The sequence below is a fragment of the Paenibacillus sp. LjRoot153 genome (genome assembly GCF_964253085.1).
Taxonomy (GTDB): domain Bacteria; phylum Bacillota; class Bacilli; order Paenibacillales; family NBRC-103111; genus Paenibacillus_E.
The window spans coordinates 7,915,514-8,030,856 of sequence record NZ_CAXUQH020000001.1 but is presented as its reverse complement, the minus strand read 5'-3'; the positions used below and the strand labels follow the sequence as shown (position 1 = coordinate 8,030,856).

At 48.6% G+C, this 115,343-nt stretch carries 94 protein-coding genes, 1 pseudogene and 1 riboswitch (1 of these 96 cut by a window edge); of the genes and pseudogenes, 59 read left to right on the top strand and 36 right to left on the bottom strand.

Going from position 1 to position 115,343, the window contains the following annotated elements; genetic code table 11:
• On the top strand, window positions 1-274 hold the end of the coding sequence (locus ACSQ8P_RS34890; protein ID WP_436239324.1) for an ABC transporter permease. It extends 671 nt beyond the left edge of the window; 274 of the gene's 945 nt are visible here — the last part of the coding sequence; its start codon lies off the left edge, out of view; its stop codon occupies window positions 272-274.
• 6 nt (window positions 275-280) lie between these two features.
• Here ACSQ8P_RS34890 and ACSQ8P_RS34885 read toward each other — a convergent pair whose 3' ends face one another.
• From ACSQ8P_RS34885 to ACSQ8P_RS34875, 3 genes are read right to left on the bottom strand one after another with little or no spacing between them, the layout of a single operon-like run.
• The gene (locus ACSQ8P_RS34885; RefSeq protein ID WP_436239323.1) at window positions 281-685 is read right to left on the bottom strand and encodes a carboxymuconolactone decarboxylase family protein; all 405 of its coding nucleotides are present in this window, start codon (window positions 683-685) and stop codon (window positions 281-283) included.
• A gap of 11 nt (window positions 686-696) precedes the next feature.
• Window positions 697-2,319 carry a thiamine pyrophosphate-binding protein gene (locus tag ACSQ8P_RS34880; RefSeq protein WP_436239322.1) on the bottom strand — a complete coding sequence of 541 codons (1,623 nt, stop codon included), beginning with the start codon at window positions 2,317-2,319 and terminating at the stop codon, window positions 697-699.
• Window positions 2,320-2,347: 28 nt separating this feature from the next.
• The gene (locus ACSQ8P_RS34875) at window positions 2,348-4,603 is read right to left on the bottom strand and encodes an EAL domain-containing protein (RefSeq protein WP_436239321.1); all 2,256 of its coding nucleotides are present in this window, start codon (window positions 4,601-4,603) and stop codon (window positions 2,348-2,350) included.
• A 230-nt stretch (window positions 4,604-4,833) separates the two neighbouring features.
• On the opposite strand from ACSQ8P_RS34875, the gene ACSQ8P_RS34870 reads away from it, so the two are divergent.
• Complete coding sequence (locus ACSQ8P_RS34870; protein WP_436239320.1) at window positions 4,834-4,989, top strand: hypothetical protein; 156 nt, start codon at window positions 4,834-4,836, stop codon at window positions 4,987-4,989.
• A gap of 109 nt (window positions 4,990-5,098) precedes the next feature.
• On the opposite strand, the gene ACSQ8P_RS34865 is transcribed toward ACSQ8P_RS34870, so the two are convergent.
• The 8 genes and pseudogenes from ACSQ8P_RS34865 to ACSQ8P_RS34830 all read right to left on the bottom strand — a co-directional run.
• Entirely contained in the window at window positions 5,099-6,571 is a 1,473-nt protein-coding gene (locus ACSQ8P_RS34865; RefSeq protein ID WP_436239319.1) for a DHA2 family efflux MFS transporter permease subunit, read from the bottom strand.
• Window positions 6,564-7,031, bottom strand: coding sequence for a MarR family transcriptional regulator (locus ACSQ8P_RS34860; protein ID WP_082595925.1), 468 nt, complete (start codon window positions 7,029-7,031; stop codon window positions 6,564-6,566). The genes ACSQ8P_RS34865 and ACSQ8P_RS34860 overlap by 8 nt, the downstream gene beginning before the upstream one ends.
• 216 nt (window positions 7,032-7,247) lie before the next feature.
• Window positions 7,248-7,931, bottom strand: a complete 684-nt coding sequence (locus tag ACSQ8P_RS34855) for an ABC transporter permease (RefSeq protein ID WP_082595924.1) — start codon at window positions 7,929-7,931, stop codon at window positions 7,248-7,250.
• Window positions 7,909-8,844, bottom strand: a complete 936-nt coding sequence (locus ACSQ8P_RS34850) for an ABC transporter ATP-binding protein (RefSeq protein ID WP_436239318.1) — start codon at window positions 8,842-8,844, stop codon at window positions 7,909-7,911. Before ACSQ8P_RS34850 ends, ACSQ8P_RS34855 begins: the two co-directional genes overlap by 23 nt.
• 15 nt (window positions 8,845-8,859) lie before the next feature.
• Window positions 8,860-9,795, bottom strand: a complete 936-nt coding sequence (locus ACSQ8P_RS34845) for a sensor histidine kinase (protein ID WP_436239317.1) — start codon at window positions 9,793-9,795, stop codon at window positions 8,860-8,862.
• 1 nt (window position 9,796) lies between these two features.
• A complete protein-coding gene (locus ACSQ8P_RS34840; protein ID WP_056622468.1) occupies window positions 9,797-10,495 on the bottom strand; it encodes a response regulator transcription factor in 699 nt (232 codons plus the stop codon).
• A gap of 70 nt (window positions 10,496-10,565) precedes the next feature.
• Complete coding sequence (locus tag ACSQ8P_RS34835) at window positions 10,566-11,360, bottom strand: ABC transporter permease (RefSeq protein ID WP_436239316.1); 795 nt, start codon at window positions 11,358-11,360, stop codon at window positions 10,566-10,568.
• Between the two features lie 91 nt (window positions 11,361-11,451).
• Window positions 11,452-12,099: pseudogene (locus ACSQ8P_RS34830) on the bottom strand (ABC transporter ATP-binding protein); the annotation flags it as partial.
• Window positions 12,100-12,709: 610 nt separating this feature from the next.
• Here ACSQ8P_RS34830 and ACSQ8P_RS34825 point away from each other — a divergent pair.
• The 6 genes from ACSQ8P_RS34825 to ACSQ8P_RS34800 all read left to right on the top strand — a co-directional run bounded on the left by ACSQ8P_RS34825 (window position 12,710) and on the right by ACSQ8P_RS34800 (window position 19,952).
• Window positions 12,710-13,696 carry a substrate-binding domain-containing protein gene (locus ACSQ8P_RS34825; RefSeq protein ID WP_436239315.1) on the top strand — a complete coding sequence of 329 codons (987 nt, stop codon included), beginning with the start codon at window positions 12,710-12,712 and terminating at the stop codon, window positions 13,694-13,696.
• Entirely contained in the window at window positions 13,693-15,153 is a 1,461-nt protein-coding gene (locus ACSQ8P_RS34820; RefSeq protein ID WP_436239314.1) for a sensor histidine kinase, read from the top strand. Before ACSQ8P_RS34825 ends, ACSQ8P_RS34820 begins: the two co-directional genes overlap by 4 nt.
• Window positions 15,128-16,504, top strand: coding sequence for a response regulator transcription factor (locus ACSQ8P_RS34815; protein ID WP_436239313.1), 1,377 nt, complete (start codon window positions 15,128-15,130; stop codon window positions 16,502-16,504). Before ACSQ8P_RS34820 ends, ACSQ8P_RS34815 begins: the two co-directional genes overlap by 26 nt.
• Before the next feature lie 236 nt (window positions 16,505-16,740).
• Window positions 16,741-18,123 carry a sugar porter family MFS transporter gene (locus tag ACSQ8P_RS34810; RefSeq protein ID WP_436239312.1) on the top strand — a complete coding sequence of 461 codons (1,383 nt, stop codon included), beginning with the start codon at window positions 16,741-16,743 and terminating at the stop codon, window positions 18,121-18,123.
• Between the two features lie 284 nt (window positions 18,124-18,407).
• Window positions 18,408-18,899 carry an SRPBCC family protein gene (locus tag ACSQ8P_RS34805; protein ID WP_436239311.1) on the top strand — a complete coding sequence of 164 codons (492 nt, stop codon included), beginning with the start codon at window positions 18,408-18,410 and terminating at the stop codon, window positions 18,897-18,899.
• Window positions 18,900-18,935: 36 nt separating this feature from the next.
• Window positions 18,936-19,952, top strand: coding sequence for an SDR family oxidoreductase (locus ACSQ8P_RS34800; protein ID WP_436239310.1), 1,017 nt, complete (start codon window positions 18,936-18,938; stop codon window positions 19,950-19,952).
• A 336-nt stretch (window positions 19,953-20,288) separates the two neighbouring features.
• Here the strand turns inward: ACSQ8P_RS34800 and ACSQ8P_RS34795 are convergent, their stop codons facing one another.
• Complete coding sequence (locus ACSQ8P_RS34795; RefSeq protein WP_436239309.1) at window positions 20,289-20,645, bottom strand: FlxA-like family protein; 357 nt, start codon at window positions 20,643-20,645, stop codon at window positions 20,289-20,291.
• A 212-nt stretch (window positions 20,646-20,857) separates the two neighbouring features.
• Here ACSQ8P_RS34795 and ACSQ8P_RS34790 point away from each other — a divergent pair, with 212 nt between their 5' ends.
• A complete protein-coding gene (locus ACSQ8P_RS34790) occupies window positions 20,858-21,703 on the top strand; it encodes a MerR family transcriptional regulator (protein WP_436239308.1) in 846 nt (281 codons plus the stop codon).
• A 93-nt stretch (window positions 21,704-21,796) separates the two neighbouring features.
• Window positions 21,797-22,753 (top strand): NAD-dependent epimerase/dehydratase family protein, encoded by a 957-nt coding sequence (locus tag ACSQ8P_RS34785; RefSeq protein WP_436239307.1) that lies wholly within the window; start codon window positions 21,797-21,799, stop codon window positions 22,751-22,753.
• A gap of 93 nt (window positions 22,754-22,846) precedes the next feature.
• Here the strand turns inward: ACSQ8P_RS34785 and ACSQ8P_RS34780 are convergent, their stop codons facing one another.
• The 3 genes from ACSQ8P_RS34780 to ACSQ8P_RS34770 form a co-directional block, all read right to left on the bottom strand.
• Window positions 22,847-24,439 (bottom strand): catalase, encoded by a 1,593-nt coding sequence (locus tag ACSQ8P_RS34780; RefSeq protein WP_436239306.1) that lies wholly within the window; start codon window positions 24,437-24,439, stop codon window positions 22,847-22,849.
• A 148-nt stretch (window positions 24,440-24,587) separates the two neighbouring features.
• Complete coding sequence (locus ACSQ8P_RS34775; RefSeq protein ID WP_436239676.1) at window positions 24,588-25,430, bottom strand: aldo/keto reductase; 843 nt, start codon at window positions 25,428-25,430, stop codon at window positions 24,588-24,590.
• 20 nt (window positions 25,431-25,450) lie between these two features.
• The gene (locus tag ACSQ8P_RS34770; protein ID WP_436239305.1) at window positions 25,451-26,674 is read right to left on the bottom strand and encodes an MFS transporter; all 1,224 of its coding nucleotides are present in this window, start codon (window positions 26,672-26,674) and stop codon (window positions 25,451-25,453) included.
• A gap of 137 nt (window positions 26,675-26,811) precedes the next feature.
• Here ACSQ8P_RS34770 and ACSQ8P_RS34765 point away from each other — a divergent pair, with 137 nt between their 5' ends.
• On the top strand, window positions 26,812-27,231 hold the full coding sequence (locus tag ACSQ8P_RS34765) for a winged helix-turn-helix transcriptional regulator (RefSeq protein ID WP_436239304.1): 420 nt from the start codon (window positions 26,812-26,814) through the stop codon (window positions 27,229-27,231).
• The gene (locus tag ACSQ8P_RS34760; RefSeq protein ID WP_436239303.1) at window positions 27,228-27,596 is read left to right on the top strand and encodes a DUF4180 domain-containing protein; all 369 of its coding nucleotides are present in this window, start codon (window positions 27,228-27,230) and stop codon (window positions 27,594-27,596) included. Before ACSQ8P_RS34765 ends, ACSQ8P_RS34760 begins: the two co-directional genes overlap by 4 nt.
• Before the next feature lie 512 nt (window positions 27,597-28,108).
• Here the strand turns inward: ACSQ8P_RS34760 and ACSQ8P_RS34755 are convergent.
• Complete coding sequence (locus ACSQ8P_RS34755) at window positions 28,109-28,435, bottom strand: antibiotic biosynthesis monooxygenase (RefSeq protein WP_436239302.1); 327 nt, start codon at window positions 28,433-28,435, stop codon at window positions 28,109-28,111.
• Window positions 28,436-28,551: 116 nt separating this feature from the next.
• Window positions 28,552-29,220, bottom strand: coding sequence for an HAD family hydrolase (locus tag ACSQ8P_RS34750; protein ID WP_436239301.1), 669 nt, complete (start codon window positions 29,218-29,220; stop codon window positions 28,552-28,554).
• A 211-nt stretch (window positions 29,221-29,431) separates the two neighbouring features.
• On the opposite strand from ACSQ8P_RS34750, the gene ACSQ8P_RS34745 reads away from it, so the two are divergent.
• From ACSQ8P_RS34745 to rlmN, 3 genes are all read left to right on the top strand, one after another.
• Window positions 29,432-31,216, top strand: a complete 1,785-nt coding sequence (locus tag ACSQ8P_RS34745; RefSeq protein WP_436239300.1) for a methyl-accepting chemotaxis protein — start codon at window positions 29,432-29,434, stop codon at window positions 31,214-31,216.
• A 155-nt stretch (window positions 31,217-31,371) separates the two neighbouring features.
• Complete coding sequence (locus ACSQ8P_RS34740) at window positions 31,372-32,217, top strand: ABC transporter ATP-binding protein (protein ID WP_436239299.1); 846 nt, start codon at window positions 31,372-31,374, stop codon at window positions 32,215-32,217.
• Window positions 32,218-32,398: 181 nt separating this feature from the next.
• Window positions 32,399-33,481 (top strand): 23S rRNA (adenine(2503)-C(2))-methyltransferase RlmN, encoded by a 1,083-nt coding sequence (gene rlmN / locus ACSQ8P_RS34735; RefSeq protein WP_436239298.1) that lies wholly within the window; start codon window positions 32,399-32,401, stop codon window positions 33,479-33,481.
• Between the two features lie 189 nt (window positions 33,482-33,670).
• Here the strand turns inward: rlmN and ACSQ8P_RS34730 are convergent, their stop codons facing one another.
• From ACSQ8P_RS34730 to ACSQ8P_RS34720, 3 genes are all read right to left on the bottom strand, one after another.
• The gene (locus tag ACSQ8P_RS34730; RefSeq protein ID WP_436239675.1) at window positions 33,671-34,177 is read right to left on the bottom strand and encodes a hypothetical protein; all 507 of its coding nucleotides are present in this window, start codon (window positions 34,175-34,177) and stop codon (window positions 33,671-33,673) included.
• 295 nt (window positions 34,178-34,472) lie between these two features.
• On the bottom strand, window positions 34,473-35,861 hold the full coding sequence (gene thrC, locus ACSQ8P_RS34725) for a threonine synthase (RefSeq protein WP_436239297.1): 1,389 nt from the start codon (window positions 35,859-35,861) through the stop codon (window positions 34,473-34,475).
• A gap of 156 nt (window positions 35,862-36,017) precedes the next feature.
• Window positions 36,018-37,046, bottom strand: a complete 1,029-nt coding sequence (locus ACSQ8P_RS34720; protein ID WP_436239296.1) for a copper amine oxidase N-terminal domain-containing protein — start codon at window positions 37,044-37,046, stop codon at window positions 36,018-36,020.
• 193 nt (window positions 37,047-37,239) lie between these two features.
• Here ACSQ8P_RS34720 and ACSQ8P_RS34715 point away from each other — a divergent pair, with 193 nt between their 5' ends.
• Window positions 37,240-38,985: an ABC transporter ATP-binding protein gene (locus ACSQ8P_RS34715; RefSeq protein ID WP_436239295.1), complete on the top strand. Its 1,746-nt coding sequence runs from the start codon at window positions 37,240-37,242 to the stop codon at window positions 38,983-38,985.
• Between the two features lie 198 nt (window positions 38,986-39,183).
• Window positions 39,184-40,902 carry an ABC transporter ATP-binding protein gene (locus ACSQ8P_RS34710; protein WP_436239674.1) on the top strand — a complete coding sequence of 573 codons (1,719 nt, stop codon included), beginning with the start codon at window positions 39,184-39,186 and terminating at the stop codon, window positions 40,900-40,902.
• A gap of 435 nt (window positions 40,903-41,337) precedes the next feature.
• On the opposite strand, the gene ACSQ8P_RS34705 is transcribed toward ACSQ8P_RS34710, so the two are convergent.
• Complete coding sequence (locus ACSQ8P_RS34705) at window positions 41,338-42,531, bottom strand: MFS transporter (protein ID WP_436239294.1); 1,194 nt, start codon at window positions 42,529-42,531, stop codon at window positions 41,338-41,340.
• Between the two features lie 190 nt (window positions 42,532-42,721).
• Between ACSQ8P_RS34705 and ACSQ8P_RS34700 the strand changes: the two genes are divergently transcribed.
• The 25 genes from ACSQ8P_RS34700 to ACSQ8P_RS34580 all read left to right on the top strand — a co-directional run bounded on the left by ACSQ8P_RS34700 (window position 42,722) and on the right by ACSQ8P_RS34580 (window position 74,695).
• Window positions 42,722-43,165, top strand: coding sequence for a MarR family winged helix-turn-helix transcriptional regulator (locus ACSQ8P_RS34700; protein WP_436239293.1), 444 nt, complete (start codon window positions 42,722-42,724; stop codon window positions 43,163-43,165).
• 111 nt (window positions 43,166-43,276) lie between these two features.
• Window positions 43,277-44,236 carry a ring-cleaving dioxygenase gene (locus ACSQ8P_RS34695; protein ID WP_436239292.1) on the top strand — a complete coding sequence of 320 codons (960 nt, stop codon included), beginning with the start codon at window positions 43,277-43,279 and terminating at the stop codon, window positions 44,234-44,236.
• Complete coding sequence (locus ACSQ8P_RS34690) at window positions 44,233-44,841, top strand: alpha/beta hydrolase (protein WP_436239291.1); 609 nt, start codon at window positions 44,233-44,235, stop codon at window positions 44,839-44,841. Before ACSQ8P_RS34695 ends, ACSQ8P_RS34690 begins: the two co-directional genes overlap by 4 nt.
• Window positions 44,842-44,872: 31 nt before the next feature.
• A complete protein-coding gene (locus ACSQ8P_RS34685; protein ID WP_436239673.1) occupies window positions 44,873-45,484 on the top strand; it encodes a flavin reductase family protein in 612 nt (203 codons plus the stop codon).
• A gap of 230 nt (window positions 45,485-45,714) precedes the next feature.
• The gene (locus ACSQ8P_RS34680; protein ID WP_436239290.1) at window positions 45,715-46,752 is read left to right on the top strand and encodes a fatty acid desaturase; all 1,038 of its coding nucleotides are present in this window, start codon (window positions 45,715-45,717) and stop codon (window positions 46,750-46,752) included.
• A 127-nt stretch (window positions 46,753-46,879) separates the two neighbouring features.
• A complete protein-coding gene (locus ACSQ8P_RS34675; protein ID WP_436239289.1) occupies window positions 46,880-47,503 on the top strand; it encodes a TetR/AcrR family transcriptional regulator in 624 nt (207 codons plus the stop codon).
• Window positions 47,504-47,571: 68 nt separating this feature from the next.
• The gene (locus ACSQ8P_RS34670; protein ID WP_436239288.1) at window positions 47,572-50,682 is read left to right on the top strand and encodes an MMPL family transporter; all 3,111 of its coding nucleotides are present in this window, start codon (window positions 47,572-47,574) and stop codon (window positions 50,680-50,682) included.
• A gap of 626 nt (window positions 50,683-51,308) precedes the next feature.
• Window positions 51,309-52,241 (top strand): ABC transporter permease, encoded by a 933-nt coding sequence (locus tag ACSQ8P_RS34665; RefSeq protein WP_235550613.1) that lies wholly within the window; start codon window positions 51,309-51,311, stop codon window positions 52,239-52,241.
• Window positions 52,242-52,259: 18 nt separating this feature from the next.
• On the top strand, window positions 52,260-53,141 hold the full coding sequence (locus ACSQ8P_RS34660) for a carbohydrate ABC transporter permease (protein WP_236292600.1): 882 nt from the start codon (window positions 52,260-52,262) through the stop codon (window positions 53,139-53,141).
• A gap of 169 nt (window positions 53,142-53,310) precedes the next feature.
• Window positions 53,311-54,900 carry an extracellular solute-binding protein gene (locus ACSQ8P_RS34655; RefSeq protein ID WP_436239287.1) on the top strand — a complete coding sequence of 530 codons (1,590 nt, stop codon included), beginning with the start codon at window positions 53,311-53,313 and terminating at the stop codon, window positions 54,898-54,900.
• A gap of 87 nt (window positions 54,901-54,987) precedes the next feature.
• The gene (locus ACSQ8P_RS34650; protein ID WP_436239286.1) at window positions 54,988-56,025 is read left to right on the top strand and encodes a response regulator transcription factor; all 1,038 of its coding nucleotides are present in this window, start codon (window positions 54,988-54,990) and stop codon (window positions 56,023-56,025) included.
• Complete coding sequence (locus ACSQ8P_RS34645; RefSeq protein WP_436239285.1) at window positions 56,025-57,881, top strand: cache domain-containing sensor histidine kinase; 1,857 nt, start codon at window positions 56,025-56,027, stop codon at window positions 57,879-57,881. The genes ACSQ8P_RS34650 and ACSQ8P_RS34645 overlap by 1 nt, the downstream gene beginning before the upstream one ends.
• 276 nt (window positions 57,882-58,157) lie before the next feature.
• A complete protein-coding gene (locus tag ACSQ8P_RS34640; RefSeq protein ID WP_436239284.1) occupies window positions 58,158-58,925 on the top strand; it encodes an SDR family NAD(P)-dependent oxidoreductase in 768 nt (255 codons plus the stop codon).
• Window positions 58,922-60,991 carry a heparinase II/III domain-containing protein gene (locus ACSQ8P_RS34635; RefSeq protein WP_436239283.1) on the top strand — a complete coding sequence of 690 codons (2,070 nt, stop codon included), beginning with the start codon at window positions 58,922-58,924 and terminating at the stop codon, window positions 60,989-60,991. Before ACSQ8P_RS34640 ends, ACSQ8P_RS34635 begins: the two co-directional genes overlap by 4 nt.
• A gap of 106 nt (window positions 60,992-61,097) precedes the next feature.
• A complete protein-coding gene (locus ACSQ8P_RS34630; protein ID WP_436239282.1) occupies window positions 61,098-63,398 on the top strand; it encodes a DUF4962 domain-containing protein in 2,301 nt (766 codons plus the stop codon).
• 253 nt (window positions 63,399-63,651) lie between these two features.
• Window positions 63,652-64,995, top strand: coding sequence for an extracellular solute-binding protein (locus ACSQ8P_RS34625; RefSeq protein WP_436239281.1), 1,344 nt, complete (start codon window positions 63,652-63,654; stop codon window positions 64,993-64,995).
• A 98-nt stretch (window positions 64,996-65,093) separates the two neighbouring features.
• Window positions 65,094-65,984 (top strand): carbohydrate ABC transporter permease, encoded by an 891-nt coding sequence (locus ACSQ8P_RS34620; RefSeq protein WP_436239280.1) that lies wholly within the window; start codon window positions 65,094-65,096, stop codon window positions 65,982-65,984.
• Window positions 65,985-66,001: 17 nt separating this feature from the next.
• Entirely contained in the window at window positions 66,002-66,883 is an 882-nt protein-coding gene (locus ACSQ8P_RS34615) for a carbohydrate ABC transporter permease (RefSeq protein WP_436239279.1), read from the top strand.
• An 80-nt stretch (window positions 66,884-66,963) separates the two neighbouring features.
• The gene (locus tag ACSQ8P_RS34610; RefSeq protein WP_436239278.1) at window positions 66,964-68,805 is read left to right on the top strand and encodes a sensor histidine kinase; all 1,842 of its coding nucleotides are present in this window, start codon (window positions 66,964-66,966) and stop codon (window positions 68,803-68,805) included.
• Between the two features lie 9 nt (window positions 68,806-68,814).
• A complete protein-coding gene (locus tag ACSQ8P_RS34605) occupies window positions 68,815-70,011 on the top strand; it encodes a response regulator transcription factor (protein ID WP_436239277.1) in 1,197 nt (398 codons plus the stop codon).
• Between the two features lie 158 nt (window positions 70,012-70,169).
• On the top strand, window positions 70,170-70,703 hold the full coding sequence (locus ACSQ8P_RS34600; RefSeq protein ID WP_436239276.1) for a C40 family peptidase: 534 nt from the start codon (window positions 70,170-70,172) through the stop codon (window positions 70,701-70,703).
• Between the two features lie 76 nt (window positions 70,704-70,779).
• Window positions 70,780-71,178 carry an HAD family hydrolase gene (locus ACSQ8P_RS34595; RefSeq protein WP_056622355.1) on the top strand — a complete coding sequence of 133 codons (399 nt, stop codon included), beginning with the start codon at window positions 70,780-70,782 and terminating at the stop codon, window positions 71,176-71,178.
• A gap of 12 nt (window positions 71,179-71,190) precedes the next feature.
• Window positions 71,191-71,409, top strand: coding sequence for a helix-turn-helix domain-containing protein (locus ACSQ8P_RS34590; protein WP_436239275.1), 219 nt, complete (start codon window positions 71,191-71,193; stop codon window positions 71,407-71,409).
• A 169-nt stretch (window positions 71,410-71,578) separates the two neighbouring features.
• A complete protein-coding gene (locus ACSQ8P_RS34585; RefSeq protein WP_028555213.1) occupies window positions 71,579-71,779 on the top strand; it encodes a cold-shock protein in 201 nt (66 codons plus the stop codon).
• 183 nt (window positions 71,780-71,962) lie between these two features.
• Window positions 71,963-74,695 carry an SLC13 family permease gene (locus ACSQ8P_RS34580; protein ID WP_436239274.1) on the top strand — a complete coding sequence of 911 codons (2,733 nt, stop codon included), beginning with the start codon at window positions 71,963-71,965 and terminating at the stop codon, window positions 74,693-74,695.
• 376 nt (window positions 74,696-75,071) lie between these two features.
• Here the strand turns inward: ACSQ8P_RS34580 and ACSQ8P_RS34575 are convergent, their stop codons facing one another.
• The 3 genes from ACSQ8P_RS34575 to ACSQ8P_RS34565 form a co-directional block, all read right to left on the bottom strand.
• Window positions 75,072-76,406, bottom strand: coding sequence for a 5'-deoxyadenosine deaminase (locus ACSQ8P_RS34575; RefSeq protein WP_436239273.1), 1,335 nt, complete (start codon window positions 76,404-76,406; stop codon window positions 75,072-75,074).
• A gap of 74 nt (window positions 76,407-76,480) precedes the next feature.
• Window positions 76,481-76,580: riboswitch (purine riboswitch) on the bottom strand.
• A 126-nt stretch (window positions 76,581-76,706) separates the two neighbouring features.
• A complete protein-coding gene (locus tag ACSQ8P_RS34570; protein ID WP_436239272.1) occupies window positions 76,707-78,821 on the bottom strand; it encodes a multicopper oxidase family protein in 2,115 nt (704 codons plus the stop codon).
• A gap of 23 nt (window positions 78,822-78,844) precedes the next feature.
• Complete coding sequence (locus tag ACSQ8P_RS34565) at window positions 78,845-80,944, bottom strand: multicopper oxidase family protein (RefSeq protein WP_436239271.1); 2,100 nt, start codon at window positions 80,942-80,944, stop codon at window positions 78,845-78,847.
• 307 nt (window positions 80,945-81,251) lie between these two features.
• Here ACSQ8P_RS34565 and ACSQ8P_RS34560 point away from each other — a divergent pair, with 307 nt between their 5' ends.
• The 4 genes from ACSQ8P_RS34560 (at window position 81,252) to ACSQ8P_RS34545 (ending at window position 86,159) form a co-directional block, all read left to right on the top strand.
• Entirely contained in the window at window positions 81,252-81,452 is a 201-nt protein-coding gene (locus ACSQ8P_RS34560) for a cold-shock protein (protein WP_056622333.1), read from the top strand.
• A gap of 90 nt (window positions 81,453-81,542) precedes the next feature.
• Window positions 81,543-81,770 (top strand): cold-shock protein, encoded by a 228-nt coding sequence (locus ACSQ8P_RS34555; protein ID WP_028555205.1) that lies wholly within the window; start codon window positions 81,543-81,545, stop codon window positions 81,768-81,770.
• A 128-nt stretch (window positions 81,771-81,898) separates the two neighbouring features.
• Window positions 81,899-83,329, top strand: coding sequence for a M23 family metallopeptidase (locus ACSQ8P_RS34550; protein ID WP_436239270.1), 1,431 nt, complete (start codon window positions 81,899-81,901; stop codon window positions 83,327-83,329).
• A 499-nt stretch (window positions 83,330-83,828) separates the two neighbouring features.
• Window positions 83,829-86,159, top strand: a complete 2,331-nt coding sequence (locus ACSQ8P_RS34545; RefSeq protein ID WP_436239269.1) for an ATP-dependent DNA helicase — start codon at window positions 83,829-83,831, stop codon at window positions 86,157-86,159.
• 71 nt (window positions 86,160-86,230) lie between these two features.
• On the opposite strand, the gene ACSQ8P_RS34540 is transcribed toward ACSQ8P_RS34545, so the two are convergent.
• Window positions 86,231-87,394 (bottom strand): iron-containing alcohol dehydrogenase, encoded by a 1,164-nt coding sequence (locus ACSQ8P_RS34540; RefSeq protein ID WP_436239268.1) that lies wholly within the window; start codon window positions 87,392-87,394, stop codon window positions 86,231-86,233.
• 181 nt (window positions 87,395-87,575) lie between these two features.
• Here ACSQ8P_RS34540 and ACSQ8P_RS34535 point away from each other — a divergent pair, with 181 nt between their 5' ends.
• The 3 genes from ACSQ8P_RS34535 (at window position 87,576) to ACSQ8P_RS34525 (ending at window position 91,308) form a co-directional block, all read left to right on the top strand.
• A complete protein-coding gene (locus ACSQ8P_RS34535) occupies window positions 87,576-88,625 on the top strand; it encodes a GGDEF domain-containing protein (RefSeq protein WP_436239267.1) in 1,050 nt (349 codons plus the stop codon).
• A gap of 5 nt (window positions 88,626-88,630) precedes the next feature.
• On the top strand, window positions 88,631-89,026 hold the full coding sequence (locus ACSQ8P_RS34530; protein ID WP_436239266.1) for a VOC family protein: 396 nt from the start codon (window positions 88,631-88,633) through the stop codon (window positions 89,024-89,026).
• A gap of 473 nt (window positions 89,027-89,499) precedes the next feature.
• Window positions 89,500-91,308, top strand: coding sequence for an ABC transporter ATP-binding protein (locus ACSQ8P_RS34525; RefSeq protein WP_436239265.1), 1,809 nt, complete (start codon window positions 89,500-89,502; stop codon window positions 91,306-91,308).
• 75 nt (window positions 91,309-91,383) lie between these two features.
• On the opposite strand, the gene ACSQ8P_RS34520 is transcribed toward ACSQ8P_RS34525, so the two are convergent.
• Window positions 91,384-91,995 (bottom strand): FMN-binding negative transcriptional regulator, encoded by a 612-nt coding sequence (locus tag ACSQ8P_RS34520; RefSeq protein ID WP_436239264.1) that lies wholly within the window; start codon window positions 91,993-91,995, stop codon window positions 91,384-91,386.
• 191 nt (window positions 91,996-92,186) lie between these two features.
• On the opposite strand from ACSQ8P_RS34520, the gene ACSQ8P_RS34515 reads away from it, so the two are divergent.
• Window positions 92,187-93,164: a Gfo/Idh/MocA family protein gene (locus ACSQ8P_RS34515; RefSeq protein WP_436239263.1), complete on the top strand. Its 978-nt coding sequence runs from the start codon at window positions 92,187-92,189 to the stop codon at window positions 93,162-93,164.
• Between the two features lie 61 nt (window positions 93,165-93,225).
• On the opposite strand, the gene ACSQ8P_RS34510 is transcribed toward ACSQ8P_RS34515, so the two are convergent.
• Window positions 93,226-94,713 carry an MDR family MFS transporter gene (locus ACSQ8P_RS34510; RefSeq protein ID WP_436239262.1) on the bottom strand — a complete coding sequence of 496 codons (1,488 nt, stop codon included), beginning with the start codon at window positions 94,711-94,713 and terminating at the stop codon, window positions 93,226-93,228.
• A gap of 116 nt (window positions 94,714-94,829) precedes the next feature.
• Here ACSQ8P_RS34510 and ACSQ8P_RS34505 point away from each other — a divergent pair, with 116 nt between their 5' ends.
• Window positions 94,830-95,369, top strand: a complete 540-nt coding sequence (locus ACSQ8P_RS34505) for a PadR family transcriptional regulator (RefSeq protein WP_436239261.1) — start codon at window positions 94,830-94,832, stop codon at window positions 95,367-95,369.
• A gap of 12 nt (window positions 95,370-95,381) precedes the next feature.
• Here ACSQ8P_RS34505 and ACSQ8P_RS34500 read toward each other — a convergent pair whose 3' ends face one another.
• Window positions 95,382-95,867 (bottom strand): hypothetical protein, encoded by a 486-nt coding sequence (locus ACSQ8P_RS34500; protein WP_436239260.1) that lies wholly within the window; start codon window positions 95,865-95,867, stop codon window positions 95,382-95,384.
• 188 nt (window positions 95,868-96,055) lie between these two features.
• Here ACSQ8P_RS34500 and ACSQ8P_RS34495 point away from each other — a divergent pair, with 188 nt between their 5' ends.
• Both ACSQ8P_RS34495 and ACSQ8P_RS34490 read left to right on the top strand, forming a co-directional pair.
• Window positions 96,056-96,730: a response regulator transcription factor gene (locus tag ACSQ8P_RS34495; protein WP_436239259.1), complete on the top strand. Its 675-nt coding sequence runs from the start codon at window positions 96,056-96,058 to the stop codon at window positions 96,728-96,730.
• The gene (locus tag ACSQ8P_RS34490) at window positions 96,727-97,872 is read left to right on the top strand and encodes a HAMP domain-containing sensor histidine kinase (RefSeq protein WP_436239258.1); all 1,146 of its coding nucleotides are present in this window, start codon (window positions 96,727-96,729) and stop codon (window positions 97,870-97,872) included. Before ACSQ8P_RS34495 ends, ACSQ8P_RS34490 begins: the two co-directional genes overlap by 4 nt.
• Before the next feature lie 553 nt (window positions 97,873-98,425).
• Here the strand turns inward: ACSQ8P_RS34490 and ACSQ8P_RS34485 are convergent.
• The 3 genes from ACSQ8P_RS34485 to ACSQ8P_RS34475 all read right to left on the bottom strand — a co-directional run bounded on the left by ACSQ8P_RS34485 (window position 98,426) and on the right by ACSQ8P_RS34475 (window position 100,565).
• Window positions 98,426-98,797 (bottom strand): DUF2500 domain-containing protein, encoded by a 372-nt coding sequence (locus tag ACSQ8P_RS34485; protein ID WP_436239257.1) that lies wholly within the window; start codon window positions 98,795-98,797, stop codon window positions 98,426-98,428.
• A 55-nt stretch (window positions 98,798-98,852) separates the two neighbouring features.
• Complete coding sequence (locus ACSQ8P_RS34480; protein WP_436239256.1) at window positions 98,853-99,302, bottom strand: GNAT family N-acetyltransferase; 450 nt, start codon at window positions 99,300-99,302, stop codon at window positions 98,853-98,855.
• Between the two features lie 186 nt (window positions 99,303-99,488).
• Window positions 99,489-100,565, bottom strand: coding sequence for a M42 family metallopeptidase (locus ACSQ8P_RS34475; protein WP_436239255.1), 1,077 nt, complete (start codon window positions 100,563-100,565; stop codon window positions 99,489-99,491).
• A 160-nt stretch (window positions 100,566-100,725) separates the two neighbouring features.
• On the opposite strand from ACSQ8P_RS34475, the gene ACSQ8P_RS34470 reads away from it, so the two are divergent.
• Together ACSQ8P_RS34470 and ACSQ8P_RS34465 are read left to right on the top strand one after the other, a co-directional pair.
• The gene (locus ACSQ8P_RS34470; RefSeq protein WP_436239254.1) at window positions 100,726-101,451 is read left to right on the top strand and encodes an MBL fold metallo-hydrolase; all 726 of its coding nucleotides are present in this window, start codon (window positions 100,726-100,728) and stop codon (window positions 101,449-101,451) included.
• Between the two features lie 15 nt (window positions 101,452-101,466).
• Window positions 101,467-102,027 (top strand): WHG domain-containing protein, encoded by a 561-nt coding sequence (locus tag ACSQ8P_RS34465; protein ID WP_436239253.1) that lies wholly within the window; start codon window positions 101,467-101,469, stop codon window positions 102,025-102,027.
• 710 nt (window positions 102,028-102,737) lie between these two features.
• Here ACSQ8P_RS34465 and ACSQ8P_RS34460 read toward each other — a convergent pair.
• On the bottom strand, window positions 102,738-103,424 hold the full coding sequence (locus ACSQ8P_RS34460; protein ID WP_436239252.1) for a DNA-3-methyladenine glycosylase family protein: 687 nt from the start codon (window positions 103,422-103,424) through the stop codon (window positions 102,738-102,740).
• Between the two features lie 121 nt (window positions 103,425-103,545).
• On the opposite strand from ACSQ8P_RS34460, the gene ACSQ8P_RS34455 reads away from it, so the two are divergent.
• The 4 genes from ACSQ8P_RS34455 to ACSQ8P_RS34440 all read left to right on the top strand — a co-directional run bounded on the left by ACSQ8P_RS34455 (window position 103,546) and on the right by ACSQ8P_RS34440 (window position 109,741).
• Window positions 103,546-105,573 carry a GTP-binding protein gene (locus ACSQ8P_RS34455; RefSeq protein WP_436239672.1) on the top strand — a complete coding sequence of 676 codons (2,028 nt, stop codon included), beginning with the start codon at window positions 103,546-103,548 and terminating at the stop codon, window positions 105,571-105,573.
• A gap of 191 nt (window positions 105,574-105,764) precedes the next feature.
• Window positions 105,765-106,346: a glycerol-3-phosphate responsive antiterminator gene (locus ACSQ8P_RS34450; RefSeq protein WP_436239251.1), complete on the top strand. Its 582-nt coding sequence runs from the start codon at window positions 105,765-105,767 to the stop codon at window positions 106,344-106,346.
• Window positions 106,343-107,851 (top strand): glycerol kinase GlpK, encoded by a 1,509-nt coding sequence (gene glpK, locus ACSQ8P_RS34445; RefSeq protein ID WP_436239250.1) that lies wholly within the window; start codon window positions 106,343-106,345, stop codon window positions 107,849-107,851. Before ACSQ8P_RS34450 ends, glpK begins: the two co-directional genes overlap by 4 nt.
• 135 nt (window positions 107,852-107,986) lie before the next feature.
• Window positions 107,987-109,741 (top strand): glycerol-3-phosphate dehydrogenase/oxidase, encoded by a 1,755-nt coding sequence (locus ACSQ8P_RS34440; RefSeq protein ID WP_436239249.1) that lies wholly within the window; start codon window positions 107,987-107,989, stop codon window positions 109,739-109,741.
• 351 nt (window positions 109,742-110,092) lie between these two features.
• On the opposite strand, the gene dgoD is transcribed toward ACSQ8P_RS34440, so the two are convergent.
• From dgoD to ACSQ8P_RS34420, 4 genes are read right to left on the bottom strand one after another with little or no spacing between them, the layout of a single operon-like run.
• The gene (gene dgoD / locus ACSQ8P_RS34435) at window positions 110,093-111,241 is read right to left on the bottom strand and encodes a galactonate dehydratase (RefSeq protein ID WP_028555186.1); all 1,149 of its coding nucleotides are present in this window, start codon (window positions 111,239-111,241) and stop codon (window positions 110,093-110,095) included.
• A 23-nt stretch (window positions 111,242-111,264) separates the two neighbouring features.
• Entirely contained in the window at window positions 111,265-111,912 is a 648-nt protein-coding gene (locus ACSQ8P_RS34430) for a bifunctional 4-hydroxy-2-oxoglutarate aldolase/2-dehydro-3-deoxy-phosphogluconate aldolase (RefSeq protein ID WP_436239248.1), read from the bottom strand.
• 24 nt (window positions 111,913-111,936) lie between these two features.
• The gene (locus ACSQ8P_RS34425; RefSeq protein WP_436239247.1) at window positions 111,937-113,553 is read right to left on the bottom strand and encodes a response regulator transcription factor; all 1,617 of its coding nucleotides are present in this window, start codon (window positions 113,551-113,553) and stop codon (window positions 111,937-111,939) included.
• Window positions 113,550-115,307: a sensor histidine kinase gene (locus ACSQ8P_RS34420; protein WP_436239246.1), complete on the bottom strand. Its 1,758-nt coding sequence runs from the start codon at window positions 115,305-115,307 to the stop codon at window positions 113,550-113,552. Before ACSQ8P_RS34420 ends, ACSQ8P_RS34425 begins: the two co-directional genes overlap by 4 nt.
• Window positions 115,308-115,343 lie beyond the last annotated feature (36 nt).

Sequence of the window (115,343 nt, the reverse complement as noted above, 5' to 3'; positions counted from 1 at the left end):
CATGATTTCTTCTGCTTTCCGCAGCAGTATCATGGCGATTGGCTTCTCCATCTTTGCTCTATTTGCAGGGGCGATTTTCATGGAGCTTTTGCAGCCTTACGAATGGAGTAAATACCTGCTATTTGCTAATATTGATCTGTCCCAGTATTTGAGCGGTCGCCCGTATCAGACGGGGATGACGCTTCAATTCTCGATTGTCGTATTGAGCATCTATTTCTTCATTTTCAACTTAGTAGCATGGCTAGTATTCACGAAGAAAGATGTGGCTTCTTAGGAGTAATTATTTATTAGTATGTTCTATCCCGCGTTCCATAAAAACCTTACGTGCTACATCAAGAGCACCACATGCCTTAGGGAATCCTGCGTAACCACCACAATGTAGGATGATTTCGAGGATTTCCTGGGGCTTTAACCCAACATTAAGCCCTGCATGGAGATGAAAAGGCAACTGCTCAGTAGCTCCTTGTGTAATTAGAGACGTTATCGTAATCATTTCTCGTTGTTTCAAGTCAAGGATATCTCTCGAGTAGAGGTCGCCAAAACCAAATGCTACTAATGTATGGCCGAAGTCAGGAAAGAACTCTCCGATTTGTTTAATCATACTGACCCCATGGTCGCCAACCATAGTCTGTAGAGTATCGATACCAGCTTCATAGCGTTCTTGATTCGTTTTATTCGCCTTCATAAAAAACCTCGCTATCCCCTCTTCATCGTTGGAGGAATTTCTTTAGGATCCATGATAATATCAATTACGCTCGTTTGATTGCTTCTAATTGCGTCTTGAATGGCGTGTCTAAGCTCCTCAGCCGTTGTACAACGGTAACCTCTTGCACCAAGAGCTTCACCAAATTTGGCCCCATCTAACGGCGCCTTGTAGGTAGTCCCCACGGCTCTGCCTAAATGTCGTTCCATCCCTTTATCTACCATGTCGATACATTGATTGTTCGCGACCAGAAAGAGCACAGGAGCGTCGTGGTTGACCGAAGTGGAAACCTCCGTCCCATTCATAAACATGCAGCCATCGCCTGTCAAACAAGCGACTGTCCGATTTGGAGCCCCGAATTTGGCCCCAACAGCATAGCCAATAGCACGCCCCATAGTGGCATATACTTCCTCAAAGTAAAAAGTACCCGGCACCTTAATGTCAAAATATTTGATAGCATAAAAAGAATGGCTGCCAGCATCCCCATAAACCAGCGTATCCTCAGGTAATTCCTCGCGGAGAATCTCCATCACTTGTTTACCACGCAGAAGGTCACCTGTTACGTGGCTATCTTCCATTTCAAAAATATCGGGCATACGCCTTGGTGCAACTGTAATATCGGCGTATGACAGCAACGCTCGTAGATTACTACGGATGTTGCCGAGTACAGGAGTAGTAGCCACGGGGACAGCTTTCCCTATAAAGCGGGAGTCGTGATCAAAGTGGATAATATGCTTAGGATAGATTGAGGGATCAAAACCAGGAATCTCCAGATCACTTAGTTGACTCCCGACCACAATCAATAGATCGACTCCCTCACGGATGTAGGCTTCTGAAAGGGCATTCCCACCAAGGCCGTATGGTCCCAGATGTAAAGGGTGATTCGACAGAAAGACTCCTTTGCCTCCTGGGGTTGTCGTTACTGGAAGGGCCCACTTCTGGGCAAAGGCTTCAATTTCTTTGTAAGCGCCTAAAGCATGAAGCGCCCCCCCTAGGAATAATAAGGGACGTTTAGCCTCAGCTAGAAGCGTGGCAACATGATCTAAATTAGAAGCTATGGTTGTCGGATAAGCATCTGGGAGCGTTAATTCAAAGTCATCTATTTGCTCTAACAAGACGTCGGCGGGGATATTAAGATGTACCGGTCCTTTGACACCTGTAAATGCATGCTCCATAGCGTGAGCTAAGTAACTATTAAGCAACTCTCCACGCTCTACTCGTGCACTGAATTTCGTTACGGGCTCGAACATTTTCACAAGATCCGTTCCAAACATTGTACTGTCTTGTCCAAGCACTTTTCCAATGTCGCGGATTGGCGGAGAACCCGTCAGAAACAACACGGGAACATTGGAAAAAAGCGCTTGACCTGCCGCTGTCAGCATGTTTATTCCGCCTGGGCCGGCTGTGCCAAGTGCAACGCCTAGAGTATTCCGTGCTAAAGCATAGCCTGCTGCCGAAAGGCCAGCCCCTTCTTCATGCTTGCTCAGTACAAATGAGATCCCCACATTGTCCATCTCTAACACAAGTGGTGTTACAGGCTTACCAGGTATTCCGAACACATGGGTAATTCCCCATTTTGACAAGTGCTTAACTAGAACACTGCTTACAGACGGCATAAGGCCTTGATCCCCCTAGATGTTTATATCAGTACAACTTTTTCATTCTAGAAATAAGATCCAGAAAAGATTTATCGAATTCTTCTCCCGGAAGTGGGGGGCTAAAGTAATAGCCTTGAACCTCATCGCATTTTTGAATCTGCAGGAAGCGAAGCTGCTCTTTCTCTTCTACACCTTCAGCAACGACTTCTAGATTCATGCTGTGGGCTATGGCAATAATAATACTCACAATGTTAGTCCCATTGGAACCATTGCCAATGTCTCTGACAAAGCTTTGATCTATTTTTAATCGATCGATTGAAAAGTTTTTCAGATAATTTAAAGAACTGTAGCCGGTCCCGAAATCGTCCATACTTATTTGAATGCCTAGGGAATGCAGGTTACGAAGCATGGGGATAGCATGGTTTACGTTCATCGTCATCGTTTCAGTAATTTCAAGGTCCAAGTATTTAGGTTCTAAACCCGTTTCATGCAACACGGTTTTAACCACATCGACAAGGGCATCATCCAGGAATTCCTGTGATGATAAATTCACTGAGACTCGGAATGGCGGGAGGCCCTGATCTTGCCATTTCTTGTTCTGCATGCAGGCGGTTCGTAAAACCCATCTGTCGATCTGAGTGATTAAGCCTGTCTCTTCGGCAATGGGGATAAAATCGTTGGGTGGTATTAACCCCTTAGTGGGATGCTGCCAACGGACTAGCGCCTCTACACCTTTAATTTCACCGCTTCTAATATCCACTTGAGGCTGATAGTACAATCGGAATTCATTATTCTCAATAGCTTTCCGCAGTGAACTTTCCAAAGCCATTTTCTCGCGTGTCGATACGTTCATATCGGGCGAATACAGGGCATACATGTTTAAGCCGCGATTCTTTGCACTGTACATGGCCGTATCTGCTGTTATCATTAAATTCTCAAGGTTATCCCCATCTTTCGGATAGAAAGAGATACCCGCACTTGCTGTTAAATGGAATTCGTATCCATTTAAATTGTAAGGTATGTTGAAAATATGGAGGATGGCTTTGACTCGATCTAAAACCTGTTCCTCGCTTGAAATGTGAGAGAAGACGAACATAAATTCATCTCCGCCCATTCTAGCTACAAATTCACCCGGCCCCAGAATATCTTGAAGCCGTGAAGCAACCATAATGAGGATTAAATCTCCGCTAGAGTGGCCTAACGTATCATTAATAATCTTGAAGCGGTCTAAATCTAAACAAACGATGGCAACCTGATGGTCTGCAGCTTGCGTATGTTGAATTAATTGGGTAACTTTATCCATATAATATCGACGATTGGGGAGCTTGGTTAAATCATCGTGATTAGCCAAATAATTGTATCGTTCTTCAGCTCGGACCCGTTCAGTAATACTTCTAAATTGTCCAAAGGCGCCTAGTAACTGCTTTTTCTCATCATATAGCGGGTAAGCATCGAATAGGCAAACTAGTCGATCTTCTGTTGAACTTTGCTCAAAAGTCATTTGAACGTCTTCGAATGTTTTTCCATTTTGAATAACTTCGTATATATATTCTCCCATAGAGGCTAGATCTTGAACTTTTGTACCTAACATGTCTTCTTTAGACTTGCCAGTAAATAATTCGGCGTATTGGTTGAAGGTAATAATTTCTCCATCCCGATTCGTCAAAATAATGCCATTACGGGTATTATCCATAATGATTTGGTTTAAAATATTTAGTTTTCGATTCTGCTTGCGTAGTAGGAGTTCTCTTTCAATCGAATCTACCGTAGTTGCTAGCATTGTTAGTAACATGGGATTCTGGAACTCTTTAGCGGTCATGATAACCAAGCTTCCAAGAAGGTCGTTGACGTCTGTGTAATGGAATGCAACAGCATAGCAAGCGCTGTCGTGTAAGTATTCGTGATAATGATCATCACCAATAAGTTGGATGGGGGACTGGTTATATTTTAATGCCATATTAACGACGTTGGTTCCCATGCTAGCTTCAGTAAACTGCACACCTGAGCTAATTCCTAGCTGGTTGATGGTTTTTTTTATCGTTTCGTCACCCATCATATGAAGGATGAAACCTGTATCATTGGAAACAGATAGTAGAAGTGGAGTTCCTTTTAGATGATGAAGAATTTTTTCTCCAAAGAAGCTGACGACTGATAAAATTTCTTCATACTCTTCCCTTTTATTTTGCAATTCAGCAGGTGATAGTACCTTCTGGGGAAATGGAATCTCTTTAGGATTCATGCCTATGTGTTTACAAAACAGTTTGGATTCTTGTATAAATGCAGGTTTATTTGTTGTAATCACTATTAAGCCCCCTATCTACCGCTAAATCTCACTATTGCATAAGTATTCAATAAGTTTCATAAATATTGTAAACCATCCCTTATACTTTGTCGATAAAAGTACTTAAATAGTATAAATTTAACATCGTAACATGTAGTAAATAAATATACTATACAATTTTCGCTAAAAACCAACAAATTTCATGGGAAGTTTGATAACATAGAGCATGCGGAATGAAAGATGATTCCTGCATGGGGGCTAGAAGTGATGAGTTACAATGCGTATTTATCGCCATCGTAGACGTGTTGTCCAATATGGAAATTGCCGAACGCTTCGGACTAACTGAAGGCACGGTACTTTGGTGCCTTCTGCAAATGCAAGTCGTGCTCAAGCCGTTGTTATGTTGAAGCGATTAATGCAATATGTAGATTTTATTAACTAATTTATATTAGCAAAAAGGTCATCTTCACAGATGACCCTTTTTTGTCGTTCTATTATGCTAGAAGCCTCGCTTCGTTACGCTGCTTTCTCAACACTAGGTTCCTCGGCCGGTGAAGTCTTCCTGATAAAGAAGGCCAGTACCAGCGCGGCGAGCGTCATCCATGTTGCGATTTCAAAGGAGAAATTGATCCCATATACCGTGGCATGATGCGTAACGTCGGCCATAGCTGCCGCGTCTTTGGGATCGATTTTGCCAGCTATAACAAGGTCTTTCGCGTGAGAAGTTGCTGTGTTCGTCATAATTGTAACGAGAAGTGCTGTACCGAGCGCTCCCGCGACATTCCGCAGTGTCTGGGACATTGCCGAACCATGCGCGTTCAGACGTCTTGGCAGTTGATTCAAGCCTGCTGTTTGAATGGGCATCATCAGCATGGACATCCCGAACATCCGAAGGGTGTAGATCAGCATGAGATGGGAATACGTAGAATCAACAGTAAGGTGACTGAATTCGTAAGTTGTAATCGTTGTAATCGTCAAACCGATAACAGCCAGCCAACGTCCTCCGATTTTGTCAAAAATAATACCCGTCACAGGGGACATAATGCCCATCAGGATAGCACCAGGCAGAAGCAATAGTCCAGAATCCAACGGTGAGAATCCACGGATATTTTGCAAAAAGATCGGCAGCAAGACCATTGCAGAAAACATCGCCATCGTAATGATGACATTAATGACAGTGGTTAAGGAGAACATGCTGTATTTGAACACGCGAAGCTCGAGAAGTGGTTTTTCTATTTTAAGCTCACGCCATACGAATAGAAGCAAGGCTACGGCACCAATAATTAAGCAACTAACAACAGTGGCGCTGCCCCAACCATCGGATCCAGCATCACTAAATCCGTATAACAAACCACCGAAGCCGAGAGTAGAGAAAATAACGCCAAGAATATCGAATTTAGGTGTAGACGTTTTGATCACATTTTTCATGGAAAAAGCGCCGAAAACCAGTGCAAATAAAGATAATGGCAAAATGATGTAGAAGAGCACACGCCAGGAATGATGCTCAACGACCCAGCCAGATAATGTCGGTCCGATGGCAGGCGCACAAATCATGGCAAGACCCATAAGACCCATGGCTTTCCCACGTTCCGCAACAGGGAAAATGGTTAGGAACACGATCGTCATCAGCGGCATGAGAATACCAGCACCAACCGCCTGAACGAGACGCCCGGTTAATAAAAGGCTAAAGCCGGGGGAGAAGGCACAAATGATGGTGCCAAGTGCGAAAAATCCGGATGCTGCTAAGAATAGATTTCGCGTCGTAAAGCGAGAAATGAGAAAGGCACTGATCGGGACGAGAACACCGTTTGCGAGCATATAACCATTGATCAACCATTGAATGGTGTTTTCATTGACATTCAAATCCTTCATCATGCTCGGCAAGGCGACATTCAATAAGGTTTGAGCTAATAGGGCGACAAAAGCCGCGATCAGCAGGGAGGCAACAATGGGGCCTCTTCGTAGGGTATTCGTGACGGCATTACTCATACGTAGAATCTTCCTCCAGTTCTTGGTGCAGGATGCGCACAATTTTTTGGTGAATACGAAGCAAACTGTCGATTTCATCATCGGACATCTGCAAGAGCGGAGACATGCGTTCCACTTGGTTTTCTCGCACGCGTTGAAGCAGCAGCTCACCCTTGTCTAGCAGTTTAAGGGTGACCGAACGGCGGTCAGTGCTGGATTGTTCGCGGGATACCAGTTGATCTCTGACCATGCGATCGATAATGCCGCTCGTCGTGCTTTTGCCCAATTGAATACATTCGGCTAGCTCCGATAGGGTGATGCCAGGTTTCTCACTCAGCTTTCGAAGGACGAATGATTGAATCGGTGTGATATTTAAATGCTGGTAAGCTTTACTCATCACCTGGTGGAAGGCTTGTTTGACCTCTCGTGCGGACCGAATGATTTCAAGGGTACGCTGTTGCTGCTGATCATCCATGTTCATTCATTCCTTCAATTAAATTTCGTGGGCGAATAATTCGTATACGAACTATTATAGAAGCACTGATAAAGTACTGTCAAACTGATAAATATGGTTGTTTGTCCTAGTTTGTACAGATAGATGGACATCATGCAGTTCATAGGTAGTGAACAAGCCCGTATCAAAGCGCATAGGCGCTCAGATACGGGCTCAATATGTTTAAAAGCTTTTATTGCCAGCCTACAACTGACTCCTCCGCACGCCCGCGTAGGCCATAAGAACTCCGAGCGTGAAGCACAGCAAGGCTGCCGTTAAGTATTTTCCGTAACTATCCTCGACGGAGATGTTATTGACAATAACCATCGTAGCGTTAGATAGAAAGAATGAACTCACGATTAAGGCAGGCATCGTTTTGCGGATCATGCCGAAATAGAGCGGAATTAGCGACACGCTCCCACATGCAAAAGCGAAAATCAGGATGCGAATCGCTTCTTTCATAAGCCGGTCGTTGGTTAGCGTTTCGGTAATGTAATGGTTATGCGAATTGAAGAATAGAAGTGAGAGCAACACGAAAACATTGTTGAATAGCACCGTAGCGAAGGTCCAAGCCCCGATAATGATCAATTTGGCCAAGAATACCTGTTTACGAGGCACGGGGTAGGCGAAGAGAAGGGTAATCGTTTTGTTCCGATACTCGTCAATGACCATTCGGGACATTAGCACGGAACCGAAAATAATGAAGGTAATCCCGGCATAGTTCATAATGCTCTGGAAAGCTCGGTCATAGCTTATGATTTCATTATTAGGTACATCGCTACCTATGACCCATAGTGCTACCATGAGATTGGTGATCACGGCGCTAAGTAAAAGTCCCCGCCACTTCGTTTTCTTCAGTTCCAGCTTAATGAGCTTCCATAGCATCATGGTTTCCTCCTTCGATGACCCCGAGGAAATAGTCTTCGAGCGAGCGGGTCTTTTTGTTCAGCGCCTCGACGCCAATCTCATGCTGCACAAGTAAGCGATTCAGCTCTACAGGGGCAAGACGAGTATCATAGATGCGTATGGTGCTGTGGTCCATAATTTTATAATTAACGATAGCCAGCTTATCTTCCAGGACAAGCACAGCCCGCGGCACATCCGTCACGACAATTTCCGTATACTCGTTATGACGTCCACGAACCTGTTCCATGGATACCTCTTCGAGCAGCTTTCCATGGTTAATGACACCGATTGTATCAGCCAATTGCTCAATTTCCTGTAAAATATGACTGGAAATGAGCAGCGTCATGCCAAATTCCTTGCTCAACATGCGAAATAGATCACGGATTTCACGAATACCCGATGGATCCATGCCATTGACGGGCTCATCGAGGATGAGCAACTCGGGCTTCGTACAGATGGCTCGGCCAATGCCAAGACGCTGCTTCATGCCAAGTGAGAAATCCTTCACGGGTTTATTGCCAATGTCGGACAATCCAACGAGATCCAGTGTTTCATGTATAGCAATTTTATCGTAATAGCCCATATATTCGCAGTGCAGCTCCAGATTAGCACGTGCAGTCAGATGGTCATAGAAGATCGGATACTCAATAATGCTGCCCATCCGTTTCATCGTTTCGTAAGAGTGGGGGGTTAGTGGAGCCCCGAACAATTCAATTTCACCGCTAGTCGGCGGGATTAGATTGGTAAGCATACGCATGACCGTTGTTTTGCCCGCACCATTCGGGCCGAGGAAACCGTAGATCTCGCCACGACGCACGCGCATGTTGACACCTGAGACAACTTCGGTCTTTTTGTACCTTTTAGACAATTGCTTCGTTTGAAGAATAAGGCTCATCACATAAGGTTCCTTTCAAAAGCGGATTGTGGGAAAACGGACCGTAAATACGGTCTTCACATGAGGAATACTGTCCAGGGAAATACTCCCTTCCATGAGTTCAACTAACCGCTTCGTAATCGTGAGACCTAGACCGCTGCCTTGATAGGTCTGGTTTCTGGAATCCTCAAGTGTATAAAGGCGTTCGAAAACATTCTGGCGATCTCGCTCGTTAATCCCCTTGCCTTGATCCCACACGTCGATATAGACGCTAGTCTCATCTTGTCGCAACGTGATGCCAATAATCCCGCCATCGTTTCCATAACGGATTGCGTTGGAGAGTAGATTTTGCAGCACACGTCCGAGTGCCTCCGTATTCCCATACGCATAGATCGGCTTTTCGGGTATGGCGACATCGACTTCGAGACCTTGTGACTCAATTAATTCGTAATAGAAAAGAATGCCGTTCCGGCAAGCCTCACTCAGATTGATTTTGGATAAAGGGAGGGGTCGATCACCTGATTCCAATCGCGCCAGATCGAAAAACTGATTCGTCAGATTGAGGATATCGAGCGTTCTTTCGTGAACCTTGAGGGAGAGTCGCTTCCGCTCCTCCTCGCTGGCAGCGTGGTCATGTACGAGTGTTTCTGTCAGGCCGAGCACAACCGTAAGCGGTGTTTTCAAGTCATGGGACATGTTGGCGACCATCTTTTTGATCGCATTTTCCTTGCGAGTATAGTCAGCTTCCACTTTGCGATTCGCATCGAGGAGTCGGTTTATGACAATGAGTAAGCGTTGGAGCTGGGTGGAATCGGTATGGAGATGAACCTTCTCTGAAGATTCCTGATCAAGAATATCGGTTAGTTTCGTTTGCAAATAGCGGAGATGACGCGATTGGTCGATTCTGATCTTCAATTGAACGAAGATGACTATTCCAAGAAGGATACACAGGCTGGGCCATACAATGTCCATATCAGAAATCCCCCATTTTGTAACCAATCCCCCATACGGTCTTAATGTAACGCGGGTGCGCAGGATCGTCCTCAATCTTCTCCCGTAGGCGGGAAATATGGACCTGAATCGCATTCACATCGTCATAATAAGCGTCATTCCATACCGAGCGATAGATTTGCTCCTTGGAGAAGGCGCGTTTGGGATGGGACATCAATAGTTTTAAAATAAGAAGCTCCTTCGCAGTGAGATTGAGAGGCGTGTCATTTTTGGTCACGAGATGCTCATCGGGATGAAGCGTCAGCTCATGAATGCGCAAGAGGGCGTGCTCAGCCTGTGCTGAAGGACTGGCATATTGGGAAGCCCGCCGCAAAATGGCTTTTACACGTGCCGACAACTCAATAAGAGAGAATGGCTTCGCCAAGTAGTCATCTGCTCCAAAGCCGAGACCCAATGCTTTCTCAACATCACTATCTTTCGCGGACAATATGAGCACAGGCACAGTACTTCCGCTCCGCACCCTGCGCAGCACTTCCATGCCATCGACTCCAGGCAGCATCAGATCCAGTAGTATCATATCAAAAGCTTCCTCGGCAAAGAGCCGCAGCGCCGCCTCCCCATCAGGGGCATGTCGAACGGTGAGACTCTCTTTGGTTAAATGGCCCAGGACCATTTCAGCAATTGCCGGGTCATCTTCTACAAGCAAAATGTGATTAGCCATGTCATTTCCACCTTTATGTCATATGCTTCCAGTATACTGCTTTGTCCGCTCATAATGAAACGGATGCAGCTTATATAGAAACATCACGCTTCGCGAACACATACCAAGCTAGAGCGAGGAAGAGCAGCTGATAACAGGCCAATATCATCAAGGAAAAAGATAAAGACATACTGGCTATGAGCGGCATGCCATCCACATAACTCAGCAAATTCGTGTTGGCAAAAATCAGAAATTTGGACCATTCAAATTGTTTGAGCACGTAGGCTAATTGCCCACTGGTCAATAAGAAGAACAAGGAAATCCCGATGGCCATGGAACTTGCACGAAACACAGAAGAGAACATAAACGCTAGTGTGACCATGACGATCATTTCGATGCCGCTGTAGCCGATAGCTTTCCAGGAGTAAGCCACATTCGAGAACGCTGCCCCGGCATGAAGCTCGGAAGCACCATCAAATCCGAAAAACATGCCACCTGTAAGAAAAGTGGTTAATAAAAGCAATAGCATAAGGCCCACCCCGAACAATAGGACGGTCACGAACTTGGAAAGTAAGATCGTTGAGCGGCTGAAGGGCCGGATCAGTAGTAATTTGATCGTACCGCCGGAGAACTCGGAGGCTACGATGCCCGCGGCAACGATAATCGTAAACAATGTGGCAATATCCATGAGATTTGGAATGGCGGAAAGGCACAAGTCTAAGAACTCCCACACATTGTTCACGGTAAGCTCGTCTTGATTTGCATACTTACAGAGAAAGGCTGCTGCGATAACAAGAATCGGAATGAAGGCAATCATCACCCAAGTTCCGATTTTGGTGAAGATCTTAATGCCCTCATTTTGCACGAGTTTGATGAAATTAAGCATAGTTGGCAACCTCCGTGAGCTCGATATATTTCTCTTCGAGTGTTTGTATGTTCGTCTGCGTCTGAAAGTCTGCAAGTGCGAAGGTCGTTCGCAAACGCCCTTCGATTACGACGCCGAAGCGGTCGCACATTTGCTCCATTTCGGCGAGCAGATGGGAGGAGACCATCACCGCGATGCCTTCTTCAGCGGCTAACTTACGGACGAGCTGGCGCATTTCGCGGATGCCTGCCGGGTCAAGACCGTTGGTCGGCTCATCGAGGATGAGCACGGCGGGCTTATGGAGCAGGGCCTGGGCGATGCCTAGCCGTTGGCGCATGCCGAGCGAGTACGTCTTCACTTTATCGTGAATGCGGGCTGACAGCCCGACTAGCTGCACGATCTGGTCGATGCGGCTCTGGGGGATATTCCCCACCATGCGAGCGAATTGCTTCAGATTTTGCATCCCGGTGAGATGCTTGTAGAGCTCGGGATTCTCGATAATCGCGCCTACGTGTCGAATCGCTTCCCGGAAGCTAGTGCGAATGCTGTGTCCGCTGATTGCGACATCACCGTCGCTCATGCCGATGAGGCCGACCATCATGCGGATGGTTGTTGTTTTGCCAGCGCCATTAGGGCCGAGAAAGCCGAATACCTCGCCCGGAAAAAGCTCAAAACTAATCTGATCCACGATGTTCTTATGTCGAATCCGCTTCGTCAGATTGCGTACTTCGACAACGGGTTGTATGTTCAAATGGTTCATATGCGTACCTCCAATTAGTTTCATACGCTTATCTTACTAGACACATCATGCAAGACTCTTTCCTAAACCTTACGAAAGTCTTTCGATGTGCAGGAGAGTAGGAGGGGCGGGGGTTTTCTGAGGACTTTAAGGAAATTCTGAGTACCCACGGGGGACTCTCTGGGGTCCGCTGTCGATTCCGCCAAGGACTTACTGAAGACTCTTAGAAAGCACCACCGTCTCAACTTACTGGAAAACATACAGCTATTTCCAGCGATTTCAGCTCATTTCTCCGATTAACTGGAAAACCTACAGCTAATTTGAGCACATATGCCCCATTGAGCCGGATATAGAGGAATTACCTGTATGAAATCCATCTAATCCACATTTCGAGGGTATTTTGGTGAAAATAGATGGAGGTTTTCCAGCTAATCAGCAACTAGCTGCTCAAAGCTAAGTCCACGCTCACGCTCTCGTCTCCTCATCCAAATTCACGACTATGTGCCGTCTTTCACAAACCAGCCCCTCAACGCTCCTCCTATGGCAAACCCTGCATGTGCAACCCTCACCGGGTTCATACTAAACAAAAAGCGTTCCTCCTAGCGGACGAATGCGCTTAGGAGGTGACACGATGCGGAATAGAAGCTGGACGCTCGGTCTGCTGGGCTTATTTCTTGTTTTTTGCTATGTAATGCTGCAATTTCTCAAATCCACCGTGCATATTGGCAGGCTCGTCGGGCAGATGGAGCCGCATAGCGAAGTGGAAGAGCCGTTCAAACACGTTGTGCTGATCGCTCAAGAGCTGGACAACCCATTCTGGCGAACGGTGGAGAAGGGTGCTGGTGAGGCCGCGGCAAGCCGTGGTATGATGATTGATTACTTGGGTCCGATTCGTATCAACCCAGCTGAACAAACGACCCTGCTGGAGAAGTCGATTGCAGCTAAGCCGGATGCCCTTCTTGTGCAAGGGATCAAGGAGCCGCAATATGACATGCTGATCGGCAAAGCGATTGATCAAGGCATTCCTGTGATTACGTTAGATGCGGATGAGCCAGCGAGCCGCAGATTGACCTATGTGGGCACAGATAATCGGGAAGCCGGAAGACAGATAGGAGAGCTCGTGGCGAGAGCAGCAATCGGCAAGGGGCGAATCGGCGTTATTATCGGAAGTGAGCAGGCGGAGAATCAGCAGCAGCGTTTAGAGGGATTCCGAGCTGCTATTGCGAACACGCCTTATTTTGAAATGATAGATATCCGCGCATCGAATATATCCCGCATTCAGGCAGCGAAGCATACGGAGGCGATGCTGAAGCAGTATCCCGCCATTCAGACGATGGTGGGTTTCAGCTCCTTAGATGCAGCAGGCATCGTGGAAGGGGTAAAAGCGGCACATCGAGAGGGTACGCTTGTGTTCGGCTTCGATGATCTCGCTGCGACAAGGCAGGGGATCAGCCAAGGGACCATCAAGGCATCCATCGTGCAACAACCCCATGAAATTGGTTCGGTAGCTGTTCAGTTATTAGCGTCTTTTTTCAAAGGCGGAGCTTTGCCTCAGCAGCATGTTACAGGCACCTACATACTTGATGCGACGACGCTAACACCTGTGAGTTCCCCGTGAACATACGTCGCATGTTGTTTATTGTGCTGCCTGCGCTGTTTATTTTGAATAATGCCGTGGCTTACTTCATCTTTCATAGTGGCAGATCCGTACAGGATAGCTATAATGTCATGCTCGATCGGGTATTGCTATACAAGCAAATTGCCGGGCAAACACAGGACAATCTTCGTGCAATGAACGTTTACTTAGTGGACCGAAGCGAAGACAGCCGGTTGGCCTTCTTGCGCCAGAAGGAGGGGCTGCAGGCACTGCAGCAGAAATTAGCTTCGCTAAACAAGATGCCAGCGACCGACCTCACGTTCCGCAGCTACACCCATATGGTCGACACCTTCATGGCACAGGAAGCAGGGGTGATCCAAGCAGCCAGCAGCCCAGATACATTAGCGTATACGGCCTTTTATGAAGAAGCGGAGCGGACAGCGGCATTCATACAGGAGGAAGGCTACCAGCTGATTGATTTGGAGTTAAACTACTATCAGCCACTCTATCGGCAAATTCTGGTCCAAACGGAGGCCATGAACCAGTGGGGTGTCGTTATTTTCATCCTCACAACCTTGATCAGCATCGTGCTTGCCTATCGCATTTCATGGGGTATCTCGAGACCGATTGGACAGCTGGCTCAGGTAGCGCAGCAAATGTCAAACGGTGATCTGCATGCTCCCATCCCCCAATTGCCGGTAGAGCATGAGTTTGGCGTATTAGCACGAGCCTTTGGACATATGCAGGATAATCTCAAAGCGCTAATTGTGAAGGAAACGGAAGGTTTGGAGAAGGACAAGCAATTGAAAGAAATGGAGCTCGAAGTGTTGCAAAATCAAATGAACCCGCACTTTCTCTTCAATTCCTTGAATGTGCTGTCCAAGCTTGCCCTGCTGGAGGGCGCCGAGCAAACAAGTGATTTGACGGTCACTATGTCGAATTTGCTCCGCTATAATTTGCGAAAGCTGGATCGTCCTGTGCGGCTCAGGGATGAGGTGGAGCATGCGAAACAATATTTCACCATTCAGCAAGCAAGGTTCCGCAATCGCATTCAGTTTGTGATGGAGATTGATGAGGGCGGGCTGGACGTTCCCGTACCGATGCTTACGCTGCAGCCGATACTCGAAAATGTGTTCGTGCATGGCATCGAGGGTATGGAAGCGGGAGCCGTGATTCAGCTCACAATTACACAAGGGAGTGGCGAAACGCTAGTCGCGATATCGGATAATGGGGTGGGGATGAGCGAGGAGATCCGTGCAGCTCTGCTTGATGTGGACGGGGAACCGCAGGTTGCCCACGCTAACGGCCAGTCCACAGGTTTAGGAACACGAAATGTGTTCAGACGCTTAGCTTTATTTTATGGCAAAAAGGATCTCGTGCACATTGAAAGTGATCCTGGCCGAGGGACGAAGGTCGTCCTGCGGCTGCCTGCCGAAGGAGAGGAAGTTGGAGATGTATCGCTTACTGATCGCCGATGATGAAGCGTTAGAGAGAGAAGGCATCGAATGGATCGTCAGCCGGATGATGCCGAATACATTCGAGGTCATTCATGCGGAGAATGGCCGCACTGCGATTCAAAAAGCGGACGAGCACCGTCCCCACATTATCCTAATGGATATCCGTATGCCGGGTATTCAGGGCTTAGAAGCACTAAGGGAAATCAAAGCGCGACATCCTCAGACGAAAATGGTGCTAGTGACCGCCTACGAGCAATTCGAGTATGCGAGAGAGGCTCTTTCTTTAGGGGTCAAGGACTATCTAGTCAAACCAGCCAAACGGGATCAGATCGTTGAGCTCCTACAGCGCCTAGTTGCCGAAATTGAGCAAGAAGGGCGGAAGCGGGAGGGAGAACTCGCGATGCGGGATAACTATTTTCAACTGCTTCCGTTGGCCGAAACGGAAATGGCGTTGGTCATTATGTCCGATCCTGTGAATGAAACGGATGCCGGGTATTTGGCGGAAATTTTGGAGATATCCACCGATCAGGGATGCGGGCTTGTGCTTGCCCTGCCAGAGCTTGGGCCTATATCTGATCAGGAAGCAGGCACCAATAAGAAGAAAATCTACGAAACTGTCAAAACCTTCACGAAAGGTTATCTCAAGAATCGTGTCGGATGTGTGGTCAGCTCGATGGTTCATTGGCATATGGCCATCTTTCTAGTGGATCGTGCGCAGCTGAATACCGAGGTTTTGCGGGAAGAAGCTGCTTCCTTAGGTGAGAAGCTCATAGAACACCTGCGGCAGATACGCGGCATTGACGTGAATGTAGGCATTGGTTCGATTCGATATGAGATGGAGGGGATTCGAACGTCCTACTTTGAAGCGGTATTTGCTGCGACGTATGATAAAAAGTGGGGCAACCTGCGGTCCTTCGAGGAACTGAAAGAGCTCCCCACAGAAGGGCAGCGAAGCCTGGTCGAATCGCGTACCGCCGACAATTTGTCGGAGCGTACTTACGTGGAGTTAGCCATTAGGCGAATCCGCGAGGAGCGTGAGCACCAAACGTGGACGGTACTGGATCGTGCACTGACTTACATACACGAGAAGCTTCAGGAAGATATTTCACTTGAGGATGTTGCGGAGCTTGTTCACTTGAATCCCCATTATTTCAGCAAAGTGTTCAAACAGCAAACCGGAGAAACTTTCATCGACTATGTGACACGACTACGCATTGAGAGGGCCAAGGAGCTCATTAGCGAAGGTCAGCTTAGCCTGAAGGAAGTCTGCTATTTGGTCGGTTATAAAGATCCGAATTATTTTAGCCGCGTGTTTAAAAAGGTGACAGGTGTTACCCCGACGGAATACCGCACGGGGCTTAAGGAAGAATAGTCCATGCTGGGGGCAAGGACTATTTTGTTATTTCCGGACAAGATTGTGCTAGTCGGATGCTAGGCAGAAGCTTGAGTTCGAGACGGATTATTTTTATGCTGGTATACCACAAATAAGTGCAGGGAAAGGTTCCCCAGCTGTCATGTTGCCCATGCTATAATGAGTCTCGCTTCATACAAAATATAAGATTAAAGACTCGCATAAAGTTGCGGCAGACGTCAGAAGGGAACATCATTGTGAGTGTACAAATAGACAATTCAAGTCAGCAAGTGAGTATGAAATTCGTCACACTTGTCTCTATCGTTGCTGCGCTTGGCGGGCTTTTATTCGGCTTCGATACAGCCGTCGTATCAGGTGCGGTTGGTTTCATGAAAGAGCGTTTTACGCTCAGTGAAGTGGAGATAGGCTGGGCGGTTTCCAGCTTAATTATTGGGTGCATCGTGGGTGCTGCAGCATCTGGCGTCCTGAGTGATCGTTTCGGTCGGAAAAAGGTTCTCATTGCAGCTGCGCTGCTTTTCATTATTGGCTCTATCGGATCTGCGATCCCGGATACATTCACGGGGTATATTATTGCTCGTATCATTGGCGGACTCGGTATTGGGATCACATCAACGCTTTGCCCGCTGTATAACGCGGAGATAGCGCCTGCGAAATATCGCGGCCGACTGGTCGCATTGAATCAATTTGCTACGGTGACGGGAATTTTCCTCGTCTATTTCATCAATACCAGCATTGCGAATCATTCGGATGAAGCCTGGAATATTGCGACGGGCTGGCGTTGGATGTTCGGCTTTGGAGCATTTCCTGGCTTAGTGTTCTTAGTTCTACTTTTCTTCGTACCCGAAAGCCCGAGATGGTTAATCAAGCAAGGAAGAGCAGCGGAGTCACTTCCGATCCTCCTTCGCATTCATGGGGAAGAACTGGCTAAAAAAGAAGTGATGGAGATCAAGGAATCTTTTAAACAAGAAAATGGTTCCATTCGCCAACTATTCAGCCCAGCGTTACGGCTAGCATTAATCGTCGGTGTGGGCTTGGCCGTTCTCCAGCAAGTGACTGGCATCAATGCGGTGATGTACTATGCGCCTGAGATTTTCAAGCAAACCGGCACAGGCACGAATGCTGCACTGACGCAGACGATTTTGGTTGGATTAATCAATTTCCTATTCACAATCCTTGCTATCTGGCTCATTGATAAAGTGGGTCGGAAGGTGCTGCTGCTGGTCGGTTCCGCTTCAATGACGGTCTGCTTGGCGGTGATTGGCATCGCGTTCCACACGGGGCACACATCAGGCAATCTTGTACTCGTCTTTATCCTACTTTACGTAGCTTCCTTCGCGGTGTCCTTAGGGCCCGTTGTTTGGGTGATCATGTCCGAAATTTTCCCGAATCGTATTCGCGGCAAAGCAACAGCCATCGCTTCGATGGCACTGTGGATCGCAGATTATGTGGTCTCACAGACGTTCCCTCCACTGCTTAGCTCTGCAGGTCCAGCGATAACCTTCTGGATCTTCGGCATCCTCTCCTTGGTGACGTTCGTCTTCACGATGCGAGTTGTGCCTGAAACGAAGGGCAGATCACTCGAAGAAATCGAGTCCCTATGGTCCGCGAAAAAAGCATAAAAGCATGAACAGAAAGGCCGGGGCCCTAACCTCGGCTTTTTTGCTGCCACATAAGAAAGTATAAGTTTTCGGCTTCCGAAAACAGCTTTCTTATTGGCGATAAAACCATTTATAGGGATCTTCGGTCGGAGACCAAAGTCTCTCCTCTTCAAACGCGGTCGCTCATCTGTGAATGGCCTCGATAGAGGTTTTCTCATTTCTTGATTTGAACCCGCATCTACAAGTAAGATGAAGCTAGGACAATTGGATGTACTTGTAAAAGGACAAAATGGAGGAGGCGTCGTATGATAGCTGCTCTGCAATCCGCCCAAGGTGGATATTTGGCTCGTTATGAGCGTCATTGGCAGCATGATGTGAAGGAAGTATGGTCATGGTTGACGGAAAATGACAAGCTAATGCAGTGGTTTCCCGAATTAGAGGTGGGCGAGCTCCGTGAAGGCGGAGTGATAAAGTTCAACATGCCTAACGGGACAGTCATTCCTATGGACATTCTGGAGCTTAGCCAAGATCAGGTGTTGGCTTTTACATGGGATGAGGATCGTGTTCGATTCGAACTTCATGCGGAGTCAAACGGTGGATGTCGTCTCGTGTTCAGTGAGTACTTACATAAAATCAAGGAGCACACGCCAAGAGATTTGGCCGGGTGGCACGTGTGTTTAGATGTGATTGAGGCGCTGCTAGAGGGTAGAACAATTGCCTCACGTAAGGATATGTGGAATGACTGGTATGTGAAGTATAAGCATCTGACAGACGCAGTTCTGACGAATAAGGCGTAATACATACATTGATATGGGTAAAACGGAGGCGAAATCATGAAGGCACTATTTATTGGCGGCACGGGGACCATCAGCTCGGCGATTACGAAACAACTGCTAGCTACAGGCTGTGAGTTATATTTGTTGAATCGAGGCACGCGCAATGCGGACTTGCCAGAAGGTGCGCATATCCTGCAGGCGGACATTAACGACGAGGAGCGCGTGGCGAAGCTGATCGCGGACTTATCGTTCGATGTTGTCGCGGATTTTATCGCGTTCGAGCCGTCTCAGCTGGAGCGGGATTACCGACTTTTTCAAGGCAGAACGAAACAATTTATCTTCATCAGCTCGGCTTCCGCGTATCAAACACCTTTATCTGATTACCGGATCACGGAAGGAACGCCATTATCCAACCCCTTATGGGCTTACTCCAGAAATAAAATCGCTTGTGAAGAGTATTTAGTTAAACAATACCGGGAGCAGGGCTTCCCGATCACGATTATTCGGCCGAGCCATACGTATGATGAGCGCTCCATCCCTCTTGGTGTACATGGTACGAAGGGAAGCTGGCAGGTAGCCAAACGCATGCTGGAGAATAAACCCGTGATCATTCACGGCGACGGAACATCCTTATGGACGATGACGCACAACAGCGATTTTGCCAAAGGCTTCATTGGTCTCATGGGCAATCTTCATGCCATTGGGGAATCTGTTCATATCACTTCTGATGAGACATTGACGTGGAATCAAATTTACGAAGCCATCGCGGATGGGCTAGGTGTGAAGCTTCACGCTGTGCATGTGGCGTCAGAATTCCTCGATGCTTGCAGCACTCAGGACTACCGTGGAGGCTTGCTTGGGGATAAGGCGAACTCGGTTGTTTTTGACAACGCGAAGTTGAAACGGCTTGTGCCCGAATTCGTGGCTACAACGCGATTTGATCAAGGGATGAAACGGACTATCGCTCATATCTTGGCTAATCCAGAGCTTCAGCGGGAAGATCCGGAATTCGATGTGTGGTGCGACAAGGTTATTGGGGCACTAGAGTCTGCAAAGAAAGCGATCCTCGCGTAAAAAAAGACTTCACCTGATTTCATTTCATGCCCGACTAAATGGAAAACATACAGTTAATTCTCTCGTATTCTTCCGAAATCAACGATTAGATGGAAAATATGCAGTTAAATCACCCGTTTTCATCTGTTTTCTCTCGGATTCTTGAAATTAGATGGAGGATTTCCAGTTAATCGACTGAAACACGAATTGGCGCTGAAATTAGCTGTATAAAATACAGTTAATCTTGTGTTCGGCCCAAGGTTGCCCGCATCCCTGCACAAGGGAAGAGAGCACCAACGTGGCTGCCGTATACAAAAAGGGACGTACTTGTCAAAGTACAGTCCCTTTTTTCTCAGTTTAAATCAGAATATCCAACGTACCGTTGGGATTCGTATTCATTTTCTTACTTGCAGCGTTGCTCTGCCCGTTAGGGTTGTTCGCGTTCCTAGCGCCAGAATCCTGTTGGCTAGAGCTGTCGCTGCTGCTAGATTTCGAGCTCGCCTGCGCGATCTGCTGATCAATCTGTTGGATCTGTTGCTGGATGAGCTGCACCTTGCGCTCTTTCGTTTTCTGATCATCTTTGCTCTGCTGTTCCTTTGTTAGTTCGGCTTGCAGCTTGGCCTTTTGCTTCTCAAGGGCGGCTGTGTCAGTTGAACTAGAGGAGAAGGAATATGAGCTGCTACTGGATGTGGACGATACATTGGAAATCGACATAGGGGTCTCACCCTCCTTTCTAGCTTCAATTTGGAAATGTTGGGAAGCCCACAGACGATTATGACATGCCAAATTGAGGAAACGCTGAAGGCACACTGAGGATTTGCTTAAAATTGCAGATCGGGTGAGACAAGCGGCAACTTGTTCACCTTATTCTAAGTGGAATCCGTATAATGGATATACACGGACAGGGATTTGAAAGGCGGATAACAATGTCGAATTTTATTAGAATCGGACTCTTTTCCAAAATCGCGCAGGTGACCATACGCACCCTGCGCCATTACGATGAGCGCGGCTTACTTAAGCCTGCCTATATCGACCTCGCGACTAGCTATCGGTATTACACGTATGACCAGCTCACTCGGATTCACCATATCGTGGTGCTGAAGGAGACAGGGTTTTCATTAGATGAGATCGCGACGATGATCGATCAAGCACTCACGATGGACGACATGAAGCAGATGATGCACAAGAAAAAAGCGGAGCTAGCGAATCAAATAGAGGAAGCTGCGCAACAAATGGCGCGTATTGAGTCTAGATTGCATCAACTAGAACGACTGGGTGAGAAGCCTGCTTATGAGGTTGGGATTAAGCAAGTACCAGTGCTATATATAGCCGGGCTTCGCCGAATCGTACCTCGCGTACAGGATATGCCCGTCTACCGCTGTCAGATGTTCGAGGAGCTCGAAGAAGGGCTGGGGGGTCAGGCATTGATCGGGCATATGCAGCAAGAGTACGTTCTGTATCATATGACGGAGTTTATCGAGGAGAATTTCGACATTGAAGTGGGGTTTAGCTTTAATTCCTTAGCGCATCTTCGTCCAGCAGGACCAATCACCGTATATGAAATTCCAGCCGAGCCTATGGTGGCAAGTCTTGTTTACAAAGGGCCTTTCATGGGTGTTGGAGAGGGGATTCTGGCGCTTTTTACATGGCTTGGAGCAAATGGCTATGCACAAACCGGTCCGGTTCGGGAGCTGCACCTATTCGGTAGAGAAAATCATCATCATGATTACAACAATGTAGTCGTGGAACTTCAAGTGCCTATATCGCAATAACAATAAACTGCCCAACTATTTGTAGATATCTCTTGACTCTCTCGTTACGGTAGACAATATCGTTAGGGTATCGAAGACGAGGGGGCATGATGAATGAGTAATCAAGTGCATGTGATTGTTGGAACGGGGCCACTCGGGATGGCGGTCATGCGGGAGTTAAAGCGGCGCGGGGTCGAGCGTATACGGATGGTGAATCGCAGCGGTAAATTGTCCGAGGCGGCAGAGGTGGAAGTGGCTAAAGGGGATGTTTCCCAACATGCTAATGCAGTAGAGCTATGTAAGGATGCTGCCGTGGTCTACCACTGTGCTCATCCGGGCTATACGAACTGGCCGACCCAATTCCCCGGCCTTACCCGAGGGATTATGGCAGGTGCTGCTGCTGCAGGTGCGAAGCTGATCTACGGTGACAACCTGTATATGTATGGCCAAGCGAAGCAGCCTCTGACAGAGAGCCTACCGGACCTAGCTACTGGCAAAAAAGGGCTAACACGCGCCCAGATGGCGGAGGAATTGTTGCTTGCGCATCAATCGGGGAAGGTCCGCGTGGCGATTGGCCGCGCATCGGATTTCTATGGGCCTGGGGTTAAGCAGTCCTCCCTGGGGGAGCGCGTCTTTGGCTTCGCCTTGAGCGGCAAGCCTGTAGGTTTGTTAGGTAACTTGGATATGCCGCATACCTATACGTACATTGATGACTTCGCCAGAGGACTTGTGACGCTTGGTCATGAGGATCGTGCGCTGGGTGAAGTCTGGCATCTGCCAAGTGCGAAGACGCTCACAACCCGGCAAATGATCGAGTTGATTTTCGATGAGCTGGGTACAGCAAGCAAAATTAGCACATTATCTCGCGGCATGGTGACGATGATCGGCCTTTTCCATCCGATGCTGAGGGAGCTCAAGGAAGTGTTTTACGAGTTTGAGCATCCCTTCATTGTGGATCACAGCAAATTTGAGGCTGCCTTTGGCCCGCAAACGACGACTCCGCATGAGGAAGCCATCAGGCATACCGTGCGGTGGTATAAGGAAATGATGCAGGAGCAGCGGGCTCGGTAGGGGGCATACCACTGGGTACCACGTTCCGTTTCGCTCACAACTCGGCGCCCTCTCACAACCCAAAAAGGCACCCATCCCGGGTGCCTTCCTCTTTTAATAACCGTCCGTCCGCTGCCCAGCGTTCTCCGCTAATTCAGCCCCAGCTTTCGCAGCGGCTGAACCCAAGTGCTCTAGCGCAACCTTCGCTTGAGCTAGCCCCTCAGAGACCCGCCGACCGTAATCCGGATCGGCATTCGTGAAATACGTGATCATGTTCGCCTGTATCACAGGCTTACAGATCTTCAAAGCATCCACCAAATTCGCGATTAACTCATCGCGCTCCCAATCCTCGAACTTGCGGTACGTATCGCCCGCCTGCTGAAAATCATTCGTGCGGCTTATCTTCTCGCGAACAAGCCGGTCATTATACATCGGCTGATGCTCTTTGCCCGAAGGGGCCGCTTCCTGTAACCCGCCAAGCGAAGAGGGCTCGTAATTCACATGTGGATTTTGCCCAGGAGCTTTGTCCACCATCAGCGTCATTTGCCCATCCCGCTGGTTCGTGGCAACTGGCGACTTCGGAGCATTGATCGGCAGCTGGAGGTAGTTCGTGCCAACGCGATACCTTTGCGTATCCGAGTAGGAGAATGTCCGACCCTGCAGCAGCTTATCGTCCGAGAAATCGAGGCCATCGATGAGAACACCGGTCCCGAAAGCGGCCTGCTCTACCTCGGCAAAATAGTTCTCCGGATTGCGATCCAGCACCATTTTGCCCACTTTCCGGAAAGGTATCTTCTCATGATCCCACAGCTTCGTCGGATCCAGCGGATCGAAATCGAGCTCAGGGTGCTCGTCGTCGCTGAGAATCTGGACACACAACTCCCACTCCGGATAGTCACCGCGTGCAATCGCTTCATACAAATCCTGTGTGGCATGGCTAATATTTTTACCCTGGATCGCCTCGGCTTCGGACTGTTTCAGGTTCTTCATCCCTTGCTTCAGCGGCTCCCAATGGTATTTCACAAGCACTGCGTCCCCGCTCTGATTGACCCATTTGTACGTATTGACGCCTGACCCCTGCATTTGCCGATAGTTGGCTGGAATGCCCCACGGTGAGAAGAGGAAGGTGATCATATGTGTCGCCTCCGGTGTATTCGAGACGAAATCGAACATTTTCTCCGGGTTCTGTAGGTTCGTGACCGGGTCCGGCCTGAATGCGTGTACCATATCGGGAAATTTCAACGGATCGCGGATGAAAAAGATTTTCAAATTATTACCGACTAAGTCCCAGTTGCCATCCTCGGTATAAAATTTCGTCGCAAAGCCGCGCGGATCCCGCAATGTTTCTGGCGAGTACGTGCCGTGTACCACGGTCGAAAACCGAACAAAAACAGGGGTACGCTTCCCCTTCTCCTGAAAAAGCTTAGCCCGTGTATACGTAGAGACCGGCTCGTCGCCGACTTGGCCATACGCCTCGAAATACCCGTGAGCCCCAGCACCGCGCGCATGCACCACACGCTCTGGAATTCGCTCCCGATCAAAATGGGAAATTTTCTCGATGTAATGGTAATTTTCGAGTGTCGACGGCCCGCGATTGCCAATCGTGCGGATGTTCTGGTTATCCGAAATCGGATGGCCTTGGCGGTTCGTTAGAGTCATATTGGTTTGATTTGTTTGTTCGGTGCTGCCTTTTTGTTCATTACTCATGTCGTTGATCCAGCCTCCCATCGGTAGTTACAAGTAACTTTTACCAGTTAGAGGGAAATTATTCCTAGCAAAAAGCCCTCAACCACTTTCCGAAGAAGGGAGCGAAGGACTTGTCAGATTTAGCGAGAGCTTCATCCTCCCGCGTCGATTAAAAATCGAAATTGTCCGGATCAGGGCCGACACGCAGATTCTGATTCATGCTATTGATCGCCGCCATATCCTCGTTCGTGAGTTCGAAATCGAAGATCGAACCATTTTCCAAGATGCGATGTTCTTTCGTCGATTTAGGAATGGTAACGATACCGCGCTGCAAATCCCACCGCAGGATGACTTGGGCAATAGATTTGCCGTGACGTTCAGCCAGTGCCTTCAATGTAGGGTTATCCAAAAGCTGACCCTGCATCAGCGGGGACCATGCTTCTAACTGAATGCCATGCTCCTTGCAAAAGTCATGTATGTCCGTTTGAGCTAAAAGAGGATGAAGCTCCACTTGGTTGACCATTGGTTTAATCGTCCCAGTGCCCATCACGTCCTCCAAATGATGAATTTGGAAATTACTCACGCCGATCGCTTTGACGCGGCCCTCTTGATAGAGCGTCTCAAGCGCTCGCCACGCCTCTACATATTTGCCCTGAACAGGCCAATGGATGAGATACAGATCGAGATAGTCCAAGCCTAGCTTCTCCAAGCTTGCTTCGTAGGCTGCGATCGTGGACTCATAGCCGAGATCGGCATTCCATACTTTTGAAGTTACGAAAAGTTGATCTCTTGTTAAGCCATTTTCCGCCATTCCTTCGCGAATCCCTTGGCCCACGCTGCTTTCATTGCCGTAAATGGCCGCGGTATCGATACTGCGATATCCGATTTTTATGGCTGCTTTCACCGCTTGCACAACCTCCGGGCCATCCTCTACCTTAAATACTCCGAGCCCTAGCCATGGCATAGCTACGCCATTATGAAGTGTAGTTACAGCTTGTAGGTTGTTGATCATTGTGTTTTGTACTTGGTTTGTCATTGTGGTATTCCTCCTAAAATGGTTGGTTGTGATGGTTGCATTTGCTCTGATTTTTCGAGTTTTCGGCTCCAGATAGTAAGTAGAACGGCACCGAAAACCATGAATCCGCCTACCCAGGTGGTATGAATGAGTCCGATGGAATCGGTAATAACGCCACCGAGGAATGCTCCCCCCGCAATACCCGCGTTGAAAGCCGCAATGTTGAAGGCAGATGCGACATCTTTGGCCTCTGGGGCAAATCGTTCTGCAAGCTGGACAACATAAATTTGCAAGCCAGGTACGTTCATGAATGCGAGTAATCCCATGAAAAAGATGGTGATTAAGCCCGCAGCTTTAAATGGCGCTGTGAACATAAAGAGAAACAGCACGATGGATTGTAAAAGAAACATGACGAGCAATGCTTTGCTTGCGTTACGGTTCGCGGCGCGACCTCCAATGATATTGCCGATCGCAATGGCAACCCCATACAGGAGTAGTATTAACGCTACCGTATGCTCTGCAAACCCTGTAATCTCATGTAACAACGGAGATAAATACGTGAACACCACGAATGTGCCGCCGTAGCCTAAGGCTGTAATGGAAAAGGCGAGCAGCAGTCGCCCGTTCGTGACCAGCTTCAGCTGTGTACCAAGCGGTGTCCGGATGCCTTTGCGTAAATCGGAGGACACCAAGATCAGGTTCGCAATGAGAGCCACTACGCCAACAGCGACAATGGCGAAGAAGGCAGCGCGCCAGCCCAGCTGCTGGCCGAGGTAAGTACCGATCGGCACACCGGTCACGGTGGCGACGGTAAGCCCTGAGAACATGAGCGCAATCGCGCTGGCTCTGCGGTTCTCGGGCACAAGATCGGCGGCGATGGTCGAGCCAATCGACATGAAGATGCCGTGCGCCAGTGAAGAGACGACGCGAGCGATCAATAGAACGGCGATGCTGCTTGCCGTGGCAGCCAATAGATTACCTGCGATAAACACGAGCATGATCCAGAGCAGCAGCGTTTTGCGCGAAACGGTTGAGGTTAGTGAAGTTAAGATGGGGGCTCCTAAAGTAACCCCTAACGCATATAAAGTAACGGTTAATCCAGCGCCTGTGATAGATATATGAAGGTCTTCAGCAATGAGCGGAAGCAGTCCGACACTGATAAACTCGGTTGTGCCAATGGCGAAGGCGCTAACCGCAAGGGCAAGCAGCGCCAGCGTATTTCCTTTAGTTTCTTTTTTCATAGCAATCACTCCAAACTTGAATGTCCCGGCCGGTAAGTGCTATTATCAGACATAATAGTCGGATTGACCAGTACGTACTTTTTAGTACGGTAGGTACTTTTTAGTGCCTATAGAATGGGATGGAGGGGAAGCATCAGATGGCTAAAAAGCTGTACAACATCTCTGTAGAAGCCACTCTGGAAGTGATCGGCGGGAAGTGGAAGTGCGTCATTCTCTGTCATTTGACCCATGGTAAGCGGAGAACGAGTGATCTCAAGCGACTGATGCCTAGAATCACTCAGAAAATGCTGACACAACAGCTTAGAGAGCTCGAAGACGATGGGATCGTGGAGCGGATCGTGTACAATCAAGTTCCGCCTAAAGTGGAGTATGCGCTCAGCGAGTATGGCGCAAGCCTGAAACCGATTTTGGATTCGCTCTGCATGTGGGGAGAAACGCATATTATCAAAGAATACGGAGATAAATTCGTTGTTCTTGAGGAAAATGTACTAAATAAACGGGACGAAGAGGTCCTAGTTGACGACGAACTTATGGAGAAAGAGGTAGAAATGACATGAATACAACGATCAATCAGAAGGGCGATTCCCAGATAGCTATCGTTGAGAGCACGGACATTCTCATCAGCAACGGGCAAGATGCGCTAGATTTAATGGCATCAATCCGATACCTGACGGGATGCGACAAGTTTATTATTCATCAGTGGAATGTGACCGAGGATTTCTTCGAGCTTAAAACAAAACTAGCTGGCGATGTTCTCCAGAAATACACGAACTACCAGATGAAAATGGCTGTCATCGGCGATTTCGATCAATACGACAGCAAAAGCCTCCGCGATTTCATCTACGAATGCAATCACGGCAAGCAATTCTTCTTCGTTGCAGACGAGCAGGCTGCGTTAGATGCTTTGCATGGTGTGAAGTAGGTACGTGCTGGCACCTAGGAAGGTGTAGACGGCATAACACAATACAGACACCCCATAACCCATAACCCATAACACGTAATAGACAACACCAACAAATTTAGCTACTCAAGTAACCGGTCGGACGCATACTTAACCAGCACCAGCACCAGCACCAGATGTCGGCGTCCCCAAGTTTACCTGTAACAGCCCCGCGGTATCGAATAACTGGAAAAACTACAGCTATTCCTGCCGTTTTCCCGTCGAAACTCGTTTTAACTGGAAAATCTGTAGTTAATTTGGCGGTTTCTAGCTGGATGAGTGCAAAATACTGAAATTAGCTACAGGAAATCCAGTTAATCGAATTTACATCGCGGAATCCGCTGATTTAGCTGTACTTTTTACATTTAATCTGACAGCGGTGGTGCACTCATGGCGGGTAGGTGAGGCAATGTGCTTCTGCACCGTACTGCCGCGAAGCCCCCCAACCAATCAACAAACAAAAAAGCAGCGCAGGATCTCCCCGCGCCACCTTTTTATTGCCCGAACTGGCCAGGCCGCACTTTCTTCACATCAAACATGCTTACATTCGATGAAATGACGTACTCTGGACGTTCCTGTCCTTTACTATTGCGGTGGCCTGCGAGATGCTCCGGGCTTTTCTCCCAGTTTTTCCACGCTTGCTCGGACTCCCAACGAATGAAAACGACGACCTCTTCAGTCTCTTTGCTCCGCTTATTGACCATAACGGTCACATCAATAAGCCCTTCCATGCCGTCCAACGGCCCTTCCTTGCTAAAGCGTTCCACGACTTTATCACTATTACCAGGTTGTACAATAATAGTTCTCTGTTGAATAAGCACGAAGTTCAGCTCCTTCTTAACTAAGTATGATTATGAGAATCATTATCAGTTAAATTGAGGGAGCCGTCAACACAAGCTTTTTCTGTTTACCGAATCATTTCCGTCTGCTAAATCATCTACTTACCCTCGACCGCCTCTAGCAACGCTTGCAGAGACAGCTCTTCCAGAGTCCCCACTGTACGCGGCTCCCCGTCAAAAGAGAGGAACTTCGTAACCGGGTTAGGCACCACGATGTAATGCATCCCTGCGGCTGCCGCAGCGCGAGCGCCGTTAGGTGAATCCTCGATCGCAATCGCTTCGTTTGGCTGTACACCAAGATCCCTCAGCGCAAGCTCATACAGCTCGGGATGAGGCTTCACCAAAGCGACATCTTCAGCTGTGCGAATCGTTTCGAAATAGTGGCCGATCCCCAGCTGTGCCAAATACTTATCGATCCAAGCTCGCTTGGAGCTGGAGGCTAACCCAATGCGCAGGCCTAATTCTTTGGCCGCCGCTAAATAATCAAGAATGCCCGGGCGAATGCCTTCATGTGCCATTTTTTCAGTATGTCGAACATGTACGCTATCCCGAAATGCCTTTCGGTCCAACGGAATTTTCTTCTCCGTGATCAAATATTCATAGGGGTCAAAATCATGCAAGGACGTTCCAATGCACTTCCCGTACATGTCCAAAGTTAGCTCGACTTCATGCTCGAGATAAGCTTCTCGGAACGCCTCATACCAAGCTGTCTCAGTATCCAGAATCGTGCCGTCAAAATCAAAAATAAGCGCTCGAATCGCTGGCATCATCCTACAACTCCTTTTTCCTGTAATCCTCAACTAGGACTATGGACATATCTTTACTTCCTTGAAGAGCGAATCACAACAAATTCTACATAAAATTGGGAAGGGTTTCTAAAAACTTTGTCGAAATCTAGAAGACTAACCTATCTGACCTATCTGACCTGTATGTACCAAATCGCTGTGCTGTACAACTCTGGAGGTGTTTTTGTTAATCATGTCACAAGCTAAATCACAAGACAAGCAAACATCTGTAAGGTTTTTTCGATCACTTTCATTCAAAATTTCAGCTTGGACAGCCGCCTGCTATATTCTAATTTGCGTGCTGCTTACCTTCGTTTCCTATCAACAGCATCAACAGCAAATGTCAGACAACTTGATCGCACTTGAAGGGGTTTTCCACGCGCCCCTCATGCAGAAAATAGAAAACATTGAGAAATCAAAGACAGAATTAAAGAAAAATCAGGAAGCTTACAAATATGAACCTGCTGTCATGAGCGTACAGGAGGATATGGACCGTGTTTCACAGGGGGAATTGGTGGAAAACGCCTACTTATTTTACCCAGAATGGACAACCTCCGAGGGAGAGCCAGCCCTCTTGAATCTGTTATCCAATTCGGAGCTTTATGTCGATGAGAAACCAGCAGAGCCTTATGTGCCAGTGCCAGAGCTGCGTGCTGCGCTTGAGGAAGCAGAGAAAACAGGTTTCGGTATCACGGGTACCTACCAAGATTCATTAGGAACATGGGTGAGTGCGGTAAGCGCGATTCGAGATAAGGATGGCAAGCTTGTTGCTTTCGCGGGGTTAGATTTCGATTACGGTGTTCTTCAGTCCCAGATGAACAAATATACGCTCCAATCGGTATGGACGGGTTTAATCGCCATTGTGATCGGGACACTCTTCATCGTATCCATTGTACGACTGTATTTACGTCAGATTACCCCATTAATGAAGCTAGCACAGTCGGCGGCAGCAGGGGACTTGTCGGATGCATCGCTGGTCAAAAGCAAAAGCCATGATGAATTGGGTGTATTGGGCAATCATTTGAAGGATATGGTCGGGAACCTTCGCGGGCTCATTGTTCAGATCGCACAAGCAGCGCAACAAGTTTCGGCGGCATCGGAATCGCTGCAAACGGGTGCTCAGCAGACGAGTCAATCTACAGCATCTGTCTCGGATATGATGGGCCAGCTTGCTTCGCATTCGGAGCAGCAACGACAAGGCACCGAAGAAAGCAGTCATGCCATGAATGAGATGGCTGTCGGCATTCAGCGTGTAGCGGAATCTGCAGGTCATGCCACGGACATTTCGGGCCATGCCCGCGCTCATACGAGTGAAGGCAATGCGCGGATGGGGCAAAGCATGCTGCAAATAACGGAAGCGCTGCGCTCTGTACAGCAGGCAGTACAAGCGATTCAGAGCTTGAAGTCGATGTCCGAGGAAATCGGAGAGATCACAGTCCTCATCACGAATGTGACGAAACAAACGAATTTGCTTGCACTGAATGCCTCCATTGAGGCAGCGAGAGCAGGCGAGCACGGCAAAGGCTTCGTCGTCGTTTCCACGGAAATCCGCAAGCTTGCGGATCAATCTCGACTGGCGACAGAGCGTATTGCTGAGCTCGTTGAGCGTGTCCAACACGAGACGGGAGCCGCTGTTGTCGCAATGGATCGCGGTCTTGGGGAAGTGGAGGCTATGCAGGCTGTCGTTCAACAAACGGACGGTACATTTAAGGATCTTTCTGGCACGGTGCAGGAGGTCGTCGATCAGATGACGGATGTATCTGCCGTTTCGGAGCAAATGTCAGCAAGTTCAGAGGAAGTACTAGCGGGAATCGTGGAAATGGCAGAGTTAACTCGCATGACAACGGAGCTTACACAGGCTGTTGCAGCCGCGACGGAGCATCAACTAGCGACGATTTCGGAAGTTGCCAGGACAGCTAACGAATTAAGTGGGATGTCGAATGAGCTGCAATTGGCTGTGGCTCGGTTTAAGGTTTAAGTGTCCAAATAGTTGGAAGAAGTAGGATGCCTGCGGGCATCCTATTTTTGTATGAAAAACCTTGACATTTTCATTGATAATGATTATCATTTTTATTTAATGGAGAGAAATTATCGAAGCATTCAACCCTATTATTGGAAAAGGGGATGTTCCTCATGGCAATAGCAACGAGAATATATACCGAACAACTACATGTTTCTTACGATAAATTGAAAATTATTAATGATTTGAGCATCGAGATTCCAACGGGCAAGATCACCGCATTAGTCGGTGCCAATGGCTCGGGGAAATCGACGATATTGAAAGCTATGTCGCGATTATTAAAGCCGACAGAAGGGACCGTGTTCCTAGATGGCCATTCCATTCATCATCAATCGACGAAGGAAATCGCGAAGAAATTAGCGATTTTGCCGCAATCGCCATCTGCTCCGGAAGGCATTACAGCCGAAGAACTAGTAGGATATGGCCGTTTTCCGCATCAGCGCGGTTTCCAGAAGATGTCCAGCGCCGATCGCGAGATCATCAACTGGGCGTTCGAAGTGACAGGGATGACAGCGTTCAAGGATCGTCCGATCGATCATCTGTCAGGTGGGCAACGTCAACGGGTATGGATCGCAATGGCGTTAGCGCAGCAGACCGATATGCTGTTCTTGGATGAGCCAACGACGTATTTGGATATGGCGCATCAGCTGGAGGTCCTCTGTTTGTTGAAGGAAATTAACGAGCGTCACAATACGACGATCGTCATGGTTGTGCATGATTTGAATCATGCGACGCGTTATGCGGATCATTTGATCGCAATCAAATCAGGGAATGTCGTCTATGAAGGCGCACCGATGGAAATTGTAACACCACAAATGCTGCTCGATGTGTTCGCCATTCATGCCGATGTCATCGTGGATAAACGTGCCGGCGTGCCGCTCTGTATCCCTTATGGCTTGGTAACAGATGATGAAGTCGTGGCGGAAGAGGAACGTAAAGTAGTAGTAACGAGTGCTTGATTAGCTTAGATGAACCTGTAATAGAGGTGCCCCCAGATCGGGAGGTGCCTTTTCTTTGTGGAAATGAAAGGCTTCCCTTGTGTTCAGGGAGGATTTTTGGCACAATACTAACTAGATGGTACGCTTCGGCTGCTTAGAAGAACTGGACTGCATGTGATAGTCTTGAAAAGAGGATAACGGAATGAAACTTTCATCCATATATGGATTAACTTTTGATCAACTGGTCGCATGGCTGGCCGAAAAAGGCTACAAAAAGTCACGCGCCCTGCAAGTATGGGATTGGCTGTATCGTAAGCGGGTCGCTTCGTTTGCGGAAATGACGGATGTGAAAGAGGACTGCTTGGCCATGTTGAGCGAGCATTTTGCTATCCATACCTTGAATGAACACACGCGGCAGGAATCAGCGGATGGCACGATGAAATTCCTGTTCAAGCTATCGGACGGCAATTTGATCGAAACGGTCTTAATGCGTCATAAATTCGGCTTATCCGTCTGTGTGACGACGCAAGTGGGTTGTAACATTGGGTGCAGCTTCTGTGCCAGTGGCTTGTTGGCCAAGAGCCGGGACTTGTCCGCCGCGGAAATCGTGGAACAAATTATGAAGGTCCAATTTCATTTGGACGCCATAGGCAAAGCTGAACGCGTCAGCCATATTGTTGTAATGGGGATTGGCGAACCGTTCGATAACTTCGTGAATATGGTCGATTTCATCCGCGTCGTGAAGGATCAGAAAGGTTTGGATATTGCAGCAAGACACATCACAGTATCCACCAGCGGTCTGGCGCCTAAGATTAGAGAGTTCGCGGACTCGGATCTGAAAGTAAACTTAGCGATTTCCTTACATGCACCGACGAACGAGCTTCGTACACGCATCATGAAAATCAACAAAGCAATTCCGATCGAGACGTTGATGGAAGCGATTGAGTACTATTTGGAGAAAACGAATCGCCGTATTACGCTTGAATATATTTTGCTCAAAGACGTGAACGATGGCAGAGAGCATGCACTTCAACTGGCTGAGTTAATTCAGCATATCCGCCAGCTGGCGAATGTGAACTTAATTCCGTACAATCCGGTGGATGAGCACAGCCAATATCAGCGGAGTGAACGCGAATCGGTGCGTGCCTTCTATGACACGCTCAAGAAGCAAGGCATCTCGTGCAGTGTGCGATTGGAGCACGGGACGGACATTGATGCCGCATGTGGACAACTGCGAAGCAAACAAATCAAACAATCCACAGGGGATAACGTTGTGGCGGGATAGAAGTAAGGTCTGTGGATGAATGTCATTCGCAGGCCTTTTTGCATACATATTTCGTTTAATAGCAATTATCGTTATGTATAATTAACATTTTATGGTGATAACGTATATTTTCGATTGGCAAATATAAGCCCTAATGACACAAAAAGGCGTCCTTGCAGTGAACCCGCAGGACGCCTTTTTCATTCGTGTTTAGTTTCGACTACGTAAGATCATCATTAGGCCGCCAACGACAATGAGCCCGATGGCGATGATCGAATTGTTATGGAATAGCGTCCCGAAGATCGAACCGATGGAGAAGATCGCGAAGAACAGCAGCGACATCACCGATAGGATGTTAATCGGAATGAGCAAATACTTATTGCGGCCGCCGAACCAATATAGTTCGAACAAGCCGACTGCCACAGCCAGCATGAAACCCGGCCACATGAGGTGCCAAATATCGAAAAGTGTGGAGATTTGGCACACGATACCTGTCGTTAGCAGAATTCCGCCTGGAACAAGTACGCCTACACCCCGTCGTTGCAGGATGAAGAAGTACAACCAGTGGAAGAAGATTCCGATGGGAATGACGAAGAGTGTCGGCCAGAAATATTCAAAAATGGTGCCTGTACTGAATGATACATCCCCTTTTAGAAATATAAAAACACCTAGCAGAATCAAGATCGGGCCGAGAAAGGCGCTGCGATTCATATTCATATTCAATTTGTTCACTCCTATGTTTAGATTCATTACTCTAAGAATACCATGACAGGGTACAAGTGTCTTCAGACTATAGGGAAGGACGGAGATCGGTCTGAGGACTGATTTAACTTGAATAAGTGCAGCTCCTGAGGTGTACTAAATGTGCGCTTGGGGGAGGAAGGTGGGCAACAGTAATAGCTAGAGCAGCGTGAGAGAGATGGGAAGGGGATTCCACACGCAAAAAGCCTTCCCTCCACGACGTGGAAGGAAGGCTTCTAACAGAAGGGGCAGAGGCCCCTATAAATCCTTACTAGAAAAACTTCACGAGCTCATCCTTGATCTCGTCGTTCGAACCGCCAACCACCTTCTGAAACTGTGGTTTGTCGAACAGAGCTTGGATTTGCTCCGGATACGTCTGAGCAATACCGCGCAAGCGGATCGACTCATCGAACTTCGCTGGATGCGCAGTGGACAAGGATACCGTTACCTCGCCATCAGCGCCGAGTTTATCGGCTGCGGCAACACCGCACGCTGTGTGCGGATCGAGCAGGTACTCGTACTTAGCGTGGTAGTCGCTGATCGTGTCGAGACACTCCTCATTCTTTACGCCATACGCGGCGAAGTCAGCCTGTACGGTCTTCAACTTGTCGGCTGGGATGACAACGCGGCCTTCGGCCTTGAACTGCTCCATGATCGCGTTAACAGCCGCAGCGTCTTCGCCGTATAGATAGAACAAGTAGCGCTCGAAGTTGCTTGCGACTTGAATGTCCATGGAAGGGCTATAAGTACCACGGAACTCGCCTGGTTGATACACGCCTTCTTGTACGAATTTCTCAAGAATATTGTTTTCATTCGTAGCAAGAATGAGCTTATTAATCGGAAGCCCCATTTTCTGAGCCAGATAACCAGCAAAAATATCGCCAAAGTTGCCAGTCGGCACGCTGAAATTCACCTTCGCGGCCTGGTGCTCTTGTGGCAGTTGGAAGTAAGCGTAGAAATAATACACCGTTTGAGCTAAAATACGGGCAATGTTGATCGAGTTAATCGCGCGCAAATGGTAGCGGTGCTTGAACTCAACATCAGCGAAAAGCTCCTTGATAATGCGTTGGCAATCATCGAAAGTACCCTCAACCGAAAGATTCAACACATTCGCGTCATTGACGGTTGTCATCTGAAGCTCTTGTACCTTGCTGACCTTCTGGTGCGGATGCAGGATACAAATACGGATGCCCTCTTTACCACGAACACCTTCGATTGCCGAAGCCCCTGTATCTCCGGATGTAGCTCCGAGGATGTGGATAATGGAATTCGTTTTGCGCGAAACGTACGAATAGAGATTGCCAAGGAATTGCAGGGCAATATCCTTGAAAGCAAATGTAGGCCCGTGGAACAATTCGAGTACATACGTATCATCACTTAGGCGCTTAACCGGCGTAACCGCTTCGTCGCGGAACGTTGCATAGCTTTCATCAACGAGCTGCTTCAGCTCATCGCGTGGAATTTCGTTGTTCACAAACAGTGAGAAAATTTCAAGAGCGAGCTCTGAGTAGGAGAGCTTTGACCAGCTTTGAAGTGTGTCAGCGGATAGCTGCGGGATGTTTTTCGGTACGAGTAGACCGCCGTCATTGGCCAATCCCATCAGGATCGCATCGATGAAGCCGATAGGTTCTACTTTGCCGCGAGTGCTAATGTATTCCATATGAGTCCCCTTATACGATTGAATTTTCAGTTATTGTATCAAAAAACAGAACATTTGGACAGTGTACATCCGTCACGGGCGTTCACCGCTCCAAACAAAAACGGGCTGTCCCATAAGGACGGCCCGAAATTTCTTACATATAGTAGTGTTCGAATCCTACTCTTCCGTAGCAGCAACAACGATTTTCCAAGCATTGCTGATGGGCGGTAAGCTTTTGGTCATCACAGGTCCGTAAAACCCAACAACTTTCGTACCTGCAACGAGTGCAGCTTGATCCATAGGATCCCCTTTGCCATCCACGATGGCTGTGTCTTTGCCAATGGTAAGAACGATCTCATCCTGCGCATCCTCAGTTAAGCCCTCACCGTTAACAAGAAGGCTGCCATCCTCGCGAACAGCTTCAATGACACCTGCTGTACCTAATGCACCTTTGTGGACCGTTGTATCTAGAACAGTGATGTTGGATGCAGACGTTTGTGGAGGCAAGCTCATCGTCATCGCCATGGAATGCTCCGCAGAGATCGTCAAACCTACATGAAGATCAGCCAGTGTTAGTTTAGAACCATCTAGCATTTGGTAGGTTGTGTCTGGTCCTACGTTGAGGACAATACCGCCAACCCCCGTGTCTTGAATGTGAATTTGTGCGTTATTGCCTGCTGTTGTACGAATGGAGGTAATGACGCCCGTCGATTGCACTTTCTTGGCCTCCTCTTTCATCGTGATCCCGATGGAGTTTCCTGCTGTCGTGACGGTCCCATGCAGAATCGTGCCAAAGAAGGAAGCAGGTACGTACATCATGCTGTTCACTAATTGAGGTGCTGTGCCGAGTTGTGTCAGCATTTTATTTATCGAGTAGCGATCTTCGCCTATTTTCACTGTTGTAAAAAGGTTCCCCTTCGTCAGATCAACCGCATAAGTTGCGGGATTCCATGTGAGCGTGAAGCCAAGGCTTTCGGCAACAGCGCGAAGTGGGAGCATGGGCTCCGTGATTCCCGTTTTCTCAAATCCGGATTCATTAATCGCGGCGCCATTTACTTGAATGATAATAGGGGCTTCTAAAATCGTTTTTACAGGCTGAATTTGCTTTGCGTGCATATCAGGAATGACGGCTTCAGAGGTAGCTGCATAAGCGGCTCCTGTTGTCAGCATGCTGGATAGGGAGAGGATGGCTAGTGTTTTTTTCATCATAGGTTTCATCGTGTTTTACTTCCTTCCTGTATGTAAAATATGGGTGATGGTCTGTTCACTCTAACGCATGGATCTGTGATAAGGTTGCAGACGAACCGAAAGTTTCATTTTATACGAGATACAGAGTGGACTTCATAGGGTGGAAACTATAGAATCAATGTGTGTGCCAAGAAATTGTAAAGAGGTGGTAATGGTGTCTTTTGTTATGAAGCTTCGCTGGTTTTTCAAAGAGAGATGGAAGTATTATGTACTAGCAGTCTCCCTATTAATCGGTGTGAATATCTTAGCGACGATTCCGCCCAAAATGATCGGGAATATCATTGACCATATTCGTAATGGGAATTTAACAGCTTCCGGGCTTCATTATACGGTTTACTTGCTGGTTGGGCTTTCGCTGCTTCTGTATGTCATGACCTATTTGTGGATCACGAACTTATTCGGTAACTCTGCTTTGGTGGAGAAGTTGCTTCGAGGGCGATTGTTGACGCATTTGTCTAAAATGTCTCCTCCATTTTTCCAACGCAACACGACGGGACAGCTGATGGCGCTGGCGACGAATGATATTCTAGCCATTGGTCAAACCTCCGGGTACGGGGTGATGACGCTCGTCTCTACGATCGTGGGGGCATCTGTCGTCATCATCACGATGGTGTCGCTGATTTCGTTCAAATTAATGCTTGCGGCTTTAATTCCGCTGCCTTTTCTAGCTGTGATGATTAATTTGTTAGGAAAAAAGGTGCGCGTGCGCTTCCTAGCGGCACAAGCCTCCTTCGGTGTGATGAACGATCATGCGCTGGAATCGATCTCTGGCATCCGAGTGATTCGTTCCTATGTGCAAGAAGCGCAGGATTTAAAAGCATTCGATGATGTAACATCAGACGTGATGAACAAAAACCGTCGTGTATCGATGCTCAATGCACTGTTCCAACCGTTGACCTCGTTGATCGTTGGGCTCAGCTATTCAATCGGCATCGGATACGGGTCGTACCTCGTATTCCAAGGCGAAATTACGCTGGGACAGCTGATTTCCTTCAATATTTACCTCGGCATGCTCATCTGGCCGATGATTTCCTTCGGCGAGTTTATTAACGTTCTGCAACGTGGCAGCGCTTCGGCAGATCGTCTGGATAAGGCATTGACGCAGCAAGCTGATATTGTGGACGCTGAGAAGCTTGTCCACGTCGCTGTGCCTGAACGCATCGCGATGAACGATCTGACGTTCACCTACCCGACTGCTAATCATCCGAGCCTCGTCCATGTTTCCTTTGAATTGGAGCGGGGACAGACGCTGGGGATCGTTGGCCGGACTGGCAGTGGCAAAAGCACGCTCCTTAAGCAATTCCTGCGCCAATATCCAATTGATCCAGGCAAGCTGTTCATTTCGAATGTGCCAATCGAGCAAATCGCCATAGATCAAATGAAGCGCTGGGTCGCTTACGTGCCGCAGGAGCATCTACTGCTATCGAAGTCCATTCGCGACAATGTCGCGTTAGGCAAGCACACGGCTTCACCGGAAGAGATTGCGCACGCCGTGGAGATGGCTTCTTTTACCCAAGATATTGCCCAAATGCCAGAAGGTTTAGCCACCATTGTCGGTGAGAACGGCGTGATGTTGTCCGGCGGACAAAAGCAGCGTCTAGCGATTGCGCGAGCGCTGTTGATTGATTCGGAGATTTTGCTGCTGGATGACTCGCTCTCCGCGGTAGATGCACGTACGGAAAGTCGCATACTCCAGCATATCCGCAAGGAACGTGCGGGGCGTACGACACTCATTTCCACACACCGTCTGTCTGCTGTGAGCCACGCGAACTGGATTCTCGTCATGGATGAAGGCCGGGTCATTGAAGAGGGCACGCATGAGGAGCTTATGCAGTTCGGAGGCTGGTACCGTGAACAGTGGGATCGTCAACAGATGGAAGCCAGTCTCGAAGAGTGAGAAAACTTCTATCGAAGCAATTCGAGGATGTGCGACCGCGCTTTAATAGTGGAGAGACTTTGGTCACCGACCAAAGATCCCTATATATAGTTTTATCGCCAATAGGAAGTGGTTTTCGGCAACCGAAAACTAACTTTTCCTATGTGGAGAGAAAGGAGGACAACTATTTTGTCTAAACCGACTACGGCCAGACGACTGATGTCTTACGCACTCGTCTACAAGTTCAGAATTCTCGGAGCGCTGCTCATTCTTTGTTGTTCAGTAGCTGCCGAGCTGGGCGGGCCTTATATAACGAAAACGATTATTGATACCTATCTATCTACAGGTGCGAAAGAAATGGCTCCGGTGCTGGGGCTGCTAGGCCTCTATATGGGTTTACTGTTAACAGCGGGACTATGTAATTATTCACAAGCCTATATTCTTCAATCTACCGCTTTACAAATTATCAAAAACATGCGGATGGACCTGATGGGCCACATTCAGCGTATTTCGCTGCGTTATTTCGATAACACGCCGATCGGCCAAGTCGTATCTCGTATCGCCAATGATACGGAAGCTGTTCGCGATCTGTTCATGAGCTTCATGGCCACGTTCGTTGTCAGCATGCTGCAACTGGTGGGGATTTACGTCGCGCTCTTTCTATTGGATTGGCATCTTGCTATGTTCTGCTTGGTGCTTCCGCCGATTTTTGTGGTGATTATGTATGTTCATCTCAAATATTCAAAAATTTTCATCACCATCATGCGCGCTAGACTTAGCGATATGAATGCGATGATTAATGAATCGATCGTTGTGATGCCGATTATTCAGGCTTTTCGCCGCGAGAAAGTCACGCTGGATGAGTTCGAAGTGCTGAACATGGATCGTTATGTGAACCAGCGGAAGCAATTTCAAATTTACGGCCTTTCCACACGTAATGTGGTTGGGACGATCGGCAGTTTGGTGACGGCGATGGTCATTTGGTATTTTGGCGGAAAATCCTTGGAGACCGCCATTTCGTTCGGGGTGTTTTATGCGTTTATTGATTATTTGGGTCGGGTTTTTCAGCCGATCATCGGGATTTTCGATCAGTTGACGAATGCGCAACGGGCTTTTGTATCAGCGGAAAAGGTATTCACAATTCTTGACATGGAAGGTCAAGATGTTGAGAAGGTTGGCCACGTGCAGCGACCTGAGGGCATCGTGAAGTTCGATAATGTCACCTTTGCTTATAAAGAAGGGGAAAACGTCTTGAAGGGAATCTCCTTCGAGGCACGCAAAGGGGAAACGATCGCCCTAGTTGGGCACACGGGATCAGGCAAAAGCTCGATCTTGAACCTGCTGCTTGGCTTCTACGAGCCTGGTGAGGGCGCGATCACAATTGATGGCCGCGACATCAGAGGCATGTCCAAACAAGCGCTGCGGAAGCATATGGGGATTGTTCTGCAGGATCCGTTCTTGTTTGCGGGAGACATCAAGTTCAATGTCAGCTTGTACAACCAGGATATCTCGTTTGACAGAGTGAAGGCTGCGCTGCACGATGTTGGCGCAGCTGGCTTTATCGAGCAGCTGCCGAATGGCTACGATGAGCAAGTCGTCGAGCGTGGCAGCACGCTGTCCTCCGGTCAGCGGCAGTTGATTTCGTTCGCGCGCGCGTTGGCGTTCGATCCGTCGATCCTGATCCTCGATGAGGCGACAGCCTCCATCGACAGTGAGACGGAAGGACTCATCCAGCGTGCGCTGAAGGTTGTGAGCGAAGGGCGGACGACACTCGTCATCGCGCATCGGTTGTCCACGATCCGCGATGCGGATCAAATTCTTGTGCTGCACCGCGGCGAGATCGCCGAGCGGGGCAATCATGAGACGCTCATGGCGCTAGGCGGGCGCTACGCGAAAATGTACCAACTGCAGAAGGGTTCTTCGGCAGTTGTAGGGTAAAGACAAGGCGCTTCCTCGGTTGATGAGGAAGCGCCTTTTTGTATGTGAGCGTGCCGGAGGAGCCCGCCTATCCCACAACACAAGAGCGACCCTCAGGATTAAATGGAAAAACTCCATCTAATTTCGCTGTTTTCGCTCCTGATGGACGATTAGATGGAAAACCTCCAGTTAATATATCTGATTTCGGGCTATACAGCATAATACGGCCAAATTAACTACAGAAAATACAGTTAAGTTATCGAAAGTGAGGAAAGTGGCGAAATTAGATGTACTTTTTACAGTTAACATGTGGCGAGGGCAATGGGTGGAGTCAGATGGAATCATTCTGGAACAAGCCATCGCATGGCATGACAAGATCTAGTTGTTTAAAACAAAAAAAACAGCGGCAAACTAAGACTGTATGATCAAGTCCTAGCTTGCCGCTGTTTTGTTATTTTACTTCACCTTACGCTCCCGCAGGTAGCTCCACAGCATCAAAACAAAGCCCGCCCCGGTCAATCCCGCGCCGATCCAAGGCAAAGACCACAGGCCGGTGTGCGTAATCGCCCAGCCGCCTAGAAAGGCACCGCCAGCGTTGCCGAGATTCAACGCAGAATGCGTTGAGGTGGCCGCCAGCTCTGGCGCTTCTTTGGCCAGATTCATGATACGAATCTGCAGCCCAGGCAAGATCCCGAACGACGCGATCCCCCATATGAATAAGGTGATAATCGCAGCAACCGGGAATCGATCCGTATATGCGAATACGGCTAGAATAAGCGCTAGCGCAGCAAAGTTGCCGATCAAGGACGGCATGAGCTTCCAATCTGCCATTTTGCCACCTAAGATGTTGCCTAGGGTGACGCCAAAGCCGAACAAGACGAGAATCCAGGTCACGCTGCTCTCTTTAAACCCTGTAATGTTGATTAGAATTGGCGCGATGTAGGTGAAGACCGCAAACAAACTGCTGCAACCTAATGCACCGATCAGAAATACGAGTAACAATCGCGGCTGCAGTAGAGAACGGACCTGCTTCACAAGACTGCTATTTGTTTTCTGTGTAATCTGTGGAATGAAGATGAGGATACCGATGAAAGAGATGATCCCCATAATGACAACGGAACCGAAGGATGCTCGCCAGCCGAGATGTTGACCAATGTAGGTGCCAAGGGGTACGCCAAGAATATTCGCGATAGTTAGTCCCGCCATCATCACGGAAATGGCACTGGCCCTCTTTTCTGGCCGAACTAGATTCGCCGCGATAACAGAGCCGACACCGAAGAAGGTACCGTGAGCCAAAGCAGTGATTAATCGCGCTACGAGTACAATCCCATAGGAGGGAGCTAGCGCAGCTAAGCCATTGCCTAGGATGAAGATGAGCATAAGCACTAGGAGAAGGCGTTTTTGTGGGAGCTTATGAGTCAACATAGCGAGAATCGGAGCACCGAATGCCACACCAAGTGCGTAACCTGTGATCAATTGCCCCGCTTGCGAAATGCTAACGTTCAAGTCATCGGCCACATTGGGCAGAATTCCCATAATAACGAACTCAGTCATACCAATGGCGAAGGCGCCAACCGTTAGGGAGAAAAGGGAGATAGGGAACCGCTCTTTCTCGGTTACTGTCCCTTGTAAAGCATGTGAAGTGTTCATAATTGCCTAGAATCCACCTTTCTTTCTTAAAGGCTTAATCATACCACGAGGACAAGCGAACAAGGTGTGACATTCTCTGCATTTTTTTGCCATAAGAAACAATTTCAATTTTACCTGTTGACATTTATCTTTAAATAAAGTATCTTTAAATTAAGATAAACGAAGCGAACAAGAAAAGAGGTGAAGCAACATGAGCGAAACAAGAAACCATTCTTTAGATCTTTACATCGCCCTTTCTAGAGCGAGTGAGTGGGTGAACGCCCACGGGGATCGAGATATTCGCAAGCATGGACTGAACCGCACAGAGTTTGGCGTACTGGAACTGCTTTACCACAAGGGAGCCCAGGCGATACAACAAATTGGCAGCAAGGTGTTAATGAGCAGCGGCAACATCACGTATGTGGTCGATAAGTTAGTCAAAAAGGAATTCGTTATACGCAATACCTCGACGGAAGATCGCAGATTAATTTTTGCTGAAATCACGGAAAAAGGGAAACAATTTATTGAGGAAGTTTTTCCGCAACACGCCGAAGTGATCGAAAGCGCAGTAGCAGGATTAACAGACGAAGAGAAGCAGTTGGCAAGTAAACTGTTGAAGAAGCTAGGCAGGTACGCGCAGGAAGGATTCAAGTAGTAACGAGTTGACATTCAGCTCAGCACGAACGGACTTCCACGATTTAAATGACAACATCGCACGTAAACTATCTTAAAGCAAAGATTCTTAAATATGAAGGAGTTGGCTATTATGACAACAACACAACAACAAACCGCAGGTATCCACCATATCACCGCTTTCGTACAACATGCTCAGGCAACCGTAGATTTTTATGCAGGTATTTTGGGGCTTCGTTTGATCAAAAAAACAATCAATTTCGATGCACCGGAAGTCTACCATCTCTATTTCGGTAATGAAGCAGGCAGCCCAGGTACAATCATTACCTTCTTCCCTTACGCGGGATCTCGCAAAGGTCGTGTCGGCGGTGGGCAAGTCGGCATCACGACTTATGCAGTGCCAACAGGCAGCCTATCTTTCTGGGAAGCGCGCCTAACCCAATTCGGTGTCGCTTATGAGAAAAATTCGCGATTTGGCGAAACGTATGTACAGTTCAAAGACCCAGATGGTCTAAGACTTGAGATTGTTGAGCGCGAGCAAGGCGCACCAAGCCAGTGGGCGTTTGGCGGCGTACCTGTGGACAAAGCGATCAAAGGCTTCGGCGGCGCTGTTCTATACAGCACGGCACCTGACAAAACTTCGGAGCTCCTCGTGAATGTCATGGGTCTGAAAAAAGTAGGGCAAGAAGGGGCCTACGCACGCTTCACTTCCTTCGGCGACTTGGGTAACATCATCGATATCAACGTAACGCCGATGGATTACGGCGCTGGCGGTGCGGGTACGGTTCATCATATCGCATGGCGTGCGAAAGATGATGCTGAGCATGCGCTATGGAGAAGTCATGTAGCAAGCAATGGCTACCACCCTACACCAATCGTGGACCGTCAATACTTCAATGCGATTTACTTCCGTGAAGAAGGCGGCATCCTGTTTGAAATTGCTACTGATCCTCCAGGGTTTGCAAGAGATGAGGCGCCAGAAGCACTTGGCGAGAAATTAATGCTGCCAGAATGGTTTGAAGCAAGCCGCGATCAAATCGTGCAAAATCTGCCGCCAATCGAAGTGCGGGTATTGGAAGGTGATGAGCAATGAGACATATCTATCAGCAAGGATCTGATTTGACAGCGCCCGTGCTCGTTCTGTTTCACGGAACGGGCGGGACCGAGCAAGATCTGCTGCCTCTGGCGCAGGCGATTTCACCAACCTCCTCCGTACTTAGTGTGCGGGGGAATGTCCTAGAGAATGGCATGCCGCGATTCTTCCGTCGGCTGGCTGAGGGCATCTTCGACGAGGAGGATCTCATCTTCCGCACGAAGGAAGTGTATGATTTCCTCGACGCAGCAGCGGTAGAGCATGGCTTCGATCGCAGCAACGTCGTTGCGATTGGCTATTCCAACGGCGCTAACATCGCGGGCAGCCTTCTGTTCCACTATCCGAATGCGTTTCGCGCAGCCATTCTGCATCATCCGATGGTGCCGCTGCGCGGTATCCCGCTGCCTGATCTCTCAGACACCCCCGTATTCATCGGGGCTGGCAAGAACGACCCGATCTGCTCCCCTGAGGAGTCGGAGGAGCTGGAGCGCCTGCTGAGCGATGCTGGCTCGGATGTTCACGTGCACTGGGAGAATTCAGGTCATCAATTGACGCGGTCTGAGGTCTTTGCCGCAGCAGAGTGGCTCAAAGGGATCTCGCTCTAACAGATGTAGAGGGGGGATTGTCACCATGACAATGATAGGCATTGATCCATTCGCACAAAGCGAGCGAGAGAATTATAAGCTGCTAATCGGCAGCATTATCCCGAGGCCAATCGCTTTCGTCTCGACTTTATCGGCAGAAGGTGTGCTGAACGCGGCACCTTTCAGTTATTTCACCATCGTGACGGCGGACCCGCCGATGGTTGCCGTTTCCGTGCAGCGGAAGCAGGGTGTCCGCAAGGACACCTCCCGCAACGCTGTCGATACAGGAGCCTTCGTCGTGCATATCGCAGACGAATCCTATATCGACCAGATCAACCAGAGCGCGGCTGCGCTGCCGCCTGAGGAAAGCGAAGTAGCTCTAGCGGGGCTTACGCCCATTGCGAGCAGACAAATCGCCGTTCCTGGCATTGCCGAAGCCAGCATTCGCATGGAATGCGTCCTGGAGCAAGCGATTCCGCTTGGCGGAACGCCGGACGCACCTGCGGCAGATTTGTTAATCGGACGTGTCGTATATTTCCACATCGATGATAACTTAGTTGACAACGGACGTATTGATCCGCAGAAGGTGAAGCCTGTAAGTCGATTAGCGGGCCACTCTTATGCGAAGCTTGGCGAGCTTTTTGAGATAGAGCGACCCGTTTAATGAGGAGACGAATAGCTTCGTTCTACACAGAACGAGAGGCGATTCGTCTCTTTTTTGTTGTGACTTACTTATATTGCATTTTACAAAAAGGGTTTGCCCACGTATGATGAGATAGCTGTGTAATATTTGTTATCCTATAACGGGAACTTATTTCGATTCGTACCGTACTACTTCAAGGGATATAAACTTACGAGATCCGACACGACGCGGAGAGAGGGAGTTCTAACAGGATGAAGCATGAGGATAAGGGTGGGTGGCGGAAAGATATCGCGCCTTTCGAAAGACCACATATGAAGCATAGTGTGTGGCAAATCATCAATACAGTTGGACCCTTTTTCGTGCTTTGGTATTTTGCTTTTTTGAGTCTTTCCGTTTCCATTTGGCTAACTTTCGCGATTGATTTAATAGCTGCGGGATTTTTAATCCGCATTTTTATCATCTTTCATGATTGCTGTCACAAATCCTTTTTCAAAAACAAACTCGCCAACGAAATCGTCGGCACACTAACAGGAATATTAACCTTCGTACCGTACCATCAGTGGCGCCATACGCATTCAGTTCACCATGCATCTAGTGGTAACTTGGATAAAAGAGGCGTTGGTGACATCTGGACGCTAACCGTGGATGAATATATACAAGCAACATGGCTCAAGCGTATGACTTATCGACTGTATCGCAGTCCGTTCGTGATGTTTATTATCGGGCCAATCTTTATCTTCCTCATTGATTACCGGTTTAACCGCAGGAAGGCAGGCATGAAAGAAAGAATCAATACGTATATCACCAATATCGGTATTGTTGGCAGCATTGCACTGCTTTGTTGGGGTATGGGTTGGCAGTCTTTCTTACTGATTCAAGGACCGATGTTCTTCTTCTCAGGTATGGCCGGAATTTGGCTTTTCTACGTACAGCATAACTATGAGGAAACGTACTACGAGAATGATGCAGAGTGGGATTACGTTAAAGCCGCGATGCACGGCAGTTCGTTCTACAATTTGCCGCGTGTTTTACATTGGATTACAGGCAATATTGGCTATCACCACATTCATCATTTAAGCCCACGCGTGCCTAACTATCATTTGCAAAAGGTGCACAATAAGAATGCTGCACTTCGCAATGTGCAGACGATTACACTGAAAACGAGTCTGGAATCATTGAAATTCCGTATCTGGAATGAGGAGTCCAAGAAGTTCATTCAGTTCAAGGATTTGAAGCAATTTGGAGTAAAAGTGAAGCCTCGCATCATTAAAGCTGTAGATGTTGAATGAGAAACATGTGTCTGACCTGTGATCATCTGCAGGTTGGGCTCTTTTTTTTATTGAAATAGCGTTGAAATGCCCAAACGGGCGCTGTATAATCCAACTATGACGTCAAATAGTGAACGGGTGTTTATTAATGCAAATTTTAAAAGATGAAGTCAAAAAGAGTATCCGCCAGGCGGCCTTGGCCGAGTTCAAGAAGCATGGGTATTTGAAAGCCTCCATTCGGCAAATTGCAGAAGCCGCAGGCATAACACCTGGCAACATCTATCGCTATTTCAAGAGCAAGGATGATTTGTTCGATGAGCTCATTCAACCCATTCAGGAGCAATTAGCCGAGGTGCTGCGGGTGTGCAAGCAAGAGGTAGATGATACCCTTTGTACGGCATTGTCTGATCATTTGTTAATCCTGCGCCGAATTGATGCCTCCCTGATGCTGCTTTTCAAGGAGTCCAGCACAGAGCTTACGATTCTGCTTAATCTGAGCGAAGGCTCTCGATTTGCTTCGGCGAAACAAGACATGATACGACTAGTGCACCAGATTATTTCGGAAGTATTTACAGCGGAATTGGCGCCATCAGGCACGCTATCCCAGAAGGATCAGCTCGCTGCGCGCATGATTGCGACGACAATGATGGAGAGTATTTGTCTTATTTTGCGTGACCATGAGGATGGCGATACGATCAAAATGCTCGTTGATGAACTGTTGTACCTGTATTGCACGGGTATTTCAGAAAAAATAAAGTTAGCGCAGGTATAAAATTTTTTTTAGCTCAATAATGAACGCTTGTTTACTACTAGTTGAAGTGAGTGGAGGAGAAAAGAGAGATGAAATCAATTATTAAGTGGCGTTGGGCCATTTTGGCCGTGTGGTTGGTGGCGACGGTGTTGCTGACGGTTTTCCAACCTAATGTGAATGCGATCCTTGGACTAAGAGGGCAGGATCCGCTGCGTAGTGACGCGCCTTCAAAGGTTGCTTCAACGATTTTGAACAAAATTAATGGGGTCGAGGGCACGAGTGATATCGTCGTTTTTCATAACCCAAATAAATTGTCGGATGCGGATATGAAGGCGATCGAGGCCGGTATTACGAATTTGAAAAGCCATCAAGCTGAGCTTGGCTTCAATCAGTTGATTGATCCATTTACCATGCCTGAAGCGAAGTCTTCGCTTATTTCTGAGGATGGCACGACTTTGATGGCGAGCTTTTCTTTGGATAAAAGAGGGCGCCACGTCGAGGACATTAAGCTGGAATTTGAAGATGTTCTGAAGGATATGAAGGTGGAGTATTACCTCTCTGGGGAGGATTTTATTCAGGATGATTATATTAAAGCTTCCGAGTCCGGTGTTGAAAAAAGTGCCGCGCTAACGGTCATTTTCATCCTAGCTGTCTTGGTGATTATGTTCCGTTCCGTCATTATTCCGGTGGTTTCTTTGCTGGCGGTTGGTATTTCGTACCTGGTTTCCATGGGGATTGCGGCACAGCTGATTGATAAGTTCAATTTCCCGGTGACGAGTGTTACACAAATGCTGTTGATTTTGATTCTTTTCGGGATTGGGACCGATTATAACATTCTCTTATTCAATCGATTCAAAGAGGAATTATCCCATGGCTTATCCGTGGATGAAGCAATCATTGTGACCTACCGCACGGCGGGTAAAACGATTTTTTACAGTATTTTGACCGTGTTTATTGCGTTTGCGGCATTGACGTTATCCAATTTCGGTATTTATCAATCAGGTAACGTGGTTGCGATTGGTACGGCGATTCTCTTGCTCCAAATCGTAACGGTGACGCCATTTTTCATGAAAATGCTAGGCAATAAGCTCTTCTGGCCTTCCAAAGGCATGGGAGGGCATAAGGAAAGTAAATTCTGGGCGGGCTTGACGAAAATTGCGGTGAAAAGACCAATTATTACGACGGTCATCATTCTGATTATAACGATTCCGCTTGCGCTTGCGAATCATCAGAAGCTGTCTTTTGACCAGTTAAAGGAGCTTGGGAATGACCATCCATCCACTAAAGGCTTCAGCCTTGTGGCGGACCATTTCAGCCGGGGTCAGGCGCTCCCAACCATGGTTGTTATTGAGAATGACAAACCACTTAACACGAATGATGGTTTAGCGGCAATTGATAAGGTGACGGAGAAGCTGAAAACCATTCCGGGTGTCGATATGGTATCAAGCGTGACACAGCCGCAATCGAAGCCGATAGATGAATTCTATATTTCTACTCAAACGAAGACGGTTGCCGATGGCATTACAGCCTCGCAAAAAGGTGTAAATCAAATTCGTGATGGACTTACGTTGATGCAAAGCAAGCTGGAGGCGCCGGATACGTCTAGCGTTGGTCAACTGGTAGACGGCACGAGTCAAGTGCAGGACGGCTATACCAAGCTGATGACTGCTCTGGATCAAGTGGCTAATGGTATCGCACAAGGTGCTGGCGGTGCTGGAGAGTTAAGTGCGGGGATTGCTGCACTGAAGGATGGCATGGATCAAGTGAGTGCCAATAACGTTAAGATCACGGATGGTTTGACGCAGCTTGGTCAAGGGTATAGCGCTGTGACAGATGGCTACGGCCAAATTGAGGGGCAGCTTACAGGCATTCAGCAAGGACTTGTTGGGATGAATGGCCTGATTGGCGGACTTGGTAGCAAATACAGCCAGCTGGCGACTGATGCTGACTACATCAAGTTGAAACAAACAGGCGAAGGTCTTGCCTCCGGTCTGACGCAGTTGAGCGGCGGACTAGGAGAGCTTGGCAAGAACGCAGCCAAGCTGAACAGTGCTTTTGCCGAGGCGACGCAAGGCTTGGCGCAAGTGAACGGCGCGCAAGCGCAGCTTGCAGCGGGATTGGCTCAGCTGGAGAGCGGCGCGGCTGAGCTCGCGAAAGGGCTGAAGCAAGGCAGCGCGGGCAGCCGCGAGATCGCTGCCAACATGGTGAAGCTGAATGCTGCGCTAGGCAGCGTCAAAGACGGTCAGCAGAAGCTGAGCGAAGGCTTGTCGGGTCTCAGCGGCGGCATGGGCCAGCTGAAGGACGGCCTTGGTCAGAGCGGCAACGGACTCGGTGATGTGTCCGAGGGGCTGGGCTTGACGAGCCAGTTTCTGACGCAGCTGAACGGCTCGAAAACGTTCTTCATCCCGAAAGAAGCGCTATCGAGCGAGGATTTCGGGAAGTCCTTGGACAGCTTCATGTCCAAGGATCGGACGATGACGAAGATGATCGTCATCTTGAAGGATGATCCGTATTCATCGGCGGCGATGGATACGATTGAAGGTATTAACGCGGAGCTGGCTGCCAGCGTGAAGGGCACGGTTCTCGAGCATGCGAAGGTCGGCGCTGCGGGACCGAGCTCGACAACGTACGATACGAACAAGGCACAGCTGAAGTCGTTCAATAGCACTGCGATTATCGTAGTTATCGGTGTATTCATCGTCTTGCTGTTCGTCATTCGTGCTTTCTGGCCAGCCGTCTACATCATCCTGAGCCTAGTGATTTCCTACTACGTGGCGATGACGGCGACGAATGTCGTAACAGATAAAATCATCGGTGCCGACGGGGTTTCCTCCTTCGTACCGTTCTTCTCCTTCATCATTATTATTGCTGTCGGCGTCGACTACAGCATCTTCCTGATGATGCGTTACAAAGAGCTTGGTGACCTATCGCCTTCGAAGGCGATCGTGCAAGCCGCCAAGCACATCGGCGGCGTGGTGATCTCGGCGATGGTAATCCTTGGCGGAACCTTCGCCACGCTCGTACCATCCGGCCTCGTTCTGTTGGTCGAGCTAGCTGTGGCCGTAATTGTCGGCCTCATCGTGCTCTGCTTCATCTTGCTGCCGATGCTGCTGCCTGCGCTGCTGGCTATGCCAGAAGCACTACGGGCAAAGCGCGGCGTCAAAGCGCACAAGGTGTCGACGGAGAGTCGCACGGCGTAACGCTTCTACAATGAAAAAGCCTTCCCACACGTGATATTTGTGTGGGAGGGCTTTTTTGATTTGGGCTTGGAGAAATAGCTTGTTGGCGAGCTCGATTGAAAGAAACTGAGCCCGTGAGAGTCGTTGGCTTAGTGAGGCCAATTGTTAACTGTAAAAACTACAGCTAATTTCGCCAATCTTCTCACATCCGATAAACTAACTGGATTTCCTGTAGTTAATTTCGCTAGATTTCGCTGAAAGGGCGGATTTTAGCGATTTTAGCTGTATGTTTTCCAGTTAAACAGCGAATTTGGTCTATTTCGATAAAAATAGATGGAAATTTTCCAGTTAAACTCAGCGGCTGGGGAACGGAGTTTGGGAGAATCAGGAGGGGGAGGACAGTGATTAGCTTGTTGGCGGGGTTGCGGACTATAGAGGGGGGGATGTTCTTAAGGTGGGGGGGTTAGGAGTTGAGGATCTAGGGGGTCGGCCCGAACAGGAACCCAAAAACCTAAAAAAAACACAAGTGAGTGAAAAGCCATTCCATAGTTGAAAGCGCTATATCAGGGTACGATAGACCTATAACATCGACGAAGATTAGTGAGGGGGGCCAGAGGATGGCGGTCAACGCACAAGCGGTAAAACAGATGAGTGGACGTAAGCAGATGAGCAAAGGCAAGTCATTGCTGCGAACGTTTTGGAAGTATAGGGCGCTATATCTTATATCGCTTCCGGGCATTATTTACTTTATTGTTTTCAAGTACGTACCATTATTAGGCTCTGTTATTGCGTTTCAGGATTACAACATATTCGATGGCTTTACAGGTAGCAAATGGGTTGGTCTTGAACATTTTACCCGCATGTTTGCACACTACGACTTTCTTAATATCTTGAAAAACACGGTACTCATCGGTGTATATGATTTGCTGCTAGGCTTTCCAGCGCCAATCATTCTCGCCTTACTATTGAACGAACTTCGCATAGTGGTTTACAAGCGTATTCTTCAAACGGTCGTGTACATGCCTCACTTCCTGTCCTGGGTTATCGTGAGCGGGATTGCGATCGGTATTCTATCCCCATCTACAGGGGCAGTCAACCACTTCATTACTTGGTTAGGTTTTGAGCCTATTTATTTCATGGGTGAAGAATCATGGATTCGTACCGTGTTAATTTCTTCAGGGATTTGGCGAGATTCCGGGTATGGGACCATCATTTATTTAGCGGCTCTAGCAGGGATTAATCCGGATTTATATGAAGCGTCTGAAGTGGATGGCGCCAATCGGTGGAGACAAACGATATCGATTACACTACCTTCCTTGTTGCCAACAATTATGATTTTGTTCCTATTACACATTGGTAAATTCCTTGACTTTGGCTTCGAGCGTGTTTATGTATTCTTGAATCCGCTCAACAAAGAAAGTGGCGAAATTTTAGATACGTATATTTATGCGCAAGGTTTACAGGGTCAACAATTTAGCTATACGACAGCAATTGGTCTGTTCAAAGCCGTTGTAGGCGTGATCTTTATTGTAACAGGTAATATTTTAAGCAAAAAAACAACGGGTGAAAGCTTGTACTAAGACGGAGGTGAACGCTATATGAATCGCAAGCCGACAGCCGGCTGGCAAGTGTTTAACGGCTTTAATATATTATTTCTATCTCTCTTGTCACTAGCGATGCTCCTGCCGTTCTTAAACGTGCTGGCTCAATCGTTCAGTTCTTCGGAATCTATTGTGAATGGGAAGGTATTGTTCTGGCCCGTTCAGTTTACATCGATCAATTATCAATATGTATTTAGTGATGCGGCAATCTGGCGTTCCTTCGGAGTAACTGTGTATATTACTGTAGTAGGAACACTCATTAATCTGATCGCTACTGCTTCACTGGCTTATCCAGTGTCGCGTCCAGAGTATGCGGGTCGTAATGTGATTGTTATTATGGTCCTGATTACGATGGTTTTTACAGCGCCGCTTATTCCTAACTTTATTTTGATGAAAAATTTACACCTGACAAATTCGCTCTGGGCGTTAATGATTCCTGGTGCGATCAGTGCCTTTAACTTCTTCATTATGCGTTCGTTTTTCATGCAAATTCCGAGTGAGTTGATTGATTCTGGACGAATCGACGGCTGTTCCGAGCTCAGAATGATTTGGAATATTGTTTTGCCGCTTTCCAAACCAGTTATGGCATCCTTGGGGATTTTCTACGCTGTCAGCCATTGGAATACGTTTCAAGCCGCATTGTACTATGTAAATAAGCCTGCACTATGGCCGCTTCAAGTAAAGCTTCGTCAATTGATTGTATCCGAGGACATCAGTATTGACCCGAACGCTTCCCAGTTCAGCGGGCTTGCTCATATGGATCCAGAAGGTATCAAAATGGCAACGATCATTATCGCAACGCTGCCCATCATTATTATTTATCCGTTTTTACAGCGTCATTTCGTCAAAGGTATGATGGTTGGTTCGGTTAAGTCTTAGTGGTCAGACAAATTTATACAAATTAGTGATTTATTAACTCTTTTTACTCAATTCTAAAAAAAAGACAATTCGAACTAAAGACAGTCCATAGTCGCTCATTGTAAACGCTTTTACAATGAAGTTGTGAAAGCGTTAGTTACCTAGTCGAAATGAAAAGAGGGGTAGAAATATGAAAAAATGGATTCCCACGACGATGGCTGTCGTATTAATGGGTAGTGTGCTGGCCGCATGTTCTTCTTCCAAGACTGAGGATAAACCGGCATCTAGTGCTAGTACTACGGCTGCAGCTAGTACAAAGCCAGCAGAAAAAACAAAGTTTTCGATCTCCTTGCGTACACTTGCTTTCGGACACGTTGAGAAATCGCCTGATATTAACCAAGACAAATGGGTGAAGAAGCTTGAAGAGCTTACAAACTCCGATATGAATATCGTGCTTGTTCCGCACAAAGAATATGAACAAAAGATGATCCAAATGTTTGCAACAAACGACATTCCTGATGTTGTACAAGGCAGCGGTGGTGTGAACGGGAAAGAAATGGCAGGATCAGTGAAAGCGGGGGTTTTCCAACCGCTGGATGAGCTTCTGAAGAAGTTCGGCCCGAATTTGCTGAAGAAAGTTCCGAAAGATGCTTGGGATAACGTAACGTACAACGGTAAAATCTATGCGATTCCTGAGTACTTGTCCAACCCATCCCGTCGTTCGATCTTTATCCGTAAAGATTTGCTAGATAAAACAGGTTTGGGCGTGCCTAAAACCGTAGATGAGTACATGGCTGTTCTGCGTAAGTTCAAAGAAATGGGTGTTGAGAACCCATACATGGGCCGTGAGAACTTTAAGTATTCTGATTCCTTCTTCGGTGCTTATGATGTGTATCCGTACCTGTCGATGTTCGAGAAGTCTGGCGATCAAATTCTGCCGAAATTCTTTGATACAGAGAACATGACGAAAGCCCTGCAAACGTACAAAACGATGTTTGATGAAGGCTTGATCAACAAAGAATTCGCAACAATTAATGCGACCGTGTTCAAAAACACAATTCTTGCAGGTAAAGCAGGCATGTGGTCCATGAACGCAAATGAAATGCTGCAATGGGAGACACAACTGAAAGCAACAGTTCCAACGGGTGATATCGAAATTATCAGTTCCCCAACTGGACCTGACGGTAAAGGTGGTCACTACTTGTATGGACCAGCGCCGCGTGCTTACTTCATCAATAAAAACGTGAAAAATGCTGAGCAAATTATTAAGTTCTTCGACTGGATGATGTCCGATGAAGCTGAGAAATTCTTCACATTCGGTATCCAAGGCGACACTTATACAGAAGCTAATGGTAAAATCGACTATAAAGCACCAACAGATCCAGCTGCTGTCGATGAAGAGCGTTACCGTCAATCTTTCTTGTGGCTTGTTCAAGATACAACCTATAATAAGGGTACACTTAGCTTGACAGAAGATGGCAAGAAATTGATGAACGTGTATGACACGACGTTGAAGAATGAAGGACGCGATGGTATCAACTTCGAGCCACGTCTAGAATCTTTGATGAAAAACCCTGATATTTCACCGCTTTCCGACCAAGCACCTCCAGTTATTCTTTCCCACATGGTGAAAATGGTTTATGGTAAAGAACCGATTTCCGACTGGCCGAAAGTATTAGAAGAGTGGAAGTCCAAAGGTGGAAACGAAGTTATCAAGGAAGCAACAGAGAAATTTAATAGTAAAGATTCCGGTACGACTGTGTCGATGCCAAGAAAATAAGCTCAGTTTCTGAGCATGCCGCTCCTCACGTACCCAACGGTACGTGGGGAGCGTGCATTTCATCCCATTTTGAAAGGAGAGTTTCTCATGTACCGCATACTCATTGTCGATGACGAACCGATGATACGCAGAGGATTACAGAAGCTTGTGGAACAATCGGGGCTGCCCATTGAAAGCTTGCGAACGGCTGAGAATGGTGTTGTCGCAATGCAGCGGATTCAAGAGGAACGACCTGATTTCCTTTTTACAGATATACGCATGCCGAAGATGGATGGTCTGGAGCTGTGTGCGCAAATTGCCGAGATGGATGCTGACATACAAGTGGTTGTGATTTCTGGCTATGGAGATTTCGAGTACGCGCAGAAGTGTGTGTCTTACGGAGTCAAAGAATATTTATTGAAGCCAGTCAACATCAAGGGGTTTCAGCAGGTGTTAGAGAAGCTCATTCTGAACAAAAGCAAGGTGAGCTCGGAGTCTTTCGTCGCCGTCACGAAGTTGGAGAGCTGGGCTACCCGATTGGAGCAAGCGGTGTGGATGCTGCAGCAAGAGGAGCTTGACCGAGATCTCGAGGAGATCAAATCGGAGCTAGGAGCCTATAAATTAAAGCTCAATCGCATGAGCGATATTGTACAGGAGATTTATACGCTTGTGCATGGGCGGCTTACAGTTCGCGATGTGTATATGATCAAGGAAGAGCCGCAGATTTCCGCTTCGTTGAGCGAGGAAGATGTGTGGCTGTGGTTTACGACCTCTGTGAAAGGGCTGCTGCAAGAGCTCAAGAGCAAGCGCAAAGGCAAGCAGAAGGACCCTGTTGAGGAAGCGAAACAGTACATGGAGAAGCATCTGGCGGAGGAGGTTTCCTTAGAAGAGGTAGCTGAATTCATCGGATTGAATCCCTCTTACTTTAGCCAATTGTTTAAGCAAAACACACAAGAAACCTTCGTTCAGTATCGAACACGTCGACGTATGGAGAAGGCGAAGAAGCTCCTACAGCAGCCGCATTGGCGCATTACCGATATTTCCGGTGAGGTTGGGTATGCGGATCATCCACATTTTACCAAAACGTTCAAAAAGTATGAAGGCTGTCTACCCTCGGAATACCGTCAGCGAATGGGGATCCGTTAATGAAGAGAAAGTCGCTTTCACGTCAAATTTATGCGTATTTTCTCATCGTTATTGTGCTCTCATTGGTGTCTGTAGGCGCTGTTTCCTACTGGCAATCCTCGCGAGCGCTGGATGATCAAGTGAAGCAATATATGGAGCAGATGGTCGATAGTGCGAACTATCAAACGGATAGCTATTTACAGGCGTATGAGCTGCTCAGCAATGCCTTTTCGTCGAATTCGGACGTGCGAGCGTTCATGGAAATCAAGCCGGATGATGGCTATGAATACTATGTGTATTCGGAAAAAATCAAGGAGTTCGCCAGAATCTCGGTCACATCCGTCATTACCTTGTATAAACAGCTAAACATGAGCTACGTCGTGGGTCAGCACGGTCGATCCGTTATTTATGAGAATCAGAACCTGCTGAATTTCGATCCTGTGCTTGTACGTGAAAAGTATGACTACTTGATGAAATCAACGCCTGGCGACGGCAAAATTGCGCTGCTCAATATGAGTATCCGCCCTGTTGATGAAGGATCCGTTGTGACGATGGCACGTAAAGTGAGGGGCCCTTCGTATGGGGATGCCAACCGCGGAGTTGTTGCCATTGAAATTAAGCTAGATGAACTTGCGAAGACGTGGGACCGTGTTAGTTTGGGGAAAGAGGGCTTTTTCTTCATTGTGGATGACGCTGGCAACTACATTTATCCACGTACGATGAGTGAACGCAAATCGCAGGATGAGCTAGCTTCGCAAGTGCTGACAAGTGGAAATCAAACCTTTTTGTCCAAATACAACGGAGAAGAACGTATGTTTGTATCGAGGAAATCAGGCTACTCCGATTGGAACCTTGTCGCCTCTATGCCCGTGCAGGAGCTGCGCCGACCTGCCAATACGATTCGAACTACGACGATCATTGTAGGTCTGGTAACATTGGCAGCTGCGCTTTGGCTTGCTTCTCGCTTTGGTCGCTCCATTATTAGGCCGATTCGGGATCTTAAAGACAGCATGCGCGAGACAGAGAAGGGGAACTGGCAGTATATCGAAGACATCGGTCGAACGGATGAGATGGGTGGACTCATTCACAGCTACAACCTGATGGTGACGCGGCTATCAGATATGATCGAGCGGGTGTATGAGGCCGAGCTGGAGCAGCAGAAAAATGCGCTGGAGCTTGGCGAAACCAAGCTCGAACGGCAGAGGGCTGAATTTCAGTCCCTGCAGCTGCAAATTAACCCGCACTTCTTATACAACACATTGGAAACGATCAATTGTTATGCCATTGTTCAGGATTCCGGCGAGATTACGGAAATGGTTGAAGCGATGGCCTTCATGCTTCGCTACTCTGTTCAAACCAACATAGAGGAGATCACGGTTGCGAACGAGCTGAATCATGTGCGGAACTATATGATTATTTTGCAGCATCGTACGGAGCGGGAATTCGAGATTGATGTAGCGATCCCGCCAAGCCTGCTGCTAGAAAAGATGGTGCGCTTGACGCTGCAGCCGTTGATTGAAAATATTTTTCAGCATGCGTTTCCAGATGGTGTGGAAGAGCGGCATACCATTCGAATTGATGCCCGCAAAGAGGGTGGCTTGTTCCAGGTTTTCATCGAGGACAATGGTACTGGCATGATGCCGGAAAGACTGGCTGAGCTGCGCAAGAAGCTGAAGGAGAACCGTCTGGCGGAGCCGGAAGAAGCGAGCACCGGGACCAAGCGTGGTGGCGGCATCGGTCTGATGAACGTCCATCGACGGATTCAAATGGTGTTCGGCGAAGCCTACGGGCTGTCCGTTGACAGCGAGTGGGGACGCGGCACCTGCGTCACGATGACGATGCCGGAGACGGCGCGGCCTCGGCTGCGCAACTCTTAACACAGCGAACCCAATGCCTAACGGACACAGGGGACGTTATTAAGCGACAAAGTAGCCATTACAAATTCTAATGGACAACATGGCCGTTATTCCCCTGGTTGTGGCACAATATCGCCTCCAACACAGTAAATAGCGTCGCTGGAGTCCGTTACACGAGGAAACAGTCTGCTTTTTTAGAAATAGCGTCGCTCGTGTCCATTAAAACAACAGGTAGTTACGCTGCACAAGCAGCGATTCAAATAAAAAATAGATTTACATCCATGGGAGGATATCACAATGAACATCAACTTAACGGGGAAAATAGCACTTGTAACAGGATCGAATGCAGGGATTGGGCGCGCGATTGCACTAGCTTTGGCTAGTAATGGTGCGAAAGTAGGCGTGAACTGTTTGAACAATGTGACACAGGGCCAGGAAGTTGTTGCTGAAATTCAAGCATTGGGTGGGGAAGCAGTACTTGTACAAGCGGATGTAACGAATGTGGAGCAAATCGACAGACTTGTAAGCGAAGTTGAGCAAGCTTTGGGTGGAACGATCGATATTCTTGTAAACAACGCAGGCCACTTGGTACAGCGTGTGCCAAATGCCGAGATGTCCGAAGACATGTACGATCGCATTATGGATGTAAACTTAAAAAGCACAGTTTTCGTGTCCAAACGCGTTATTGCAGGTATGAAAGAAAAAGGTTACGGCCGAATCATTAACATGACCTCTGTAGCTGCGCATAATGGTGGCGGACCAGGCGGAAGCGTGTATGCGGCAAGTAAAGCAGCAGTTCTTACTTTCTCTAAAGGTTTGGCGAAAGAGGTTGCGGCAAGTGGCATCACCGTGAACAATGTTTCACCGGGTTTTATCGGTAATACGATGTTCCACGCGACGTTCACTACGGATGCTGCGCGCCAAGCAACAATTAATGGCATTCCGCTGCAACGTGAAGGAACACCAGATGATGTAGCTGGGGCAGTTCTTTATCTAGCTTCCAATTTAGCAGCTTATGTAACAGGTGAAACGATTGAAATCAACGGCGGGATGATGATGCGATGAGTACCGCGATCCCATTAGCCGCTAAAGTAGAGACTTTGACGTGGGCGGGTCAAACCGCCCAAAGGCTTAAAGAAGAAATCGACAGGCTGCAGCAAGCAGGCAGCCTGATCGTTCCTAAAGAACCTGGTGGTTGGTGGCACCAGTATGTTTGTCCACACCATCATACCGAACTGATGTTCGATGAAAGCTGTGTAGATGCTTCAGAATTTCTGTGCCCACACGGGTGTGTGATTACAGGTGATGCCTATCGTGGAGCTTGGCTCGTGTTTAAGCACCAATCCTTGGCGCGAGTGGCGTTGCAATCGGCAGCTGTTTATGCGGCTCTAGGTAACGTATCCTATGCACAAATTAGCAAACGCTTGCTTGTCGAATACGCAGAGCAGTTTCCGCGCTATCCTGTGCATCCAGAAGCACAGAGTTGGATGCTGAAGGGACGAGCATTCCACCAAGCGCTGACGGAGGCGATTTGGTCTACCACGCTGATTCGCGCCTATCTGCTTCTTCGCGATGAGGGTATTACCTTCGATGCGAAGGAACAAGTGGTGATCGACGTCTTTTTGGGATTGCTGGCGGGAAGTATGGAGGAGTACCGACATATTTTGATTCATGAGCGGAACAATGCGGAAAACAACTATACCGCTTGGCTGAATGCGTCCTTATCTTGTGTGTACGCGGCTCGAGGCGAGCAAGCGCTACTTGAAGCACTTATTGAAGGTCAAGGCGGCTTCATTCATCATTTATCCATCGGCGTGAAAGCCGATCAATTCGAATTCGAAGGAAGCACGTATTACCATGTATTCGTGCTTCGTGCCTATCTCATCGCTGCCGAAATGGCTCAGCGCTTCGGCATTGATCTCTACGCCACGACTGGCGCAGAGGGGCAGTCCATGCGCGGCATGCTTGAGGCGTTGGCCGACTTGGCCGACGACCAGGGCGCTTTGCCGGCCCTGCATGACGGGCCGCTTGAGCGGGGCCCTTACGCCCGCGAAATCGCCGAGATCGCTGAGCAGGGGCTCACGATCTACGGCATTGCCGGCCTCGCGCCAGTGCTGCGCGAAGCGTACCGGCAGCTAGGTGCTGCCGGCAACGAGCAGCTCGAGGCGCTGCTCTACGGCGAAGGCGCTGACCGCGCCGCTACCTCAGAGCCGCGCAGCTCGCGGCTCTGGCCGGACGCTGGCTTCGTCATCGGCCGCATCGCGGGGAACCCGCTGTCGTTCCTCGCCGATTTCGGCGAGCACGGCGGTTCCCACGGCCACTACGACAAGCTGCATCTGACGTTGATGCACCAAGATCAAACCCTAACACCCGATCTGGGGATGGTGCCTTACGGCTCGTCCATGCGCAGATCGTGGTTCGCCGAGACAGCCAGCCACAATACCGTTTCGCTGGCGGGTCAATCGCAAGCGCCGCATGAAGGGCGCCTTAAGCACTATAAAACGACAGAGACTTCGGTTTACGCGTGGATACAATCGACGGAAGGCTACGAAGGCTGTACGATGACTCGACATCTTTTGCTTACGGAGGATTGGATGTTGGACTGGTTCCAAGTTGAACTTTCTGGTGATCAACCGCAAGCGATTGAATGGTGGATGCACCCTGTAGTAGCGGTAGAAGCTCTACAACAACCACTTACCCCAGAGGCTTCATATCAGTCGCTAGTAGCTGAGAAAGTAGGGGATGTTACGACGTTAAAGGAGCAGCAACTGCCGATAACTAGCCGATTTGTACCGAAGGAAGGGGCTGCCGGCAATGGAGCGGATGAACTGCAAGTTTCGTACAAACTCACCAACTCAGACGCTGTCATCTACCACTCCGCACTAGTTCGACAAGGTGATGAGGTTGTAGCTGTTCAGACGCCAGGCGATGCCGTGGATCCTAGTCGCTCACTTTCAGCCATGCTTCATCGCCGTAATGACCGTAAAGCGGATTTCATTCATGTGTATCGCGCGGGCAGTGCAGTTCAGCTTTCACAAATAACGGATCATGAAATCAGCATAACCGTTCCTAATGCTTCGAATGGTTCTGTTCGTGTTAATATGACAGATAAGGGATTACAAATTCTGTAATTTGCAATCATTTTCACATTTATTTCATTTATATTATTAATCAGGTTTCACCTAATTCCGTAACACCTATAAGCCTTACAGAACCGAGCCTGGAGGGGAACAATCCATGTCATTATCGCCACTTTACGAACCGCAAAGCGGTGTGTTAACCGTACAATACGAGCCCAATGAGAAGACGGTGTTGCTGGAAAACCCGCCTCGTTTCACGTGGATTCCGGCACAGCTGGAGCATGATCGTTATGTGCTTCAAATCGCACAATCAGAGGCATTCCCGCCAGCAGAGACGCAGACAGTCCAACCAATTACCTATAACTTGTATACACCTGATGCGGCATTCGAGGCGGGCACCTATTACTGGCGTTATGCGTTGCTCCAAGAAAATGGCGAACAAACGGTATGGAGCAGTGTGCGACGTTTCGAAGTACCGGCAGATTTGCCGGAAACACCTCTGCCAAGCAGAGCCACACGATACGCAGAGGTTTCTGCGCAGCATCCGAGATTGTGGCTGCAAGCTTCGGAGGTAGAAGCCTTTCGCGCCGAGCTAGCGATGGATCCTAGTTATTGCGATTTTGATGTTTTTTTCGAGAAGTCTGTTAAGCCTTGGATCGAACGAGATCTGATTGCGGAGCCGCTTCATTACCCAGGAAATAAGCGCGTTGCCAAACTTTGGCGTCAGATGTATATGGATACACAAGAAGCCTTGTATGCGGTACGTCATTTGGCAGTAGCGGGCAAGCTTCTCAACAATGCTACACTATTAGATCGAGCCAAAACCTGGCTGCTTCACATCAGTGCTTGGGACATTAGAGGGACGACGAGCCGCGACTATAACGATGAGGCTTCCTTCCGAATGGCTGGCGCCATCGCCTGGGGCTATGACTGGCTCTATGATCAACTATCTGAGGATGAACGAAAGCAAATTCGCCACGTTCTTCTCGAACGTACACGCCAAATCGCGCAACATGTTATCGAGCATTCCAAAATTCATCACGTACCCTTCGACAGTCACGCCGTGCGCTCTTTATCCAGTGTTCTTGTGCCTTGCTGCATTGTGCTTTTGCAGGAAGAGCCAGAAGTACAAGAGTGGTTAGACTATACACTTGAATATTATGCGTGTCTGTACTCGCCGTGGGGCGGGCCGGATGGGGGCTGGGCCGAAGGTCCGATGTATTGGACGACGGGGATGGCTTTTGTTACGGAAGCGATGAATTTGCTGAAGAAATATACAGGCATTAACTTTTATAAGCGGCCATTTTTCGCGAAAACAGGTGATTTCCCGCTGTACGCGTTCAGCCCGGATACGTTGCGCGCAAGCTTTGGCGATCAATCGACTTTGGGGGATCCAGTCAGCTTGAAAACGGGCTTCAACATTCGTCAATTTGCAGGTGTAACAGGAAACGGTTTGTATCAGTGGTATTATGAACGCGTTCGCGAGACGGATACAGATTCAGAAATGAAGTTTTACAACTATGGTTGGTGGGACTTCCGATTCGATGAAATGGTGTACCGTCATGACTATCCGCAGGTTGAAGCTATCGCGCCTACCGATGCGAATATTCAGTCGGTCAAATGGTTCCGTGACATTGACTGGGTTGCTTTCCATTCCAATATGGCGGATCCAGAACGTCACATTATGCTCCTCACGAAGAGCAGTAAATATGGATCTGTCAGCCATAGTCATGGCGATCAGAATGGCTTCTTGCTGCATGCTTACGGCGAACCGCTGGCCATTGAGAGCGGCTACTACGTGGCGTTCAGCTCCACGATGCATATGAATTGGCGGAGGCAGACGCGCTCGACGAACAACATTTTGATCGACGGTTTAGGTCAATATGCGGAGAAGAACAAAGTACTCAATATGGCGGCCAATGGGTTCGTCGAGATTGCCGAGCAGCGTAAAGGCTACGGTTATTCTCGCGCTAACGCAACCGCGGCATACCAAGAATATGTGCCATACCTTGAACGGTATGTGCGGGAACTTTACTTCTTCGGCACCTATGTTGTGGTTGTCGACCATATCGATCTCGCGCAGGCTGGTACCGTTGATTGGCTGTTCCAAACGCTATATGAGATGAAGCTGAATGGACAGACCTTCAAGGTCCAAGGCCGTAAGGCTGATATGGACGGACGATTCGTGTACTGCTCCTCTGGCGAGCTAGAGCTATCACAGCATCAGAGCTTCACAGATATTGATCAGTCGGAAATTGAAGGTTTACCGCCGCACTATCATTTGAAGGCAACGACGAAATCTGCCCGCAGCCACCGTATTGCGACGCTTCTTGTGCCGATCAAGCATGGCGAGCCGAAATACGTGTCGTATTTCATGGATGATCAAGGCTTTGACGTTCATATCTACTTCACCGAAGACGGTATTACGAACCGCGTAGAAGTGCCAAAGGCCTACTAAAATGTCCTGATTAACCAAGCGATTCCGAGTCAGCGAGAGCTGAGGAGGGGTCGCTTTTTCGCTTCTTTTTTAATGGAGGAGAGATCGTTAGTATCGTTTAACTCATAATAAATTCCCCAAACGGGAAAGTTAGGCGAGGCGATAAATCTATAGAAATCAAACATGATACCTAAAGTTCACGCATTGTAAGGGGTCCCAATTACACGGCATAATAAGTACATAAAGACATTCACTCAAACGAGGGGGATTTACATTGGTGAAAAAGTATAAATCACTACAAGTCATTGCGGCAAGCTTGCTAGCCATTAGTTTAACAGCGTGTGGTTCAGGTGGAGACAGCAACAGCACGACTTCACCAGCAGCAGGAGCTTCAACGGCACCAGCAGCAACGAAAAAAGAGAACATTACGATCACGTTCCAAAATATATATCCGGATCCAACAGATCCGAAAAACGGTATGTTGAAGAAAATCGTAACGGATTACCAAACGAAAAACCCGAATATCAAAATTGAGCTTGATTCTTTGAACACGGATCAACAAAAGCTTAAATTGAAAACACAAGCAGCTTCCAAAGAAGTTCCTGACATCACTGTCGTTAACCCAGCTGCTCAAATGCAACCATTCGTGGATGCAGGCTTATTCGCTCCTTTGAATGACATGGTGGAGCAAAATGGACTTAAAGCAACCTTCCAAGAAGGTATCCTTAACTGGTATACATTCAAAAATAATATCTACGCATTGCCAGATGGTAACAACATCGCGGTTGTTTACTACAACAAAGACTTGTTCAAACAAGCTGGGGTAGAAGTTCCAAAAACGTTCGAAGAGATGGTTGAAGCTGTAAAAACACTTAAAGGCAAAGGCATTCAGCCAATGGCGATCGGTGAAAAAGATTCCTGGACAGGTTCCTTCTTGTTCATGAACGTATTGCTTCGTACGAACGGTGGACCTGGCTTCTTGCAAGCTGTTGTAGACGGAAAGAAAACTTTTAATGATCCAGCATTCACAGATGCAGTTAGCTCTTTCCAAGACTTGATCCAAGCTGGCGCATTCCAAGAAGGCGCAACATCATTTGACTACAACGCAGGTGAAAACTTGTTCAAAACAGGTAAAGCAGCTATGTACTTCATGGGTAGCTGGGCAACTGGCGGTATCGAAACATCTTCCGTTAACGGTAAAGTCGGCGTATTCCAATTCCCAACTGTTAAAGGTAAAGGTAACCCAGACGAGTTCATGTTGGCTCCAGGCAGCGCATTTGCAATCTCTGCAAACAGCAAGCACTTGAAAGAAACGAAAGATTTCTTAAACTACTTCATGTTGAACTTCCCTAAAGAAGCTTTCGCAGTTAAAGGCGCAGTAGGTGTCGCACAAAAAGTTGACGGCGACTTCAAAGCAGCTGGATACTCCGATATGGCAATGGAAGTACTCGGATTGTTCAAAAAAGTTAAAGGCGGCGACCTTGCGTTCGATAACACGATGAACCCAGGAACAGCTCAAGGCCACTTAACAAGCATTCAAAACCTATTCGTGAAGAAAACAGATCCAGCAGTCGTAGCGAAAGAGCACCAAACAGCTTACGATACAAACAAGAAATAAGTTGATGTCATAGCCCAATAGGGAATTTGCTTGGCGCGCCACACAGGGTATGCCAAGTAAGTTCCCATTGGTATATCCCCATGAAGGAGGCGAGCTAAGTGAATGTGTTAAGAGTCTCCAAGTGGACGATTGCCATGTTTGTATTGCCCTGTTTATTGATCTATGTTTGTCTCGTTTTTGTGCCGATTCTGGTATCGATGTATAGCGGTTTGCTCGATTGGAACGGGATTGGTGAATCCAAATTCATCGGTCTTGAGAATTTCCGCACCATGTTGTTTCATGATCCTGTATTTTGGCCATCCGTGAAACGCACATTGATGTTTGCTGTATTTTCTATGTGTGAAATCCCAATTGCCTTGGGTGTAGCCATTCTGCTCAATCGATTTATCAAAAAGCCGAATTTCCTTGTTTCTGCGTATTTTCTACCCGTTATTTTATCTGTCGTTATTATTGGACAATTATGGAAAACAATTTACAATCCAGCTGCGATGGGCGGTATGCTCAACCAAGTTCTAGATTTACTCAACCTACATAGCTGGACGAGATCGTGGTTAACCGATCCGGAGATAGCCATGTATTCCCTCTATTTTGTAGCACTTTGGCAGTATTTAGGTTACCACACATTGATCCAGTTTACTGGTATTCAGAACATCCCATCTGATATTTATGAGGCTGCGCGTCTCGATGGAGCAGAAGGCCTGAAAGCCGACTGGTATATCACTTTCCCTATGAATATTCCGATTTTCAAAATATCGATCGTCCTTGCTTTCATTGGTTCCCTCCAAGCGTTTGACATGGTTATGGTTATGACAGCAGGTGGTCCTGCACATGCAACTGACGTTATTTCAACTCTGATGTACAACAACTCGTTCTTGTCCATGAAATATGGCTATGGAAGCGCGATTGCTGCGTTCTTGGTTGTGGTTTGTCTAGTAGCTACAGTACTTATTAACTCGGTGTTTAACCGATTAGAGAGAAGATTTTCTTGAGGAAGGGGAGTGTCACCATGCAAAACGCCAGGGAAGCAGTTTCGGCTAAACCTGCTATTATACGGAGACGCAAAAGCTTCTCTATCCTAAAAGTCATTGTCATTGCATTCTTATCTTTACTTGTGGTCACACAGGTATATCCCTTGTTTTGGCTATTCATCTATTCACTAAAAACCAATGAGGAAATTCTCTCCGGACGTTTTTTCGCCTTGCCGCACGCTCTTCAATGGAAGAACTTCTCCGATGCGATTGAAGCTGGGAATTATTTTAAATATTTAAAGAATAGTTTATTTGTTACCTTGGTAACGATGGTAAGCGTTCTGTTCTTGAGCTCATTAACGGCCTTTGCGATTACAAGGTTCAAATGGAAATACGGTCAATTGGTCATGGTGATCTTCCTTATCGGGATGATGGTTCCGATGCAGGCGACGCTTTTGCCGCTTATGATTATTTTCAAGAACATGCACATTCTGAACACGCATCTTTCCATCATTCTGCCTTACATTGCGTTTCAGACGCCAGTTGCTGTCTTTATCCTTAGCGGCTTCATGAAGTCCATTCCAGCGGAAATTGAAGAGTCTGCAGTTGTAGATGGAGCAGGGGTATTTAAAATCTTCAGCGGCATCATTCTTCCTATTTCAATTCCTCCGATGATGACGGTTTGTATTCTTACCTTCATTAATATCTGGAACGAGTACATCCTCGCGGCGACGTTTATCTCGTCCGAGAGGCTTAAGACACTTCCTTTCGGGGTTAACAGCTTCGTAAGTCAATATTCTGTTAATTATGGAGCTATCGGCGCTTTCCTCGTACTAGGTGCGCTGCCGGTTATTCTCGTGTACTTCTTATTAGCGGATAAAATCACAAAAGGTATGGTAGCGGGAGCGGTGAAGGGTTAACTTCACCCCTCTCTTTTTTTCATTTTCGGATTTGGGTGTGGTAAAATAGCGAATACTCCAACGAAAGGAGGCCGTCAAGCGTGAAACGGGGCTTTAATTCCATACATAATCGGTTGTTTTTGCTATTTATCACTTCGATGCTTGTACTCGTGTTACTTGTTAGTGTTCTGTACTATCAGAAGACGACCCAAATTATACATAGCAAGATTAGTGATCTGGCTCAAAAAAATATCTCACAAACCGTAGGTTTATTTGATTTGCTCTTGCAGGGCTATGATAGTATTACGAAATCATTGAATAGTAACTATGAAATGCTTCGCTTAATTCAAGATCGGGATACCAATCCTGATGTGACCGCGAGTATCTTTAATGAGCGTACCATTACCAATATTCTAGGAGCGATCTATTACTCCCGTGACGATATCATCGGCATTCATGTCATTACGAATGCGGGTAAAAACTATAATTACGAGCGCGGCTTTGACAGTGTCATCAATATGAATTATTCGAGCGCCGACTGGTACCAGAAGCTGCAGGATTCCTCTGGTGAGATGGTCTGGTTAGGTCTGGTGCAGGGATCGGTAATTAACCAGTTCCAGCGGGACCCTCTCTTTGTATTTGGCAGGAAGCTTTATGACCTCACAGATCATCGCGTGATTGGGATCATGCTGATCGAAACGAATCCGCAGCCGATCCTTGCGGCCCTTTCTAACGTGACGATTAGTCCGAACAGCCGTGTATACATCGTAGACCGGGAGAATCGACTGATTGCCACGACGGCTGAGGATAAGACGACATTCCCATCGTTCAGCGGTCTTCCGCGTCCGCAGCAGAATGAGATCATTATTGATGATCAGACAGATCAATTAATTGTAGCGGCGAAAGCGAAAATGTCAGATTGGACAGTTTTCGGTTTAACACCGAAAGATGACATCAATGCGGAAGTCGTCAAAACGAGGGAATACTTATACGTTGTTATCGTAGTCCTTATTATCCTTTCTACGGCGCTAGCAAGCCTGATTTCGCAGAATATTGCCTCCCCGCTGAAGCTGCTGATCCGTGAGATGAAGCAAGTGGAGATGGGGAATTTTAAGGGTTCCGTGACGGTCAAATCTTTTGAAGAAATTAACTCGCTGGTGTCCTCCTTCAATCGGATGGTGAATCGGATGGATGAGCTGATCGAACGCATTACTCTGGCTTCTATGAGTGAGAAAAATGCCGAACTGCAGGCCCTGCAGTCTCAAGTGAATCCTCATTTCCTCTATAACACCTTGGATATGATTTATTGGATGCTGGATGAACGTGAGAATGATCGCTTAGGCAAGGTGATTCTGGCATTGTCTCATATGTTCCGGTACAGCAGTGATTGGCAGGAAGCGTCCAAGACGACGCTGCAGCAAGAGCTGGATCAGATGCGCCACTATATGACGATTATCGAGAACCGCTTGGAGGGCAGGGTGAGTACGGAGATTCACATTGATCCGGAATGGCTGGATGTGGTTCTCCCTAAGATGACGCTGCAGCCCATCATTGAGAATGCTGTTAAGTATGGACTGGAGCCTTTGCGAGAGCAGCCTGGCTTGCTGCGAGTGTTCGCGGAGGTACATGAACAAGAACTGCATATCATTATTTCGGATAATGGTGTGGGGATCGAAGAGAATCTCCTTCATCAGATGCAGGAAAGGCTCGAAGAAGATGCTCGTATGATTGGAGATTCGTACGCTTATAAAGCGGATGAGCCCAGAGGCGAAGCGAAGCCTGCATTGGACAGCAAAATGACGAGAAGAGGCATCGGTCTTACCAATGTACATCGTCGTATTGTGCTGCTTTTCGGAGAGGCCTATGGGCTTCGGATAGCAAGTAAACAAGAGGTAGGAACAACGGTGATCATTGCGATGCCGCTTCCTCGTAAGGGGGTATAACAGACCATCATGGATATTCTTATCGTGGATGACGAAACCATTATTCTGCAAGGCATTCAGCGGACGCTTCAGAATCGCTTTCCTGAGCACACGATCCACTTAGCTTCGAATGCGGAGCAAGCCATTAATATCCTTCGCAGCCAGACGATTCATATCGTGCTAACGGATATTCTCATGCCAGGGATGACGGGACTAGAGCTGATGAATATGTCGCGCAGCCGCCATCCTCACGTGAAGTGGGTTGTGATTTCGGCGTATTCAGAGTTTTCTTATGCGCAAGAAGCGGTGCGCCTTGGTGCGAAAGACTATTTGCTTAAACCAATTGGCAAAGAAGTGTTAAGTGAAATGATTCGGAAGCTGAGTGAGGAAATCGCGCATGATACCGAACTGATCGAGGAAGCGGAGCTGCTCAAGACGAATCGCAAATTTCTGCAGGAAGCTGTGTTCCAGCGATGGGTACAGGGTCTGGATACGGGGCGGATCGATATGGGGCCCTTCGTGGAGCAGCATCCTTATTTCTACTTAATCATGGTCAAAATGGAAACCGACAAGGCCGTCTTTCTGGAAAATTTCATTATCGAGAACGTCCTATTGGAGCTGATAGAACGCTGCGGCAAGGGCTTCGTGACGGTTCACGACAGCAAAAGCCTGTTAGGACTCGTCACCCCTCCCGAAGGAACAAGCATTGCACAGCTCGTTGAGGAGCTACGCAGCCATCTCATTAAATATTTGAAGGTACCGTTCCAGATCATGACAACGGAGCGGATCGAGCAGTTCCAATCCGTACCTGCCGAGGTTCAACGGATGCGGCAGGCGTCAACGACACAGGTCTATGAGCATCACGCTAGCGGAAGTGATCGTTCTGTTGAGGTGGCCTTGCAATATATGCGCACGCACTATCAAGACGACCTTTCACTTGAGAAAGTGGCTTCAATCGTCTACTTGAACCCCGTTTACTTCAGTCAGCTGTTTAAACAGAAGACGGGTCAGGGCTTCAAGGATTTTGTAATTAATCTGCGGCTGGAGCAGGCAAAGCAATTGCTGCTGAATCCGAAGCTGAAGCTGGCAGATGTCGCTGAGCGGATCGGCTATCAAGATATGAGGCATTTCTCTCAAGTATTTAAGAAGAAATATGGGGTTACGCCATCGGAGTTCCGCCAGGAGCATACAGGCGATAAAACGGATACATTACTGTCAAGAGATTGATTCTCATGGAATTCTCAGACAATTCTCAGAATAATGCCTACAATTAGACGTGGCGCGGCTTTCCTCTTTTGTTGTTAAATATTAGGTTGTTTGACATGTGCTATGGTAGTAGCAGGTCCAACAAACTTATATATCCATGCCAAAGGAGGAAATCAATCATGATTTTTGTGAAGAAGAACCGCCTTAGTCAATCTGTCGTAGGCTTAAGTCTGTCCTTGTTAGTCGCCGGAACTGCGTTGTTAAGCCCGCAAGCGGCATCTGCTGCCACTACAACCACTAATTCAACGGTCGCGGCAGCGACAGCAATAAGCACGTCCCGTGTAGATAGCATTTTGCGTACAGCGAAGTCGTACATCGGGAGGGTTACTTACCGTTATGGTACGAGAAACACGAGCCGTCTTATTCTGGATTGCTCCGCTTACACGCAGCTCGTATTTAGTAAAAATGGGATCTCGATCCCATGGGGTTCCAAAGCGCAAGCGAAATTAGGAACACGGGTCTCAAAAAAGACAAGCCTAAGAAAAGGCGACTTAGTGATGTTTAGCACATCGAGACCTGGTGTTATTAATCATGTAGGTATTTATATCGGCAATGGGCAGTTCATTAGTAATACAACCAGTTCCGGCGTTGTCGTACGTGGGATGAACTCTGGTTATTGGAAAGATCGTTTCATTATGGGGCGTCATTTGTAATATGGATATTGACCACAACTCCCTTCGAATGGTATATAGTAGAAAACTATAACCGTGTTAAGGGAGATCAGATACAATGACGTTAAAACTTGCATTCGAAGCTGTGAAGAAGTTCCATGAAACGTTCGAGCACCCGGTGGGCGCATCCCCGCAGCGCCTATCTGCTCAGCGTAAAGCCGCGCGTCTGGCGTGGATGCAAGAAGAGCTCAATGAATTTGAAGAAGCAGCTACGTTAGAAGATGAAGTGGATGCGATGATTGATGAATTGTATTTTGTACTAGGGACACTTGTTGAAATGGGGGTAGAGCCTGGACCTATTTTTGATATTGTTCAGCACGCGAATATGTCCAAGGTTTGGCCCGATGGGAAGGTTCATAAGAATGAAATGGGTAAAACCATCAAGCCGCCGCACTGGGAAGACCCATTCGACAAAATTAGAACTGAAATTCAAAAACAAAAAAATAAGGAAAGTTGAGGTGAGGCGAGCATGGCCTTCCACAATCGGCTCAAAGAGCTGCGGCAACAGCAAAATCTCACATTACGTAAGCTTGGCGAGAAAGCGGGGATTAGCTATTCCATCCTAAATTCTATCGAAAATGGTCGAATCATCCCGTCGAAAGATGTCGCATTAGCTCTAGCTATAGCACTTAAAATTGAGGATAGGGAATCCTTCGTTGCTTTAGCAATAAATCCCTCTCAGGTATAATTGCAATAGCTAATATAGTGTGGTACAGTATTAATAGTCTTAAAGGGAAAACCTGAATTGCGTATTGCAAAGGGTTATCATTTAAGTAAATGAAACCTTTTCCAATGTGTAATTTTTTTGTTCGAAACAAGAAAAAAGACATGTTAATAAAACTTTGGAGGTATTACCCATGGCAGTAGGAACAGTTAAATGGTTTAACGCAGAAAAAGGATTTGGATTTATCGAAGTTGAAGGTGGAAACGATGTATTCGTACATTTCTCCGCAATCACTGGCGAAGGTTTCAAATCATTGGACGAAGGCCAACGCGTTGAGTTCAACGTAGTTCAAGGCAACCGCGGACCACAAGCTGAGAACGTTGTAAAACTGTAAGCTTCAGCTTGCAAATATAGCATTCTCTAGAAAGGCCCTTAACTTAGTTAAGGGTCTTTCTTTTGCGTTCGGGAGGCAACTAGGAATTTGTGTAGACAATTTCGTCATATCAAGCGTACAGTATTCTTGTAGTTAGTAGCTTTGAGAATAGTCATAGCATCATGCAAGGAGAGTAGATTATTCGTGGCGATTAAAGATATGGAGATGTTTAAGGACTTCTCTAACATAGAGTTAGCCAAGCTTCTGGGCAAATTAGACAAGGTGAAAGGGCAAGCGGGAGACATGCTGTTCGAGCAAGGTGATCCTGGTGATAGCATGTATCTGATCGAGAGCGGCAGAGTCGAGCTGTTCTCTCAGAAGCAAGATGGTACACGCCAGTCGCTCGCAAGCTTGCAGGATGGAGATACGCTCGGGGAAATGGCACTGTTAACGAACGAGCCCAGATCGGCAACGGCCATCATAGCTGCAGAAAGCGTTCTCTACTATATTGATCGAGAGACCTTCGATCGGTTAGTGATCGAGCAACCGCAGATTTCTTCCTATTTCATTCGGCTGCTTTCGCAACGGTTGGTATCAACCAATGGTCGATTACAAGCCTCTAAGGAAGCAAAAGCACAATGGGTGCTACATGAGGTGGAGTTGCTGCCGGCAGATTTGCGGGATTTCCTTTTCGCGTGTGCTTGCTTGCCAAGCATGCGTGCTGGGCTTCTTAAGCATCTCTTTGGTATGACCATAGAAGAAGCTGATCAGGCTTATCCTGCACTAGGGCGGCTCGTTCAGCAGGACGTGGAGCGGGACTCCGTTCAGATGCGTCCTGAAATCGCTCGTGTCATGCTGGACATGCTGCCTCTGCGATATGGTGAGCACCAACAGCAGATGTGGGTGGATCAAGCCTTGGCTTACTATCGAGTCGAGGGAGACTTGGCAGCGGTGGTTGAGGTGTATGCCGCGCGAAATGAGTGGGAACCAGCGCTGGATGCGGCGGCCATAGCTGCGGGCGAGGTGGCGGAGCCGGCGCTGGGGACAGGGCAGGCAGGACAAGCGAAGGCGACAGGACAGGTGATACAAGCGGGTGAGGGAGAGAAGGCCGAGCGGGCAGAGATGGCTGCAGAAGCTGCCCTAACCGAGTCTGGGCGGCAGCAACGGGCGATCGGCCATGCGCTTCGGCGTTGCCCGGACGAGCTGCTCGTCGCGCGCTACGCGGTCTTGTGGGCCTACGTCCGCTACTGCGTGGAACACGCGCCTGAAGCGGGCTTGTCCATCGTTGAGGCGGCGCTGGATCAGCAAGGTGCCGCCTATTCGGCGCAGCAGCTCACCACCGTCTACGAGTGGGGCGCCGATCTCTGCCGCAAGCTGGGGCGAAAGCAGCTTGCGCTCGAGTATTTGCAGCTCGCGGAGACAAACGCGCTGTCAGGAACGGGCTCTCCGCGCAGCGGAGAGATGAGCTTCGGCCTGGCCAAGCAGATGCTGGCCAGAAGCAAGAGCGAGCGCCTCGCCGCAGGCGCGGGGCGGCTTGGTGACCGCAGCCGCTGGCTAGGGCTAGCGGCTATCATCTTGGCCGTGGCCTCAGTGCTCGGCTTCCACATCGCCGAGCCCGTTGCGGGGTTGTCCCGCCACGGCATGGACTTCATCGGGATCGGCTTAGCCGCCGTGATCCTCTGGATCGTGAACATCATGCCCGACTACATCGTAGCCTTGGGCATGGCCATGCTCTGGGTGCTCGGCGGACTCGTCGAGCCAGAGGTCGCTCTGTCGGGCTTCGCAACGCCGACCTGGCTATACATGATCTTCATCATGGCGATGAGCGCCGTGATTACGAAGTCAGGCTTCTTATACCGCTTCTCCCTTCATGCCCTCAAGCGCTTCCCCGCTAACTATCGCGGGCAGCTGTGGGGCATCGTGGCCGGCGGTATCATGTTGAACCCGATGATCCCTTCCTCTTCAGCGAAGGTATCACTCGGCGTGCCGATTGCCCAGACGCTATCCGAATCCATGGGCTTCGGAGCGCGCAGTCACGGCGCAGCAGGCTTAGGCCTTACCGCCATGCTGTTCTATGGCTTCACAGCGCCATTCGTGCTCACAGGCTCGTATACGAACGTACTCGCCTTCGGTTTGGTGACAACAGCTTCACCTGTGAACTGGATTCAGTGGTTCATCTATGCCTTACCGGCATTTCTTATATTTAGCAGCGTGCTGCTTGCCATCATCTTCATCATGTTCCGCAAAACCGCATCAGCCAAGCCGATTGCTGCCGATGTCTTAGACGAGCAGCTACGGCTGCTAGGACCGCTGACGCGCGAGGAGCGTATTGCCGTCGTAACCGTCCTAAGCTGCATCATCATGTTGGTGTTACAACCGCTCCATGGCATCGACAGCGCTTGGGTTATGCTTATCGGTTTTGCCGTACTCGTCATCAGCGGCGTGCTGGATCGCAAAACCATTTCAACCGGCATCGACTGGACGTTCCTGCTATTCCTTGGCGTAGCCTTCAGTTTCTCGGCAGCCGCCAATGAGCTTGGACTTGTCGAAGCCTTGTCTTCGTTCCTTGGTCAGCATATGGGCGTCTTCGTAACGTCGCCGTTCTTCTTCCTCGCCGCAGTTATCTTGCTCTCGTTCATCGTCACGTTGATCGTCAGGGACGATCCAGCTGTTATTTTGCTGGTCACTGCACTCCTGCCGTTGGCTGATCAAGCAGGTGTGCATCCATGGATCCTCGTATTCGTGGTACTATTATCAACGGACCCGTTCTTTTTTGCGTATCAATCGCCGACGTATTTGACGGCTTACTATAGTTCCGAAGGGAAAGCATTTAGCCATCGACAAGGACAGAAAGTTGCATTTTCTTACGGATTAGCCGTGTTGCTGCTTGCTCTTTTATGTGTTCCATATTGGAAATGGTTAGGGCTTATCCATTAGATGATTACTGGCGGTTTCGTTGGTGGCTGCTCTCAATAATAAACCAGGGACTTTAGGGGGCTGTGGCAAATTTAACTGTAAAATATGAAGGTAATTTCTTGTATAACTAGCTGAAAAGCTAAATAGATGGAGAACCTCCATCTATTTTCATTTGATTTGCTCCTTATGCGGGAATCTGCCGAAATTAACTGTATATTATCCATCTACTTCAAAATTATTGGTGATTTCGATTAAAATAACTGCGTATTTTCCATTTATTATTTGATAGAATTGCAAATTTGTGGTGGTGGTTGATGTCCTGCCAAAACGCAAAACCCCCACTAAATCCTATGTAATAGAGGGATTTGGTGGGTTTTTTTTACCTGCGCCACAAATATTAGCGCAGGTTCGCTCTCTTCAGCAACCGCTGAATGGAGCGGTTCGCTTCAGGAAGGACGATGTCCTTATCAACCGTACGCAGGATGCGGTTTTCCATGACGATGCGACCATTGATTATGGTCGTTTCGACATCAGCGCGCGTTGCCGAGTAGACGATGCGCGAGATCGGATCCACGTCGTAAGACGGATACGTGTGGAAGTTGTTGAGATCGAGGATCGCAAGGTCGGCTTTCTTGCCGACTTCCAGTGAACCGATCTCATCGGCCATGCCAACGGCACGAGCGCCGCCGATGGTCGCCATGCGGAAGACCGTCTGCGCATTCATCGCCGTCGGTCCGTGGGCGGGCTTTTGGATGAGCGCAGCGAGCCGCATCTCGTTGAACATATCGAGATTGTTGTTGCACGGCGCACCATCTGCCCCTAGGCTGACGGAGATGTCCAGTTTGAGCATCTCCGGTGTTTCGGCGATCCCTGAAGCCAGCTTCAGGTTGGAGCCAGGACAGTGGCTAACATGCACGCCACGTTCGTGGATGATGCGTTTCTCTTGCTCATCGAGCCAAATGCAGTGCGCCAGAATCAGTCGCTCATTCGCTAAACCGAGATGATCGAGGTAGACGACGTTGCGCATGCCTGTTTCGGCTTGCACGATCTCGATTTCACCGAGATTCTCAGAAGCATGCGTGTGGACTTTCACGTTGTACTGTTCGGACAAATTACGAACCTCGCGCAGCAGCTCTTCCGTACACGAGATAACAAAACGCGGTGAGAACGCGTACTGGATACGACCGTCGTCATGACCGTTCCATTTTTCCAGCAAATCAACGCTTTCTTGAAGCGATTCTCTCGTATTTTCCTGCAAGGCGAACGGAACTTCGTCCCCTTTGTCCATCATCACCTTGCCAGATAACGCTCGAATCCCGCTCTCGGCAATGGCCTGAAAAGCAAAATCCGTATGGTTCACCGTCTCCATATCCACGATTGTTGTGGTGCCGCTTTGAATCAGTTCACCAATACCGAGCATTGCCGAATAGTAGATCGACTCCTCGTCATGGGAGGCTTCCAGCGGCCAAATCCGCTTTTTCAACCAATCCATAAGCTCGAGATCGTCGCCTTTCCCACGGAACAACGTCTGGCACAGGTGAATATGCGTCTGAATAAAGCCTGGAATGATCGTACGGTTCTTGGCGTTAATGATTTTATCTGCGTGTGTAGGGTTTAAATCGGGCCCGATCGCGGTAATGCGGTCATTTTCGATTAGAATATCCCCCGTTATGATGTCGCCGCTCCGATTCATGGTCACGATCTGAGCATCTTTAATTAAAATCGTTGTCATCGATCAAAACCTCCTACTCCCCTAATATATGAAAATGTAGGCACAAAAAAACTAGCCATGAAAAATATGCCTGTTTCTCAGTGCACATTTTTCGTAGCTAGAAATTTACGGTTTCTAAGTAGAGACCCTTAATCCAATTATTAAGGTTATACGAAAGAGGTCATATGCAATTTGTCGTGCCTTCCTCTTTTAGAGTAAACTGCCAACGTATATTTTGTCAACTGTGTGTAAGTTAATGTGACATGCCCTCCCTCTTTTTTGAAAAAACGGCTTCCAATCTTGTCGAAATGGTGAATAGCGTCACTCTGGATGGTTCGACGTTGCCTTTCCTACGGAATATGGCGTTGTAATCCCCTCATACATCAAATGCATAGTCATTCCGGCCATTGCATGCTGCAAATTGTGGCAATGGTCCATCCACAGGCCTGGATTATCCGCGACAAAAGCAATCTCGTACGTCTCCCCTGCGGCAACGTTCAATGTATCCACCCACCAGGGACTTCCGGTTGAAGGCTGCCCGTTACGGCTCAGCACCAACATGTGGTGTCCGTGCAAATGCATGGGATGACTTGCGCTGCTATGATTCACGATCGTCGTTTTCACTTTGTCGCCTTCCTCCACCATCAACATGGGTGTATCAGGAAAAAGTTTTCCGTTGATCGTAAACGAATAGGCGAATCTTCCGTCGAATAAGCCCAATCGTTTATCTAAAATAAGCTGGAATTCACGATCATAATGTCCTGTGAACGCGGCAACAGCTTTGGCAGCGGGGCTGCCATACGTTAGCGGATCCCAGATATCTCCTCGCTGACTCATCGCTACGCTGAAATCCCCATCTCTACCGTCTGGACTCATTACCAAGGCAGCGTGGCTCCCTCCACTTTTCTCGGGCTGTGGACCTAGAAGTACTTGTCCTTCTGGCATCGTAAACGTCAGATCATAACGCCCGCCAGCAGCGAGGAGCAGATCTTTCCCTACTAGGTCTGTGGGCCCGTTAAGGTCTGTTCCATCGATGGCGGCCACTTGAAATGTTGTCCCTATCAATTTGAATATCAGGGGAGAATTATCTGTATTCAGTAGCCGTAAGCGAACCGGCGTACCCGTTGCAATCTGCCGGATTTCTTGCGTATCGGAAGTTCCGAAGGAGATCGTGTTCGATGTGCCATCCACAGTCGTATAGGTGTGTGCAACAATCGGGATATCTAGTTCATTAGGCTTAATTGTAGTCGAAGCCGCAATGGGCTCAACAAGTAACGATCCGAACAATCCTTTACCAGCCTGTACATACGATTGTTGGTGCGAATGGTACCAATACGTGCCAGCGTCACTGGCAATGAATCGGTACACATGGGTTTGGCCTGGCATGACGGCATTTTGTGTCACACCAGCCACGCCATCTTCTGCATTGGGGACGTCAAGACCGTGCCAATGCAGCGTTACGCCATCGGCGATATCGTCATTCACCAACGTGACTTCTACCAATTGACCTTGCTTCACGCGCAGCTCTGGACCTGGCAGTTGGCCGTTAAACGTCCAAGCTTCCACCTGCTTGCCAGAGCTAAGCGCCACCGTTTTCTTGCTGGCCGTGAGCGTAAACCGCTGATCCGGCGTCCCCTCGCGGGGACCCGTCAGCGTCGCTACGCTCGTCCCGCCCACGCCGTGGTGGGCGTGCAGGGCTTCCGCCGGCGCTGCGCCGCCGCCGTAGTCCATAACCCCCGCCGCCATGTTCATTTCGGCGGGCAAACGGCTGATCTGGCTTGCTGCGCTCAGCCAGATCACTAACCCCGCTGCCGCCGCAAGGACACCGGCGGCGGCGCGCACTACCCGCACCCCGAGCCGTGGCTTCGTCCACGCGGGGCTGCGCATGGCCAGGTATCTGCGGTGCAGCCGATACCCCTGCACGGAAGTGCCGGCTGCGGCTAGCAGAGCCGGCACGACAAGCATCTTCACCGACAGCGGAACCGCGGTGAAGAAGGTGTAAAAGAACACGGTCATCGCGCCAAGCATGACCGCTTGCACCGGCAGCGCCATCGCGATATGCGCGGCGCTGGACCGCACTTCCGCAGGCAGGGCTTCGCCCTGCGGCCCTTTCCCTATCCGAGCTATTCGCCATATCCTCGGCACAGACCACACCAGCGTCGCCAGCGCCGGAGCGACGAACAACCCCAGCTCCAGCCCCAGCTTCACCTGCATCGCTGGCCAACCTGTCGGCCATGAGCTGAGTATGATCGTGGCTTTAACTAGCGCTAGCAACTCACCTAGTAGGATGAGGATGAGTAGATCCAAAGACCTGCGGTGCAGCTGCTTTTTTCCCGAGCTATAGGCCAATCGACTACTCCAATAGGCAGCGATTGCCCACAAAAAAAGAAGGCCGAAGGAACTAAATCCTGCGGCACCAAATAGATCTTCTGTCATGTGTATAGTTCCTCCATGCAACATTATTCCGGATGGTTCTGTGTGCCACTTCCAACCGAAAATGGCGTTGTAACCCCTTCATACATCAAATGCATCGACATCCCCGCGGCAGCGTGTACGAGGTTATGGCAGTGATCCATCCATAGTCCAGGATTATTCGCAACGAAAGCGACCTCATACGTTTCGCCTGGCTGAACATCTAGCGTATCCGACCACCAAGGACTCCCGATGGAAGGCTTACCATTGCGTGAAAGGACGAGCACATGATGACCATGCAAATGCATCGGATGCTCGACATTTCCACGATTAATGAACGTCGTTTTAACCAGATCCCCTTCCTTCACCATGAACATCGGCGCATCTGGGAACACTTTTCCATTCAACGTATAAAGGAAATCGAAATTTCTGTTATAGAAACCTAGTTTATTATCTAAAATCAGTGTGAAATCGCGATCAAATTTGCTATTTGCATCAAAAGGTGTGGCCTTCGGACTTCCATAAGAAAGCGGATCGAAAGCTACGGTTTGCGGCAGCTCAGGAACGTTCCCTTGGCCATCAGCTGACAGAAGAATGCCTCCATTTTTATTCGTTCCCACATTTAAATAAACAGGATGATCCGGCATAACAAATGTTAGATCAAATCGTCCGCCAGTTGGCACAATGACACGTGTATTGGTCAAGAGATCTGGCTTATTCAAATCTGTCCCATCGATAGCAGCCACTTCAAAAGGAGTACCCACTAGTGTATAGGTTTGATTGACCCAATCATCTGTGTTGATGAGTCGCATCCGGATAGGCGTCCCAGGAGCAACTGCTTGACGATCTAGTTCATCATTTGCGCCAATAGCAAACGTATTCTTCCAACGATGGGTCATAACCGTGATATCTTTGAACGGAATTGTAAATGTTGTTGTATCTGCAGCCTCTTTAGGTTCTACAATTAACGCTCCGAAAAGCCCCATACTCACTGCTTCTTGTGAATCCTGATGGGAATGGTACCAGAAGCTGCCCACTTGCTCGGCGCGGAAACGGTAGGTATAGGTTTCACCTGGCATAACTGCATTTTGTGTGGCTCCAGCAACGCCATCTTCGGCGTTAGGTACATCTAAACCGTGCCAATGGGCGGTAACGCCAACATCAATATCTTCGTTCGTTAGCGTGACTTCAATGAGTTCGCCTTCTTTCATACGAAGCTCAGGTCCAGGGATTTGACCGTTATAGGTCCAAGCATCTACGGATTTGCCAGAGCTGAGTGTGACGGTTTTTTTCTGCGCTACGAGTGTAAAACGACGATCGGGCGTCCCTTCTTTCGGGCCCGTTAGGTCGGCGACAGATACCATGCCAGCCATTGCCGTCATATCGTGATGGGCATGCTCACCAGCAGCCCCGCCGCCGTAGTCATGCGTCCCGCTTGCCATGTCGATCTCGACTGGCAGTACGCTTTTGTCCATCGCGAAAGTTATTAAATAGAAGCCGATTCCAGCGGTCACGATGAGAACGCCCGTCATGGCACCAAAGCGCGCCAATAGACGAGGTGCTTGATAGTTAGTTGCTTTACGCACTTGCTTGGCACGCATCGCATGTCTCAGCCAGAATCCAACGGCTAAGACAATGAAGACTGCGAGCGGAATGGTGACTTCTAACCATAGGAAAGGCACTGGCGGTACAAATGAGAAATAAAGTGACGTAACTGTGCTAAGCGCGGTTAATTGATAAGGAAATATAAGGCCAGGGCTAGCGGCTCTTTGGAACATTTCAGGTTCAATAGTGGTGCCACTCTCAGCTAAACTTTGTTTGGTTAATGTGCGAAGCTTTAATAATTTCGGAACGGCTACGAACCATATGCTCAAAAGAGGAACAACGACAAGCGGCGCCTGTAAAAAGATGCGGTCCCTCCAGAAAATCGGATCCATGTTCATCTGCAGCCAGACGATGGCAGCTGCAATTGCTCCCGCAGGAAGGATTGGAAACCATGCCCAGAAAAGCAGCTTGCGCGTTTTGCGGTGCAGCTTCTCTAAGCTGCCGCTGTACAATAATCGGGACGCCTTAACGCTTCCGATCCACGTGAAAATGACGAATAAAACACTGACGGCTAATATCGTTTGAATACTTGCGTTATACATGATCAAAACCCTCCCAGACTCAATATCATAAGTATAGTTCTCCTCCCCCGCGCATCAAACCGTCTAGAGACCAAGTGGCAACCTAGACTAAAGTTGGGGCAGATTTCACAAAAATTACACTAGTAAAGTTTGGAAATAGTTTGCGTTTTCATAAGTGGTGTGTTATGATAAATCCAATCGACAAATAGAACCTGAATTCACATATTGTAAAGGGTTTTCATTTTTGTTAGTGAACCTTATACAATGTGTGAATTTTTTCTCTTTGAAGAATAAAAAACATGTTAATAATTTTTGGAGGTATTTCACAATGGCTACTGGTACAGTAAAATGGTTTAACGCAGAAAAAGGTTTCGGTTTCATCGAAGTTGAAGGCGGCAACGATGTATTCGTTCACTTCTCCGCAATCCAAGGTGAAGGTTTCAAAACTTTGGACGAAGGTCAATCCGTTGAATTCAGCGTAGTTCAAGGTAACCGCGGACCACAAGCAGAAAACGTTGTAAAACTGTAATATAATTAAAAAGACTGCCTTTACTTAAGTAATGGCAGTCTTTTTCAATTTAAAGCTAGCTGACGCTTAGTACTCTAAGGAGGTTTATCCATGTATTCCAGAAAAAAGTCGCTTGAAGAGATGCCTCTAGAAAATGTGACGGTATGGTCTTGTGAAAATGAAGGCTGTAAAGGCTGGATGCGAGATAATTTTGCATTCGATCACGTGCCGACATGTCATTTATGTCAGTCCACAATGATTCGAAGTGTCAAGTTACTTCCATTAGTTAATAACACGAATAGTGATCAGAAAACGCTCAAAAAGGGCGTACAAATATAGCGTCATAGAACCCGGAGACATAGCTGTCTTCGGGTTTTTTGTGTTACCATGAGAAGAGTGAAATCAGAGGGCGAAGTCGTCTTTACTAATAGACAACCTGTCGTCATCCAAGGGAGGTAGGAACGTCTGTGAGACCAAGTAAAAGGCGTCAATGGCCACTGTTGGTTGGCGCTTGCATCCTTGCGGCTTGTGTGGTGATTGTTTTCGGCAAGTATCCGTTTGAATCATCCCCCACGTTGAATACGAATGTACCTGACACGGTAGCAGCAACACCCGTGCCAACCCCAATACCTCGTGTAGCTGTGGAATTCCGCATGCTCGATTTGGATCGAGGCTGGGTGAAGTACGCAGACGGTATGGCTCATACTTCGGATGGCGGCGCGCATTGGCAGGAAGTCGCAAGTATGGAAGCCCTACCGACGGATGGGGGAGCGGCTACGAATGGATTGGAAGCGATCACAAAGCTACTGAGCTTGGAGAGCGGGACTGGGAGTACGGTGGAAGGAGCATCAGGAGTTTCAGCTACGACGTCCTCAGGAAGCCCAAGCGTGGATATTGTTACGCTGAACGGGACGATGTTTGATGTGAAGCAGTCACAGTTCGTGACGCCGAAGATTGGTTGGGCTCTATTACCAAGCACAACGAATAGTAAAAGCCCACTCGTGCTCACTGTAGATGGCGGACAAACCTGGATAGATGGTATGACGGAGGACGCGAAAGCGATCATTCTAGGGGAGAAATCCCATTTGACCCAGCTCAAAGCGGAAGCTTTGCTCTATAAAGACGAAGCGGGCGCGAAAGCGGTCATGGGCGCTAGCTGGAAGCTCATACCGGATCAGGTATCGCCGGGTGATATCGTGCTTGTACGCCATAAGGAGGCAGGAAGTATTGCTTGGCAGGGCAAAACCTACACACTTCAACCTTATGAAGCTGGATATTTTACGTATTTGCCAATCTCGATGAGTGTGAAGGCTGGCACATATCCGATTGGTGATCAGACGCTGACCATCAAGGCGAAGAAGTTCGAGACGCAGTATTTGAAGGTTACCGAGCAAATGGAAAGTATGAAACAGGATACGACGCGCATCAACGCCGATCAGAAGAAGATCGATCTGGCGCGCAGCAAGTCGGAGCCGAGGTTTTTGTTCAGCGGGCCGTTCGTGAAGCCGATCGAGGGGATCTTGACCACGCCGTATGGGTACACCCGTTATGTGAACGGGAAATACGACAGCGCGCATATGGCCCTTGATCTGGCCGCCAAAGAAGGCACGCCGATCAAGGCTACGAACGATGGGGTTGTAGCGCTAGCGGAACTCCTATATTTGACCGGCAATTCCATCTATATTGACCATGGGATGGGGCTGTTCTCGCAATACGCGCATCTCTCCGAGCTGCGTGTCAAACCTGGCGACCGCGTCAAGCAGGGCGACATTATCGGGCTCGTCGGCACGACTGGCTTCTCCACCGGGCCGCATCTGCATTTTACCTTCTGGGCACATAATATTCAGGCCAATCCGGATTTGTTTTTTAATACAACCCCGTTTCAATGGGTGAAATGATCGTGAAGTGAGACGGTAACAAGACTAATCACCCCTTCTGCGTATGAGTTAAGCTCGTCGTAGAAGGGGTTTTTGGCGTGGGGATTGAAGCTTGGGACGGCCATCACCGCCACTACCTCATCAATCGAAACACCCCCTTCACTCACTCGTCTACATCCCCTGCTACGCACAAATAAATGGAAAATATACAGCTAATTTCACCGTATTCTTTCGAATTTAATGATTAGATGGAAAATATGTAGCTAATTCGGCCGATTTTGATGGTTTTCTTTAATATGCTCGAATTTAGATGGATATTTTCCAGTTGTTTTGCTGAATCGGGACTAAGAGATGAAATTAGCTGTACAAAATCCAGTTATTTTAGCGAGAAGGCAAGAGAGAGCAATGCAGGGGCAGAACAGGCAGGAGGAGCTAAGTCAGCGCATGACAGGGCCAAGTAGTGTTTCACCGACACACATGGTATAATAAGGAACAAATGTTCTAAAAATGGAGACGTGGCATGCTACCTCTTGTTCAGATATCAGTTCGTTCGCTTGTGGAATATGTGTTTAGCAGTGGTAGTATTGATACGGAATTTCGGTCGAGCAAGGCACTGAGTGAGGGGACGAAGGCGCATCAGAGACTGCAAAAAAAATACGGAGAATCCGATCAGCATGAAGTGTATGTGTCTGCGGAGATCGCATATGAGGGGTTTTTATTTGTCATAGATGGGCGTTGTGATGGGCTACTTGCCCAGACTGATGACGGCGATACGCTTACGGTAGATGAAATCAAATCGACTTCCGGAGATATTGCGCTGATTGAAGAGAATTCGTACCCCGTGCATTGGGCACAGGCGATGTGCTACGCCTATATGGTGGCCCATGATCGTGGGCTCAGCCATATGCGAGTTCAGATGACGTATACACAGGTGGATACGGAGGAGACTAGGCATTTTGTGAGAGAAGCTGCATACGAAGAGCTTGAGCGGTTTGTGCATGAGGTGATTCAGAGTTACTATCCGTACGCACAAGTGAAGCATGACCATGAGCAGCACAGGAATCAGAGCATTAAGGAGCTGCAGTTCCCTTTCCCACAGTATCGTGAAGGGCAGCGTAAGCTGGTAGGGGCGGTGTACAAAACCATCCAGGACGGGCATAAATTATTCGCTAAGGCACCCACAGGCATTGGAAAGACGATGTCGACGCTTTTTCCGTCGGTGAAAGCGATGGGGGAGGGCGTGCTGCAGCGGTTTTTTTATTTGACGGCGAAGACGATAACGCGCACGGCGGCAGAGGAAGCTTTTTACCTGTTGCAGGACAAGGGCTTGCAGCTACAGGTGGTTACGCTAACCGCGAAGGAGAAAGTGTGTTTGAAGGACGAGGTCAAGTGTACGCCGGCACACTGTGAGTTCGCGGATGGCTACTATGATCGGGTAAATGAAGCGGTGCTGGATCTGCTCAGGCAGGAAACCGTGATGACGCGTTCTGTGATTGAGACGTATGCGCGGAAGCACCGTGTGTGTCCGTTTGAGTTCTCGTTGGATGTGGCCTATGCGGCGGATGCGGTGATTTGTGATTATAATTATATTTTCGACCCGAGAGTGAATTTGAAGAGGCTGTTCGAGGATCAGAAGCGCCATACTGCGCTGCTGATCGATGAGGCGCATAATCTGGTGGATCGAGCACGGGAGATGTATGCCAGTGAGCTGCACAAATCGGTTTTCCTTACTCTGCAGCGGGATTTCAAAGGTGTGAGTAAGGAGGTCCATGACGCGGCTAAAGCTGTAAATGCCTATTTCATAGCGCTCCGTAAGCAGGTGGGCGATCGTGAGATGATGGTGGAGTCTGGGCTGCCGGAATCGTTATTGGTGCATGTGGAAGCATTTATAGCGATAGCGGAAAAGGAATTAGCGAGATCGGCCGGTGGTACTTCAACGAGTGCGGTACTTTTGGATGCGTATTTTGTTGCGCAAAATTTTGTGCGCATCTCGAAGTTGTATGACGAGCGGTATGTGACGCTCGCTGTGAATGACCGGAACGAGGTCAGCGTGAAGCTCGTGTGTTTAGATCCATCTCATCTATTGCGGATGATGGGGAAGGGGTATCGGGCGCACGTGTTTTTCTCGGCGACGCTGTCACCATTGTCCTATTTCATGGACACGTTAGGGGCAGGAGAGGGCGATTATTCGGTGACGGTGCCGTCGCCTTTTGCAAAAGATCAGCTGGAGGTTTTCGTGCAGCCGCTCTCCACCCGTTATCAGGATCGGGAACACAGTCGCAAGCAGATTGCTCGTTCAATCTATGAACTGGTCATGGGACGAGCGGGGAATTATTTGGTGTTTTTCCCATCGTATGCGTATATGAGCAGTGTGTACGAGGCTTTCACGGATCTTGTAGGTGAGGAGGCAGACGTGTCTCAACTCAACGTGCTCGTGCAGCAGGCCAAAATGACGGAGGAGGAGCGAGAGCACTTCCTATCGGCTTTTCAGGCGGGGGCGGAGAAGACGTTGGTGGGATTCGCGGTGATGGGCGGCATCTTCTCCGAGGGCATTGATCTAGTAGGCGACCGCTTAACAGGCGTCGTTGTTGTTGGTGTTGGCTTGCCGCAGCTAGGACCGGAGCGCAATTTGATCAAGGATTACATGGAGCGCACGGGCAAAAACGGCTACGACTACGCTTATGTCTACCCCGGCATGAACAAAGTGCAGCAGGCAGGCGGACGATTAATTCGCTCCGAAACGGATCACGGTGTGCTGCTGTTGATCGATGATCGGTACTTGCAGCCTCGCTATCAGCGCCTGCTGCCAGAGGAGTGGCGCAACTATAAGGTGCTGCCTGTGAAGCGCTAGGATCGCAACGTAAAAAGCCGCACCCCAAGGTTGAATGTCCCTTAGAGTGCAGCTATTTCATGCTCGCTATGTTATAGCGACATTTGATAAATTTTCACGACATCGGCGCGAGTTAGCTTCTGGAAGTTGCCGAAATCGCCGTAAATCATGGCTTTATCGGCCATGAGTTCGATGGTGGATTCGTCGATGTTGTAATCAGCCAATCGGCTAGGTGCGCCGATGCTGGTGAAGAAAGCGCGCAATGCCGCGATACCTTCCTCGGCAGCTTGCTTGTCGGATTTGCCTGAGGCATCGATGCCAAAGACGCGCTGCGCGAACTGTTTGAAGCGCCCAACGTTGGCATCGAGGGTGTGGGTCATCCAGTTCGGGAAGAGGATGGCCAAACCGCCGCCGTGCGGGATATCATGGACAGCAGAAACCGCATGCTCCAGATTGTGCGTCGCCCAATCCCCGCGGATGCCCATGCTTAGCGTGCCGTTCAGCGCCATAGTGCCGCTGTACAGAATGGTTGCGCGGTGTTCAAGATTGTTCAGATCTTCCAGTAGAAGGGGCGCCGTGTCGATAACAGTACGCAGAATCGTTTCGCAGAACCCATCCTGTACAGGGGAATTCGTGTCATGATGGAAGTATTGCTCGAACACGTGAGACATAATATCGACCATGCCGTATACGGTTTGGTTTTCAGGCAAGGATGTTGTATGAGCTGGGTCGAGGATAGAGAATTTCGGGAATGAAAATGGACTTCCCCAACCAAGTTTATCTTGGGTTTCCCAATTGGTAATAACAGAACCGGAGTTCATTTCGGAGCCTGTCGCAGCGATTGTCAGCACGGTTGCTAACGGAAGTGCACCTGTTGCTGCTGCTTTGCGCGTAGCGATATCCCAGAAGTCGCCATCAAACTTGGCGCCAACGGCAATTGCTTTCGCGCAGTCAATTACACTGCCGCCGCCCACTGCAAGGATCAGGTCGATGTTGTTACTACGGCACAAGGCTACGCCGCGATGGACCGTAGTTAATCTCGGATTGGGCTCAACGCCGCTAAGCTCTACGATGGTTGCTTCTAGTCCTTGTAAGAGATGAACAACCTTGTCATAGATGCCATTGGCTTTGATGCTGCCACCACCATAGACGAGTAAGATATTTTTCCCATACTTAGGTACTTCAGTTGTTAGCTTTTCTAATTGACCTTGACCGAAATGTAGGGTAGTTGGATTATGGAAAGTGAAATTGTTCATGATCTTACCTCCTCGAATATAACTGGGGGCATACGTGCCCCTCTTACTATTGTATAGTAACCATCTGCTAAAAACAAAATAGGGAGGGGAATTCGTTGTTCGAGTGCGTATAAGAAGGACATAGGGACAATTTATAGAATGAATAAGGAGAAATGTCATCTGGTTGGGATGTGATTGCAGCATGGTGAAAATAAGAAAGTCTGACCATATCTTAGAAATTGCATATAGCTGTGTACGTTGGTTCCTTCTTGTTGCTTCATCTTATGTGTATCTGAACTATTATTATAGCGCCTCGCAGGGCCTATCTCTTTTTTGGAGTATGCTTGCTATCGCTATTCTGTATATGGGAACTACGGAGGTTGCCCTGCATTTTACTCCTATAGCTTCTGGCTTTTATCGGACAGTGACGCGACTAGGTGTCATTATGGATTATTTCTCCTTTATTGCCATTATCGCACTCACAGATGGAACACATAGCCCACTTCTCCCCATAGCCTACTTGGTTATTCTTCACGCTTCGTTATACTGGAGTTTTCGTGGATCCATGGTGGCGACAGGGATGATCATCATCGGATACTGCTTCATAGTTGAGCTGGTGGATGGTGGATTTCTTATCGACGATCTACCTCGACACTTTTTTAATTTTGCCTTTCTGCTGATGTTTGGTGTCATTGGGGGTATCCTTGTAGCAAGGGAGCGAAAGCATTTCGTCGAGAAGGGGATATTTGAAAATTTAGCGAAACAGGATTACTTGACGGGACTTTACAATCATCGAAGCTTTCAAGAACAGATGAGAGAGGCTATTGCAGGAAAACAACCGATTACGCTAATGATGGGGGATATTGACTATTTTAAGCAGATCAATGATCGCTATGGTCACCAAGCGGGGGATATGGTTTTGAGGGAGATCGGATGTCTATTGGAGACGTCCATCCCAAGTACGCAAGGCCGTGCCTTCCGCTATGGTGGTGAGGAATTTGCGATTATTTTTTATACAGATAGTCAGCTTGGGGCGACGGAGCTTTATCAAGTATTTCTGGATAAGCTGCAAGCCAAGGTATTTGAGCACGGCAAAGATGCTTTTCAAGTTACGATGAGCTTCGGGGCCGCACTCCGTGATCGGGGACAAGGTAAGTCGGAGCTGGTCGCCGCGGCTGATGAGTTACTATATGAAGCGAAGAAACATGGCAAAAATCAATTGCTATGGGCTCGTGCAGAAGGGATGGAGTAATAACGATGGCAACCTTATCTCCTTATATCTATAGTGCCGACGCGCGAAAGCAAGCTGACTTCTATGTGGGCGTATTTGGCGGAGAAATTATTAGTATCCAATCATATGGGGATTTGCCTGGAATGGAAGACTCAAAGAAGCACCTGGTTATGCATTTGGAACTGCATGCGCTGGGCCTACGATTCTTCATGGCCGATGCAGGTATAGTTGCTAATGATCGAGGCACTGGCATGGATTTAGCGCTCACCTTCAAAGATGAGGAGGAGGCGCGAACAATTTATGATGGTTTAGCCATGGACGGCGATGTCATCATGCCGTTTGAACGCATGTTCTGGGGCACGATGCTGGGGCGTGTGCGAGATCGTTACGGAGTCATGTGGCAGGTGGCCACCGAATCATAAATGGCACGAAGAGAGCTCCCTTGTGAGAAGCCATATGGCTTTCGTGAGGGAGCTTTTTCCTTACCATCTCCGATACTCCTCACTGCTAACCCTCGCTGCATCGCCCCTCCCACGACCAGTGTAATTCTAATGGACATGATCGCCGCTATTTCGAGAAAATCAGACAGACTCCTCATTTATCGGACACCAGCGCCGCTATTAACTGTTTGGTAGGCAATATTGCACCCCAATCAGGAGAATAACGGCCGTGTTGTCCGATAGAACATGGGAAACCACCCAAATGACCGATTAACGTCATCTGTGTCCGTTAACGGGAGCGAGTGAAAATTAGCCTCTAAAGCTGCTATTCCGCCTGCGGACCGATTCGACCCTGTTTATATTCTGTTTAAAATAGGGGAGTATGATCGTATCCATAGGTAGAACACAATCATACACAACGGAATCACATCCGATCGGTAAAGGAGTAGAGATAGATGGCTATGACGAAGAGCGAACAACCGAAACAAAAAAACAACTGGCGGGGATTCATCCGCTTACTAATGGGGGCGAATCCACCCAAGCTCCTGCTGGGGATTGCATTAGGGTTAAGCGTGATTGCCACGCTGGTGGCCTTGGTGATCCCACTTTTCACGAAAAATGTGGTCGATAATTTCAATATTTCCTCACTAAATTGGTGGCAAATTAGCGGGATGGCTCTTGCGTTCATCGCATCAGCGGTAGCTTCTGGCGTAGCTACGTATCTCCTTAACTATTCAGGTCAACGCGTAGTGGCAGGTATCCGGGATCGCTTGTGGAAGAAGCTGCTTGTGCTGCCTGTTCGTTACTATGATAATCATCAAACAGGAGATACCATCTCCCGGATGACGAACGACACCGCAATTATTAAGGGACTTATCGCCGAGCATACGGCGGGCTTTATTACAGGCAGCATTTCTATTATCGGGTCCATCATCGTGCTCTTATATATGGATTGGAAAATGACACTCATCATGTTCAGCATATTCCCAATCGCTTTTCTTATCCTTTTTCCATTGGGTATGCAAATGTACAAAATTTCTAAAGGTATGCAAGCCGAAACGGCGAACTTTACTTCTGTGTTGAATCGGGTATTATCTGAAATTCGCTTGGTGAAGGCGGCCAATGCAGAGCCTGTGGAGTACAAGGAAGGTAGCGCAGGAATCCAGACGTTGTTCAAATTTGGGCTAAAAGAAGGCAAAATTCAAGCACTGATGTCCCCGCTGATTATGTTTGTCATGCTGATGATGTTCGTCGTCCTTTTCGGTTATGGCGGAACACGGGTAGCGTCAGGAGCGATATCAGCTGGCCAGTTGGTAGCCTTCATGCTGTATTTATTTCAAATCGTAATGCCGATTACGCAGATTACACAATTTTTCACGCAAACTCAGAAAGCGATGGGCGCAACGGATACTATTCTCAAGGTGCTGGATCATGAGGAGGAGAATCCGCACGCAGGTTTACGAGTCGAGGATGCTTCACAATCCCTGCATTTCGAAAACGTATCGTTTGGCTACAAAGAAGGCGAGTCCGTTCTAAAGGATGTTAGTTTCACTATGGAAGCGGGTAAAGTGACCGCGATTGTAGGGCCGAGCGGAAGCGGGAAGACGACGATGTTCTCGTTGCTAGAGCGGTTTTACTCGCAGCAGGAAGGTAACATTTCGCTAGGCGAAGACAGCATTGGTCAATACTCACTTGTCTCCTGGCGCAGCCAGATTGGCTATGTATCGCAGGAAAGTCCGCTCATTGCGGGGACGATTCGGGATAACATCTGCTACGGCTTGCAGCATGAAGTGACGGAAGAAGCGGTAAAGCGGGCTTCCGAGATGGCCTACGCCGATGGTTTCATTGAAGAGCTTCCGCAGAAGTATGACACGGAAGTCGGAGAGCGCGGGATTAAGCTGTCAGGCGGACAGCGTCAACGGATTGCCATCGCCAGAGCGCTGCTGCGCGATCCGAAGATTCTCATGCTGGACGAAGCAACGTCCAGTCTGGACAGCAAGTCCGAGGTCGTGGTGCAGCAGGCCCTGCAGAATTTGATGCAAGGACGTACAACGCTAGTCATTGCCCACCGGTTATCCACAGTCGTAGACGCAGATCAGATCGTGTTTCTCGATAAAGGTGTCGTCACAGGCCGCGGCACGCATCAGGAGCTCATTGAGTCGCATGAGATGTATCGTGAATTTGCAACGCAGCAGCTGCAGATACAAGAGCAGTTGATTGCGGAGCATTCTCCGCTGACGCCTGAAGTGGTGCCGACCGAGTAGCAGATCCATTCTTAAATGAAAAGCCTCTTCACCAACGAGATAGCGGGTGTAGAGGCTTTTTGTTCGTTCACGGCGTCAGGAGCGACGCAGGTTCCCCTTCATAAGCGAGGCAATCTGCCGCTCCAGCTCTCCCTTTTGCTCCAACTCCCGAATAATACGCTCTTGGCGCTCTACAGGCTGATTCTGGCTCAGCTTAGCTTTGCCTTCGATGCTGGAAATCGGGAGTCGAAAGGCTTGTATCCCTTTGCTCAGCCCAGAAATATAGTGAGGATCAACATTGTCTAAGTCATACGAGCTGTCTGGTTCCTCGTACTTGTGGGTTAGCTGCCGTAAGACGCGTAAAACTTCTTGATCGTCATGAATGAGTTCGACTTTGCCATAGACATGAACGGCCGTATAATTCCACGTGGGTACACTGGCAGGCGTTCCATACCAGGAAGGTGAGATATAGCAGTGGGGACCTTGGAAGATCACCAAAATCTCTTGCCCCTCGATATCCATCCACTGAGTATTTGACCGAGCAAAATGACCATATAGGCACTGCTCCTCTGAACTCAGCATTAAGGGGATATGGGTTGCGAAGGGACGCCCCTGATGATGCGAAACGACCATAGCGAAGCTATGTGCTTTTATGAGGTCGTACATCTCCGACAGATCTTCTATTTTAAAATGCGAGGGCGTGTACATGGCTTCACCTGCTTTGTTTTAGTATTTTAACAAAAGTATAGCAACACCTAGGGTACATACAAAGTGCCAATTATTTTGCTTTTGAGTAGACCACTGTGGACAATCATGTTGCTTACGAATTGTGTACAGGAGGTTGCAACCATCATGTCGAATACCTAAACCAACTACGTAATTCAAGAGGAGGCAACAGAATGGAGAAGGTTCGTTGGGGAATTATCGGCTGCGGTGACGTAACGGAGGTTAAAAGCGGCCCAGCCCTGCAGAAGGCAGAAGGCTCGGAGCTAGTCGCTGTTATGCGCCGCAATGGGGCACTAGCAGAGGATTATGCGAAGCGGCATGGTGTGGCGAAATGGTACGATGACGCCGCAGCATTAGTGAACGATCCAGATGTAAATGCGGTCTATGTCGCAACGCCGCCAGGATTTCACCGCGAATATACATTACTCGCTGCAAAAGCAGGGAAGCCGGTTTACGTGGAGAAGCCGATGGCTAGGAATCACGCAGAGTGTCAAGAAATGATCGCGGCTTGTGAAGAAGCGGGCGTGCCTTTGTTTGTGGCGTATTATCGCAGAGGGCTCCCTAAATTCGTAGAAATCAAGCGTCTGCTTGACAGCGGTGTAATCGGGGAGGTCCGTTTCGTTCAATCGACGTATCAGCAACCGATGAGAGATTATGAAGAAGGACTAGAACCGTGGCGCATTCAGCCTGAACTGTCTGGTGGCGGCTTATTCGTGGATTTAGCGAGCCATGCACTAGATATCCTTGATTACCTATTGGGGCCAATCGGAGAGGTCAAAGGCTTTGCAAGCAATCAAACGGGTAAGCAAAAGGTTGAAGATATCGTGACCACAAGCTACGCCTTCGAATCCGGTGTGATGGGTACAGGGGTATGGAGCTTCAATGCCTACAAACACCTTGATTTGAATGAGATTGTCGGCAGCCGCGGCAAACTATCGTTCTCTACGTTCAGTGGCGATCTGCGCATTGAAACCGCTGACGGTGAGGTCCAAGAATTGACGATACCCAATCCTCCTCACGTGCAACAGCCTCTGATTCAGAAGGTTGTGGACGATCTGCGAGGTATCGGGCAAAGCCCCAGCACAGGCGTAACAGCCGCACGTACCAATCGTGTGATGGACGAGCTGTTGCGCGATTTTTACCGCGCCTAAGAACAAACGAAAACCCCAGTCTGATGTGTTTCTCTCGGACTGGGGTTCTTTATTTCATGCTTTATGCTTTCGGGCTCGGCGTTGCTACAATAGGAGCAGGTGCCGACGCTGAAGGATTGTCAGGTGCTAAGGATCGCTTGTTAAGGAACAAGCTAAGGGGTAGAGCGACTAGCACAATAAATGTCGCAAGCAAGTACACGTCATTGACACTCATGGTGAATGCGTGCGTACCAATTTGCACTTTGTCCGTCATCCCGCCTGTAGCAAGATCCTTGCTATGTGTTGCGGTTTGGGACGATAAGACGGATGTGAAGAGGGCGATCGCGAAGGACCCGAATACGTTACGAACCCAGTTATTAATGGAGGTTGCATGACCAGACAGGGTTCTCGGAATTTGTTCCATCCCTGCATTACTTGCAGGCATCGTAGCGAAGGCAATCCCAACGTTCCGAACGATCATCCAGAATACGATATAGCCGCGAGAGACGTCTGTACTCAACCAACTGAGTGTGAGCGTACCAATCGCAATTAAGGAAATACCAATAAAAATTAGAATACGAGGCCCGACACTGCTATACAGCTTACCTACGATCGGCATACAGAGCGCCATCACGAGGGAGGCAGGCAATAGAATTAGCCCCGTATCCAATGGGGTTACATGCTGAATGTTTTGCAAAAAAATCGGTGTCAGGAAGGTACCTGAGTACAAGCTTATCGTAACAATACTGGAGATAATAAGTGATAGTGTATATCTGGAGTTTTTCAACACACGGATGTTCAATAATGGGGAGTCGACCTTAAGCTCTCTCCATATGAATAGCAGAAGAACTAGGAAACCTGTTGCGAATAGACCTATGACACGGCCTGATGACCATCCCCAGGCATGACCTTGCGAGAAACCGATGAGCAAGGCAAGACTGCTGACAACGACAGTTAGTAAGCCGATCAAATCGAATCTTTTTGGAACAGAAAGACGGTAATAAGGAATTAATTTGAAAACGAGAATAATAGCAACAACGCCGACAGGTACGTTCATGAGGAACAACCAGTGCCAGCTCCAATTTTGCAATAACCAACCGCTCAATGTAGGCCCGATTGCTGGCGCCATCATCGCAGATAAGGACCAGAGGGAAATCGCGATCGGTTGCTTGTCACGCGGAATAACTTGATACACAATCGTCATGGTAGCCGGCATAATCAGACCGCTGAAAGCCCCTTGAATAATACGGAAAGCAATCAGTGATGAAGCGTCCCATGCTAGGGCACATAGGAGTGAAAACACGGTAAAACCAATCAACGCGATGGCGTATAGACGTTTGTAGCTGAATTTCTCCCCGAAATACCCTGTAATCGGAGCAATTGTACCGCTTGCGAGCATGAAACCAGTAATTGTCCATTGAATTTTGCTCAAATCTGTATGGAAATGATCACTAAGAATCGGTATCGCGATATTAATCGTACTCATACTTAGAATTGAAACGAACGATCCGAAGAAGATAGCGATCATAATTGGCCAGAAGCGCACTTGCTGTAATTCATCCTTACTCAAAATAATGCCTCCACTCTATCATTGATCTTAACGATAGTATTCTCTATAATTTGAATGAAAATCATCATACTACCGATAAGTTTATATGTCAATAATGACATAAAGGAGGAGCGCTATTGAATACCCTTTCATATGGATTACTAAGCCTTTTAACCAAAAACTCCCGCTCGGGGTATGAGCTTATGCAGCATATTCAGCCTTTTTGGTCAGCCAAACATAGCCAGATATACCCACTCTTAGCGCAATTAGAGCAAAAGGGGCACGTCGCTTTCGTACATGTTCCTCAATCTGATAAGCCAGATAAGAAAGTCTACTCCATCACGGAGCAAGGGAAGGATGCCTTACGGGGATGGATTGCTGAGCCAACGGATGAACCTGTGACGAGGGATGAGCTTGCTCTTAAGGTGTACTGCATCGGCTTAGTGGATAAAGAACAGGCGAGGAAGATGCTCGCGGTACGCGAAGTGTATTATAAGAAGAAAAAAGAGCGATTCAACCTCCTGATGGATAAGCTCCAAGAAGGAAGTGAGAAACCGCTCGATCAATTAGAAATTGGTGATGATGCCTTCGGCATGTATGTACTGGTGCATAAAGCCACAATGAAGGTAGATACGGATTTGTATTGGTGTGAGTGGATGAAGGAGAAATTGAAGTGATCTGAAGTGATCCTAACTGCCGATTTCCTGAATGACCGTTTGAATTTTTTGTAGACGAATGTATTCCGACTTCTCTAATTGCGGTCGAAAATAAGCATACAGATAGGCCGCATCCTCGAACGTCAATGCAGGGTAGCAGACGACCTCTTGCACCACGAGTGGGTTATCCATGATAACCTGCCATTCACCGGCTCTCTCCGCGTGTGAGATGTTTGCGAAAATGTGTTTCTTGGCAGCTATTGTACTTTCGAGCTCTGGCCAAATCTTCTCCCAAGATGGACTGAAATCAACGGGTTTTGGAAAAAGTCGTTTTGCTTTCGCAACCGACTGTTCCACGGTATCCATCTCTGTGTCCCCCGCGGCTTTGATTGCATCCGTGAGACTGTCGAGTAACCGCCTAAAACCTGCGAATCCTTCCGATAGCACCTCACGCCTAAACAGGGCTTCCGCTTCCGCGGTAGTCAGCTTGTTGAAATCCGCCAATGTGTTATTTGTCATACAGGCCACAACCCCCCAAACTGTTCCTTTTCCCAAATTTATCATAAAACATTTTCCAAATAAAGCCCTTTCATTTGCAAAATAGGCTTCTGGTTTAAATTCAGTTTATATTGCTCCTTTATGCTAATTTCTATCATATCCACAGTCTAAAGCAGACAAGAACTTCAAGAAGTGAGGATGAATGAACCATGGCACCCATTATGATCGTAGATGATGATCCGTATATTCGTGAGCTTGTCCGTGTTTTCATGCTGAACGAGGGCTTCGATGTCGTCGAGGCCGCGGATGGCGCCGAAGCGCTCAAAAAGCTGCAAACCGTCCAAGTCGATATGGTTATCCTCGATGTGATGATGCCGAACATGGACGGATGGACGCTATGCAAAGAGCTCAGAGAGCATTATGATCTTCCGATACTCATGCTAACAGCCAAAGCAGAAACAGCCCAGAAGGTTAAGGGCTTCGAGCTTGGTGCAGATGATTACCTGACCAAGCCCTTCGAGCCGCTTGAGCTGGCGATGCGAGTGAGAGCGCTGCTGAAGCGCTACAGAATCGCTTCTTCGCAAACGATTCAGGCTGGCGATTTAAGTATGAATCGCAAAACCTATGAAGTTACCGTTGGCGCAGATAGTATCACGCTGCCGCTCAAGGAGTTCGAACTGCTCTATAAACTCGCGAGCTACCCGGGCAAAACCTTCTCGCGCGATCAACTGATCGAGCAGATTTGGGGGTTTGACTATGAAGGCAATGAGCGAACCGTCGATGTGCATATTAATCGGCTGCGTGAGCGATTTCCTGAGGAGCGGCATGCTTTTCGCATCGCTACAATTCGAGGCTTGGGCTACCGTTTGGAGGTACTGAAGTGAATCATCGGCACAGAGCAGAGAGAAGAGAGCGGAGAGAAAGACAGAAGAAGCGGAGAATGAGCCAGAATAATAAGCAGTCCATTCTCCAACGAATAGGCGGCTTCTTTTTTGGCTTAGGGATATTTATTCTTATTATCGTGTATTGGCTAGTTGCCTTCTATGGCACGGAACATCTCTACGCACAGCTGGGGAAACGGCCTGCGGAAGTCATTGTACAGCTGATCAATTGTATCGGAGGCATGTTCCTCTGGGGGATTACGATGGCCATTCTTGGCCAATTTATGCGGAAGCATCAATTGATTTTCTTCCAAAGTTTGAATCAAGCGATCCGCAGCATGTCGAGAGGGGATTTCAATGTGTTGGTAGATAATAACCCGCGGAATGGGCCTTTCGTGGAGTTAGCGGAGTCCATCAATCAAATGGCGACCGATCTCGGGCAATTAGAGAAAATGAGGCAGGAGTTTATTTCGAACGTCTCTCATGAGATCCAGTCGCCTTTAACTTCCATTAGCGGATTCTCCCGCGCACTGCAGAATGATCAACTGTCATCTGATGAGCGTAAGCATTATTTGACCATCATTGAAACGGAAAGTGTTCGTTTATCCAAGCTCAGCGATAATCTGCTAAAACTGACATCCTTGGAGTCGCAGCATCACCCTTTTGAACCGAAGAGCTATCGTTTGGATAAACAGTTGCGTAATCACATTCTCGCTTGTGAGCCGCAGTGGGTGGATAAAGATATTGAAATGGATATCGAGCTGGATTCTGTAACTGTTGATGCCGATGAGGATCTGCTCAGTCAGGTATGGACGAACCTCATCCACAACGCAGTGAAATTTGTGCCTGTTGGCGGAACAATTCGTGTTCGAGTGGTCAGTAACGGGGAAGAGGCTGTAACGCGGATATCGAATAATGGGCCTAGCATTCCGGAAGAGGATCAGACGCATATATTTGAACGTTTCTACAAAGCAGATAAATCCAGAAATCGTATGGCGGGCGGCAATGGGCTGGGCTTGTCGATCGCGAAGAAGATCGTGGAGATGCATCACGGATCGATTACAGTGGAAAGCGGGATAGAAGAACTGACTTCCTTCATTGTCCGATTACCGATTGTTCAGAAGGCTCAGCTACCCAACATATAACATCGTGTGAACGCAAATAGAGGCCCCCGCTTATCCATGATAACCGGAGGTCTCTATGAGTCATTTTGCCTATTCAATTGTTCTTCCGCACACTCCATTCCCCGAAAATTCGCAAGTCAGTTGCTGAAATCGAAATCGATACATTTGCCTCAAAGTTAAAGTGTCCTTTCCTCTTAGTTAATTGCCCATTTAATCAACCATACGACAAGTCCCTCACTTCTGATCCTTTCCTCGAATGATGACCTGCCTGATCTGATTTCCCGCATGCTGGATGAACGAGTGGGACGTTCCTGCACTTGGCTCCTGTCGTTTAGAACGCAAGTGAGTAGCATGCTTCGCTAACGTGGTCCAATGGACTATCCCCTCTCCTATAAGTTGGTTAGGCTCTAAGTTGATACTGCACCGTCTGGTGCGGGTTGTCCTCTCTGTGTGCCTTGGATTTATAATAGCCCATTATTAAAATATTGTAAATATTCAGATTATTCAAATATCGGTGCGAATATGCCTATTTTTTTGTTTTTTCTTGTGAATGCTTACGTATTCGTGGAATTGCTCAAATTGCTTTCTTGCGTTCGAATTCTTTGAAACGAGTGCCTTGAAAAGTTAAATTTCCTATATCACCCTCGACCATATAGCCAAACTGCTGCCGGCCTATCCACAGTTCCATTCTGCTCCGGTCGTCGAACTCAAAAGTAACATAGTAAGAGGTGTTCGCACTTAAATTACTGGTGCTTCCGGAGAGCTGGATCCGTTTAGCAACAACCTTACAGAATCTGTCTTGGATAGGTGCATTGTTATTGGAGGTCCAGACCGAAAGAGATTTTATAATAATGGATAGAAAGATGCCAACCACGAGAATAAGGATGAGGATGAAGAGGATAAGGACAAGCTTACTTAAAGCTCCTTCATTTAATCCAGCCAGCACATGTAAGCACTCCTTCGTAGTATTGATAGAATAGGGTGTATCGACTTCCTCCTAGTTAGAGGAAACGTTTGACAAAACGGTAGCCGGTTTCATGAAAGCCGATGGGCGATTGGGCGGTTCGGGATTTGTCAGTGGATTCTACGTCAGTAAGCCACATCATGCCAGAGCAATTATGATCACTTGCAAGCTGTTCGGCATAGCTTCTCAATTGCTCCAAAGGTGCTTGGTTACTGTCGGGATCGGGATCTTGCTTAAAGGAAATAACCGAAATCTCACTAAATGTTAGATTGTGTGCTTCACGATCTCTGCGGATACGAAAGCTTAATGTACCGAGAATCCGATTCTTTTCTTCATAGACATAAAGCAATTCGTCCGGATTATCGCGCATGTTATGCAGCCTATTTTCAATATGTAAAGGGGAAATCATTTTGCCAGTAAGATGAGAAACGAGTGAACTAATCGCTGATGTATCCTGGGGTGTTGCTTCACGAATGCATGTAGTCATGGGTATCCTTCTTTCTAAGAACAAGTTATATTGCTAATTGTACCATATATTGGAACATTAGTTCTATATTTATGAAAAAAATGTCAATTTTTTACGTATGTAAGTAAAAGTTTCCTGTAGTCGATGAAATGCCAAAAAGCGCAGCAAGAGTTCATCTTGTTGCGCTTTTTATGTTAAATACACCACTTAGGCTTGCGAAAGAATGGTGTTTAAAGTCGTGCGATCGCTGGCTTGCACTAGCTTGATTAGCAGTTCCTTCGCCGCGGCGTAATCATCCACGTGAAGAATCGACGTGGAGGTGTGAATGTAGCGCGCGCATACCCCGATTACAGCGGATGGAATCCCGTTGCCTTGCAAGTGCACCTGCCCCGCATCCGTTCCGCCTTGCGAGATGAAGTACTGATATGGGATCTTATGCGTCTCCGCCATATCCAGAATGAACTCGACCATCCCACGGTGGGTAATCATCGTGGGATCGAAGATCCGCAGCAGCGCTCCGCGCCCTAGCTGCCCGAAAGCTTGGCGGTCGCCAGTCATATCGCCCGCTGCACTTGCATCCAGCGCGTAGAACAGGTCAGGCTGAATCATATTCGCAGCCGTTCTTGCGCCGCGCAGGCCAACCTCCTCCTGTACGGTGGCTCCCGCGTACAGGACGTTCGGGAGCTTCGGCCCGCCGTGAAGCTCCTTCAAGAGCTCAATCGCGAGGCCGACGCCGTAGCGATTGTCCCAAGCTTTGGCCAAAATCCGCTTCGGATTGGCCAGTGGTGTGAACGGGCAGATCGGCACGATCTGCTGCCCGAGCTTGATGCCGATGGCGATGGCATCGGCTTTGTCTTCGGCGCCGATGTCAATGTACATCGTCTTGATGTCTGCGGGCTTGCTGCGCGCAGCTTCGTCCAGCAAGTGCACAGGAACGGAGCCGATCACACCGATGATCGGTCCGTTCGCCGTCATGATCTGCACGCGCTGCGCGGGCAGCACTTGACTAAACCAGCCGCCGAGCGGCTGGAACTTGACCGTGCCGTGCTCGGTGATGCCAGTTACGAGGAAGCCGACCTCGTCGAAGTGGCCCGCCACCATGATGCGCGGTCCTGTTTCATCGCCGCGTACAACTCCAAATAGGCTGCCGAGCCCATCTTGCACGAACTCATCGGTATATTTGGCTAACTCGCCGCGTACAAATGCACGGATCTCTCGTTCGAAGCCAGGAGCAGCCTGCATCTCGGTTAATGTTTTAAAAAGTGCTAATGTTTCAGTATTCATTAGGTACCTCACTCACTTTGTATGGACTGTAGGACAAATATGAGAACTATTTTACCACAGTCTAATAAAGAACACTCAGACAATTGCACAGCAGCCTATTTACAAAACTAATGACATTAGTTATTATACTAATATAAATAGTTAAATGGAGGCGTTGAACATGAAAATAACGCGAATCGGTCATTTATATCAGCTGGCTTTTATGCCGAGAATGTTCCCAGTGAACTGCTACTTGGTGGAGGAAGAATCCGAACTAACCTTGATTGATGCGGCTTTGCCATTCAGTGTGAAAGGTATCCTGCAGGCGGCAAAGCAAATTGGGAAGCCGATTACACGTATCGTTCTGACACATGCGCATGGGGATCATATTGGTGCACTAGACGGTTTGAAAAAGGAATTACCTCAAGCACGAGTCTACATCTCCAGAAGGGATGCGAAGTTGTTGGCAGGCAACGTGGAGCTGGAAGCGGATGAGCCTCAAACGCCGATTAAGGGTGGCGTCCCGAAAGGGATTCAGACAAAACCGGATGTGCTGCTGGCCGATGGGGATCGAATCGGTTCGTTGCAAGCATTCGCTGCACCTGGTCATACACCAGGTTCCATGGCTTTCCTTGATGTACGTAGCCAGGCGTTGATCGCCGGGGATGCTTTCCAAGTACGAGGCGGAGTAGCAGTATCAGGTGTGGTAAAATTCTGGTTCCCGTTCCCAGCGATGGCGACTTGGAGTAAAGAAGCTTCCTTGGCGAGTACGCGCAGATTGAGGCAGCTAGAACCCAGCTTACTGGCAGTCGGACATGGACGGATGATCGAACAACCGGCAGCGGTGTTGGATGCAGCACTTGAAGAAGCATCAGCGAAATTTCAAGGTGTATCAGCGACAATTTAGAAAAAGGGGCATAAAATGGCTACTCGACAAGGATTAGATGCAGGAACGGTCCTGCAGGCAGCGATAGAACTCGCAGATCAACAAGGGATTGAGCAGCTTTCGCTTGCTGCACTGGCGACCAAACTAAATATCAAAACACCTTCCCTTTACAATCATATCAAGGGTTTGCCTGATCTGCGAAAGCAGCTCTCTAAGCAGGGGTTAGTCCTCGTGAAAGAAGCGATGATCGAAGCCGTGATTGGCAAAGCTGAGGATGAAGCAATGTTGGCTGCGGGTGTGGCTTATGTAGATTTCGCCCGGAAGCAGCCGGGTTTGTACGAGGCGATATCAGCGCTGCCTGATTATGAAGATCCCGAGCTGAAAGAGGTCGGCGCCGGGGTTGTGAGCTTCCTGCTTCGTATTCTTGAGCCTTATGGGCTCAGTGAAGAAGACGCGCTGCATGTGGTGCGCGGTTTTCGGAGCATGGTGCACGGATTCGCCTCGCTCGAGCATCGGAATGGATTCCGCATGGGGCTGGACCGAGATGAGAGCTTGCGTCGATTGTTGCAGACGTATTTGCGGGGATTGCGGGCTTGATGTGGCGCGTAAGAAGTAGCGTGATGCTAACGTACTTCCCAACCCAGTAGAAGAGTAGCAAGCCCACACGGCAAACTAACTGGAAAACATACAGCTAATATAGCCGCAAATCATCAAAACGGACGATTAGATGGAAAAAGTACAGCTATTTTGGCCTGATTGGGTGAGTTGGCGACTTTGAACGGAAAATACCTACATGAAATCCAGTTATTTTAGTTATCTGGTGAAAATCAGCAAAACTAGCTACATAAAACCCAGTTAAATTTGTTGATGTGCGTTGTGGGCCGCTATGGGGGAAGTTGGAGTGGTTGAGGTAGTAGCAGATGTGGTAGAGCAGAGGGAGTAGTAATAAGAGTAGAAAGTATATATAGATGTAGAAGTAGACGTAGATGTAAATGTTGATGTTGATGTGGTAGATAAAAGTAGCAGTAGCAATAAAGTGGCAGTAGAAGTAAGAGTAAGAGTCGTAGGTTTAAAAGTAGCTATTTTGACTTAGGGCAGTTGCGGTAGCTAGTTTAGGCGATTGAAGCAAAGTGGGAGGTGTAGATAAAGTAGCTAATGTTAGTAATTGCAGCAAACAAATGCGAGTTTGAGGGTTAATGAGCGTGAGTGTGTCCAGTTGGACTGCTTGCGCTTTTTTGCGTGTAGGAGCCAGGGGGAGGCGAGCTTTGGTCGCGTTACTCCCCAGATTCACTGGACACTGAGCTTCTCTACTCCTGCTCCGGCTTCTCACACGCCTCCACCGGTAAGCCGGAATCCACGAGGCCTGTGTCGATGGCGCGCCATAAATAGAGGGAGCCGAAGCTGCGATAAGGTGCCCAGCCATCGGCGGCGACGGCTAAGTAGTTTTTATCCGGGCGTTCGGGAAGCGCATGCAGCCAGCGGGCAGCACGCTGCAGGCCGGCATCGCCGAGCGATAGAATATCGGGGCGGCCTAAGGTGAAAATGAGGAACATTTCAGCGGTCCAGACGCCGATCCCTTTGACGCTAGTCAGCTGCTTCAGAAGTTCTGCGGTATCTACATCCTGCAGCTGATCCAGCATGACTTCACCGCTTAGCACCTTGGCGCTGAGGTCGCGGATATAGCGGATTTTGGGATAAGAGACCCCGCATTGACGGATGGCTTCCTCATCTGTAGCTAGAACATCCTCTGGAGTAATGGAGGGGATGAGTTGATTAACTCTCGTTTTGATAGTTAATGCGGCTTTGGCCGAAAGTTGCTGGGAAATAATCGACATGACGAGAGACTCATAGGGACGAAAGCTCGGTGTAAGTGTGAGTTCACCGATGAGCTCGATTAACCTAGCTAATTTCGGGTCAGCTTGAGATAAAGCGATGATGGCAGGGTGCTGGTTATGAAGTTGAATGGTTGTAGTAGGCGCGGTGGGTTGGTGCATTATAATTCCTCCTCTGAAAAATCATGTCCAAAACGGCGCATTCTCGCTACCTATCCTCTCAGGATGAGAGAATTGGGTGGCTTATCCAAATTGACTCTCTTTGAGTATAATAGAAGAAAGAATGAAAGCCAAAGGGGCCGGAGCTGGGATGACAGAGGAGAAACGTATAGCGTCGAGAAGGAACGTGGGGATATTTGCGCACGTTGATGCGGGGAAGACGACAACTACGGAGCATTTGCTATATCTGAGCGGGCGTATTCGCGCGCTAGGCAGTGTAGATAGCGGGACGGCACAGACGGATTCTCTGGACGTGGAGCGTGAGCGGGGGATTTCGGTTCGCAGCGCAACGACAAGTCTAGTGTGGCAAAATACATGGATTAATCTAGTAGATACGCCAGGTCACGTCGATTTCTTGTCGGAGGTGGAGCGCTCCTTACGTGTGATGGACGGAGCGATTCTGATTATCTCCGCTGTGGAGGGTGTGCAGTCTCAGACGGAAATGATCTGGCATGCGCTGCAATCACTTCGCATCCCGACTTTGCTTTATATGAATAAATTAGACCGTATCGGTGCAGACCCCGAACGTGTCCTGCAGGAAATTCATAAGCAGCTCACGGGGATGGCGGTGCCGATCTATGCGCCGCTCGGCCTTGAGGACACGTTCCACGGAGCGCGGAACGTGCTGGTTGACACGCCGCCCGCAGTCGGCGCGCTCCGTGGATTCGACCTCGCAGCCGCGGTCGAAAAGCTCTCCGAGCTCGATGAGCCGATGCTCACGAGCTACATCGAAGGTGCGCCCATCGCGGCGCACGACGTCCGAACCGCCCTGCAGCGATACGCGCGGCAGGGGGAGGCTTTTCCTTTGCTGGTCGGAGCATCCAGCAAAGCGATAGGCATAGAGGAGCTGCTCGCAGCGATCCTCGATTACTTGCCTGAGCCGCGCGGCGATGCGGAGCAGCCGCTTTCGGCTGTGGTGTTCAAGGTCGAGCGCGACAAGACCATGGGTCGCATGGCGTACGTCCGCCTCTACGAGGGGACGATCCGTAATCGGGACACCGTCGTTAATGCCACGCAGGGCGTGGAGGAAAAGGTGACCCAGATTCGTCGCATCGACGGCCGCAAAGCCGAAGATCTAGGTGTTGTCGCGGCGGGCGACATCGCAGCCGTCTGCGGCTTGACGCAGGTGCGGATCGGCGATGTGCTCGGCCGGCCGGACAGCGTTCCGCCTGCGCCGCGCATGGCGGTGCCGCTACTGACCGTGCAGGTGCACGCCGAGAGCGATGCGCAGTATCCCGCGCTCGTGGCAGCCCTGCAGGAGCTCACGGACGAAGATCCGCTGCTCGATCTCCAGTGGCTGCAGGACGAGCGTGAGCTGCACGTCAAGGTCATGGGCGCGATCCAACTCGAGATTCTGACGAGTCTCTTGAGCTCACGCTTTGGCCTCGCGGTAGGGTTCGACCAACCTTCCGTGATCTACAAAGAAACACCTTCGCAAGCTGGTGAAGGCTTCATTGCTTATACGATGCCCAAGCCTTGCTGGGCGATCTTACGGTTTCGCATCGAGCCAGGTGTGCCGGGCAGCGGGCTCGTATATGCGTCCCAGGTACGTGGCGAGCAGCTGCTCGTGCAGTACCAGAATGAGGTGGCGCGCCGCGTGCCGGAGTCGCTGCAGCAGGGGCTGCTCGGTTGGGAGGTCACCGATGTGATCGTGACGCTCCTCGAGGGGGAGCACCACGTGTGGCACACGCATCCGCTCGATTTTGCTGTCGCGACGCCAATGGGCATCATGCAAGGCCTCGCACAGACGGGTACGACGCTGCTGGAGCCGATGCTCCAGGTACGTATTACTGTGCCAGAAGAGTTCGGCGGCAAGGTGCTAAGCGACCTTGTGCAGATGAGGGCGAGCTTCGATGCGCCTAGCATAGCGGGAGGTCGTTTCGTTCTAGAGGGGCGGCTTCCTGTCGCAACGTCGCTTGAATATCCCGTAAAGCTAAGCGCTATGTCGGGCGGGCGCGGCGTGATTACTTCTTCTTTTGCAGGCTATCAGCCGAGTCCTCCTGAAGTTCATGCTGAACGTAAACGGCGCGGCGTTAATCCGCTCGATCAGTCGAAGTATATTTTGGCCGTACGTAAGGCTTTATCCAATTAAGCTCTGCAGGTGCACCCAGCAGCCATTGACAGGGCATCCTATCTTTCAGTAAAATACAAGTAAGTTAATAACATGTGACGGAGAACTGGAGACTCACTTGGATTGCCCTTTGAATAAGAGAAGGCAAATCTTGGTGAGTCTTTTTGTCATGGCGGTCATGTTCAGAAGTCTAGGAAATCGAGGTGAAGCGCATGTCGTTGCAGGATCAGTGTATTTTGCCAGCCATCCGCAAGATGAAGGATTTAGAGAAGCTCATGAAGTCGTCGTACACGTATATCGTGCTGCTTGACAGTCATATTGGCCAGCTAAAAAGCATTGTAGACCTGGGCCGAGCCCATGGGAAGAAGCTGCTGCTTCATGCGGATCTCATCGAGGGACTGAAAAACGACGAGTTCGCGGCTGAATTTCTATGCCAAAGCATTCGCCCTGCGGGTATCATTTCGACGCGTGGCAATGTGATTACGAAGACCAGGCAGAACGGCTTGCTAGCGATTCAACGGCTTTTTCTGCTGGATAGCTCGGCGCTCGACAAAAGCTACACCCTGCTCGAACGCACGCAGCCGGATTACATCGAGGTTATGCCGGGTGTCATTCCGCACATTATCAAAGAGGTGAAAGAGCGCTCGGGTATTCCGATTTTTGCAGGTGGCTTGATTCGTTCCGTCCACGATGTGGAGCAGGCACTTGCGGCAGGCGCGACGGCGGTGACAACCTCGAACCATGAGCTGTGGCAGCATTACGATGGCGTGACAAGGAGGCATAATCAATCATGACAACAACGGGATCCAAGCCCTCATATATCCTTTCCCTTGATCAGGGGACAACGAGTTCTAGAGCGATTTTATTTGATCAAAAAGGAAGTATTGTGCATACCTCTCAGCAGGAGTTTAAGCAGTATTTTCCGAAACCAGGCTGGGTGGAGCATGATGCGAACGAAATTTGGCTGTCGATTCAAAGTGTGATCGCGACACTGTTGTCCGAGTCTGGGGTGCAGCCCGCGGAGATTGCCGGAATCGGCATCACAAACCAGCGGGAAACGGCGGTTGTCTGGGATCGACACACGGGTATGCCGGTGTATCATGCGATTGTGTGGCAGTCGCGTCAGACGGCGGACATTTGTGAAGAGCTCAAGGCGCAGGGGCTTAACGACCTGTTTCGTGAGCGGACGGGGTTGCTGATTGATGCGTATTTCTCGGCGACCAAAATCAAATGGATTCTCGACCACGTCGATGGTGCTAGAGCGAAAGCGGAGCAGGGAGATTTGCTCTTTGGCACAATGGATACGTGGATCATCTGGAAGCTGACTGGCGGCAAAGCTCATGTTACGGATTACTCGAACGCTTCACGTACGCTCATTTACAACATTCATGAGTTGAAATGGGACGAGGAGCTGATGGGACATTTGGATATTCCCGCGGCGATGCTGCCGGAGGTTCGTTCGTCGTCCGAGGTGTATGGGCATACACAGGAAAGCCTATTCTTCGGTGCTTCAATTCCGATTGCGGGGGCGGCTGGGGATCAACAGGCGGCACTGTTCGGTCAAGCATGCTTCGAAAAAGGGATGGCCAAAAACACCTACGGCACCGGCTGTTTCATGCTGATGAACACAGGGAATCATGCGATTCCGTCGCGCAGCGGCCTTTTGACAACCATTGCATGGGGATTGAACGGGAAGGTTGAGTATGCGCTGGAGGGTAGTATTTTCGTGGCGGGCTCGGCGATCCAGTGGCTGCGAGATGGGCTGCGCATGATCAAATCCGCGAAGGATTCCGAAGAATACGCCAAACGCGTCGTATCGACCGATGGTGTGTACGTCGTTCCAGCCTTTGTGGGGCTGGGAACGCCTTATTGGGACAGCGATGTGCGGGGCGCGGTTTTTGGGCTGACACGGGGGACGTCGAAGGAGCATTTTATCCGGGCAACGTTAGAATCCCTTGCGTATCAGACAAAAGACGTGCTGCAAGCGATGGAAGATGATTCAGGCATTGAGCTTACTAAGCTGCGTGTCGACGGCGGTGTGGTGAAAAACGACTTCCTCATGCAGTTCCAAAGCGACATGCTGGGTGTGACGGTTGAGCGCCCCGTTATCAATGAGACGACGGCGCTGGGGGCGGCCTATTTGGCTGGTCTTGCGGTGGGCTTCTGGCAGGATCAGGCGGAAATTGCCGCGCAGTGGCAGGTGGATCGGGCGTTTGAGCAGGAAATGGCAGCGGACTTGCAAGAAAAGTTGTACAGCGGATGGAAAAAGGCGGTAAATGCCGCAATTGCTTTTAAATAAATGCATACAGTGTTATACTACACCTAACAAGTTCATATTCGGTTGGAGACTAGGAGAAACCACAGCGGACCTTTGCGTGCAAACGTGATAGGGTTGTTGTGGTTTTTTCATTTTTCATAAAAGGGAGAGATTGGGATGACAACAGGGCAAGCGAACGCAGGACAACATAAACAGGTGGAACAGCATACCCCATTTAGCGGCTTGAAAAGGAAAGAGACGCTCGAGGCGATGGCACAACAACAATTCGATGTAATTGTGATCGGCGGAGGGATTACCGGTGCGGGTATTGCGCTTGACGCACAGAGTCGCGGGCTTCGCACGGCGTTGATTGAGATGCAGGATTTTGCGTCGGGAACGTCGAGCCGTTCGACGAAATTGGTGCATGGTGGTCTACGGTATTTGAAGCAGCTGGACGTAAAGGTTGTAGCAGAGGTAGGCAAGGAGCGGGCGATTGTGTATGAAAATGGCCCTCATGTGACGACGCCGGAATGGATGCTGTTGCCTTTCTATAAAGGCGGTACGTTCGGTAAGCTGTCTACATCACTCGGCCTAAGAGTTTATGATTTCCTGGCAGGGGTCAAGCGTTCGGAACGACGCAAGATGTTCAGCCCTGACGTGACATTGCAGCACGAGCCTTTGTTGAAGAAGAAAGATCTCAGAGGCGGCGGCTATTATGTGGAGTATCGCACGGATGATGCGCGGTTAACGATTGAAGTTATGAAAAAAGCGGTGGAGCTCGGCGCGATGGCGGTGAATTATGCCAAGGTTGAGGAATTGATCGTGAAGGAAGGCACGCTGGTTGGGGTACGGGTTGTGGATCAACTGGCGGAAGTTGGCGGAAAAGAGGGGAAAGAAGGGAAAGATCAAACCGCTTCGTACACGCTGTATGCGAGTAAAATCGTAAATGCCGCGGGACCGTGGGTGGATACCCTTCGCGAAATGGACCGTTCGAAGCAGGGCAAAACCTTGCATTTGACCAAAGGGGTGCATTTGGTTTTTGATCAGAGCCGTTTCCCGCTGGGGCAGGCGATCTATTTCGATACGCCGGATGGGCGGATGGTGTTTGCGATTCCGCGCGATGGCAAAACCTATGTCGGCACGACCGACACGAACTACAAAGGGGATATTGCGAATCCCCGTATTACTTTAGCTGATCGCGCCTACGTGCTGCGTGCCGCGAACGAGATGTTTCCGTCCCTCGGTTTGACGGAGGCTGACGTCGAATCGAGCTGGACTGGGCTGCGCCCGCTGATCCATCAGGAGGGCAAAGACCCTTCCGAGATTTCGCGTCGCGACGAAATCTTCGTGTCGGGCTCCGGCCTCATTTCGATGGCCGGGGGCAAACTGACCGGCTACCGCAAAATGGCGGAGTCGGTCGTGAACCAGATCGCCGCCATGCTGGTGGCGGAGGGCAAGGTCTCGGCGGAGCTCCCGCCGAGTAGCACGAAGACGCTGCCGATATCCGGCGGCGATGTGGGCGGCTCCGCGCAGCTGGCGCCGTTCTTGCGCAGCAAGGTCAGCCAAGGCCTGCGGCTGGGGCTGACCGAGCCTGAGGCGATGCTGCTCGCGCAGCGATACGGGTCCAACGTGGACACCGTTTTCGCGCTGCTGGAGCAGCACAGGGGTGAGGCGGTGCGGCGGGGCATGCCTGCCGCGGTTCTCGCTGCGCTCGTGTACGCGATCGAGCGCGAGATGGTCGTGAAGCCGGCGGATTTCTTCATCCGCCGCACGGGCGCCCTCTTCTTCGACATCGCGTGGGCACGGCAGTGGAAGGCGCCTGCGACGGCCTTCCTGGCAGAGCGCTTCGGCTGGAGCGAAGCGCAGACAGCGGCTTACACCGCCGAGCTGGAGCAGTTGCTCCATGAGGCGGTGCATCCGCTGGAGGCTTAAGCCGTTGATGTTCCATATCATTAACTAGCGGAGCTACAAACAGAATAACTGTATTTCCTGTAGCTAATTTGGCCGAAATGGCCCCTTTTAGGAATTTAACTGGAATTCCTACAGCTAAAATGAGCTATTCCCGGCACAATGGGTATTTTCGGCTGAAATAGCGGGAGTTTTTCCAGTTAATCTGCTATTTGGCAGAATTACGCTGAAATTAGCTGGAAGTTTTCCATCTATTGCGTCGATTCTAACTTATCTAGACCTCTAAGTGTCATTTCAAAAAAATAAGTCGTTCCACAATTCCATAAGGAATTGTAGGACGACTTATTTGTGCTTGTTAGGGGTGAAAGTTCTCTCCTACCACTCCGCCACTGTACCATCCTCTTGGCGCCAAATCGGATTCTTCCAATTGTGCCCGATGGCCGCCATTTCGCGGACCTTCTCTTCATTGATTTCGATCCCTAGGCCGGGAGCCGTTAAATTCTTCACGAAGCCATTTTCATATTGGAACACGGAGGGATCTTTCAAGTAATCCAGCAGATCGCTACCTTGATTATAATGAATGCCCAAGCTTTGCTCCTGAATGAACGCGTTAGGCGAACAAGTATCCAGCTGCAGACAGGAAGCTAAAGCTATCGGACCTAGCGGGCAATGCGGTGCAATGGCAATGTCATACGCTTCGGCCATTGCGGCAATTTTCCGGGTTTCTAAGATACCTCCAGCATGCGAAAGATCAGGTTGAATGATATCTACGATGCCTTGGGCGAGTAGTTCTTTAAAGCCCCAACGCGTATACATACGTTCTCCCGTGGCGATAGGACATGACGTATAGCGAGCTATTTCTTTCAGCGCCTCATTGTTCTCAGGCAGAACGGGCTCTTCAATGAACATCGGGCGATAAGGCTCAAGCTCCTTTACGATGATTTTCGCCATCGATTTATGAACGCGGCCGTGGAAATCGATGCCGATGCCGACATCTTTGCCAACGGCTTCGCGGACGGCCGCAATGCGGGCAATGGCTTCATCTACTTTGCGGATCGAATCAATATAATGAAGTTCTTCCGTAGCATTCATTTTCACCGCGGTGAAGCCAGCTTGGACTTGCAGCTTAGCAGCTTGACCTACGTCACTTGGGCGGTCTCCGCCAATCCAGGAATAGACACGTGTGCGATCACGGCAGGCACCGCCTAATAAATCGTATACAGGGGCGTTGTAGAACTTGCCCTTAATGTCCCAGAGTGCTTGTTCAATACCGGAAATGGCACTCGAAAGAATTGGGCCTCCACGATAAAATCCTCCGCGGTATAGCACTTGAAACATATCTTCGATTCGCATCGGATCCTTCCCGATGATATGGTCGCTCATTTCCATTACGGCTGCTGCCACCGTATCAGCTTTCCCCTCAACGACAGGTTCTCCCCATCCTGTAATGCCTTCATCCGTTTCGATTTTCAAAAACAACCATCTTGGCGGTACTTTGAACAGTTCTAATTTCGTAATTTTCATGGTATGCTTCCTCTCCCTGTACCTTAGAATGTTTGAAAGTTCACTGCATGTACGGCCGCCATGAGCTGCTCGGCGTAGGTAGTAATCGCACTGTAATTACCTTGTCGAATTTCGTTAAGTGCTACCAAATTTCCTCCTATACCTACGGAGGAGGCGCCAGCTTGCAGATAAGAAGGCGCATTTTCTTTTGTTATCCCTCCGACTGCGAGGATATTGAGTTCATTTAGAGGACCTCTGAGCTCTTTCAAATACGAAGGATCTAAGCTCGAGCAAGGAAAAAGCTTAACGATCGGAGCGCCGTAATTCATGGCCTGCACGATTTCGGTTGGTGTCATGGCACCCGGCATCGGAGTTACTTGATGCGCTAGTGCCGTCTCGATCATGCCTTGATCCACATTCGGGGAAATAAGGAACTCTGCGCCTGCTTTTATGGCTTCTACGGCTTTACTCGCATTAAGGACTGTCCCAGCTCCAATTATCATGCGGCCATCATACTTTTCACGCATGTGATCTATGATTTGGAGCGCATTCGGTGTATTCAAAGTTACTTCTGCAAGCTGAATACCCCCTGCAGCAAGTGCCTCGAATAGAGGGGGCGCCTGCGTGAGTTCAATTCCCCGAATGATGGCAATAACTTTGGACTGATGTAACGTGTTTAAGACGGTTGGCATAGCGTTGCTCATCCTCCCTTCTGGTTAAGAATATTGATCGCGATACTCCTGAGGGGTCATCCCGTAATGCTTTTTGAAAGCATGATTAAAGGAGTGCGGACGTTGGTATCCGAGCTGCGTAGCAATTTCGTAAATTTTATCGTGACCGTTTTTTAACAGATAGGAAGCTTTATCCATACGTACCCGATTGACGTAGTCGCTTAGATTATCGCCAGTTTCCAACTTATAAATTTTAGACACATAAACAGGGTGCAGATACACGTGATCCGCAATCGATTGCAAGGAGACATCGCTGGCTAGATGCAGATCAATAAAAGAGCGGATGTCATTAATCAGGGTGACCCGGCTATCTTTTCTCTCCTGATCCATATCCTCCATCATCCGATGTAAGGAACGAATGGACCATTCACGTAATTGGTTCACGCTGCGGAAGGGAATGCCTTCCGTCATTTTCTCGTAGTCTCCGCCAATGAGCTGGTGCAAGGGTCTGCCGTTTTTATGAGCAATGTAAGCAAAAGCGGATGCAACCGAGAAGTAAACCTCCAACAGGTGCTCTTGGGACTCCGAGAACTTGGCTTCCATTTCGTCGAAAATCAATGAAAGCTTCTCTTCGGTATCTTCCCATCGGGCTGCCTCCAAGAGATGATTGAGTGTAGGAGGTTCATACAGTTTCTGCAAAGCGGAAAGCTCCGTTTGGGCGGAGTCTTCGCCGAGCACCATTAATAATTCATGTTCGCTCCCAATACGCTTACGAAAGGCACTTAGAGAGGAGTTATATAAGGTTGTGATATCACCAGGGAACTCCCCCCAACTGCTGAGTAGAATGGAGATTTTGCCCTTCAAATAATTGTTCACGGCGGATTGGAGGACAGCAGCTGTTCGTTCAAGCCAAGCAGGGTCTTCCTTCTCGCTAGTAACCGGCTTCCGTTTCATGATGAAAACCAAATAATCATGTGCGTCTTTGGTAGACCAGCTATCGAATTTCTCGGCAAATAATTCCTCAACCATATTACTGATGGCATATTCCATTAGGGATAGACGCCCCATATCATATTCAAGGAAGTCAGATTCAAGTCGAATCATCATACATACACAAGTCTGTTCATGAAAATCAGGGAGTTCCAGCATATGCATTTTCTCTTGGAGCGATTGCTCAGAAAGTTTGCGACCCTGAAGGAGATCATTCAGCAAGTTTCCTCTCAGTAGAGGCAGGTTTTCTTTGAACGTGTAAGTAAGCCGCTGGGTGGAGATGACTTCTTGCCATTCCTTCTGAAGCTTATCCATGACCCGGCCAACCGTAGCCAGCAAATCCTTCTCTGTAACAGGTTTTAATAAATAATCCTCCGTACCTTGAAGGATGGCTTCTTTGGCGTAGTTGAAATCAGAGTAACCCGATAAGAGAATACACTTCGTTTTCTGCCATCTGTCCTTGATTTCAGCAATCAGCTCCAAGCCAGTAATCCCCGGCATTTGAATGTCTGTAATGACGATATCAATGGAGAATTGCTCAAGCAGCTCTAACGCTTCTTTACCCGAATAAGCCTTGAAAATTTGTTCGATGCCCAGCGACGCCCAGTCAATCGTGGCGTGCAGCCGATCTACAACATGCGCTTCATCATCAACAATGAGAAGTTGAATCATGGTCTTCTCTCCTGAGCAGCTGGAAGAGTTTCCTGCTGCTTCTCACGCTTCCAAGTCAACACAGCCTTCATGCCCCCATCTTCTCCTAATTGAAAAGTCAGTCCCGATCCTTCTCCAAATTGATAAAATAGCCGATGATGAATATTCCATGTGCCACAGCCAACGTCATCGGACATCGGTTGCTCCAGCTGTTTCGATAGCTGAGTTAATTGCTCTTGGTTCAGACCAGGGCCGTTGTCCTCGACAATCACTCGGTTCCACTCCCCATCTTGCTCGCCTTTGATGGTGATGCGGTCACTTTCCATACTGCGTTCAATGCCATGAATAATGGCGTTCTCCACCAAAGGTTGAAGAATAAGCCTTGGAACCGATTCGTTCAACATGTCATCCGGAATGCGAATGTCATACACTAACCGATGAATACGCAGTTGCTGAATGTTTAAATAGTGAATAACGAAATTCACTTCTTCCTGCAGCCGAACGACTTGTTTCTCGACTCTTGTTGTATACCGATAAAACTCGGCTAAATTTTGTGACATAGCCACAACGGACTCCTTATCCTCCATCTCAGCTGAATTGATAATGAAGAATAACGAATTGTACAGAAAGTGCGGATGGATCTGTGACTGCAGCTGCTTCAAAGTGGCTTCGCGCGAGCGTATTTTCTCCGCATAAACATCTTCAACCAGTACTTGAATTTGCGACGCCATTTCATTAAATCGTTGAATGAGGAAATCAAATTCATTCTTGGCTTTGTAGTCGATGCGTGCCGATAGGTCGCCTCTTTTCACCTTCTGCACACTTTGAATCATCTTGCCGATAGGTATTTGTACATTCCGATACAAGATAAAGGAAGCTAACACACTCATCATGAGCAAAAGTCCGATCGATATGTAAAACAATTTGCGGGTCATGGTAATGGGAGATAGTATTTTCTGAACGGGCACATAGTCGACCAAATACCAATTTAATTGCGTTGATTTCACATAGCTGACCAGATACTGCTGTTTGTCGATTTTTATTTGCATTTGGCCGGAGAGCGGTAGCGTAGATCCCGTTAGTTGCTCTCTGATAGAGGTCGTAATGGATGAATCTGAAGAGCTGTTGAGAATCAAGGATTGCCCATCATCCACCAAAAACGGATCGCTTCGTTTATCTTTCTTATACACATCCAGCAGCTGAACCATATTCTGTACACTAAATCTCACTTGATAAAGCACATTCGTTTGATCCACAATCTGCGCACGAATGGGCTCGCTAACTTCCCTAATGAACGATCCGACACCTTTGTCACCTTCACGTACTTCATAGGTCCAAGTTCTCTGAATCGGTCTATGCCAAGGCCATGCGTCGGTACCATTTACGAAGATGCTGGAGGATAGCACTTGCTTCCCTTTGGGAATAGCTATCGTGAGTTCATTTACCCAACCGCTGGAGACGCTTTGCAGGCTAAGCTTTTGGATGATGCGCGATTGTTCCTTCAACATGTCATAATCTGGCGAATCATTCTTATCGATGTACTCTCTCACATAGGGGTCACTTCCCAAAATCACCGGAGACATCGCTAATCGCTCCACATCTGCATCCAGCTGGTGCATAAAAAAAGACAGTTGGTTCAAATTGGACGATTGAATCTGATCTTGAACGACATTGTTTGTAATTCGATTCGTATAACTGTAGAGCAGGACGATGGGAATCAGTAGCAAAACCAACAGAATTAAAATTTTGCTGAAAATATTCAATTTATAGGGCATACGAAATCACCTTCCACGTATCTGCTAAGCTAACCA

Bases quoted from the DNA above. Each gene is read 5' to 3' on its own strand.
- ACSQ8P_RS34885 (WP_436239323.1), bottom strand. From the start codon at position 685: ATGAAGGCGAATAAAACGAATCAAGAACGCTATGAAGCTGGTATCGAT.
- ACSQ8P_RS34880 (WP_436239322.1), bottom strand. From the start codon at position 2,319: ATGCCGTCTGTAAGCAGTGTTCTAGTTAAGCACTTGTCAAAATGGGGA.
- ACSQ8P_RS34870 (WP_436239320.1), top strand. From the start codon at position 4,834: ATGGGGGCTAGAAGTGATGAGTTACAATGCGTATTTATCGCCATCGTA.
- ACSQ8P_RS34865 (WP_436239319.1), bottom strand. From the start codon at position 6,571: ATGAGTAATGCCGTCACGAATACCCTACGAAGAGGCCCCATTGTTGCC.
- ACSQ8P_RS34860 (WP_082595925.1), bottom strand. From the start codon at position 7,031: ATGAACATGGATGATCAGCAGCAACAGCGTACCCTTGAAATCATTCGG.
- ACSQ8P_RS34855 (WP_082595924.1), bottom strand. From the start codon at position 7,931: ATGATGCTATGGAAGCTCATTAAGCTGGAACTGAAGAAAACGAAGTGG.
- ACSQ8P_RS34850 (WP_436239318.1), bottom strand. From the start codon at position 8,844: ATGAGCCTTATTCTTCAAACGAAGCAATTGTCTAAAAGGTACAAAAAG.
- ACSQ8P_RS34845 (WP_436239317.1), bottom strand. From the start codon at position 9,795: ATGGACATTGTATGGCCCAGCCTGTGTATCCTTCTTGGAATAGTCATC.
- ACSQ8P_RS34840 (WP_056622468.1), bottom strand. From the start codon at position 10,495: ATGGCTAATCACATTTTGCTTGTAGAAGATGACCCGGCAATTGCTGAA.
- ACSQ8P_RS34835 (WP_436239316.1), bottom strand. From the start codon at position 11,360: ATGCTTAATTTCATCAAACTCGTGCAAAATGAGGGCATTAAGATCTTC.
- ACSQ8P_RS34825 (WP_436239315.1), top strand. From the start codon at position 12,710: ATGCGGAATAGAAGCTGGACGCTCGGTCTGCTGGGCTTATTTCTTGTT.
- ACSQ8P_RS34815 (WP_436239313.1), top strand. From the start codon at position 15,128: ATGTATCGCTTACTGATCGCCGATGATGAAGCGTTAGAGAGAGAAGGC.
- ACSQ8P_RS34805 (WP_436239311.1), top strand. From the start codon at position 18,408: ATGATAGCTGCTCTGCAATCCGCCCAAGGTGGATATTTGGCTCGTTAT.
- ACSQ8P_RS34800 (WP_436239310.1), top strand. From the start codon at position 18,936: ATGAAGGCACTATTTATTGGCGGCACGGGGACCATCAGCTCGGCGATT.
- ACSQ8P_RS34795 (WP_436239309.1), bottom strand. From the start codon at position 20,645: ATGTCGATTTCCAATGTATCGTCCACATCCAGTAGCAGCTCATATTCC.
- ACSQ8P_RS34790 (WP_436239308.1), top strand. From the start codon at position 20,858: ATGTCGAATTTTATTAGAATCGGACTCTTTTCCAAAATCGCGCAGGTG.
- ACSQ8P_RS34785 (WP_436239307.1), top strand. From the start codon at position 21,797: ATGAGTAATCAAGTGCATGTGATTGTTGGAACGGGGCCACTCGGGATG.
- ACSQ8P_RS34780 (WP_436239306.1), bottom strand. From the start codon at position 24,439: ATGAGTAATGAACAAAAAGGCAGCACCGAACAAACAAATCAAACCAAT.
- ACSQ8P_RS34775 (WP_436239676.1), bottom strand. From the start codon at position 25,430: ATGATCAACAACCTACAAGCTGTAACTACACTTCATAATGGCGTAGCT.
- ACSQ8P_RS34770 (WP_436239305.1), bottom strand. From the start codon at position 26,674: ATGAAAAAAGAAACTAAAGGAAATACGCTGGCGCTGCTTGCCCTTGCG.
- ACSQ8P_RS34765 (WP_436239304.1), top strand. From the start codon at position 26,812: ATGGCTAAAAAGCTGTACAACATCTCTGTAGAAGCCACTCTGGAAGTG.
- ACSQ8P_RS34760 (WP_436239303.1), top strand. From the start codon at position 27,228: ATGAATACAACGATCAATCAGAAGGGCGATTCCCAGATAGCTATCGTT.
- ACSQ8P_RS34750 (WP_436239301.1), bottom strand. From the start codon at position 29,220: ATGCCAGCGATTCGAGCGCTTATTTTTGATTTTGACGGCACGATTCTG.
- ACSQ8P_RS34745 (WP_436239300.1), top strand. From the start codon at position 29,432: ATGTCACAAGCTAAATCACAAGACAAGCAAACATCTGTAAGGTTTTTT.
- ACSQ8P_RS34740 (WP_436239299.1), top strand. From the start codon at position 31,372: ATGGCAATAGCAACGAGAATATATACCGAACAACTACATGTTTCTTAC.
- rlmN (WP_436239298.1), top strand. From the start codon at position 32,399: ATGAAACTTTCATCCATATATGGATTAACTTTTGATCAACTGGTCGCA.
- ACSQ8P_RS34730 (WP_436239675.1), bottom strand. From the start codon at position 34,177: ATGAATATGAATCGCAGCGCCTTTCTCGGCCCGATCTTGATTCTGCTA.
- thrC (WP_436239297.1), bottom strand. From the start codon at position 35,861: ATGGAATACATTAGCACTCGCGGCAAAGTAGAACCTATCGGCTTCATC.
- ACSQ8P_RS34720 (WP_436239296.1), bottom strand. From the start codon at position 37,046: ATGAAAAAAACACTAGCCATCCTCTCCCTATCCAGCATGCTGACAACA.
- ACSQ8P_RS34715 (WP_436239295.1), top strand. From the start codon at position 37,240: ATGGTGTCTTTTGTTATGAAGCTTCGCTGGTTTTTCAAAGAGAGATGG.
- ACSQ8P_RS34710 (WP_436239674.1), top strand. From the start codon at position 39,184: ATGTCTTACGCACTCGTCTACAAGTTCAGAATTCTCGGAGCGCTGCTC.
- ACSQ8P_RS34705 (WP_436239294.1), bottom strand. From the start codon at position 42,531: ATGAACACTTCACATGCTTTACAAGGGACAGTAACCGAGAAAGAGCGG.
- ACSQ8P_RS34700 (WP_436239293.1), top strand. From the start codon at position 42,722: ATGAGCGAAACAAGAAACCATTCTTTAGATCTTTACATCGCCCTTTCT.
- ACSQ8P_RS34695 (WP_436239292.1), top strand. From the start codon at position 43,277: ATGACAACAACACAACAACAAACCGCAGGTATCCACCATATCACCGCT.
- ACSQ8P_RS34690 (WP_436239291.1), top strand. From the start codon at position 44,233: ATGAGACATATCTATCAGCAAGGATCTGATTTGACAGCGCCCGTGCTC.
- ACSQ8P_RS34685 (WP_436239673.1), top strand. From the start codon at position 44,873: ATGATAGGCATTGATCCATTCGCACAAAGCGAGCGAGAGAATTATAAG.
- ACSQ8P_RS34680 (WP_436239290.1), top strand. From the start codon at position 45,715: ATGAAGCATGAGGATAAGGGTGGGTGGCGGAAAGATATCGCGCCTTTC.
- ACSQ8P_RS34675 (WP_436239289.1), top strand. From the start codon at position 46,880: ATGCAAATTTTAAAAGATGAAGTCAAAAAGAGTATCCGCCAGGCGGCC.
- ACSQ8P_RS34670 (WP_436239288.1), top strand. From the start codon at position 47,572: ATGAAATCAATTATTAAGTGGCGTTGGGCCATTTTGGCCGTGTGGTTG.
- ACSQ8P_RS34665 (WP_235550613.1), top strand. From the start codon at position 51,309: ATGAGTGGACGTAAGCAGATGAGCAAAGGCAAGTCATTGCTGCGAACG.
- ACSQ8P_RS34660 (WP_236292600.1), top strand. From the start codon at position 52,260: ATGAATCGCAAGCCGACAGCCGGCTGGCAAGTGTTTAACGGCTTTAAT.
- ACSQ8P_RS34655 (WP_436239287.1), top strand. From the start codon at position 53,311: ATGAAAAAATGGATTCCCACGACGATGGCTGTCGTATTAATGGGTAGT.
- ACSQ8P_RS34650 (WP_436239286.1), top strand. From the start codon at position 54,988: ATGTACCGCATACTCATTGTCGATGACGAACCGATGATACGCAGAGGA.
- ACSQ8P_RS34645 (WP_436239285.1), top strand. From the start codon at position 56,025: ATGAAGAGAAAGTCGCTTTCACGTCAAATTTATGCGTATTTTCTCATC.
- ACSQ8P_RS34640 (WP_436239284.1), top strand. From the start codon at position 58,158: ATGAACATCAACTTAACGGGGAAAATAGCACTTGTAACAGGATCGAAT.
- ACSQ8P_RS34635 (WP_436239283.1), top strand. From the start codon at position 58,922: ATGAGTACCGCGATCCCATTAGCCGCTAAAGTAGAGACTTTGACGTGG.
- ACSQ8P_RS34630 (WP_436239282.1), top strand. From the start codon at position 61,098: ATGTCATTATCGCCACTTTACGAACCGCAAAGCGGTGTGTTAACCGTA.
- ACSQ8P_RS34615 (WP_436239279.1), top strand. From the start codon at position 66,002: ATGCAAAACGCCAGGGAAGCAGTTTCGGCTAAACCTGCTATTATACGG.
- ACSQ8P_RS34605 (WP_436239277.1), top strand. From the start codon at position 68,815: ATGGATATTCTTATCGTGGATGACGAAACCATTATTCTGCAAGGCATT.
- ACSQ8P_RS34600 (WP_436239276.1), top strand. From the start codon at position 70,170: ATGATTTTTGTGAAGAAGAACCGCCTTAGTCAATCTGTCGTAGGCTTA.
- ACSQ8P_RS34595 (WP_056622355.1), top strand. From the start codon at position 70,780: ATGACGTTAAAACTTGCATTCGAAGCTGTGAAGAAGTTCCATGAAACG.
- ACSQ8P_RS34590 (WP_436239275.1), top strand. From the start codon at position 71,191: ATGGCCTTCCACAATCGGCTCAAAGAGCTGCGGCAACAGCAAAATCTC.
- ACSQ8P_RS34585 (WP_028555213.1), top strand. From the start codon at position 71,579: ATGGCAGTAGGAACAGTTAAATGGTTTAACGCAGAAAAAGGATTTGGA.
- ACSQ8P_RS34575 (WP_436239273.1), bottom strand. From the start codon at position 76,406: ATGACAACGATTTTAATTAAAGATGCTCAGATCGTGACCATGAATCGG.
- ACSQ8P_RS34570 (WP_436239272.1), bottom strand. From the start codon at position 78,821: ATGACAGAAGATCTATTTGGTGCCGCAGGATTTAGTTCCTTCGGCCTT.
- ACSQ8P_RS34565 (WP_436239271.1), bottom strand. From the start codon at position 80,944: ATGTATAACGCAAGTATTCAAACGATATTAGCCGTCAGTGTTTTATTC.
- ACSQ8P_RS34560 (WP_056622333.1), top strand. From the start codon at position 81,252: ATGGCTACTGGTACAGTAAAATGGTTTAACGCAGAAAAAGGTTTCGGT.
- ACSQ8P_RS34555 (WP_028555205.1), top strand. From the start codon at position 81,543: ATGTATTCCAGAAAAAAGTCGCTTGAAGAGATGCCTCTAGAAAATGTG.
- ACSQ8P_RS34545 (WP_436239269.1), top strand. From the start codon at position 83,829: ATGCTACCTCTTGTTCAGATATCAGTTCGTTCGCTTGTGGAATATGTG.
- ACSQ8P_RS34540 (WP_436239268.1), bottom strand. From the start codon at position 87,394: ATGAACAATTTCACTTTCCATAATCCAACTACCCTACATTTCGGTCAA.
- ACSQ8P_RS34535 (WP_436239267.1), top strand. From the start codon at position 87,576: ATGGTGAAAATAAGAAAGTCTGACCATATCTTAGAAATTGCATATAGC.
- ACSQ8P_RS34530 (WP_436239266.1), top strand. From the start codon at position 88,631: ATGGCAACCTTATCTCCTTATATCTATAGTGCCGACGCGCGAAAGCAA.
- ACSQ8P_RS34525 (WP_436239265.1), top strand. From the start codon at position 89,500: ATGGCTATGACGAAGAGCGAACAACCGAAACAAAAAAACAACTGGCGG.
- ACSQ8P_RS34520 (WP_436239264.1), bottom strand. From the start codon at position 91,995: ATGTACACGCCCTCGCATTTTAAAATAGAAGATCTGTCGGAGATGTAC.
- ACSQ8P_RS34515 (WP_436239263.1), top strand. From the start codon at position 92,187: ATGGAGAAGGTTCGTTGGGGAATTATCGGCTGCGGTGACGTAACGGAG.
- ACSQ8P_RS34500 (WP_436239260.1), bottom strand. From the start codon at position 95,867: ATGACAAATAACACATTGGCGGATTTCAACAAGCTGACTACCGCGGAA.
- ACSQ8P_RS34495 (WP_436239259.1), top strand. From the start codon at position 96,056: ATGGCACCCATTATGATCGTAGATGATGATCCGTATATTCGTGAGCTT.
- ACSQ8P_RS34480 (WP_436239256.1), bottom strand. From the start codon at position 99,302: ATGACTACATGCATTCGTGAAGCAACACCCCAGGATACATCAGCGATT.
- ACSQ8P_RS34475 (WP_436239255.1), bottom strand. From the start codon at position 100,565: ATGAATACTGAAACATTAGCACTTTTTAAAACATTAACCGAGATGCAG.
- ACSQ8P_RS34470 (WP_436239254.1), top strand. From the start codon at position 100,726: ATGAAAATAACGCGAATCGGTCATTTATATCAGCTGGCTTTTATGCCG.
- ACSQ8P_RS34465 (WP_436239253.1), top strand. From the start codon at position 101,467: ATGGCTACTCGACAAGGATTAGATGCAGGAACGGTCCTGCAGGCAGCG.
- ACSQ8P_RS34460 (WP_436239252.1), bottom strand. From the start codon at position 103,424: ATGCACCAACCCACCGCGCCTACTACAACCATTCAACTTCATAACCAG.
- ACSQ8P_RS34455 (WP_436239672.1), top strand. From the start codon at position 103,546: ATGAAAGCCAAAGGGGCCGGAGCTGGGATGACAGAGGAGAAACGTATA.
- ACSQ8P_RS34450 (WP_436239251.1), top strand. From the start codon at position 105,765: ATGTCGTTGCAGGATCAGTGTATTTTGCCAGCCATCCGCAAGATGAAG.
- glpK (WP_436239250.1), top strand. From the start codon at position 106,343: ATGACAACAACGGGATCCAAGCCCTCATATATCCTTTCCCTTGATCAG.
- ACSQ8P_RS34440 (WP_436239249.1), top strand. From the start codon at position 107,987: ATGACAACAGGGCAAGCGAACGCAGGACAACATAAACAGGTGGAACAG.
- dgoD (WP_028555186.1), bottom strand. From the start codon at position 111,241: ATGAAAATTACGAAATTAGAACTGTTCAAAGTACCGCCAAGATGGTTG.
- ACSQ8P_RS34430 (WP_436239248.1), bottom strand. From the start codon at position 111,912: ATGCCAACCGTCTTAAACACGTTACATCAGTCCAAAGTTATTGCCATC.
- ACSQ8P_RS34425 (WP_436239247.1), bottom strand. From the start codon at position 113,553: ATGATTCAACTTCTCATTGTTGATGATGAAGCGCATGTTGTAGATCGG.
- ACSQ8P_RS34420 (WP_436239246.1), bottom strand. From the start codon at position 115,307: ATGCCCTATAAATTGAATATTTTCAGCAAAATTTTAATTCTGTTGGTT.